The following is a 115,343-nucleotide window of genomic DNA, read 5'->3' as shown; positions in this document are numbered from 1 at the left end:
TTTGCTCATCTTATAATCCCAATTCTCTAAGGCGTTGAGCGTGCTGTAAATAAAGGTTTATCGGATTTGTTTCCCACCAACTGACTAATCCAAAACTTTGATTAATCTCATCTAAGTGATTCATTTTATAGTTATCTTTAATAACTTTACCCAAGTGGGAACTACATCTAGATACAAGCCCATCGTTTTCTTCATCAAAGATGAGACTAGTAAGGGCTAATGAATAATCAATAGCGTCTAGATAATTTGTCATTACTGACGTTCCTGACCATGAAAAATAATAGACGCCATTGCTAGCAAGCATGTCTGTTTCACCGCAATACTGTGAAGGGATCCCTTCTGGGTAGGTTTGATTAAACTTTATTGAACCTGCGGTTGTTAATGAATCAGCCATAGTTAAAGTATCGTTAGGCCGTTCTTTGTGACCCGATAGCCGGGCAATTAAGTCAGCGAGTGAGTTCAATCCTTGTTCAATTAACCACTCGCTGTTTGAATGAGGTGAAATATTTCCACGCAGATAATCAGCAAAATGACTTCCCCAATTGACTCCCCCAACTGAAGTGACCGAGGCAACCCACTCTGGGCTAACGCTTGCAACGTAGCGTGCTGTTGGGGCACCGTGGCTATGACCAATTAAATTCACTTTTTTAGCTCCAGTTAATACCATAACTGATTGGACATAAGTTCTTAATTGTTCTCCTCTTACTTCTGTTTTATTCGATGGAGAAACGGCAGCAATAAATACTATGTTACCTTTTTCTGTTAATGCTTGAGGGATGCCATAGAAGTAATCAATACCCCAAATATCATCAAAGCCAAATAGCCCATGAATTAAGATAATAGGATATTTTGTTGCAACTTTATTTGTATCAGCACTTGCAGGGATAGTTAAAAGGCTAAAGCAGCAGATTAACACTATTTTTATGATATTATTTATCATTTATATTCACTGTATTTAATGAGTTATTATCAATTTATACTATCCATGTTATTTGGGGCTCATAATGAGCTTTATTATATGAATGATAGTGGTGATATAAATCAGGAGATATAAGGTGTTGACCTGAACTTTACCAATACGGCTTAGATTAGATATTCATTTTTTTATATTAATATACAATGAAAAGTTGATGTTATAATTTGAAACTAACTTTTGATAAATCAATGGTATCATTTTAATAATTCTGGATTAGCCAGAAAAACCTTTAGGCGTTTCACTTCATTTTGAGTAAAGTGTTCATTTAAATATAGTTCTACGTTTTGTGGATTGTTTTTATTTGATTTTTTTTCAATAAATTGTTTGTAAGTCTTTACTTTTTTTGTCCACTGTTGGTTGTCATTTTGAATTTTTTGCGCTCTTGAAATGGTTTCTGTTCTCATATCAAGTGAGATTACATTTGCATTTTTGATGTGCTTAGCAATTTTATTAGCGTCTAAACTGGGTTGTAAAGCATTACGTTCATTTGGGTTTAATTGACTAATTTGATGCTGTAATAATAGGGCTTTTTGTTGTTCATTAAGATTGGGATCTTGTCGAATTGCGACGCGTTCTAGGGTTTGTTCTGCATAGAGGCTGTCTTGCTTAAAAAATGCATCTATTTCGATATCATTAAAAAATTCAGATTGTAAATCATTAATTTGATTTATAAAATTTTGTGTTTCATACAAATCTATTTTTTCACCTAATTCAGGCCCGTGTGCTTTAATATGCGCAATGGCTTGACTGTAGTCTTTATATCGAGAAAAAAGATCAAATAACTGTTGACGAGCACTAAGTGATAAGAATAGATCTTGAGCCAGTAAGGTTAATGGCTTTGTTGGGAAAGTGGTCAAATTTGATGTTTTTTGCAGTGAGAAAATAATTTCATCAAATTGCCAGCGTAAATCTCGATTGAGTTGAAGCGAATTTCCTTGTTGAGTGTGGTTTTGTGTGACGGTATTGCCTTTATCACTGGGAGAGTTGTCAGTGGTGGCTTGAGTTGAACGAGAGTTTAATTGTACCTTTTTATCGCTGGTTAGATTGTTTAGGACAATGAAGATAAGGCCTACAATCAATACGATGAGAAGAATAGGGTATCGAAAAGCTGATATTGATTGTAGGGAGATCATATTATAGTCCTAAGCTTTTAAGGTATTTAGCATGTTGACGATAGATATTGACGGGATTAGTTTCCCACCAACTGACTAGACCAAACACTTGATTAACTTCATCTAAATGGTTCATTTTATAATCATCTTGTATGACTTTACCCAAGTGTGAACTACAGCTTGAAACCAGACCATCATTTTTCTCATTAAATAATAAGCTGATCAATGAAAGTGCATAGTCCCCAGCATCGAGTACATGGGTCATTGGATCGGCTCCTGACCATGAAAAATAATGCACGCCATTACTCGCAAGCATTTCTCCTTCCCCGCAATATTGCGTTGGCATGCCTTCAGGATATTGGCTATTAAATAATATGGAACCCTCAGTGGTCAATGAGTCAACCATTGCGAGGCTATCTGCGGGTAAATCTCCTGCTCCTGATAATCCTGCTATAACAATAGCAAGTGAATCAAATGCTTGCTCTATAACCCATTCAAGGCTGGAATCATAAGGGACGGCGCCTCTAGCGACGTCGGCAAAAGTACTTCCCCAGTTTACTCCGCCAACGGAGGTGACAGAAGCGACGAGTTCAGGACTGACACTGGCCACATAACGTGCGGTAGGACCACCGTGACTGTGGCCAATAAGGTTCACTTTGTCGGCACCTGTTAAAGCTATTACACCTTGAATATATGTTCTGAGCTGCTCGCCTCTGACTTCGGTGGTGTTAGAAGGTGAAACAGAAGCAATATAGACATCCGCTCCTTTTTCTTTTAATGCTTGAGGGATCCCGTAAAAATAGTCAATCCCCCATATATCGTCAAAACCGAATAATCCATGTACCATTACGATAGGATATTTAGTATCGGTGGTATTATTTCCTGCATAGCTTACGCCAGTAAAACATAATAGTAATACTGAAATGACTTTCATCCATTTTTTCATGATATTCCCCAAAAATATCGTACTGCAGTTGATAAAAAAAACTGTTTTGTCACAATTTTGTAATTTATATATTTTATTATTACTAAGTTGTAACCTTTATATTAGTAAGGCAAAATATAACTGGGGGCAATATTTATTTTTATCTTTTAAAATTAGTATTTTGAATAAAAACAACTGTTTCAAACGACTGTTCTTTTTAACTTGTTGATCTTCTTGTTTTTAACATTAAGTTTAAATCTTTATACATTTTTTTAGTGGTCTATAAGATTGCTTCATTTTGTTTCTGGTCGTACCAGAATGTAAGATCAAATTATGATGGCTCATAAAAGTAGTGCCTATTTCATTAATTGATTTCAGATGTTTTTTGCCTGCTTTATTTGATGTTGAAGGTCTTTTGTTGTTTTAGATAGCACTCGATAATTTCCTATATACAACGTACTTTTTATTCCGTTAAAGTGAGTCACTCAGGTATCTTTATTTTTTGTATCGCATAAGTTCACAAGAAAACCAGTATGATTTAAACCTATTGGGCTTATTATTGTTAGCGCAATTTCATTATATAGAGGCTCAAGTAGCGTGGGTTTTAATAGACTGTTTGAGACTTAGATGTGTTTGATAACTGACCTCATCGTTATTCATTTATATCCATGTAAACACGATATTTGTTCGTTCTTAAACATTAGATGGTGGGAATGTCTGTTAAAGCATGAGCCATTTACATAAGAGGATATTTAAAGGAATTGTGTTTGATAAGCCAGTATCACGGGTATAACACTGGCTCAAATCGAGATGGAAGGAGATTATTCTTTGCTGACATTGACCTCATAAGAGCTAAACTTTCTGATATTGATAACGCCAGTGTCAAACAATAAATATTGCCCTTTAATACCTTGCAAAATACCACTGACAATAGGGTTCTTATCAAAATTATGTGAACTTATTTTCGTTGGGAAAGTATCAACAGGGAAGGTGATATGTTGACTTTCCTCGTTTAAAGGTACAATGGCTTGAGAACCATGTTGGTCAATGATGTGCGCTAACTGAGTTTGAATGTGAGGGATGAGTTGCTGGGCTTGTTGTTTCAAGTCAAGATCATCAGCATTGCCTTTTAACATTGTACGCCAATTTGTTTTATCAGCGATCATTTTTGCTAATTCAACTTCCACTAAACCTGAGATGAATCGAGTGGCAACCTTAAAAAGCAGTAAGCCTTGAGTCGCGCCTTGATCTATCCAACGTGTAGGGATTTGTGTATGTCGTGTTATCCCTACTTTTAGGCCTGATGTATTTGAAAGGTATACATAATGTGAGGTAAAACAATTGGCCTCGCCCCAGCTGGGTTCTCTGCAAGTTCCTTGGTCAAAATGGCAGGTTTCAGGCTTCATTATGCACATGTCGCAACTGGCTAGTTTTTGCATGCAAACATAGCAATGACCTTGAGAGTAACTTTTTTTGGTTTTTTTACCGCAGTGGCTACAAAAAATATTACCAGTATGATTAAGTGTGAGGTGTTGTCCAATTAATGGGTTTAATTCAAGATATTGGTCGCCTATTGGAAGACGGTACTGCACAAGATGATTCTCATCAAGCTTGGCTGACATTTTTTTTAGCGTTCCTAACATAACATCGTTCATTTTCTTATTTTATATTTAATCGTTATTCTAACATTTATAGGGGGAGCGTGAAGGGAGATTTTAGGAGGGAGAGGATATCCCCATGCATTTAAAAGTTGCATAGGGATATGAAGTATTATTCTTCTATTTTATCGAGTACAACATCATCACCTATAGCGTAGAGAGATTGGGTGAGCTCTTCTTCTTGTTCGTCTTTCATACTGACATTAAAATCTGCTCGAAATAATGCTATCCCTGTGTGGCTAGCCGTTTCATATTGGCTGCTAAAACGTTCAATATTAATATTCAACGCATGCATTTTATTTGAAATATCTTGCACTAAGCCAATACGATCATAGGCGACTAAACGGAAATGTGCTCGTTTCAAATTTGTGTCAATTTTGCTGGTTTGGGCATGTGTGAAAGTGAGGCTATCGATGGCGGTAAGATCATCGAGTAGAAGGGGCCAATGTTGTGGGGGAAACTCTATCTGTAATATGGCTGCAAAAACCCCATCGATAGAACGCATTTCAGAGTCTAACCAATTGCCTCCATAATGGCTTATTTTATTGGCAATATCTTCCACTAATCCTTCTTTATCATTAGCTTGTAATGTTATTAAATATCTTAACATTGTTATGTCACTCCTTAATTGTGCATTGTAACAATAGTGTCATTTTTGCGTCATATAATGCAGCGCTTAGAATATGTATTTTTTTCACTCTGTTAGGTCAGTATTACTGTTAACATAGTCACCAAGATAATCCCAGTTAAAAGTTGACTGGTTATAACAAAAATAGAGGTTTTTAATGGGAAATCAGTCAGCTTTAACCACTAAAGATGTGTTGTTTGCACATGGCCGCACTCGAAGAGCGATTAAAGATAGATTGACGCAAGCCAGTGTTACTTTAGGTGGAACCATGGTTTTTGTCGCATTATTACTGATTTTTTTCTATTTATTGTATGTGATTAAACCTATTTTTGATGGTGCTAATGTTACGCCAGTTATTAGTATTAATGAAACGGATAAGGCACCTGCTTTGATGGTGGGCAGTGATGAGCAAAATCAAGTGCTTTATCGTGTATCGACAGAAGGCCGTGCAGATTTTTACAGTACAAAGACTGGTGAACGCTTAAGTGAGCAGCAAGTCATGTTGCCAGAAGGGGCATCGATTGTATCTAGTACCACGTCGGTCGCCAGTAAACAACTTTTCGCTCTGGGCTTAAGCAATGGTCAGATCATTGTTGTGGGGGTGAGTTTTAATGTGAGCTACCCTAATAACAAGAAAACAATTACGCCCAAATTGACTTACCCTGCTGGGAATTCTCCACTGACGTTAGACTCTAAAAGAGGGGATATTAAGCATTTAGCATTTGATTTTTCTGAAGACAAAATGAGTTTTGTTTATCAGGACAATCAAGGAGCTTGGCATCTGATTCGTGAGGAAGGTGAAGAAAATATGATGACCGAGGAGATTGAATGGCAATCGACTCAAACGACATTACCTGATGCCCCTATAAATGTGCAGCAACAGCTTATGTTACCGGATCAAAAGCAGCTATTACTGCGTGCTAATAATAAACTTTTTGTTTATAACATTCAGGACTTGGAAGATGTGTCTCTAATGCAAGTTCTTGAATTAGAAAGAGCGAAAGCTGATGTGAGTGGCGTGAGTTTACTGGCAGGAGCAAGCTCATTATTGGTGAGTTATGATAACGGCCTTATTCAGCAATACTTTCAAGTTAATGGTGCTAAAGGACGACAGTATCAAGAAATACGTGATTTTAATATTAAAGGCCAATCGGATGTGATTGCCAGTGAGTTTTATCGTAAAGGGTTTGCTACGGTTGATGAGGCTGGACGTTTAACGTTATTGTATACGACGAGCCAGCGCACATTATTTTCAAAAAATTACCATAACGATAATGTCGATTTAAGTCATCCTACCGCGATAGGTTTTAGTCCTAGAGCGAATGCATTGGTGATTGAAGCTAATAATCAGTTGCACTTATTCAGTGTGGACAATGCGCATCCCGAAGTCTCTTGGAGCGCGATGTGGGATAAGGTTTGGTATGAAGGTTATCCTGAGCCAAAATATTTGTGGCAGTCGACGTCAGGTTCCGATGATTTTGAAGCTAAGTTAAGTTTAACGCCCTTGGCATTTGGCACTTTAAAAGCGGCTTTATATGCCATGTTATTTGCCACGCCCCTGGCGTTAGCAGGAGCAATATATACGGCTTATTTTATGTCACCTAAAGTGCGTGCGGTAGTGAAGCCGACGATTGAGATAATGGAAGCATTACCCACCGTTATTTTAGGCTTTTTAGCGGGTTTGTGGTTGGCGCCATTAATTGAAGATCATCTTCCAGGTATTTTAACTTTATTTATTCTCATGCCATTATCGATTCTTTCAACGGCCTTTGCTTGGTATAAATTGCCCGTGAAATGGAAGCAGAGATTGCCTGATACCTATCAAGAATTATTACTCCTTCCTGTTATTTGCTTTGTGACTTGGTTTTCTTTTGCAATTAGCCCAGCGTTAGAATTGATATTTTTTGGTGGTGATACTCGGCTTTATATTACCAATGTACTTGGGATTACCTTTGATCAACGTAATGCACTAGTTGTGGGAATTGCTATGGGTTTTGCGGTTATTCCAACAATTTTTTCAATCGCCGAAGATGCCGTTTTTTCTGTGCCAAGGCATTTATCGAATGGAAGTCTTGCGTTAGGTGCAACGACCTGGCAAACCTTAACGCGAGTGGTATTGTTGACAGCCAGTCCAGGTATTTTTTCTGCAGTAATGATGGGGCTTGGACGCGCTGTGGGTGAAACCATGATTGTATTAATGGCGACAGGTAACACGGCGATTATGGAGTGGAGTGTTTTCCAAGGAATGCGAACCTTGGCGGCAAATATTGCAGTGGAAATGCCGGAATCAGCAATCGGTAGCTCTCATTATAGAGTGCTGTTTTTAGCCGCTTTTGTGTTGTTTATTTTTACTTTTGTGTTTAATACGATTGCTGAAGTTGTTAGGCAGCGTTTACGCGAACGCTATAGTTCACTGTAATGGATAATAATAATGAACGCTATGAGTATGATATCGCTAATGACTGTGGAAGGGTGGTGTAATGGGTAAGTGGTTTAAATCAGGCTCTCCTTGGATCTGGATGACCAGCGGTGCAGTGAGTATTTGTCTTCTGTCTGTATTAGGTTTATTGCTGTTAATTGCTGCGAAAGGCTTGAGTTATTTTTGGCCTGATCATATCTATCAGTGGCAATTGAAAGACGCTCAAGACCAGCAATATAGTCTCATTGGCGAAATTTATGATTCAGAAAGTGTGCCGACAGAAAGGTTAATCGCGTCAGGTAGGCAACTGGCGCCTGATGTAGGGCAATCAGTAACACGCTATTTGATTAAAACCGGTAACCGTGAGTTTGTCGATTTAGATTTTCGTTGGATTTTAGCCAGTGATATTATTTCACGCTCTCAGCCTAAAGATGTGGCTGTTATTGAAAGGAATAAAAACGGTGATTTTTTTGGTTTTCCTGTTGCGGTGGTTGAAAATGGTCGTCGAATAACAGGTAGCGACTTATCTCAAGAATTGCAAAAGCATATTGATAGAGCCGTCAAGCTTAATGAACAAGCCCAAGCGTTGCAAAAAGGGGACATTGGCTCTATTAACTATCGATTAGAGAAATTACGCTTAAAAGAAAGGGGCTATGAGCTTGATAATACTTTGACGGATGAGCGCAAACAGTCGATTGCTCAACAAAAGGCTCAACTCGATGCAGAGTACAAAGTATTAGAAGCCCGCTTTTTTGATTTAAGAAAACAAGCTGCTCGTGATGCCTTGGTTATTAAGGATATGCGGGGTAAGGAAGTGACACTACCTTTAGATTCTATTCTGGCAATCACTTACCCCAATCAATTGAACTTTATTGATAAGGTGGGCCATTGGTTTACCGGAGTGGGGAAATTTATTAGCCAAGATCCCCGTGAAGCCAATACTGAAGGGGGGGTGTTCCCTGCTATTTTTGGTACTGTTTTTATGGTGTTGTTGATGGCGGTCATTGTGACACCTTTTGGTGTCGTGGCTGCTATTTATTTACATGAATATGCAAAAAAAGGGCTAGTCACTAAGCTTATTCGTATCGCTGTTATTAACTTAGCGGGTGTGCCTTCTATTGTTTATGGTGTGTTTGGTTTAGGCTTCTTTGTTTACATGTTGGGAGGCTCTATTGACTCTTTGTTTTACCCAGAAGCGTTACCTGCACCGACATTTGGCTCTCCAGGTGTGCTGTGGTCTGCTTTAACGTTGGCTATTTTAACGTTACCTGTTGTTATTGTATCAACAGAGGAAGGGCTCAGTCGTATTCCAAGCTCTGTTAGGCAAGGCAGCCTTGCTTTAGGGGCGACTAAGGCAGAAACCCTATGGCGGATCATTATTCCTATGGCCAGCCCTGCGATTATGACTGGTCTTATTTTAGCTGTGGCCCGCGCTGCCGGAGAAGTGGCGCCGTTAATGCTAGTAGGGGTTGTCAAATTGGCTCCAACCTTACCTGTTGATATGAACTTTCCTTTCGTGCATCTGGATAGAAAGTTTATGCATCTAGGTTTTCATATCTATGATGTTGGTTTTCAAAGCCCCAATGTAGAAGCGGCAAGGCCTTTAGTTTACGCCACATCTTTTTTGTTAGTGTCAGTGATTGTTGGACTGAACTTAACGGCAATTGGTGTACGGAATCATTTACGCGAGAAGTACCGTTCACTGGAGCAGTAAGTGCTTGTGAGCATGAACAGATTTTAGCATGATTGAGAGAGTTTAAGGCTGATACCCTTAAGTGATAGGAAAGAATATGATTTCAGTAGACAGTTCAAGAAATGCAACTAAATTAGATTTGACGCAATTGAGTCAAGAACAAATGGCTCTTGAAATTAAAAAGCTCAACTTAAAATATGGCGACAAGCAAGCCCTATTTGATGTGTCAATGCAAATACCAACGAAGCAAGTGACGGCATTTATTGGACCGAGTGGTTGTGGTAAATCAACCTTACTTCGGTGCATTAACCGTATGAATGATTTAGTAGAAAATTGTAATATTGATGGTGAAATTTTACTAAATGGGCAGAATATTTACCATAAAAAGGTCGATGTTGCTGCCTTGCGTCGCAATGTGGGTATGGTGTTTCAACGGCCCAACCCTTTTCCTAAGTCTATTTATGAAAATGTGGTTTATGGTTTACGCTTACAAGGCGTGAATAATCGTCGAGAACTCGATGATGCGGCTGAGCGCTCACTGCGTGGTGCGGCTATTTGGGATGAGGTGAAAGACAGATTACATGATAATGCTTTTGGGTTATCTGGCGGGCAGCAGCAAAGATTAGTGATTGCAAGGGCCATTGCCATTGAACCTGAAGTGTTATTACTGGATGAGCCGACGTCGGCATTGGATCCTATTTCAACTTTAACGATTGAAGAGCTGATCACTGAGTTAAAAAATAAATACACTGTGGTGATAGTGACTCATAATATGCAGCAAGCAGCAAGGGTATCGGATCAAACGGCGTTTATGTATATGGGCGAGTTGATTGAATACGGTGATACTAACAGTATTTTTACGACGCCTAAAGAACGTAAAACAGAAGATTATATTACTGGTCGTTATGGTTAAGGTTAGCGCTTTTTATCATGCATTTTTTGTACACAGATTAGGGTGAGTTCTACATGGAAAACATGAATCTCAATAAACACATCTCAGGCCAATTTAATGCCGAGTTAGATGATATTCGTAATCGCGTTCTAACGATGGGGGGCCTGGTTGAGCGTCAGCTAGAACAGGCTTTGAATGCGTTATCAGCTCTGGATGGTGAATTGGCCCAGAAAGTGATTGCAGGCGATCATCAAGTGAATGGAATGGAAGTGGCCATTGATGAAGAATGTGCGCGTATTATCGCAAAACGTCAACCTGCAGCCAGTGATTTACGCTTGGTGATCTCGATTACAAAAACCATTACCGATCTAGAGCGTATTGGTGATGCTTGTGTTCGAATAGCAAAAACAGCCTTAGATAAAAGACTTAAAAATCAACAGCCTTTGTTGGTTAGCATTGAAAATATGGGACGGCATGCCACCCGTATGTTGCATGCGACATTAGATGCTTTAGCGCGTATGGATGCGGAAGTTGCGCTGGAGTTACATAAAGAAGACTCAAAGTTAGATCGTGAATATGAAGGCATTATTCGTCAGCTGATGACTTATATGATGGAAGATCCCCGTGCGATTCCAGAGGTGCTTGATGTACTTTGGGCTGCCAGAGCGGTCGAGCGAGTTGGGGATAGATGTCAAAATATCTGTGAGTATATTATTTATTATGTTAAAGGTAAGGATGTTCGTCATACCTCTTATGAAGAAATGGAAAAAGATCTCGACTTATAACAGAATTGACGATTTGAATAGCGCTCTTATTACACCCTAATTTACGTGTTTTGGCTTGTTAAAAATGTTACTATCGTTACAGGATAGAATGGGAAATAATGCGATGTCTACAGGTCAAAGTAAATTAGATAAGGTGCTGGCTGAAGCCAGAGAATATAAAGCCAAACGTGAAACGGGTTACCGAGAGCAAGCTTTAAAGCTTTACCCTTGGGTATGTGGCCGTTGTACTCGTGAATTTACACATTCAAATTTACGTGAGTTAACGGTTCATCATAGAGATCACAATCATGACAACAATCCGTCAGATGGTTCAAATTGGGAACTTTTATGCCTTTTTTGTCATGATAATGAACACTCTAAATTTGAAGAGTTGATCCAATATGGATCAACCACTGAGACCAAAGTGGATGCGGCAACGTATAATCCTTTTGCCGATCTCAAGAGTATGCTCAATAAAAAATAATGGCTTTTGAAAAGCGTTTGATATTTCATTTCAGGCGTTTTTCAGCTGCTAACCACTTTTTTCGGCTGATAAGTTGGGTATTTTCTCCGCCTTGCATTTGATTTTTTCGATGAGGAAGCTTCGCAATAATTTGACTTTTTTGTTTGTTGCTTGCACCGCTCCAAGCCACAATTTCATCAATGTGGCGAAAACACCCCATACAATAATCATTTTGGTCTAAGCCACAATGCGCTACGCAGGGTGAGTCGACTTTTGTTTTGCTCAATCTGAAAACCTTATGCGATAAAGAGTGACTGCCGAGCAGTTTATCATTTTCTGTTTGGTGAGGGCTATACCCAAGTGGTTTGATTTGATAAACACTAAGCAACCTGTAATTTAAGTCGCTTAGTGTTAAAGATACAGACAGATGTTAATAAACTTAAGCAAAAACAGCGTTATTCTTTGTCACCGTGATCTGGTACACAATAGGTTGCCCAAGGTAAATAAACAGGCACTTGTCCTGCAGGGCAAGGTCTGACGTCTTCCACAATGTCTTCAATGGCCTCAGCGAGCCCTGAAAGATCGGAACCCACATGAAGTACGTCTCCTCCAGTAGCCTCAGCTAATCTTTCGCCCGGTGTCGCTGCCACTGCCATTTTAGCTTGCTGTAGACTCACTGAGAGAGGCTGCTGCATCTGGTGATCCATGATTGTCTTTTCGCTTCCCATGATTGAAGGTAAGGCATTGGGTTCAACTTGATAATAAATCACATTTTTAGATATCATGGCAGTAAGAGCACTATCAAAATCCGCTGGGGGATTGATGACACCACTGTAGGGATAATTGGGTTCAAAAGGTTCATTATGAAATACGGCGGGTGTGGTAAAATGGATGACGATTGAAGGTGAGTTATCATTAAATCCTGTGTTGGTTGGGCTGATATCACCTTGGTCTAAAAAGCTACCATTATTATTAAGATCTCGCCCGTGACCTGTGGTGACTTGGTACAGTGCTTCTAATTGTGATTCGGGTCCGTCACCTCCCCAGCCTGAATCTAAGTTATTGAGCGCTAAAATAAAGGGCTCTGTATTACTGTCAAGCTGTGCGTCGAGACGATAGGCATATTCATCTGTACCACCGTATGGTGAAAACGGAAAATCCAAATGAGAAGCCAATGAAAAGCGGGTATGGGGATCGGCTAGACGGAATTGATCAATGACTTCTTCTTGCATTCGCGCTTGCCAATTAGGCAATAATGCACCTGTGCTGCCGGTTGTGTCTATGATGATCACAACATCAAGGGCATTGGCGACAGGGGAGGTTAATAAGACCGTACAAAGTGTGGTGCAAGCCAGAGCTGTTTTGGTTAGAGCGCTAACCGCTTTTGTTCCTTTAAAAAGCATTTCCATAATGAATCCTAGTCCTTTAGTTATGGTAAGTTTGGTATTAACTTGAAATATCCGACTTATCCTTATCAGATGATGACTTATTATTGGGGATATCCATACCATCCGATAATAAGTGTTATTTCGAGACTTATATTAGAGACAAGTTAATTAATTATCTATTATGCTTTTGGCTGTTTTTTTATCACCTGAAAGTAGGATGACGATTCTTGTCTTCTGAGCGGCTTTTTATTGGTATAATGTAGGCGATAATTGATTATTAAGGAGCGCTGAGGTTAGTGCTACAGCATACGGGTTTTCAAGGTCATTTTTTCCAACAGCAGTTAGCAAATCTTGACCGCTTTCTTTATGACAGTCGAGCGTTATGGCAAGTCGTGGCGTTTCAGCAAGACGATTTACCTTGGCAAGATAAATTTCCGACATTAGCGGAGAAAGTCTGGCAATTGGAGGACTTCACGTTAGAGATTATCGATAAGTCACCTGACTTATTACTCAGCACACTATTACCTGCACTAGAGCAAGATTGTAGGTTGTCTGATCTGCAATGGGATTTATCTTTATTGAGTCAAATGTTAATCCCACTTAAGCCAGCAACTGAGATGAATCAAACATGGGCTGCTTTTGCGGATGAAGCTCATTTTAGTGCGCATATAAAAGGACGAAAATGGCACCAAATTACCGCGTTTACTCAGTCAATATCTGACACTGTATTCAATAATCAATATCCGGTGCTTGAGTGGTGTGCGGGCAAAGGGCATTTAGGTCGTCTCATTGCTAAGACGCAAGAAGTGAGCGTATTGAGCATTGAATGGCAAGAGGACTTATGTCGCGCTGGTGAAGCATTTGCTCAGCAATGGGTATTGCCACAACACTTTATTTGTGCCGATGCTTTCACAGAAGGGCGAGCTTATATTAAACAGCAGCAGTGTGTGATTGCCTTGCATGCTTGTGGCGATCTGCATGTTAATTTGTTGCAATCTGCGGCTGAAGTGCAAACAAAAGAAATTGCGTTTTCTCCTTGTTGTTATCATTTAATAAAAGATAAAACTTATCAAGCACTCTCTAAACAAGCCCAGCAGAGCTTTTTACAGCTTAGTCGTCATGATCTGCAATTACCGTTACAGCAAAGTGTCATAGCCAGTGGTAAGCAAAATGACTATCGTTTGCAAGAAATTGCTTGGCGATTAGGTTTTGATACTTTGCAAAGAGAGGTGAGGGGAGTCAATACGTATCTTCCAGTACCGAGCATCAAGCAAAGTCAGCTTAATGGCACGTTTAATGACTTTTGTTTGTGGGCGGCGAAGCAAAAAAATGTCGTGTTACCAGATGAGCTTAACTTTGAAGCGCTGTTAAAGAAAGGCTATGCGCGCCAACGATTAACCAGGCGAATTGATTTGGTTGCTCATTTATTTCGTGGCGTATTAGAACGCTGGCTGTTGCTGGACAGAGTATGCTTTTTACAAGAAGCGGGTTACCAAGTGCATTTATCTCGATTTTGTGACGCCAGTATTACACCACGTAATGCTTTGATTACGGCTTCAAAGTCGCTTTAGTTTCTTTACTTCTTTTGTGTTAGGTAAAAAGAGTGGCGCCTAAGTGAATTCTGCATCTTGAAGTATCACGGATATACCGTGATAAAGCGTGTTTGAAAAAGATAATTAATTGTTTAATTTTTATGCGAAATGCGTCAATAGAAAGGAGCCGTTCATCGTATTATTAGATACTTTTTCGTGGCAGGATGCTTGATGATGATTTTTACTGGGCTTTATTTGAGGTTTTTATTGAAACATTCCTTTTTTCTTGGTCAAATGGGCGGTTATCAGTAAATAATTAAGGTATTGGCTAAAATGAAGTTGATACTGGTGAGTGAATAATAAGATTTCATGAAATATTCCCGCGTTTTTATCAATAGTCTGGCCTATGAATTGGCTCCGGAAGTGGTTTCTACTGCCGAATTAGAGTCTCAATTAGCCCCTCTATACCAGAAGTTTCGAATTCCTATGGGACAACTAGCCGCCTTAACGGGAATTCGAGAGCGTCGTTGGTGGCCAAAAGGGCATCGCCTTTCTGATGGTGCTTTAGCTGCCGCACATAAAACGCTGATAGAAACAGGCGTTGAAGTGGATGATATTGGTGCACTTGTTTATACCGGAGTTTGCCGAGATCAGCATGAACCTGCTACGGCTTGCCGCATCGCAGCCGAACTCGGCATGTCTAAAAATACGGCTATTTATGACATCAGTAATGCATGTCTTGGCGTGTTATCTGGCATATTAGATATCGCTAACCGCATTGAACTTGGGCAAATAAAAGCAGGCTTAGTGGTCTCTTGTGAGTCTGCTCGCCATATTGTGGATATTACCATTGATAAAATGTTAGCTGAGCCGACAATGCAAAATTATGCTCAGTCGCTAGCGACCTTAACGGGAGGGTCTGGTGCGGTTGCGGTGTTATTGACTGATGGTAGCTTACCGTTAACAAATCAACGCAGCCATCAGCTATTAGGGGCGAGTCACTTATCGGCTCCTGAGCACCATGACTTGTGTCAATGGGGGTTAGAAGAAGCTGGGCCACAACTTTATCGTGAATTCATGCGAACAAATGGTGTGAGTTTGTTAAAAGAAGGGGTCGCACTTGCTCGTCAAACTTGGGATCATTTTTTAAGTCAGCGACAGTGGTGCGTTGAGCAAGTGGATAAAGTCATTTGTCATCAAGTGGGTGAATCAAACCGTAGGCAAGTACTAAAAGCATTGAACATTTCACAAGATAAAGAGTTTCCAACTTATCAAACCTTAGGCAATATGGGCACGGTATCTTTACCTGTGAGTGCAGCGATGGCTCATGATCAGGGCTTTTTAAATAAAGGAGATAAAGTGAGCTTTTTAGGAATAGGAAGTGGGCTTAATTGTATGATGTTAGGGCTCAAATGGTAGTCTGAAATAAGGGAAGATAATCGTACGTGTAATAGCCTTTAGCTTAATAACCGTATACCCTTTTCACATAATGAGTATTTGTACAATAGCGTTAGCTCATCAAGACAGAATGGTTTTTAATGCGCTAATGTATATCAGTAAAATGAGTACAATAGGACACACATGTTAGAAAATTTGCACCCGTTTAAACGTCATTTCTTTGATAGAAATGGCCAGCAATTACACTTTGTCAATGAAGGCGCTGGCGACCCTGTGGTCATGGTTCATGGAAATCCCAGTTGGTCATTTTATTACCGAGAATTGATTTCTAAATTAAGTGAAGAATATCAATGTATTGCACCTGATCATATTGGGTGTGGTTTATCTGATAAACCCAGTGATATTGATTATGATTATACGTTAAAAAGCCGCATTGATGATTTAGAAGCGTTATTGGATAGCTTAGGTGTCGTAGAGAATATCACTTTAGTGGTGCATGATTGGGGGGGAATGATCGGTATGGGTTATGCCGCACGTTATCCTGACAGAATTAAACGTTTGGTGGTGTTAAATACTGGTGCTTTTCATTTGCCAAAAGATAAACCGTTTCCTTGGCCATTATGGATTTGCCGTAATACATTACTAGGCACGGTATTGGTGAGAGGTTTTAATGCGTTTTCGTCTATAGCTTCTTACGTAGGAGTAAAAAGAACACCGATGGCACCGGCTATTCGTAAGGCTTATGTGGCGCCGTTTAATTCTTGGGCTAATCGGATTTCAACATTACGTTTCGTACAAGACATTCCACTGGTCAAACACGATCGTAATTATCGATTAGTGTCTGAGATCAGTGACAGTTTATCGCAATTTAAAGATATTCCTATGGTGATTTGTTGGGGATTAAAAGATTTTGTTTTTGATAAGCATTTTTTAGCTGAGTGGCGAGAACGCTTTCCACAAGCGCAAGTTCATGAGTTTGCAGATTGTGGTCATTATATTTTAGAAGACGCGACAGAGGAAGTGGTGGAGCATATTCAGACTTTTATGTCGGCTCATCCTATTAAGATTGATGCCGTGACAGCAGCCTAATGTTAGAGCAAATAAAGTGTTCGAGTGCTGATCGTAAAGTGGACGCAACACCATTGAATAATCATGGTGTTGCTGAGATCAGGGTGAAACAGACTCGAATGAATCTTTGCCGTCATTTGGTCCGGGCCTCTAAAGAAACACCGAAATTATTAGCCGTTGCAGTACAAAAGAAGCAGCGTCATATTCGCAGCATACAGTCATTACTTTATGATGAAATGACCTTTTCTGAGCTGAATTTTAAAAGCGATCATATGGCGTTTGCTTTATTGGCGTATGGGTTAAAGCCTGGTATGAAAGCGGTATTGATGGTCACGCCGAGTATCGATTTTTTTGTATTAACCTTCGCACTTTTTAAAGTCGGTATAATTCCTGTTTTTGTTGATCCTGGTATGGGGGTTAAGAATCTTAAACAATGTTTTGAGGAAGCTCAGCCTGATATTTTTATTGGGATCCCCAAAGCCCATATTGCAAGGCGTATTTTAGGTTGGGGTAAAAAAAGTGTGAAACACTTTATTACTGTCGGCGGTAAGCATATTGGGCGCTATAGTCCCTGGGGGGGAGTCCAGCTTGAGCAATTGGTTAAGCGAACCCCAAAGTCTGGTCGCTTTAGTATGGCTAGGTTTGATGAAGATGAGATGGTGGCCATTTTATTTACCAGTGGTAGCACTGGTACGCCAAAAGGTGTGGTGTATTCTCATGGTATGTTTGAAGCTCAGATCCGTGCGCTAAAAGAGGACTATGATATTCAAGTTGGCGAACGAGATCTCGCGACCTTTCCTCTATTTTCATTATTTGGTCCAGCATTGGGAATGGCATCGATTGTCCCTGATATGGATGCCAGTAAGCCTATTACGGCTAATCCCGCTTTGATTTTTGCTGCAATCGAGCGTTATCAATGCAGCAATATGTTTATTAATCCAGCATTAATCGAACGTTTAGGTCAAGCCGGACTGGCTCAAATACAAGTGACTAAAACCAAAGAGTTGCATAGCTTGTCGAGTATAAAGCGGGTTATTTCAGCCGGGGCACCTGCAACAATCAGTTCTGTGGTGAGATTGGGTCAATTATTACCAGAAAAAGCCAAGATCCTAACATCTTATGGGGCTACTGAATCGTTACCTTTAAGCCAAATTAATCATCATGAATTACTCAAAACGCGTGATGTGACTGATAATGGTGGTGGGATCTGTGTTGGAGAGGCTATTCACGGCGTTGAGATTAAAGTGATTGATATTAATGAACAACCCATAAAACGATGGCAAGAGAGCTTATGTCTCCCACCTTATGAAGTCGGAGAAATTGTGGTTAAAGGGCCTATGGTCAGTCAATCTTACTATCAAAGAGACCATGCGAATACGTTAGCAAAAATTGCAGATGTTGATGGGATCCGTCATCGAATGGGGGATTTAGGCTATTTGGACGAGGCTGGGAAATTATGGATGTGTGGTAGAAAAGCACATCGAGTGGTTGTTCAGGCTGATGAAGGCATAAAGGAGTACTATTCCATTCCTTGTGAACGTATTTTTAATACCCATACACGTGTTAAACGGACAGCCTTAGTGGGAGTAGAGCTTGATGGGAATACAGTACCATTAATCTGTATTGAGAGTGAAAATGCATTGACACTTGAGGCGCAAAAAGGGGTGATTGATGAACTTAGATTACTTGCCAGTGAGCATGCAACCACAACAGGCATTACACATTTTTTATTTCATAAACGTTTTCCTGTTGATATACGTCATAATGCTAAAATTTTTAGGGAAAAATTAGCGGTGTGGGCACAACAAAAAATGGTGACTCACAAGTGAAACAGCTAGAGTCAAACACGTTTATTTTTAATGCGCTAGATGCTAAAGAGCAAGATGCGCTGACGCAGTTGAAATCTAAAGTGAAAAGGGTTTTTGTCACTGGTGCAGGAGGGTTCTTAGGTCGAGCAATCTGTGAGCGTTTGATTGCTGTAGGCATTGAAGTGACGGGGTTTGCAAGAAGTGATTATCCTGAGTTAACATCCCTTGGAGTCACCATGATCCAAGGTGATATTGCGGATAAGGCATCACTGATATTAGCGATGGAAGGTTGTGACCTTGTGTTTCATGTGGCGTCAAAAGCGGGCGTATGGGGCAGTAAACACAGTTACTTTAGTGCCAATGTGAAAGGAGCTGAGAATATCATTGCTGCTTGCTGTGAATGTGGGGTTCCTACACTCGTGTATACCAGTACGCCGAGTGTGATATTTTCGGGTGAAGATGAAGTTAATGTAAGTGAAACAAAACCTTATGCTAGTCATTTTTTAAACCACTACAGTGAATCTAAGGCGATTGCAGAGCAAAAAGTGCTAGCGGCAAATGGGTGTGCTTTGAGCGATAAAGGTCAATTATCGACGGTAGCATTAAGGCCACATTTGATCTGGGGACCAAGGGATCCTCATTTAGTGCCTCGTGTGATTGAAAGGGCGCAAAAAGGCAAATTAAAGCTGGTGGGATTACAAGATAAAAAAGTGGATACGCTTTATATTGCTAATGCGGCCTATGCCCATGTATTAGCAGCTATCGCTTTGATTTCGCCTTCAACTGAAAAGCAAGAACAAAATACTCAAGCAGCAGGAAAAGCCTATTTCATTAGTAATGATGAACCTATTTTGATGAGCGATATGTTAAATCGTATTTTGGCCTGCCAGTCATTACCTAAAGTGACAAAGCGCGTTCCAGCCAATATTGCTTATGGAGTAGGAGCGTTATTAGAAGTGATTTATCGTTTATTGAATAAGCAAGATGAACCTATCATGACGCGTTTTGTGGCAAGACAATTGTCCACGCACCATTACTTTAATATTGAGGCGGCTAAGCAAGATTTAGGTTATGAGCCCTTAGTGAGTATTGATGAAGGAATGCTGAGATTAACTCATTGGTTGAAGGAATAACAGCTCCTTAACTTAAGGAGCTGTTGATTATGAGAGTTAATTAATATTGAATTACATCACCACAATATTGTAATGAAGTTTGCCTGTCTTCAGCTTGATTACTGTGTACGCTGTATATACTGGTAAATGCACCAAATCTGGCAACCAAATTATTAATTGTGTCATAGGTTGATGTCGGTGTGCTATTGCAGTCTTTTGCTGCTGTTCTGTTGCCATCAATGAGCATAGGGCTACAAGTAAAAGAGAAACGACGATCTTCGTAGTGTCCATCATGATAGCTGGATACACCTACAATATATTCTCCTGCTGGACAAGTGTAACTCAGTGGTTGATCGAATTCATTTTGGTAACCACTTGAGTGATCTAGGTTTCGGCTCCGTTCGATAATTTTAGACGTCGAACTCCCCAGACTTTGAGTCTTAAATGAGTGGCAAGTGAATTTGAATATTCGATCTTCATAATGACCATTATGTATGCTGTAAATACCAGTTAAAAACATGTTTGAAGGGCAAATAAAATTTGCACTATTATCATAGTTATTGACAAAACCTGATGTGTAATTACCTGTTTGCTCTAAGGTATAATTCGTTGAGGCATGTGAGCTTAGTGATAACATAGAAGCAAGTAATAGCATGTATTTTTTTTTCATTTAATTTATTCCCTTAATTTTATAGTTAATGTACTCAGTAAAACTGGCTATAATTTAAGCCGTTATCGTCGGCGAAAATATTTTGCAATTGATCTTAACGAATAGCTGATTTATGCAGATGAAGATAATGATAAAAAGTGGTTAAGTTTGATAGTAAAAGATAGTAAAAAGAAATAATTAACATTACTCATTGTTTTTAAATACTATTTTTTTTTCAGTAAAAGAACAGTGATAATACTTATTAAGACATTTGTAATTTTGAGCAGTATAAGTTACATAATAGTCATTTTTTTTTTGTATATTTTTCATAAACTTTCAAATGATTTTGTATCGAGAGGATGAAAAAAATATTTATAACAATATAAAATAGTTGGGTTGAAATGTTTAAATAACGACAGTTGAAATTGAATTAAGGAGTCTTTCTTAAGCGTTATTTGGTTCATCTGGAAAGTGAAGATCTCGCTTCGTGACTTGCTTTAATTCTTAGCTCAAATAGCGTCCAATCCCTGTAATCATAAGCAATTTTAACCATTGTCTTATGCTGATTATTGACACCTTCAACTTTACCACTTGTCATATTTTCATCGTAATAATTCAAGTTCCCAATTTCATTAAGATGATTTTTGAATCAAAGTGGCCAATGAATGTTGACCACTTCTTGTTATTGTTAGTGACCTTCTAAGCTTAAATCGCCAATTGAAATAACCACAACCCCTGAGCGATTGTCATTGTCATCAGTCACTTGTAGGCGATATTGACTGTAATATCCTGGATGAGAAACGGCATAGCAGCGCGCTTCATTACCACTCCAGTTTGTTTCATTGGTACGAGTATCTAACGTCACCCAGCTTGTGCCATTTGAGCCTTGTAAGCTAAAGTCCTTTGGAGAGCGAGTGGTAATACTGCCATTAGTATAATGAATGCGATAATTTTCAATCATTTTTGCTTCAGGGAAGCGATAACCAATCCAAGCTGGTGTTTGCCATACTTGTGATATCCACATTGAAGAAGGGCTATCATCAAATGCGTGCCATGCAGGATAACTGCCACTGTATTCTCCTGAAGCGAAGACATTTAAAGATGGACCAGTTTGTACTGTCGTTTGATCTGGGTAGCTGCCACAGCCACAACGCTCTAATGTGAGTGTACCAATTGAAATAACGACAACTCCGCTACGAGGATCATTATCATCACTGACCACTAAACGATATTTTTTATAGGTGCCAGGGTTTTGTATAACAAAAGTGCGCTTTTCACTACCACTCCAATTTATTTCATTATTACGTTCATCTAACGTATACCATTGGCTGCCATTGGAACCTTGTAACTGAAAGTCTTTTGGCGCACGAGAGGTGATTGAACCATTAACATAGTCAATGGAGTATTGGGTGATTTTCTCTCCTTGATTAAACTCATAGCCAATCCAAGCGGGTGTTTGCCAGACCGGTGAAATCCACATTGAACTGGCGTTACTATCAAAGGCATGACTGGCTGGATAACTATTACTGTAAACGCCTGAAGCGGTGATCATACTTGGATTTGGCACCTCTGGAATGATATCATCACATGAAGTGGCTTGAGCTGTTATGGGTAATAATGTCACACCAATACTGAGTAGGCCTGTTAATACTTGAGAGTGAATTTTCATTGTATTTATCCTTAAAATGTAATGAAGAAATCAGTTTAAAACGGCATTAAATGAGATGTGATAACCGCTATTTTTGACGGCTAAATATACATCATTACTCCATTTAAGCGGGTTATACGTTATAAACACTTTGTTTGTATTTAAGTTGTTCGATGATCAGATTGGCTGAGGTTGAAAGGTAATGACAGTAAAAAAAGATAAAACGTAGGTAAAAGAATAGTCACCTTATTAATTGATTGATTTTAAATGGTATAAATATTTTTGTGGTCACAAAATAGTCCTATTTTTAATGTTCAATTTGATGCATTAATTGAGAAAATGAAGAGATATAGAGTATGACAAGTGATCGGCTTAGCTTCATTTCAGATAAGAATGAAAAATAACGACATATTGGTACAGCAGCGCTTGGCATAAGGTCAATAAATTGATTTAGTTGAGTAAATGGGGGATTTTGATTTGAAGAAATGGGCTCAATATCCTGTGTAGAAACTTACCCATATGCCCTCAGTGTGATTGGTTAGTTCTGGTCAAAAGATTTGATCACAAAGCGGGCTATTAGTTTAATTTCTTATTTCCGAGTTAAAGTTAGTTTAATATGTGAACCATTGAGACAAAAATGATAAGCAGGGCATTATATCCCTCCTTTGGTTGCAATGCTGTAGCAGTGTCTGGTATTACCTTGCCGGTATAAGTTATTAACTTCACTGTTAGTTAATTGTCTATGGTAAAGATTAACAGCCCCAATAGCGCCTTTGAATAACCCTGTTTTATAAGAAGAGCGACTGCCGATCCTAAGAGGTTTATCATTTTCGAGTGATGTCATTCTGTCAGTAGGATCTGCAGTAGCGATAAGTTGTCCATCTAGATAGAAGTGCATTCCTTGAGGATGATCACGATCAATCGATACAGCGACATGATGCCAGTTGCCATCGGCAATGAACCCTCCTGAATGATAAAGGCTACAAGAGGAGTGAGGCTCTAAACAGTGCCAAGTACCATCGCCTGTTGCAAGCTGAAAAGAAAATTGGCCTTCATCAATATATAAAACATAACCTTTGACATCTTTTTCTTGGTTTTCATAACGTTTATCAACAATGACACGCTGTTTCATTGAATACGTTTGGATCCAAGTATCAATAGCAAAATCCTCTTCTTGTATGTCGAGTCTATTTTGATCATTAATTTCGATGTAATCATCAAGTCCATCGAGGCAAAAAGCCAGATCGGATTGTTTTTTTGCCAGCCGAATACTGTTGTCGATACTGACATCTAAGGTTGTTTGATTTGTGCTTTTAATCGAAATAAAAGCAACACTGAGTAAGCTTGCTATTATCGTTAAACTGATGAAAGCATATTGGTGTAGAGAAAAATATTTTGGGGGATTTTTTTGAGGCTGGTTACTCATCCAAACTAACGGTGCGCGAATAAAATAGCCTTGTCCTCGTTGGTTTTGTATTGTAATACTGCTTTGAAAGGGAGCTAATGATTTGCGTAGTATACTTATTCTTTGTTTAACATTATCTTCTCCTGTGACAATATTTTGCCAGACGAGTGTGAGTAATCGTTCACAAGATAAGGGCATGGGTGAATATAAGAGCAATATTTTTAGCAAGTTAAAAGATAATCCTGACAATATCACTTCAGTGTGATGATGAAAGACTTTTTGCTTTTTAAAGCAGATATAGAGCTCGCCAGCTTTTACACCACTGACACTTTTTTCATCGATGGGGTGTCCTTGTAATATTGCTTGTTGCATGGCTGATTCCTTTCAGTAATGCAGTTGTATATTTTAGTTGTGTAAGTATTCAATGTAGGTGTTATGGAGTCAAGTTGAACGCCATTTATTCTGGATTATTTAATGCAGCACTGAAGCCTTCTTATTGGTTTGTTATAAGAATGGATAAGCTACTCTTGTAGATTGAATTGATTACTTTAGTGTTTCGCAATCAACAGTGGTTTCCTCTATTGACGATAAGTTAGTTTGATTTATTTGATGTAAAGTAGAAAAGACTCTTAAAAATTGAACTTTTTACTCAACATTAATAAAAGTTTAATAAAAAGTTCAATAAAATGTAAAGGTGTAATGGTTCGTCATTACTGCTTATGTAAAAAATAATACACTCAATGTAGCGCTCTAAGCAGTTTTTATAACTAGTATTACTCTACTTTTTGATATAATGCAATACGTTAATGAATTATTAGAATAACATATATTAATAATATATTGTTTATATGGGTTTACACTAATTTACATTTATATTCATGTAGTTAGCTTTATATTTCATTATTTTACTTTATTTGATGACAGTTAAAAATAGCCGCTAATAAGCTGTTTTATTTTAGCGTGATAAACCAGAATTTATGTGATTTCCCATTTTAAACAAGTATCAAATATAAAATTTTAGGTTTTTATGTCTTTTTTTAATTGATTCTATATGAAAATGTGGTGATTTTTATCGCATTTACATTGATATAACATACAGGTAGATTTGAATGACAGATTAAAGAGGATCGTGAATTGAGTTTATGCAGTATATTCAAATGACTTGAAGGTTCAGGAACAAGTTGATAATAAAAATACGTTTTAGGAAAGGTTGTTTATTTATTGAATAATGATCTTTCTATTATCTATGATGTTTAGACGAATTGATGGCTTAGTGCTACTAAGTTGATACTCTAAGATGCGGCTTAAAAGTTTTTTAATAATAAGGAGCAGTTCATTGAGTAATAGGTAAGGCCTTTATTCAGGATTGTTTCATCTTAAAAGATAATCGTATCGGTTTATTAATCATGGTAAGGGCTATGAAAATTTATTTGTTGATAAGTTATATTATTAGCTAATTTTACCATTTGTTTTATGTTCGATTAAATAAATGCAGTTTTGTGAATAGTGTAAACGGTAAATAATAATCTATATTATCGTTCTGAGTAAGGAATACAGTAATGAAGAAACAATCTTTGATTGCAGTGAGTGTTATTGCGGCCATTTCGGTTGGCTTATATTTCTATCAATTAAATGATAATAATATATCAGAAAGTCAAGTCGCTTCTAAAATAAACATGAATAAACCTGTATCTGTAGATATAAAACCTGAAAAGAAATATTTAAAAAATAATGAGAGTTTACAAAAAAAACAATTATCCAGTGAAGTACAGATTGATAATGTTGAACCAAGTTATGTCGATAGTTTAATGTTTGTTTCATCAAAAGAGGCTGAGGATGTGTTAAAAGCTTCAGGTAAATTACGAGAAAACCTTGAAGGAGAAGTGTATTTAAATATTAATGCTCAAGAGCTATTGTCACTGAACACTGGAGATACTTTTCGATTAGACATTCCTGAGTTAGATATGTTTTATGATATTGAAGTGAGTAATGCATACGAAGATCAATTTGGTAATAAAACCATTGAAGCAAATTTACCTGATCAAGATATGACGTATAGTTCTGTGCTTACAATAAATGAACGTGCTATTTATGCCAATATCGCTACACCAGATGGAATATATGTCATGCAAGGAAATGGTCAGTATGCTTGGATGGCTGAAACCAATGATTTAAGTCGTGGTGTCATTATGGACTCTTTTGAAAATAATACTGCAGATAACTCAAATGTTCATGATCATCAAGAAGTCACTCAACCTATGATAAGTGGTACTCATAAAGAAATAATGAATACTCAATAATAAAGTTAATTCTCTTAATTAAATTAATATCGATGTTCGACGATGAATGTTTATATAAGTAAACCTAAAGAGCATAAAGTAAAGAAGTAAAGAAGTAAAGAAGTAAAGAAGTAAAGAAGTAAAGAAATAAAAGTCTATTAATAAAAATCAATATATAAAAACAAATTAACGGAGAATATTATGATAAATGTTATCACAAAAAAGGCATTATTAGGGTTATCAATCTCAGCACTATTATCGACGTCAGCATTAGCAACAGATGTGGTGGTAGGGGCTTATTATACACCCAATGCAGCCAGTAGAAGTTTTGACATTCAAGCTGAAATTTCAAATATGATTGCTACTGCCAATCAATATTATGCTAATAGTGGCTTATCAATTGAATTAAAATTATCGGCTACTCCTTATGAATTAGATCAAGATGTGATTGCTTCTACTTCGAGCTTAAAAAGTATTTATCGAGATTCAACCATTCAAGCCTGGAGAGATGAATATAAAGAAGATTTTGTAGTCGTATTTGGATCCTATGCGCCAGCTGGTAATGGTTTTGTAACGTGTGGCATCGCCGGTGATATATATGGTATGAAGATTTTTCCTTTTGATTACAATAACTATGACAGTTATGCTTTCAATGTTACTGGAACTGATTGTGGTAATACAACGATGACATTTATCCATGAACTTGGACATAATATGGGCTTAGGTCACTCAGTCAAACAAGGTGCGGTAGGTGGGGTCTATGATTATGGTGTGGGTTATGGTGTCGATTATGAATTTTCAACTATCATGGGTTACCCTCATGAATTTAATACGACTAATCAGTTAGCCGTATTCTCTGATCCTGATCGTACATGTACATCAGGTTACGCCTGTGGTCGTAGTGATGCTGATGCGCAAAAAGCGCTGAGTCTCGTTACTAATACTATTGCGGCATTTAAATAAAGCTTAGTTATTTATCGTGTATGATTAAAGGTCCTATTTCTTAGGGCCTTTTTGGTTACATTTCATTATCCTCCTTGATTAATATTATTGTTCTCTTTATCTCCGCATTAAATCTATTGATATTAACACTTCTTTGATGACACAAATTTACATATATTTTTTGTTATTCTCAATTTGATGTGATTAACACCTGTATCTATCTATAGTGCCTTATGTTTGTACTTTGATCTTGATGTAGATTTTAGTCTTGTTCATGTTTTATTTGTCATTTATTTGTTTGTCAAAAAGTTAAATATTGGATTTTCCCCCATCAACCGAATGCAAATGATAACCATTGCTATTACTATTTGTGTCTCAGTAGTATTGCATCGTCAATATATTCAGTATGTGTTTAAACGATATTACTGACTATCAGATCTTGCTCGAGAGTTTTAACATTCAAATAATATAATAAAAGGCGTTACCATGTATAAGGTGTCGGTTAGGCAAAGTCGATATAGATTTAATGCAGTTAAGCGAATAACGGTCCGTATGCTGTTGTTAGGTAATTGTTTATGGTTGAATTTGGCAACAGCTGAAGACAATGTGTCAGAAGTGATAAATGATGAGAGTATTAAAACAACAGAAGTGCCCCACGATAAGATGGAAGTGATAACGGTTAACCCCACAGGACTTATTTCATATGTGAGTGCAAGTGCATCAAAATCGGACATACCGATTATAGAAACACCGTCATCAGTGTCGGTGATCACTGAGCAACGTATGGCAGATTTGGGCTCAACAACGGTTCAAGATGCGCTGGGTTATGTGTCGGGTTTATACAATGGTACTTATGGATATGACAGTCGAGGGGATTGGTCCAGTATTCGTGGTGTCGCCCCAACGCAATATTTAGATGGTATGAAAATGTTGTTTGGCTATTACAATAATACAAGGCCAAGCCCATATACCTTGAGTCAAATTGAAGTATTGAAAGGGCCAACATCTGTACTTTATGGGCAAGGGTCAACTGGTGGGATTGTTAACCTAGTGAGCAAACTGCCAGAAGAAGAGACATCAGGCAGTATTTCGGCTTCAATGTCTAATTATGATGGCTATCAATTATCGGGTGACGCCACTGGCGCACTGACTGATGATGGTTCAGTATTATATCGTGTGATCGGATTGGCGAGAAAGAGTGGTACACAAGTCGACTATGTCGACGATAATAGTTACCTTTTTTCCCCATCACTGACTTTTAATATAAATGATGACACTAAGCTAACTTTATTAGCCAACTTTCAGCAAAATGAAACGGGCTCGACGACACAATTCTATCCCCATGAAGGTACGGTCGTATCTGTGGATAACTCAGTGTCACCTAACTATGGTAATTTTTCGAGTTCCACCTTTATCAGTGAACCTGAGTTCGATCGTTATGATACTCAGTCACAAGCATTGACTACCATGTTAGATCATGATTTAAATGATAACTGGTCGGTACGCGGCGCAATGCGTTATATGAACAGCAGTGCACAATACGATACCATGTATGCAGATTACCTTGAAAGTGATAATAAAACGCTCCATCGCACCGCCTATTCAAGTGATGCGACCTCAAAAACTTGGACATCTGATTTCCGTCTTAATGGCGATATTGAGACTGGACTCATTGAGCATAATCTGGTTTTTGGTGTAGATTATCAAGACTCGACCTATACCAATGTTTATAGCTTTGGCGACGGCGGCACCATTAATGTTTATAACCCGGACTATAGCGCATTTAATGCCAGCACCGATATCGATTGGTTGTCTAAAAATGTTCCTTCAGAAAACAAATTCAAACAATCAGGCGTCTATGCACAAGATGTCATGAAAATTGCCGATAAATTCATTCTTTCAAGCGCATTACGCTACGATTATCTTCAACAGACGAATCTCGATACCAGCTGGCAAGCGCAAGATGCGATCTCAAAAAGTGCTGGACTCATGTATTTAATGGATGCGGGGATCTCTCCTTATATGAATTACAGTGAGTCTTTTGAAGTGGTTAATTTATCGGATGTGGGCAATAATTTGCTCGATCCGGTTACAGGTAAACAAATTGAAGTGGGTGTAAAATATCAACCCCGAGGGACCGATCATTTGATCACAGCAAGTGCATACCGTATTACTCAGAAAAACCGAGTAAATTCGATTTATGACAGTAATACAGGTTGGAGCTACACTCAAATCGGTAAAGCTCTCATTAAAGGCTTTGAGCTAGAAGCGCAACTTGCCTGGGACGAAATTGATGTGTACGCCAGTTATGCCTACACTGACTCTGAAGTACTGGAAAGTGTTAACGCTTATGAAGTTGGTAAACCCTTGGAATCGACACCTGATAATTTGCTATCTGCTTGGGTGACTTATCGTCCGATGCAAATTGATGGATTTAAAGTTGGGCTGGGAGCGCGCTTTGTAGGTAATAGCTATTTTTGGCTGCAAACCCGTGATACTGAAGCCATGGCTGCAAATGGTGATACAGAAGCCATCTATAATGATGCTGAATACGCGAAAACAGGTAACTATGTGGTGGCGGATTTCATGGTGGGCTATGAATTTGCCGATTACGATGTCAGCTTGCATGTTAATAACCTTGAAGATAAGCAAATTGTGACCACTTGTACAAACAGTGGTTCATGTTATTACAATCAAGGTCGCAGTGTTGTCGCCAGCGTAACGTATAAGTTTTAACGCTAGGTAATATTACTGGTTGTTGCATCTTTATTGGATTTTTTAAGCACGTTAGTCCATAGGGCTCACGTGCTTTTTTCATCCGTATTGATTGTTATTTTTAGTTAACCTGAACCCTATGCGAACAGGACTGTTTATCTGTAAACAAATATACAGAGAAGATAGAGTGACATCTGGAATCAAAGCTGGGAATAACGGCACCACATCAGCGCTGTTTTGTATAAATAATCTACAACTTGGTGGATGAGCACTCACTAAAGTACAGCGGGTTCAGAGTATGTTGAATTCCTGATAAAAGTTTACTTAACCTGAACTTGGGATAACGAGTGCCAAAGAGTATTGGCCATCCATTTAAAGTCAATAGGTTAAAATCAGTCCCGCTATTCTTTATTGTTTAATTTGGCTAAATACCGCTATTTTTGTCTATCTCAAGGTGGGATGTCGTGTCTAATAGTGGGCTATTAGTAGAAAACACGACATAGATAGGGGCAAAATAGCGTTATTAAGCGGCGCAGCTTATCCCGAGTTCAGGTTACTTAGTTAATAGAAAGGGTATAGCCTGAAAATGGTTGTGCAAGTGATGGATTTTTATCATTTTTAAGTCTGAAAATTCGACTGTTGATATAACGGATAACAATGAGATAGTTACTATTATTTGCATGAATATTGTTAAGCGATACCGTTTGAACTTCATATTAAACCGTTTGCTTGTCTATTTTGTCAGCGTGCGACCGAGTTGCCTATGCGACTAAAATAAACTCAAAAATAGGACAGACTTACCTTTGAGGTAATTTGATAAATTAACGCGCAAGAATAAATGCGTGATAGCGATGTAAATTTCCTCGGTTGTGGGAGTGTGTATTCACTGACATTGTAAGTGGTTTATGGCATGTGTAATGATGCATGTTGCTTTCCTTTCATTTCTTCTTCTGACTTCTGACTATTAAGAATTTACGCCAAATTCCATTCACTGTCCTCATCTTACTTTAACCATTTTTAATGGTATTTAAAACAACTATTAGTTGTTTTTCATTGTATCTTGGTTTTTATATTCTGTTTCCAGAACGTCAAATTCAACACTTTGAATGACATTTTTATACGGGAAATCAACATGAATTATTCGGAACTGTTTAGTGAAACCCAATTGGGTCCATATATCTTAAAAAATCGCTTTGTGTTACCGCCATTAACGCGCTCTCGAAGTTCGCAACCAGGTAATATTGCTAACACCTTGATGGCTGAATATTACCAGCAGCGAACGGGGGCAGGATTGATGGTGACTGAGGGAACTCAAATAGAGCCTCGCGGACAAGGTTATGCGTGGACTCCTGGGATATATTCACCCGCTCAAATAGCGGGCTGGAGGAAGGTGACTCAAGCTGTACATGCAAAAGGCAGTATTATTTTTGCTCAACTTTGGCATGTCGGGCGTGTGTCACATACATCACTGCAACCAGACGGCGCTGCGCCTGTTGCGCCATCGGCTATTCGCGCTGATGCGGTAAAAGTGTTTATAGAAACGGGGCCGGGAGAAGGGGAGCTGGCGTCTCCAAGTGAGCCGAGAGAATTAAGTACCGCTGAAGTAAAAGAGTTAGTCCAGCTCTATGCTCAGGCGGCAAAAAATGCACTTGAAGCGGGCTTTGATGGTGTTGAGTTACATTGTGCTAATGGTTATTTGGTTAATCAGTTTATTTCAGAGCAGACTAATCGACGCAATGATGAGTATGGTGGTAATTTAACCAACCGACTGCGTTTTTTAAAAGAGGTTGTGGCAGCGGTGTCTGATGTTGTGGGGAGTGATAAATTAGGGGTACGCTTTGCTCCGCTATTTGAGAGTACCGATGAAGAGCGTGTCTATTTGGGGTTAGTCGAGAGCGATCCCCATACAACGTATATTGAAGCGATTAAGGTGTTAAATGATGCTGATATTGCTTATTTGTCGCTAGCTGAAGCTGATTGGGATAATGCGCCTGATTTACCCAATGATTTTTATCAAGATGTGCGTGATATCTTTAAGGGCAGCATTATGTATGCGGGTCGCTATTCTATCGACAAAGCGCAGCGAGTATTAGCACAAGGTTATGGTGACATCTTTGGTTTTGGTCGTCCTTTTATTGCTAATCCCGATCTGCCAGAAAGATTTCGTCATGGTTGGCCTTTGAATAGGGTTGACCCAACAAGTTTATATGGTGGTACTGCTAAAGGCTACACTGATTATCCTTATCATCAAGGTTAAATGAGAAATGTTGATGCTGTTTTATCACATTCATATAAGGGAATGTTTGTTCGCGTTAAGGCTGTTTGTTAGCTGATGTTGTAAGGCTTGTTTTCTATTGTCATCGGCAAAGCTGGCTTGAATACTGTTAACCAGCATTTTATAGGCTTGTGCTTGGGTGAGATTTAAAGATTGGCTAAGGGCATAAAAATTGTCGGTTAAATAGCCGCCAAAATAGGCGGGATCGTCAGAGTTGACGGTCACGCATATGCCTTTTGATAGCAAATCGAGAATACAATGCGTTGACATATCTGGATAAATGGATAATTTCACATTCGATAAGGGGCAAATCGTAAGTGGCAACTGAGTGTCAACTAAATAGTCTATGAGCTTTGCATCATTGATGGCAGTGATGCCATGATCGATACGTGATACCCCTAATGTATTAATCGCTGACCAAATATTACTTGCGGGACCTTCTTCGCCAGCATGAGCGACTGAGAGTAGTCCTAAAGATTTTGCTTTATGAAAAACATGGGTAAATTTTTCTGGTGGGTGGCCTTTTTCACTACTGTCTAAGCCTATCGCTGTGAGCTTATCTAAAAAAGGAGTTGCTTGTTCTAAGGTATTAAAGGCATCGCTTTCACTCAAATGTCGCAGGAAACACATGATTAAATGACTTGTGATCCCAAGTTTTTCTTTAGCATCGGTGAGCGCTGAAGATATGCCTTCGATAACATCACTGAAAGGGATCCCTCTTGCAGTATGTGTTTGGGGGTCGAAAAACGGTTCAACATGAACAATATTATGTTGCAGACATTTTTTTAGGTAATGCCAAGTGAGATCATAAAAGTCTTGCTGAGTGACGAGCACCTGAGCGCCTTGATAATAAATATCTAGAAAGTCTTGTAACTGGCTAAATCGATAGGCTTCATATAATTGACCTATGGTATTAAAGGGTAATTGGATGCCATTTTTTCTGGCTAATGAAAGCATTAATTCGGGCTCTAAAGTGCCTTCTAAATGAATATGAAGTTCAACTTTTGGCAGAGCGAGTAACCAAGGGTAGGTAGTGATGGCCATAGGTTAGTACCATAGAGTATTATAAATCAAGCATAGGCCAATATTTATTTTTAGGTTTTTTACTGAATTAGGTGTTTTCTTTAATATTTAACTAAGGGTTAAAGGTGTTATAGCTAAATCATTATTAAAAGACATACTCCGCTGGAATAAAAATCGGATTTAGGCTAGGCGAATTGTTAAAGGAATAGTGATTCTACGGCAAGAAGTATTAACAACGCCTCAATCACTTTTAAATCAGCCTTTCAGGCGTGTCAGTTGAGTGACTCTTCTTTGTTGCATGACTTCGAAAGGTATCCACATTCCATCATTCATGCGCCTCGAATTGTCACTCAACTGCTCGCGTTGAGACTCTTACTTTATATTGATTTAGCTATACTTTCATTAATTATAAAAAGCTGCCTATTATGTTATAATACAATACTTAAATACGATAAATTATCATTTTTAATAAGTTTTTTTAGTTATTATATCGATAATTATGTGATATTGGTTGTTGACCAATCATCATTAATTAACTTCTTTTTAATTGAGTGTGATAAGTTATTTTCAAAAGATTTTAATAATACTTGTTCAATATAAGTATGGCTATTATCAGAATAAATGGCTTTGATAGATTGTTTTATAATGTTATGTATTAAGTCGCATAATACAGTAATTTCTTGTTGTGTGTGTGAGATGTTCAATGCTATTCGTAATCCTGATTTTCCCTTTCCTACGGCTGGGAAGATGCCTAAATTGACATAAATTCCTTCTTGCATTAATTTCTTGATAACTAATGTTGTTACACTTTCATCACCAATACCGATAAAGCGAATTGGGCTATTCATACTGTCGATTAATGGTAGGTTTCTTTTTAAGGCTTCTTGATTGAAAAAATCAATAGTTTTAGTTAGTTGAGCTTGGAGTGTTTTTTGTTCTTGACTATTAAATATTTTAAGTGATGCGTTGAGGGCGGCGAGGTTAGCGGGTTGAATGGGGCCACCAAAAGTGAATGTTGGCCCGCAATATCGGACTGTTTTATAGAGTGTTTCATTGGGAAAGATAATGCCGCCGCCAGTGACACCAAAACATTTAGCAAAGGAAATGGTGACAATCATTTTTTCAGAAATGACTTGTTTACCTAAAACATAACCTTTACCGTGTTGGCCTAACCAACCTGCCCCGTGTGCATCATCAATATATAACCAGAAATTATTATATTTTTTTAATAGCTGATTTAATTCATCAAGAGGTGCAAGGTCGCCATACATGCTGAAGACGCCATCAGTTAAATACCAAATTTTTCTTTTATGTTGATTTTCATTGAGTATTAAATCTATAGCGTGTATGTCATTATGTGGGATATGTTTAATGCTAATACCAGAAGCTTGTAATATTTTGGTTGCTAATTGCATACTGGCATGAGCTTGGTGATCGATGAGTACCAAATCATCTGCTTCAACTAATGCTGGAATAGCACTAAAATGTCCTAAAGTTGTCGTGGAGGTTAATAATACATGTGCATCATACATTTTAGAAAGTCTTTGTTCGACTTCTAAATAAAGTGGATGTGATATGTATGCTCTAGATGCGGATACTTGCGTGCCTGATGTTAGGATCTCTGCAATGGCAGCTTTTTTTAAGCGCTCATCATGTTCTATGCATAAGTAACTACATGAACCATAATGTCGAAGTTTTTTTTCTTTAATATGAATATATTTTCCTTGTTCAGTGATATTGTCTAGTTCAATGTGAAGTAAATCATCCTTTACCATATTATCCATATAATTATAAAAGTCTGTCATATTACTATTACCCATTTTTGAATTTGATTTACTATATTAAGGTGTTTGATTTTTATTTAAATATTGCTTTGTTAAATTGTGAGTTGGCTCGCTAATAAACATTCATATGATTTGTTTTGTTTGTTGTGCTTTTTAAAGGTGTTAGTATTTAATTATTTTCATTATATGTTTCAATTAGATTTTAATAAATAATTGTTTGCTAATTCATTTTTATTTAATGTGTTTTTATTTTTGTTTTTAAGGGGCTTTATTTTAATTGTTTAACTGCTTAAGTTGAATCCGCCATAAAGTAATATTGTTGTTATTCTTCGATATTGAATAAAACGGGTAAGAAACCATGTTATACCAATCTAAGTAAGTCAATGATCAGTTCAGAGCCACTCTGTGCGGGTTTAAAAATACGTTATGCTGCGTTGTCCGTTTTTGATATAGAATAACGATTAGCAGCCAAACTGCCGCGACCGCCATGGCCGTTCATTCACATCCATATGAACACGGCATTTGTTCATCCGTAAACATCAGATGGTGGGAATGTCAGTTAAAGCAGGAGCAATTAACGACCTTGCCTACCACATTTTTAATTCCCGCTGAATGATCACTTACTTAGATTGGTATTATTAGATATCGAATAAGATTAAGCTATAGCTTAGGCTTGAGCCTTTCTGGCAGCATGAATTGTTTACGCTGGTGGGTAAGCGGGCAAATAAATTCAAAAAAACAAGAGGTGAGTTGCAAGTTGATACTGTTACTGTTTGCATGCCCATGGAGTCTGTCTCCGACTACGGGGTGACCGATACTGGCCATATGGATTCGAATTTGATGTTTTCGTCCTGTTTCAATGGTGACTTTGACTAAGGATTGGTTTTTATCTGAGCAGTATTCAAGGGGCTCTACATGAGAAATGGCATTTTTATTGTCAACGAGTGTGTTGATTGTGAGCTGTTTATTTTGTGTCATGTTATCTAATGACTGAGGAAATAACGGACTATTTTGCAGATCACCTTCAACGATCACATGATAGTATTTTTTGAGTGTGCGCAATTCAAATAATTTAGCGAGTGCCGCGGCCATTTTTTTACTGTGGGCGATAATGATAAGCCCTGTGGCAGCACGATCCAGTCGATGAACAATATAGGCCGGCCGATGGGTATGTATTTCAACAAACCGGTTAATGGTGGTGTGGTCGCTCCACTTTGAGCCTTGACAGCGTGTACCATAAGGCTTGTACCATAAGCTATATTGACCTTCATCAAATAATAACTCGGCAGGCGTTGGTGTTTCATTAAGCACACTTTCATTGTAATAGAGGTGCAGTTCATCTCCGATTAAATAACGTTTTTTGCCGCGTCTTATCCTGTGTGTTTGTTTTCCTCTAGTGAACCACACTGCGCCTTTTTTCATGCATTTTTTTAGCGTTTGAAGTGACAGCTCTGCCGTGTTTGCAAGGGTTTTTAGGCCGTCTTGTTCTTGGGTTTCAATGGTGATATGGATTTCTTGACTTGGGACGGACATAGATCACTTATTCGTTATCAGATGTAATGTATAAAGGTATTTTATACGGAAAAATAGATTAAGTTGATTGTTTATTTGGACTAATATTTTAAAGGCTTTTATGCAGTGTGGTTGAGTATAGAGTCAGTATGATCCTCATCATCACCCAAGCAGTGCATCAAAAGTGACAGAAGTGTCACTCATATGGGGGGAGGGATTATGAATGGCTTTATTATAAAGGCTTCTATACCCGTAGGAAGCTGTATCTTTAATGATTATGGGTATAGTGATCACCAAGAGATTGTTATCCAAGTTTGCTTGATTTTATCGCATTCATTGGCTTGGCTAACTTAATCTGTACGCAATAAGGAGCAACCTAATGAATACAGTATTAATGAAAAATGTACAACAATGGCTTAAATGGGATTGTGACTTAACCACTAAGAATGAATTACAGGTACTGATAGATAATGGGAATGAAGCTGAGTTAATGTCGCGCTTTAGTGGCCGATTAGCGTTTGGAACAGCAGGGCTGAGAGGTAAAGTGGGAGCGGGGCCAATGCGGATGAATCGTTTAGTTGTTCAACAAACATCTGCTGGTTTAGGTATGTATTTAATGCAGCAAATTGAACATGTTAAAAAAAAAGGAGTGATCATCGGCTATGATGGTCGCCATGACTCTAAACAGTTTGCCGAAGATGCTGCTAATGTGTTACTTGCCATAGGCATTAAAGTCTATCTGACCAATCATACAGCGCCGACACCTTTAGTGGCATTTGGTGTTTTGCATTTAAAGGCTGCGGCTGGGATTGTTGTCACGGCGAGCCACAATCCACCTCAATATAATGGTTATAAGGTGTATTGGGAAAATGGAGCGCAAATTATTGCCCCACATGATAGTGGTATTGCAACTTGTATAGCAAAAGTGGCGATGAAACCTGTTTTGATGCAATCAGCCCAGGCGGAACAAGAAGAAAACTTACTGATTAGCCTCCAAAAGGGGTTTTATCAGGCTTACCGTGATGCGGTATTACAATTACCAGAGCTTGATAACCATACTCAAGCAAAGCGAGTGAGTATTGCTTATACTGCGATGCATGGTGTGGGGGCCGATATTGCTGAGAGCTTACTTCATGAAGCGGGTTTTACTGCGGTATACAGTGTGCAAGCACAGCGCGAGCCTGATGGTAATTTTCCTACCGTTAACTTCCCTAATCCAGAAGAAAAAGGAGCTATGGACTTAGTGATTGAGGAAGCAAAAAAACATCAAGCTATGTTAGCTTGTGCTAATGATCCCGATGCGGATCGTTTTGCCGTAGCAATAAGACATGAAGACGGTGAATATCATATGTTGACAGGTGATCAAGTGGGAGTATTATTAGGTCATTACTTATTAAGTTTTTCTTCACCTAATCAAAGGCTTATTTGTACAACTATTGTGTCATCGAGTTTGCTGGCTAAAATTACGGCTGATTTTCATGGGCACTGCTGTATAACCCTGACTGGATTTAAATGGTTGATGAACGTGGCGATGGCGGAAAGTCATCCTGAGCGACAATTTTTATTTGCTTATGAAGAGGCGCTGGGCTACTGCATTGGGGATACCGTTAAAGATAAAGATGGGCTATCGGCGCTATTGGCTTTTGCTCAATTAACCGCTGAGTTAATTAATCAAGGGCAAACCATTTGGGATCGTCTTTATCATATTTATGAAAAATATGGTTTTCATCTCAATGAGCAAGTGAATATTGCGATTCAAGAAAATACACCAAATATTGGGGATTATTTACGAGAGCATAGACCAGAAAAAATAGCTAACTTAGCGGTATTATCAATTGATGATTTAAACATGTCGAGACGTTTTAATGCCGATGGCAGTACAGAATTATTATCGCTGCCTGTCAGTGATGTTTTAATTTATCAATTGGACAAAGGGGCGTGTGTTATCGTTAGGCCGTCAGGCACTGAGCCTAAAGTGAAATGTTATTATGAAATCGTGGAGCCGTTAAGGCTCAATGAGTCACTAGCGAAAGTGGAGTCTCGTGCAAAAGCGAATATGGCGACCCTAATACAAGAGCATCAAGCGAGCTTACCTGAGTTAACCTGAAATCGGGATAAATAGTGGGGATTAAGCGTCGCTGCTTATTCCCCTTTTAGCTTCGTTAGATGAGATCTGAGCTTGGCGGTTTTTGATATTGCTTGCAAAGCATGACGTAGCTTGGGTGGGTGACAAATGTAAAGAATATGATTGTGATGAGGAGATGTCCCCAAAGAGGCTGATTGAAATATAATAGCCACAGAAAAATGATGAAAGGGGAGCTGAATAATACGCTTTCTTTGAGTTGTTTTTTACCTTGTATTATTATGTATGTAGCTGACAATAAAGATAATAGTGTGCTTCCTAGTAATATATCCTTGTCAGGGAGTATATACATGAGACTTGAAATGGCTGTAAATACTCCGAGTGTGTATATTTTAGTCTTAGGGCTAATAGTAGCCATACTAATGGGAGCGCCCATATAACCAATTAAATGTAACATGGTCACAGTGATCATGAGCTCACTCCAATTATCAGCTTGCAGCAAAAAAATGATGGCGATAAAAAAATTAGTCATTATGGCAGGGATGGATATATTTTTTGTCGGATGAATATGCCGACTTAAAAAATAGGGGGCTTGTTTTTCTTTTGACATGCCATAAAGCATGCGCGATGCGCTGCTTAAAAAGCTATAGCCCACTGATGAAGGGGTTACAATACTGTCTATAAGCAGCAGTAAAGTGAGGAAGTGAAGCCCTAAGGCCATGGTTAGGCCCACTATTGGGGAAGCCATGTTAACACCAGCCCAGCCATGGGTGAGTTTATCGGTTGGCATTGAAGTCATAAAGCTATATTGCAATAGTAAATAGAAAACTAAGATAATAATAATGGAAATAATAATACTGAGTCGAATATTTTTTTTGGGATTGTCTATTTCGCTGGCAAAGGAAGTGATAATTTGAAACCCATTAAATGAATAAATAATACCTGATGTTACGATGGCTGGAAATAGGTCTTGTAACGTATATTGGTGAGTATTGACTTGTGTTAAGTTATCGGCACTTGTGTAGGATACAATTAAGATCGTGATGACAAATAAAGGCGTAAATATCTTTAAAACAGTGATAATGTTGTTGACCTTAGATAACAGTTTTAAACCATACCAATTAATGAGTAAATATAAGCAAACAAAAGCGACACCAAGTGCTTTTCCTAATTCCGTGAGCTTATTGTCCTGCATAATCATATTGCCCATAAAAGGGGCTAAATACTGTGTAGAAGCTTGCGCTTCAGTAGCGATGACAACGGCAATGCCAAACCAAGCAGAAAAAGCAAAGGGGATCCCAAATGCAGCGTTATGGCTAATAGAGGTGATACGAGCATTAGCGCCTCGATAAGGGTGCAGGGTAATAACATGGGATAAACACAGTGCGATTGAAATGATAAATAGAGCCGCTAAAATCCATGCAAGAAATGCATAGTTTCCTGCTCGCTGAGCAACAAGTTGAGCGCTAAATAACCATCCAGATCCAACCATACTGGTACAGCAAAGTACCACACTGCTAAAGAGTGATAGCTTATGTTTTTTCATTGAGCTGGTATTAAGTTTTGTCATCACTTATTCATTAAAGTGTAGGCAAAGGGATGAATAAAGTATGGCAGTAATTAAATAGGATGCAGAGAAGAGTGGCTGGATATTATTACCGGTAATAAATTGAAGCCATGCCAGATAAAATGACTCTCTTAACTGACATGGTTTTTTTCTATTTGTTTAAATTAAGCTATGCATGGGTCACGTGTTTAGGGTTGTTTATTTTATCTTTATTGATTTGGGTATTTTTAGCTTCTTGATTATTTTTAAACTGTTTGCAAGTATCAACATAACGAGAGTTGGTGACAAAAAGGAAGAATAAAATAGCCAATATTGCGGCGATGATCATTGAGTGACTAAAATAAATTAACCAAAAGAAAATGAGTGTTGGTCCGCCAAAGAGAAGACTTTCCTTAACATGTTGGCGGCCATTGATGAGCATGTAGCTGACAGATAATGCTGTGATAACGAGGTTACTGAGTAAAATATCATGAGTAGGCACTGTCATCATGAGTATGGTAATAATCACAAAAATAATTAAGCCAAAGGGTTTGGTTTTGGGTTTTAAGGCGGACATACTTACCGGTGCAGCCATGAAACCAATGAGGTGTAACATGGTTACGATAACCATGAGTCCTGCCCAACTTTCCGCTTGCAATAAAAAGGCCACGGCAATAGCAAAGTTAAGCATCATTGAAGGAACAGAAAAGCCCCTATTTGGATTGATGTAACGGCTTAAAAAACTTGGCGCTTGTTTTTCTTTTGACATGGCATACAGCATACGAGAAGAGGTACCTAAATAGGTGTACCCTACCGCAGACGGTGCGATGATACTATCTGAAAGCAGTAATAGTGTTAAGAAATTTAGACCCAATACCATGGTTAAACCGACTATAGGTGAGGCCATATTCACCCCTGCCCAGCCTTGAGAAAGCATGTCTTTTGGAATAGCGGCCATGAAAGCAAATTGCAATAATAAATAGAAGGCTAAAACAATACCGACGGATATTAAAATCGTTAATGGAATATTTCTCTTAGGGTTTTTAATTTCACTTGCAAAAGAAGCGACGACTTGAAAGCCATTAAACGCATATATCATACCAGAACTGACTATTGCGGTAAGAATGGTCGTTGGAGAGTATGTGTAGCGACTCATTTGAGTAAAGTTGCTGATATCGACATGTGAGGCTAATAAAATAGCGATGACAAATACGGGGGTAAAAATTTTTAAAACCGTAATAGTATTATTAATGCGTGAGAGCAGCTTTAATCCATACCAATTAATGAGTAAATACAGGCACAGTAGACCGATACCTATGGATTTTCCTGTTAAGGTGAGCGCACCATTTTGCATGACGCCTTTACCAAGAAAAGGGGCAAGGTATTGGGTCGTCGCTTGTGCTTCCGTTGCAATAACCACCGCGACACTGAACCAGTTTGCAAACGCAAAGGGCATGCCAAAAGTGGCATTGTGACTGATTGCACTCATTCGAGTGGTTGCCCCTCGGTGGGGGTGATCTGTGACGACATTAGAGATACACAGGCCAATACCAACAATGATAATGGCTGCCACTATCCAAGAGAGAAAAGCATAGTTGCCGGCTTTTTGTGCGACTAATTGGGAGCTAAATAACCAACCTGAACCGACCATACAAGTACAGCAAAGTAGAACCGCACTAAATAGTGAAATTTTGTGTTTCTCTCTCGTCTTTTTCATTGTGATCTCTTACTTCAATTGTCGTTATTATTGAATAGCAATGGATACAATAGAATATGTAATAGCAGTTTATATTGTGAATGTTCGTACAATATTCTTTAGATATGTATTACCATGCATTTTATTATTAATATTTATAATATGTGATGTTTATAAATACTCCCTCAAAGATAAAAGGGCTGTATTTATTTCTTCTTAATCAATATAACGGTATTTCTCTTTGCCTGTAAATAACAATGCAATTAATATTGATACTCACCTTGTTATTGTTAATAATACTCTTTAAGTTTTACTTTTATTTTTCATCATAAAATAAGTTGTTGTTTACAATTGCTTTAATTTTAATTGGGTGAGTTTTTGTTTTTTAATGCAAAGTTAATTTTTTTGGTAAATAGAGGTGAATGATTAATCATTTATGATTTGATTTTATAATTATCTATTTAATACAGTCATTTTAAATTAATTTTAAAATGGTTGTATTATTAAGTATTGTTCATTGCATTTTAGATTTCTTTTGTAATGTTAATTATTATTATCAATTGGTTTACCATAAAATCTTTAATTTTACATTATTAAAACTATTTTACGAGGAGAAAGCTAAGGGTCAATAGAAAAGTCTCTTGATAACAATATACATTTAGTATATGTTTTATGATAAAACGTATACAATAAGGTGAAAACGCTGTGGGGATAGTCAAAATTTCGGATGCGTTACATGAAGAGATCAGGAAGTCGAGTCAAGCAATGTCTCGTTCGATTAATTCACAAGCTGAATTTTGGATCAAAATGGGCATGTTGGCTGAATTGAATCCATCTATGACATTTAATGCACTGATTAAATTACAACTTGAAAAAGAACAAGTGACTCTAGAGGGGTTGATCCATGAATGATATTAGCATCAAATCCCCCCAAGAAGTGATGTTAATGCGTCAGTCTGGTCAGTTGTTAGCTCAAGTTTTTGCCATGTTGGATACGTTTATTCATGTTGGGGTGTCGACAATGGAGATTAATGATAAGGTCGAGGACTTTATTATCAATCAATTACAAGCCCGCCCTGCGAGTAAAGGTCAGTATGGCTATCAATATGTGTTAAATACATCGGTTAATGATGTTGTTTGCCATGGAGTGCCAAGTATACAGTATAAACTGAAGCAAACAGATATTGTTAATATTGATATTACGCTTGAAAAAGATGGGTTTATTGCAGACTCAAGTAAAATGTATGTGTTAGCTGGGGCGAGTCCATTAGCTAGAAAACTGGTGGATGTCACTTATGAAGCCATGTGGAAAGGCATTGAATGTGTGAAATCGGGTGCAACGCTTGGGGATGTTGGTCATGGGATCCAGTCATATGCAGAACGTTTTGGTTACAGTGTTGTTCGAGAGTACTGTGGTCATGGGATTGGTCGTGAAATGCATGAAGCACCGCAAGTATTACATTTTGGTCGTCCAGATACTGGGCTTGTGTTAAGGCCAAATATGACTTTTACGATTGAACCTATGATTAATCAAGGAAAAGAGAAGGTAAAAACAAAAAAAGATGGTTGGACAGTGGTGACGCGTGACAAAAAATTGTCTGCGCAATGGGAGCATACCATTTTGGTTACTGAAAATGGCTTTGAAGTATTGACTTTAAGAGAAGAAGAAAAAACACGACTTGATGGTAAGCTGATTTAACCTTGATGTTGATAGTGCAATATTTTTCCTGTGAAAGAGTGAGATAAATTGTGAGTGCTCTTTGGTGAATAGGGGCTAGAAGCATAGTTAAGCTGCATCATTTTTTTGCTAAAGGCAGCATGATGTCCTCGACCTGGATCGACAATCATCACTTCACATTGAGGGTTGGCATGTCGATGAATGAAGGTTGATAAAAGTGTGATGTGTTCTTTTTCATAGAGAAGGTCACTGCCAATAATGAGATCAAATGTGCCTAAGTTGTCTTGTTTATCTTTCCAATTAGTGCGTAAAAATGGAATGTGTCCACTTTTATTTAATTTAATGTTTTCTTGCAAAAACTCTTCCACTTCCGGATGGTAGTCCGTGGCCGTAATATTGGCGTTGCGCTTTTTTAATAACATACTGGATAAAGCCATCCCGCAACCTACCTCTAAAATTTTTTTATTTTCAATTCGAAAATATTCCATTTCATGGGCTAGGATTTGTGATGAGTCCCAAATGATACCAAATAAAGGCCATTGTGCCGACGATATGCCTAATGCTTGGGCCGTACCATTAGGATCATCAAATTGATTTCTATCCTTTAATGTCCGTAAATGGATATCAATATTATCAAATTCGATTGTTTGATAACGTAATTGGCAGGCAGTCATCGAAATGTCCTTTTGTATGATAGGGGGAAGGCTATAAGCAATAAGGCAGTGCTTGTGATGAGTTTAAAAACAATAATAGTCTACAAATCCAATTGCTTCCAAATCAAGTTGCCCTTAGGTTGTATTTCAATGTGAGAAGACTAGGCTTAATCAAATAGGATGTAATTGATTAAGGCGTGATTTGTTATGGGAAGACAAGTGTGCGGGCTTTTGTTGGTTTGGTTATTTTCAGGTTTGTCTGCTGCTGAATGTCAATTGCCAACGAGTGAGCAGCCTCCTATTTTGCTGGGGATGTCTACAGCTTTGAGTGGACCTGCACAATATTTGGGTGAGTCAATGCGAGATGGCATTCAAGTGTACTTTAATAAAGTCAATTGCTTAGGTGGAGTGCATGGTCGAAGTATTGAGCTTATTGTTCGAGATGATGGTTATCAGCCTGATGCGGCTTTAATCAATGTCAAAAAGCTGATTACTCAAGATGGAGTATTAGCCATTATAGGTAATGTCGGTACACCGACAGCTAAAGTGACCGCGCCTTATATCACTCAGCAGAAACGTGTGTTTTATGCTCCTTATACTGGAGCGGGAATATTGCGCAATCAACCTGTGGATAAGTTTATTTTTAATTTTAGGGCCAGTTATGGGCAAGAAATGCAGGCCATTGTTAAGCATATTTTTAAAAATGGCATAAAGCCTGGGGAAATTGCATTTTTATTGCAGGATGATGCATATGGTCAAGCAGGCTTTAATGCAGCAGAACAAGTACTTACGGATTATGGTTTTAGGCATATGAATGAGTTACCAGTGACTAAATACCCTAGAAATACTGTGGAGGTGGACAATGCCATTATGTCATTATTGGATTTATCTAAATCCCCTAAAGCGATTATTATAGTGGGGGCTTATGCTGCTTCCGCAAAGTTTATTAATCACAGTTATAATTTATTTCCTCGAACCCTATTTTATAATTTATCTTTTAGTGGTGCGACGGCGCTCTCTAATAAGTTAGATGTGTCTAGTGACCGTGTGTTTATTACCCAAGTGGTCCCTTTTCTTTTTCATAGCTCGGTTTCACAACAGGCATTTAAAGGTGATATTAATCTTTTTTTGCCTAATGCCACTGCTAATGAGATCAGTTTTGAAGGTTATTTATCTGCGAATTTATTTATTGAAGCTTTACAACGATATGATGGCGAGATTAATTCTACAGGGATTCGAAGTGCATTAGAATTATTATCAACATCGCAGATAGATTTTGGTTCACCTTTAACGCTATCAAAAACAGATCATCAAGCCAGTGATAAAGTGTGGATGATGCAATATCAATATAAGAAGGGATTTATCAAACAAGTTGAGGGTGACTAATGAAAGTGAGCGCGATATTAGCTTATTGGCGCAAGTATGGCATGCATAGGCGGCGCATTATTATTTTGGGGGTCTTTGTTACCTTATTAATATCAGTGCTGACATTGACTCTTTTTATTGCAAATTGGCAAGTGAATAAAATACAAGATGAACAAACGCGACAATATTTATTGAATGGCAGTAATAAGATTAAGAAAAACATAGAGAAGCATTTCTATAAAGTTGAAAAGGTCAATAAAGAATTGTCAAACCAATTAGCTAATAAAGGCCATTCTGAGCAGTCTATTTTAGATATTATTGAAAATGTAGGGGCCATCTATGATGGATTTAGTGGAATAGGGGCTGCTTATTCACCTTATAGTATTGATGATAAATTACGTTTATTTTCACCGTATATGATCCAACAAGATCATGGTTATGAGATGACTCGTATTGATTTATTGTTTGATTATACTGCAGATAAATTAAATCAATGTGTTGATGGTAATTGGTATAATTGCGCTGTCCAAAAACAAGAAGGCTGGTTGCCATTGCAATTTGATGAGCAAAGTTTTCGCTGGGTGATGAAAGATGTATTACCGATAAAGAAAAAAGACAAGATTATTGGGTATTCATTCGTAAATATTGATGTTTCTAATCTGTATAACGAAATTGAGGCTGTTGATTTGGGGGATGAAGGTTATGCGATTATTTTCGATCAAAATAATAATCAAATTTATCACTCTTTGTTTCCTAATGCTGTAAAAGAAGAGAGGCATAATTTTAAGGATTATTTTAAAGAAGCAAGTTTGATATCATGTGAGCCTCCTCTACGCAGCTCACGTTGCCATTTTAATGTAATTGCCAATCAACTCACGCAGGTGCCTTCTTATTTACATGTCTTTGAGATTGCGCAAACGCAATGGAAGGTGGCTGTAGTCATAGAGAAGGCGTTTTTTGCTCATCATAAATTAATGGTTCATTTATCGACTTTACAAGATTGGGTGAAGCGAAACCCTTACACTTTGACTTTGTTTTCTGTGTTAACGGTATTGGTTTGGGTATTTTTTATTAATATGTTATGGAATAGCAAGTTACAATTGGGTTTATGGGGCTCTGCCTTTATCATAGCATTGAGTTTTGTGAGTGCTATTTTATATATTTGGTTTTCACAAAAAGATGTCGTGGAAGCACCGGCTAAAGAGTCTCAACTGATCACCAGTGATGCGAATTTGCGTACTTTTGTTCGAGATTACAGTAAAAGCAGTTTACATCAGCATAAAGAGCCCCCAATTTTTATTCCTACCGGGATCACAGTACAATCGGCAAAAATAGATGATGATAATAATTTATTGATTTCTGGTTATGTTTGGCAGCGCTATTTATTATCTAATCATTATGATATTGGTAAAGGGTTATCTTTTCCTGAATCTATCGAAAGTAAAGTACGACAGATTTATATTCATCAAGAAGGTGATTATGAAACGATTGGTTGGACATTTAGAGTTAAAATATCTGGCCACTTTATTTATAAAACTTACCCTTTTGATAAGCAAACTATTTGGTTAAGACTGTGGCCAAAAGACTATCGTAAACATGTCATATTGATCCCTGATGCGATAGCATATGATAATTTGAATACCAGCAGTAAACCCGGTTTAGAAGAGAGTTTTTCAATTTCTGGCTGGCAAGTGAAAAGAGCATTTTTTGATATTCGATTTAATGACTATAACTCTACACTGGGTATAGACAGTAAAGTGAATAAAATGTATGTACCTGAACTATATTATAATATTCAAATTGGCCGTAATGTTATCGACCCTTTCGTGTCTTATTTATTTCCTGTTGTGATAGTACTGTTAATGTTGTATGCCGTACTACTAACGAATTCAAGAGATGAGAGCCGAATAGGCCTAATCGGATTTAATGCATTAGAAGTGCTTGCATCTTGCTCTGCTTTATTTTTTGTTGCTTTATTGGCGCATGTTGAATTACGTTCTCATATTGGGGCTAATGAACTTATTTATATGGAATACTTTTTTATTATTGCCTATACAATGGTGTTGATTGTATCAGTAAATTCTATTTTATTTAGTTGGGGAATGAATATTCGTTTTGTTCAATATGCAGACAATGCCTTACCTAAATTACTCTATTGGCCTTTATTAACAGGATTGTTATTTATTTTTACTTTAATGGTTTTTTGGTAATTATTTTAAACCTATTCTGACATCATATGATCTATTTTATTAAATTTTTATCCATGTAGGGAAGTTAAAAATAAGACTTAGGTTATCATATAGGATATAACACTTTTATTTATTACTCTTTATGCTATCGATAGAACATTTAATAACAGACTTAACGCCTTTATTGCATCAATATGGCTATTTACTTTTGGCATTGGCCATTGCGGCGGAAGGTGTTGGGATCCCAGCTCCTGGTCAATCCTTATTAGTCGTAGCCAGTATTTTAGCTTCTTTAGGGGAAATGTCTTTACCACTCATTATTACTGTTGCTGGTAGCAGTGCTTTTTTAGGAAATACATGTGGTTATTGGATTGGTCTACAATGTGAACATATGTTGATCCGTAAAAATTGGATATCACAAAAAACCATTGATAAATGCCATCTCTTTATTGAAAGCTATGGCATTTGGGGCCTACTGATGAGCCGATATATCGAAGGGTTAAAACAGCTTATGCCTCTTGCTTGTGGTATTGCAAAAATGCCCTTTAAGGAGTTTTTAGTGGGTAATACATTAGCTGTGATACTTTGGGTTATCACTTTTGGAGTGGCTCCTGCATACCTTTATGATAAACGGGAGTCATTACTTTCTTTCTATCATCACTATGCTGTTGTGACTTGGTTTATTGTTACTGGTCTGATTATGTTAGGTATTTTTATTGGGATCCGCCGATACCAAAAAAATCGATAATGTCAGAGACTTAATCGGTGAGAAGAGCGTGAGTGCTTATTGGTAATAGTGAGCACTTTTAATGGCTTATCTGGCGATTATTGCTGTATTGATGATGCTTTGCCTGACATCTATTGCAGCGCTGTCTTAATGGATTTTGTTTAAGTTGCTTCCTCTCTATTGGTGCTTCACAGTCTGAACATAAGCCGTATAATCCCATTTCTAACTGACACCATGCAGCATCTAATAGTATTAGTTGATGATAAAGGGGGTGGTTTTTACTCAGTGTTTCAGCCATTAATGAAATTAGTTGGGATAATGTTTGAGTTTGTAAATTGAGATGTGCCATATTATGGGGTAAATAGCGTTGTGTTTGGGTTTTTAAGTCAATTTCTATTTTGGATAAATTTTTGGCGATGTGATTCGTTATCATTATTTTGTGTCATTGAGAATGTATTTAAACGAGTTTACTGACTTGTCATAATGAAGACATGACCGAGATCAATTCTCAGCCATATTTTAACTTTTATAATGCTTTGTGTGCTTGCTCTAGAACGGTGACGATATCGTGCGTGTTTTTATGCACTCTCATTTGACGAAAAAGCTTATCTGCTTCTGGGTATTGCCTGTTTAAATAAGTAAACCACTGCTTAATACGACCAGGATAATAGTCACTTTTTCTGCCTGTCAGTTCTTTTTGCGTATAGTCCAACATAAGCGCTAGCGTTTGCTTCCAATCATAAGGCTTGCTAGACATTTTAATACAAGCGGCTAGATTGGGTAATGAAATCGCTCCTCGACCTATCATAATATCGTTACATTGGGTTATTTTCATGCACCTCAATGCATCTTCCTGACTCCATATTTCACCGTTTGCGATGACGGGGATGGGGAGTTCTTGTTTAATTTGAGTAATGTATTCCCAATAGGCTGGTGGTTTATAACCATCGACTTTACTTCTGGCATGCACTGCAATTTCTGTTGCTCCGGCTTCATAAATAGCATGAGCATTTTCCATAAAAAGTGATTTATCTTCATAACCTAAACGAATTTTAGCTGTAACTGGCTGAGCAATAGGAACGGCCTGCCTCATGGCCTTTACAATCTGATAAAGCTGTTCTGGATATTGTAGTAATACAGCCCCACCTTTGTTTCGGTTGACCATTTTTGCAGGGCAACCAAAATTAGCATCAATACCATGTGAGCCAAGTTCAACCGCTTTAATGGCATTTTCTGCCATCCATTCAGGATGTTGGCCTAATAACTGTACTCTTACAGGGGTACCTGATGGGGTTTTACCTTCGTTGAGTAATTCAGGGCATAAACGATAAAAAACGCGATCAGGCAGCTTTTGGGCAACAACACGAATAAATTCAGTGACCATTAAATCATAAGGGTTAATTGCGGATAAGATATCGCGCATTAAATCATCTACGACTCCTTCCATTGGAGCTAATATTATTCGAGGTGTATCAACTGCCACATTCACTATAATTACGCTTTATACTGAGAAAAATCGCGGCATTCTACCTCAACTCTTCTCTTAAGTCTGTTTTTGTTTTCTTTAGGCTGTCGGGTTTTGGCTGTTGCTTTATCATGAGGAGCCTAGTTCAAAAGTTGCATAATTAGCCTTTATAGGCCATAAGTGACATACAGGTAAAAATATTGAAAGTTTTTTGTGATTAACTGGGTCTATTAACCTAAGCCGACAATATTTGGCTGTTGGTTACTTAAAATTGATACTAAATGGAAGGAATGGATTATGAAATTAGCTAAAAAGACTGCTGTTACGCTTGCTGTTGGCTCTGTCGTGGTTGGCGCTGCATTTATATCCTCAGCGAGTGCGGATACATTTGGTTTTAATGAACTGCACTCTGGTTATCAAATTGCCGCTGATGAAGGTGAGGGCAGTATTCAAGCTGAAGCGCAAGATCAAGCAGAGGCAGAAGCACAAGGTGCACCTATGCCTGCGCCAGATGCAAAAAAAGGCAAAGAAGGTAAATGCGGTGAAGGCAAGTGTGGAGAGAGTAAAGCCAAAAGCGCAGAAGGTAAGTGCGGCGAAGGTAAGTGTGGAGAGAGTAAAGCCAAAAGCGCAGAAGGGAAGTGCGGTGAAGGTAAGTGTGGAGAGAGTAAAGCCAAAAGCGCAGAAGGGAAGTGCGGTGAAGGTAAGTGTGGTGGGAGTCATAGCAAAAGTAAAGAAGGATCTTGCGGGGGCGATCATAAGTCTAGTGAAGGAACATGTGGCGGCAGCATATAATGTAATCTTTCCTGTCTCACAGTTACTGGTAACAAGATCAGTTTTTTACTGATCTTGTTTGTTTTAAGAGGAATAGATTATGCTCACAGCGCCAAAAGTTGGACTCGGCCTTAGGCGGGAAATGCTTAATGAGATGGCACATCATGTCCCAGATGATATTGATTTTTTCGAAGTCGCACCTGAAAACTGGATGCAACTAGGCGGGAGATTTCAAAAATCATTTCAAGCGTTAACCGAACAATATGAATTTTATACCCATGGGTTATCTTTATCTATTGGTGGACCCGAAAAGCTAGATATTGATTTTGTGAAAGACATTAAGCAGTTTTTAGACTTGCATCAAATTCAGGTGTATTCAGAGCACTTAAGCTATTGTTCGGGACTTGGGCATTTATATGATTTAATGCCGATCCCTTTTACTCAAGAAGCGGTGTTTCATGTTGCCGAGCGAGTTAAACAAGTACAAGATATTATAGAGCGCCCCTTGATCCTTGAGAATGTGTCTTTTTATGCCGCCCCTGGCGCTGAAATGACAGAACTTGAGTTTATCTTGGCGGTACTTACTGAAGCTGATTGCCAATTGCTCTTGGATGTCAATAATATTTATGTCAATTCAGTTAATCATCGTTATGATCCATTGGCCTTTTTGAACAGTATCCCGCAGGAACGTATTCATTATTTGCATATAGCAGGACATTTTCAACAAACAGCAGATTTAATCATTGATTCCCATGGCGCGGATGTGAGCGATCCTGTTTGGCAGTTATTGCATGAATGTCATCAACGTCATGGAGTGTTTCCAACTTTACTTGAACGTGACTTTAATATTCCTGAAACAGAAACGTTATTAATGGAAATCAGAAAAATTAAGCAGTATCAAAAGAAGACGATCCATTCATCTCAAGCGCATTTTTCAAGGAGTGCTTAATGTCTTTTATTGCGATACAAAAAACCTTTATGGATTATATTCGTGATCCTGACAGCCCTTTACCCAATGGAATGACTGTAGAGCGAATGGATGTCTATCGAGATTTATTTTTTAATAATATCGCAGGTTTTGTCTCTAATGCTTTCCCTGTATTAAAAAGCCTTTATTCTCCAGTTCGATGGAAAGTATTAGTACAAACTTTTTTCAAACAACATGATTGCCAATCCCCCTTATTTTCAAATATTGCTGAAGAATTTCTTGTTTTTTTGCAGTATGAATATGAAATGGATGAACGAGATCCCGTTTTCATGTTAGAACTCGCGCACTATGAGTGGCTTGAGTTGGTCGCATCTATTGCCGTAGACAATGTTTCGCATCATTTTATCGGCGCTGCTGATATACCCTCAAAGCCATTGTGTTTATCATCTTCAGCTCAAATTGCTCAGTATGCTTATGATGTTCAGCATATTTGTATTAATTATCAACCTGTAGAACCTGCAAAGGCCCCACAACTATTTTGTGTTTATCGAGACAAAAAAAATGAGGTTAATTTTCTGTCATTAACGCCGTTAACGGCCCAAGTGCTCGAATATTTGTCTCAATTTGAAAGTGTCAGGTTAGCCGATATTCAGACTTGGTTAATTGAAACGTTTACTGCCATGGAGCCTGATAATTTAAAACAAGGTTGTTTAGATTTATTAGTCGAATTAAGTACTAAGGGGATCATTTGTGAGTATCGTGTATAAGGCGCTTTCTATCTTGTTAACTAGCCTTTATAATGCAGGCAAAAATTGATCTGGATCAATATTCAGGCGGCATTAATATAGAGGAAGTCATGGAAAAGTCTTTTAAAGATCCCTTTAATATCTTTCATTTTATTGGGTTTATTTTAGTGTTGCTTATTCCAACACTCCCAGCCAGCTTATCTTGGTTAAAAATGAGCGGATTGCTTTAGTCTATTCTTTTGTAGTATTAAAGATTAATAGCCACTTTATATCGAGTGGCTTTTTATTTTTCGTTATTCATAATGTTTGTTATTGTTGAACATAACGATGTTATACAAGTCATTTGGGTATAAGCTGATATTGAGGCTGAGCAATAGGAGGTTATATGGGCGTTACTCGTGGATTCTTTTTAATTGCAGGTCTACTTAGCTTATTACTGGGTATGATTGGGATTGTTCTACCTGTGCTACCTACGGTGCCTTTTATTTTGTTAGCGGCTTATTGTTTTGCTCGTTCGAGTCAACGACTGCATCGGTGGTTGATGACTCATCCTTGGTTTTCTGATGCGTTATTAAATTGGCAAGAAAATAAAGCTATCCGTAAAAAACTAAAGAGGAAAGCTTACATAGTGAGTTTGTTGAGCTTTAGTGTGAGTATTTTCCTTGCGCCGATTTTATGGGTGAAAATTTTTCTCTTTTTTACGGCTATTTGCTTGTTTTGTTATTTAAAAAGTGTTCCAGAAATGGAAGATGAAACTTGATTACTCATGATTTATTATTGCCTTTTTTGACTTGCTTGGTTGCAACGCGTTGCAAAGGGGCTTAAGCTTCCCTCTGATTTTACACTTTAATGACATTTTTGATGAGGAGATTGTTAATCTGCTCATTTTTTTGATGCATTAATCTTTAGTTAAGAAAAGAAATAGATCCATGAATACTGAACGTTTAGCGGTTATAAAAAACAGCATTAAAACCATTCCTGATTATCCGAAACCTGGCATTCTTTTTAGAGATGTTACTAGTTTGTTGGAAGATCCTGCTGCTTATCAGGCGACAATGGCTCATTTAGTTGAGTTATATCAAGATCAAGGTTTTACGAAAGTGATTGGTACCGAAGCGCGAGGTTTCCTGTTTGGCGCGCCTTTAGCGTTAGCGCTAGGGATAGGATTCGTGCCTGTTCGCAAACCGGGTAAGTTACCTCGAGAGACTATTTCTGAAAGCTATGAATTAGAATATGGTCAGGACGTACTTGAAATCCATACCGATGCGATTAACGCTGATGATAAGGTGCTAGTTATTGACGACTTACTGGCGACGGGTGGAACCATTGAAGCTACCGTTAAACTTATTCGCCGTTTAGGTGGTCAAGTTAATCATGCCGCTTTTGTGATATCTCTTCCTGATTTAGGGGGAGAAAAGCGTTTAGAAGCCATGGGACTTGAATTGGTTAAGCTGTGTGATTTTGAGGGTGAATAATTAATCACTCCTTATTGGTTTTACCGAAGAGAATGATGATTCAATCATTCTCTTTTATTGAGTCATATTTTCAGTATTCCTCTTTCAATCTTGTCTTTTTCTCTGCATATTTATACGCTTGATATTATCCGTTTTCAGGTGCCAGTTTTCTTTTCTAAGTGGATTGTGGAGTATATACCCATGATACTTCAAGGTGCATGTTTTCAGAGTGCGTAAAAGTGCCTAATTCAAGACGTATTATTGCCGAAATGCTTATTGCCTTTTAAGATGATGCAACGCAGAAGTAGGTGCTTTTACACACTCCCAAAGGGTTGGTTTAAAAGTCTTTTATACTGTGTTATTAAACATCAACTTAGAATGACTAGGCTCGATGTTTAATGCCTTGTCTAAAAGGCTTTTCATTCCAGCTGAATCCTGCAGCTTGAAGTCTCACGGGTATAGTGTGTCAATGAAGGCGACGGAATATGATTTTTTTGCTAACCGCGATGTTGCACAAATTTAAAAGGAAATAACCCTTTTTCAATCCATCTGCCTTGAATGAACCATTTATTGAGTAGATGGAGTCAAATAGGCATTAGGTGAACGGTTTTTTATTCTAGTTGGTTCCTATGTTTGGAAGCATGATGGGTATGGCAACTCTATGCCTTGCATGCTATTGTGTGGCTAATTAAGAGGAGTCAACTTTTAACGTTGATTAGATAGTAGGAAGTTTCATGTCATATCAGGTGTTAGCCCGAAAGTGGCGCCCTGCCAAATTTGAGCAAGTCGTTGGTCAGTCTCATGTTTTGCATGCGCTAACGAATGCTTTAACTCAGCAAAGGTTACATCATGCGTATTTATTCTCTGGTACGCGAGGTGTGGGGAAAACCAGTCTCGCTCGCTTATTTGCCAAAGGCTTGAATTGCGAACAAGGTGTGAGTGCACAACCTTGCGGCAAGTGCTCCAGTTGTATTGAGATTGCTCAAGGTCGATTTGTCGATTTAATTGAAGTGGATGCGGCCTCAAGAACCAAAGTCGATGATACACGCGAGTTGTTAGATAATGTGCAATATCGGCCGAGTCGTGGTCGCTATAAAGTGTATCTTATCGATGAAGTGCATATGCTGTCTCGCAGTAGTTTTAATGCGCTGTTAAAAACACTGGAAGAACCCCCTGAACATGTCAAATTTTTACTAGCCACGACTGATCCTCAAAAATTACCGATAACCGTATTATCTCGTTGTTTGCAATTTAACTTAAAAAGTATTGCTCATGAAGAGATTGTGGCGCAATTAATCCATATTTTGTCACAAGAGTCCTTGGCTTTTGAAGAGCAAGCATTAACATTGATTGCGAAATCTGCAAATGGCAGCATGCGTGATGCATTGAGTTTGACGGATCAGGCCATTGCTTTTGGTGCAGGTCAAGTGATGCTCTCACAAGTGCAAACCATGTTAGGTAGCATTGATGAACATCATGTCATTCGTTTATTAAAGACCTTGATGAGTGGCGATATTGCCCAGTTAATGCAGGTGACTTATGAGGTGTTATCTTTTGGCGCTGATGCTGACGAAGTGTTAAGAAGTTTACTGGAATTACTGCATCAAATTACCTTAACGCAGTTTGCACCTGCTGCGGCGCAATTGTCGCTTAATAGCGAGCAAATTTTGTTATTTGCGAATGAATTAAATGCTGAGCAAGTGCAGCTCTATTATCAAATATTATTAACTGGCCGCAAAGATCTTATTCACGCACCTGATCCTAAATCGGGTTTAGAAATGGCATTACTGCGGGCGGTGACTTTTGTTCCCGAGGCGCCGATTACGCGATGGAAATCAGGTGATACACCTGTAGATAGTCAAGATAAAAGTGCTGTAGAAAGAGCGAGTCTTACGTCCGTTAGCCCTCATCAGTCTAATGACGCTGTTAAAAATGCCGATTATCTTGACTCACAAGAGATGAGTCAGGAAAGTAATAAGGCAGCACTTAATGAAGAGGAGTCGCAATCAGCAGATTTAGCCTCTTTATCCTTATCTGAGCAGTCTATTGTGGACAAGACGTCGACAAAGGCACCAGTAAAGGATGAACGCCTTGTTTTGCCTGTTGTTGAAAATGACGAAGAAGTGCCAGTGGAGCTACAAGCAGAAATGGCTCTGATTATGAGCCAAGCTCAAAGTCAAGGGGCGAATATTGAGCCTATTGAGCTTGACGCTATTGTGGCATCGGCCAGTCCCCTTGATGAAGCGCTTCCTTTAAATGAGGAAGTAAAGGAGCTCATTCATACTCAAGAAACCATGGTGTCTGATGTGGTAGCGCAAACGATACCGCCTTTGCAAGACAGTCCATCTCCGCCTACTCAGTCTCTGTCTGATGAGCAGACATTCGAGCCTTTATTGGGTGATGATATTTTAGATGCGGTATTGGCAGCAAGGGACTCTTTATTGGCATCAACCCATGATGACGGGGACAAAGAAACTGCAAAAAAGTCGCCAGTAGTCAAGCCAAAATCCCATCGTCAGACTGAGGTTGCACTTGACTTAAATGACACTCAAGATAACTTAACCCTTAATCATGAAAGCGCGTCTATGACTCAAGAGGAGTCGCAAGATAGGCCGCCATGGGAGTCAGTACCTGCTGCAGAGGTTGAGGGAAGAACAGCTGAAATACTTAGCTCTAAGGTTGCTAAGCGCCCTGAGAATTTAGCGAGTTCGACACAACCAACCCTAATACAACAAGAGCATCATAAACAGCCCAATTCGAGGTTTAATGAAGACAAACCTGCTGTGAATCGAGCGCTGTCGACGGCTAAAACGCCTTTGAGCGGCGATAACCGTGATCTTTTATGGTATAAATTTATGGCCTCATTAGAGGTTGGTGGGCGTGTTAGGCAGCTCGCTGTTAATTCAGTGTGTCTTCAGTTTAGCCATATGATCCAGTTACAACTTAAGCCAGATCAAAAACATTTGTGCGCTGATATTGCGATTTCACAATTGGAAGCTGCAATAACACACAGTATTGGGCAAACAGTGCAATTATCCGTGGAGGTAGGAGTTGATCTTACTCGAGAAACGCCATTGGAAGTGCGTAAGCGTTTTCATCAAGAATTGCTTCGTGATGCAGAACAAATGCTGGTGCAGGATGAAAATATTCAATGGTTGATGCATAATATGCAAGCGCAAATACAACTTGATACACTGGCGTATGCCCCACCATTATTAGCTGACAAAAGTAATGATATTGAATTATTGACGCTCGATAATTTTGATAAATTAATCGTTGCGTAATGGAATGTCTTATTGCTAATCAAGCTTATTTTAGTAAAATTAATCCACTTTATCCGGTTGCTTGCAACCTTTAATTGAAGAGAAAATACGTATGTTAGGAAAAGGCGGTATGGGCAACTTAATGAAGCAAGCCCAAATGATGCAAGATAAAATGGCCAAAGTGCAAGAAGAAATTGCTCAAATGGAAGTGACTGGTGAAGCGGGTGCTGGCCTTGTTAAAGTAACTATGACGGGTTCACATAATGTGCGCAAAGTGGATATCGATCCTAGCTTATTGGAAGATGATAAAGAGATGCTAGAGGATTTAATTGCCGCAGCATGTAATGATGCTGCTCGCCGTGTTGATGAGGATCAGAAAGAGAAAATGGCTGCAGTTACCGGTGGTATGCAGTTACCGCCGGGAATGAAGATGCCATTTTAATTCCTGATGAAATTTAGCCCATTAGTCGATGAGTTGATCCAATCATTACGTTGTTTACCCGGTATCGGTCCTAAGTCTGCTCAACGAATGGCTTTTCAGTTATTAGAGCGTGATAGAGGTGAGGGGACTAAATTAGCGAATACGCTATCTCAGGCGATGTTGGATGTGGGGCATTGTCAGTCTTGTCGTACTTTTACTGAAGATGCATTGTGCCCTATTTGTGTGAGCCATAAACGGGGTAATGCCAGTGTCATTTGTGTGGTCGAGACACCTGCGGATGTACTTGCTATCGAAGCGGGAGGACATTTTAGTGGGCGTTATTTCGTCTTATTAGGGCATTTATCCCCCCTTGATGGTATTGGTCCAGATGAACTTGGCTTAAGTTTGCTTGAACAGCAACTCGCAGACGGAGACATTTCAGAATTAATTTTAGCGACTAACCCGACCGTTGAAGGGGATGCGACAGCGCATTTTATTGCTGATATTGCAAAACATCATCAGGTTTCTGTTAGCCGCATTGCCCATGGTGTGCCAGTGGGTGGAGAATTGGAATATGTGGATAGCACGACCCTTGCGTTGTCTTTTAATGGTCGTTTACCCTTGTAGTTAAGATGATAGTTTATTCATCTCTGAGCCACCGAATAGGCCAATGCATGGTTTATTTATGCGTAAGCTATTAACTCTTATCAATAAATAAGAATTAATAATATGAATAAATCCAGTAATGCGTTGCATTAACTGGATTTTTTTTACCCATTTAGCCGCTGATTTTATTTTTACCCTTGAAATGCTTTTTTCTAGCCCCATCTTTAAAACATTACTTAATTTATATTCGTGTTAGCGATTAACCAGGGAGCATTTCATGTCTCAACAAGAAACTCATGGCTTTCAAACTGAAGTCAAACAATTACTCCATTTGATGATCCATTCTTTATATTCAAATAAAGAAATTTTCTTGCGTGAATTGGTATCAAATGCCGCAGATGCAGCGGATAAGTTACGCTATGAAGCCCTTACTCAAGACGACCTTTATGAAGGTGACGGCGAGTTACGTGTCCGTATTAGTGCTGATAAAGAAGCGGGTACCGTGACCATTGAAGATAATGGTATTGGTATGACCCGTGATGGCGTGATTGAACATTTAGGCACCATAGCTAAATCAGGTACCGCTGATTTCTTTAAAAACCTTTCAGGTGACGAATCAAAAGATTCACAGTTGATTGGCCAATTTGGTGTGGGTTTCTATTCTTCTTTTATTGTTGCAGATAAAGTGACGGTACGGACCCGAGCAGCAGGTCATAGCGCCAGTGACGGGGTATGCTGGGAATCAACAGGTGAAGGCGATTTCACCGTTGAGAATATAGAAAAAGCAAACCGTGGTACTGAAATTGTTTTACATTTACGCGAAGAAGAAAAAGAATTCGCTGATGATTATCGTTTGCGCTCAATTATTACAAAGTATTCAGATCACATCTCTGTGCCTGTTGAAATGTATCAAGAAGGCACACCTGAGCGCGATGGACCAGAAGGACCAGACGGTGAACCAGGTGAAAAAATTCCAGCAACAGAAGGTGCTTGGGAGCCGATGAACAAAGCGACTGCGCTTTGGACTCGTAATAAAAGTGATATTTCTGATGAAGAGTATCAAGAATTTTATAAGCATATTTCTCATGACTTTAGTGATCCACTGAAGTGGAGTCATAACCGCGTTGAAGGTAAGCAAGAGTACACAAGCTTATTGTATTTACCGGCTAAAGCACCCTTTGATATGTGGAACCGCGATCGTAAGCATGGACTGAAATTATTTGTTCAACGTGTATTTGTAATGGATGACGCTGAACAATTTATGCCAAGCTATCTACGTTTTGTACAAGGTTTAATCGATTCAAATGATTTGCCATTAAACGTATCCCGTGAAATTTTACAAGACAATAAAGTCACGACTGCGCTGCGTACCGCTGTGACCAAGCGTGTGTTAGGTATGCTTGAAAAACTGGCGAAAAATGACGCTGAACAATATCAAAACTTCTGGGGTGAGTTTGGCCAAGTGCTAAAAGAAGGCCCAGCTGAGGATTTTGCCAATAAAGAACGTGTAGCAGCTTTATTACGTTTTGCATCAACACAAGGTGAAGGTGCTAGCGAAACCGTATCATTGACTGATTACGTTAGCCGTATGCAAGAAGGTCAAGATAAGATTTATTATATTGTTGCTGATAGCCATGAGGCTGCCGCAAATAGTCCTCATTTAGAACTTCTGCGTAAGAAAGGCATTGAAGTCTTGTTAATGTCTGAGCGTATTGATGAGTGGTTAGTGAGTCATCTTACTGAGTTTGATGGTAAGAAATTACACTCTGTGACCCGTGGCGATCTTGAGTTAGGCTCATTGGAAGATGAGAGTGAGAAAGAAGCGCAAGAGAAGCTTGAATCAGAATCTGCTCCTTTGATTGAGCGTGTTAAAACCGCATTAGGCGACAAAGTCTCAGATGTCAAAGTGACAACACGTCTAACGGATACCCCTGCTTGTGTGGTTGCCGGTGAAGGTGATATGTCAACGCAAATGATGAAGATGATGCAAGCTGCTGGACAAGCTGTACCTGAGTCTAAGCCTATTTTTGAGTTGAATCCTGAACATCCTTTGGTCGTTCGTTTAAATGATGAACAAACTGAAGATGTATTTGCTCAGTGGTCAGAGCTTTTACTGCAGCAAGCCTTGTTGTCAGAGAAAGGCAGTCTTGCCGACCCATCTGCTTTTATTAAGTTGATGAATGAAATGTTAGTGGCTAACGTTAAATAGCCATTAAAAAGAGGCAGACTTTCTGCCTCTTTTTTTATTTATTGATATTTGCTTAAGGATTATTGATCTTTTGTGAATAAATAATATTTGAAATAAACGTGTTGTCATTGCGGCGCAATGAGTACGGTCAAGCTTTGTAAGGCCTTTTTCGTTAATAAAGAGGCCTGCAACAAAGCGTAAAAGTAGAATATATTTAGATGGATGCTATAGAGAGTATTTTTGGCGTCTTTTTACAGCGCTATCGTTTATTGATGTTGAATAACGGTATAACATAAGCTCTGTCTTGTTTAAAGCCTCCATAAACTGCTGCCGAAACAATCACCAAAGATCAATATTATGGGCGTATAGAAAGAATCATTTGGCGTTTCTATGCTCTTAAATCGAAGAAAGATGCCAGTGTAAAAGGAAGAATATGGATACTGTTCTGGAATTGACGAAAGAAAATATACAAGAGATTGTTGATGCCTCAATGGAGCAAGTGGTGGTATTGGCATTTTGGGCCGAGCAGAGTCCTGAAAGTGTCAGTTTTGGACAAGTGTTAACGCAGATTGCGCAGCAACAAGCAGGGCGTTTTATTCTTGCCAAGATTAATTGCGATATTGAAGTCGAAATCGCTAACTATTTTCAAATTCAGAATTTACCTACCACATTGATTTTACATCAAGGGAAACCAGTTGATGGTTTTGCTGGCGTAAAAGATGCGGCTGAGATTTTACCTTTGCTTGAACAGCACTTACCAGCTCAGTGGCAATTACGCTTAAATGAAGCAAAAGCACTGTTGGCTGATCAAGATTGGCAAACCGCAATGCCTTTATTGAAGCTGGCTTATGATGAAAACCAAAGTGCTGAGGTGGCGTTGGTTTATTGTGATGCCCAGCTGATGGCCGGTGGGCTGAGTGAGGCTGAAAGTTTATTAGATTCAGTGGGACTTGCCGATCAAGATGGTTATTATCAAAGCTTAAAAGCGAAACTCGCATTGGCACTGGAAGCGGCAGATACCCCAGAAATTCGTTTATTACAGAGTGAATTTGAAAAACACCCTGAAGATAGTCAAGCTTTGATTAAGTTAGCTAAGGCATTGCACCAAGCTAGTCGAAATGAAGAAGCGCTTGAGCTTATTTTTACCCCCCTTAAAAAAGATGTGACTGTGGGTAATGGTGAAGTGAAACAAGTCTTTCTTGAAATATTAACGGCACTTGGGCAAGGTCACTCGTTAGCGAATCAATACCGACGAAAATTATATACGTTACTTTATTAATGCGGTTTTGTGTTGGCATTAATGAATAAGTGAATGCAATAAAAGCGCTTCAAAATCACCGCTAATTATGCGAAAATCGCGCTCCATAATCACAATGTTGCAATACAGAGGAAGAGTTTAAATGCGTATTATGCTGTTAGGTGCCCCAGGAGCTGGTAAAGGGACGCAAGCCCAATTTATCATGGAAAAGTACGGTATTCCTCAGATCTCGACGGGAGATATGTTACGTGCAGCGATAAAGGCAGGGACTCAATTAGGCTTAGAAGCTAAAAAAGTCATGGATGCGGGACAATTAGTCTCAGATGAACTGATCATTGGCTTAGTCAAAGAGCGTGTTGCTCAAGATGATTGTGAAAAAGGTTTCTTACTTGACGGCTTTCCGCGTACGATCCCTCAAGCAGATGCAATGGCTGAAAGTGGCATTGCACTTGATCATGTTATTGAAATTGATGTGCCTGATGAAGATATCGTTGCTCGTATGGCGGGTCGCCGCGTGCATTCAGGCTCTGGTCGTGTGTATCATGTTGTGTTTAATCCACCTAAAGTGGAAGGTATTGATGATGTGACAGGCGAAGCACTGTCTATTCGCCCTGATGATGAAGAAGCAACGGTTCGTAAACGTTTGGGTATTTACCATGAGCAAACGAAGCCATTGGTTGAATATTATACTCAAGTTGCAGCAAACAGTGATGTGACCTATGACAAGTTTGATGGTAGTCAGTCGGTTGCTCAAGTGAGTGAACAAATTGTGACTGCATTAAGCTAGTTTTTAAAAGGTGTTTTACCTTATTTTGCTAATTTCTGATCAGGCTCACTTTTTTGTGAGCCTGATTTTTTATATCTGCATGTTAGTCGAGTGGTTTTCTTGTTATTATGCTCGGGGTAAAACAGGCTATAGCTCGGTCTTTATTTTTTGATGACGAGTGATTTTTTGAACAGCTAAACGGTAAAATATGCCTACTGCTAGGATCCGTCTAAAGGTGTTTTATTCTTTGTTGTAGATCTGTTTATTAAAGAAAGGGGCTGATAAGACTTGGCAGCACTTACTGTGTCGCAATTAGCACACCTTTAGTTAGGACATAATTTAACCACCCAAAGAACAACAAACCTTATTGTATGCATTTGTTGTTATTTTTATAATGATATTTAGCAAGGAAGCTGAATAAGAGAGCGCTATATGAAGTTTCCTGGTAAACGTAAGTCTAAGCATTATTTTCCTGTTAATAATCGTGATCCTTTATTGGCTCAGCTTATTCAACAGCCGAGACCTTTTTCGACCTATATTGCAGGGATCGATCAAACTTTGGTTGATATTGAAGCGAAAGTTGATGATGAGCTATTAAGCCGTTATCAATTGCCAAAGGGAAACTCAACGCTTATTGATGATGTCACTGCGCATGCATTATACACTGAGCTAAAGCAGCAATCGATGATCAGTGATGAGTTTGCGGGGGGAACCATTGGAAATACAGTGCACAATTATTCCATATTAGCCGATGATCGCTCGGTTTTATTTGGTGTAATGAGCCAAAATATTGAAATTGGCAGTTATGCTTATCGTTATCTGTGTAACACTTCATCTAAAGTGGATTTAAATTATTTACAGCCTGTCGATGGTCCAATAGGTCGCTGCTTTACTTTAATTTCTGAATGTGGTGAACGTACTTTTGCTATCAGTAAAGGTGCGATGGATAAACTCACTCCTGAATATATCGATAAACAAATTGTGCAAGGCAGTTCAGCTTTAATCTTGACGGCTTATTTAATGCGAGCAAGTGGTGAAGATCAGATCACCCAAGCGGCTATGACGGCGATTGAGTATGCTAAAGCGGCAGAGGTACCTGTGGTATTGACATTGGGCACACGCTTTTTAATTGAAGAAGATCCTAAGTGGTGGCAACAATTTATCACAGAACATGTCACTATTTTAGCCATGAATGAAGATGAAGGGGAAGCGCTGACAGGCTATAAAGATCCTTTATTGGCCAGTGAGGCGGCATTGGATTGGTGTGATATGGTATTGACTACAGCAGGCCCATTAGGTTTATATACGGCAGGTTATACTGAAGAGTCGGAAAAGCGAGAAACCAGTCATACACTATTACCGGGTGCCATTCCAGAATTTAACCGTTATGAGTTTTCAAGACCTAAGTTAAAACAAGCTTGTGAAACCCCCATGAAAGTGTATGCCCATATTTCTCCTTACATGGGTGGTCCTGAAAAAATTCGAAATACCAATGGTGCAGGTGATGGAGCGTTAGCGGCATTATTACATGATTTGTCATCGAATACCTTTCATCGTCAAATTGTACCTGGTTCAAGTAAACATACTCGAGATGGCCTCTGTTATTCTTCGTTTTCTCAAATTTGTAAATACGCTAATCGTGTGGCTTATGAAGTGTTAGCCCAGCACAGCCCACGTTTGTCACGGGGTTTACCGGAAAAAGAAGACAGCTTAGAAGAGAGTTATTGGGAGCGATAATGTTATTGTTTAACCAATAACATTGTTCAATAAATAAAAAGCGTCCAATTGGACGCTTTTTTGACTCACAATATTAACGCATCGTTTTAATCACGTTGATGCATTTGCTCTTTAAAGTTTTTAGCAGGATGACCGGCCACTGGCGAGTTAAATATCTCTTCATTAAATTCATTTTCAGATTTAGCAATCACTAATGTTGCGACGGTATCACCGGTGACATTGACAGCTGTACGGACCATATCCAGTAATCTGTCTACACCAATGATCAGTGCAATCCCTTCAACAGGTAGGCCAACTTGGTTAAGTACCATTGCAAGCATAATAAGGCCAACACCAGGCACTCCAGCGGTACCAATGGATGCTAACGTTGCGGTAACAACGACCATTGCATAGTCGGTAATAGTTAAATCAATACCAAAGACTTGTGCAATGAAGACAGTCGCGACACCTTGCATAATCGCTGTGCCATCCATATTGATGGTTGCACCTAAAGGTAAAGTAAATGAAGCAACTTTATTGTGTGCCCCTAATCTATGCTCAGCGGTTTCAATCGTTACCGGTAACGTTGCATTTGAACTGGCGGTACTGAAAGCAAATAATTGCACATCACGCATTTTACGAATGAATGTAATAGGGCTTAAGCCAGAAAACAGTTTTAATAGTGTAGGGTAAACGATAAAGCCATGAATAAGCAGCACAAACAATACGACGAAGAAATACTGAATAACGCTTTGAAAATCTTCTAAGCCTAAGGTGAGGGCAAGTTTGGCCATTAAAGCAAACACACCATAAGGTGCTAATTGCATGATCAAAGTGACAACACGCATGATGACTTCGTTTAAATCTTCAAATAAGGCAACAACACGCTTACCACGTTCACCAATATGAGAAATCGCAAAACCGAAGATCACTGCAAAGATAATAATTTGCAGCATGTTACCTTCACTCATGGCTTTAATGGGATTGGTTGGCACAATGTTAATAATGACTTGAGCTAAGCTGGGGGCTTGTTTTGCATCGAAATGCATGCCTTCAGCAACCATGCTGGCGTTACCAGGATGAATAACAATGGCAATGAGAATCGCCATACATAATGCAATGGCGGTGGTGAAAAGATAAAACGCGATGGTTTTTCCTCCTAGGCGACCTAATTTTGACGGATCGCTTAAGGAGCAGGTTCCGCAAACAAGGGAGATAAAAACCAGAGGAACAACTAGCATTTTTAATCCAGAAATGAAAATAGTTCCGATCACATTTAAAAAGCCATCGGTCATATATTCTTTAATAAAATCGCTTTCTGGGAAAAGGTTTCGAAGCAAGAGCCCAAGAAGGATCCCGCCTGCCATACCGAGTAGTATTTTACTGGTTAGGCCGAGCTTTTTTGTTTTAGTCGTAGCCATATTGCTTCCTTTATAATTGTTATGGAGCTAATTTGTGCATGCCTTTCAATGAAGAGCTAAAGCCTAACAAGAAAGCGACAAGGATGAAATGTTTTGTCAGCTTACAGTCAGCTTGAAAGAGGCTAAAAGTTAAAAATTTAAGCGGTTATCATATTGTTAAGCTTTATAGTTGCTAAAACGTTGCTTTGAAGTTAACTTATTTAAATGGATGGGTTGTTTTTTAGTTGTTCCAAAGTTGTTCTTAAGTTGTTTGAACTGTGATCGAACTAACGGAGGAGCTGACAATGAAGTCAGTTAAATACTTTTTAATGGCCGTATTGTCTTGCTTTATTGTTGTTGGCTGTGGAGGCGGAGGCAGCTTTGAAGAAGAGTCCAGTGATCCGGTCGATGAGGTTTTCACCGTTTCTTTATCGATTTCGCAATCCGACATTTCAGCTGCAACACCAGCCATTGTTACTGCCATTGTGACCAGTTCAGTACAAGGTTTTGTGACAGGAGAGTTAGTTACATTTTCTTTAAATGATCCCCTACTGGGCACGTTTGATCCCATCACAGGCACCGCGATTACCAATGAAAATGGCCAAGCTCAGGTCATGCTTTACACTTCAAATATTAAAGGGGCGGGTTCGCTTACAGCCTCCATTACAAGTCAGATCGATGTGAATGATACTCATGCATTTTTTATGCATGGTGATGGCGGCGTTGCTGGGCTTAGGCAAGTCACTTTAACACTGGTCGATGATGATGGAAATACGATTGATAGCATTAATACGCAACGCTCTGGTACCTTAAATGCCACGGTGATCGGTACCGATGAGGCCGTGATTGTCACCTTTGATGCCAATCTTGCTCACCTTCCTATTACCACCGCAGTGACGAAAGACGGCGTGGCCAGTGTTGATATGCATGCGGCAACTCAGTTAGGAGCCGATACGGTAACGGCCAGTATTAGTAGTAATGAGTTCGATCAGGTGATTTTTACGGTCGGTGCCAATAATGTGAAAATGGGTTCGGGAAGCCCTTTTGAGGAAGAGTTGGCTGCTGTGAGTCTTGACACATTGTCAGCTGGGGGCACCGCGACGATTTCTGTGGATTTAATCGATGATACAGGAGCGCCATATTTAGAGCCTGTCGAGGTGTATTTTTCTTCTGTATGCAGCCAATTTTCAACGCCCCAGGCAGTGATAAGCTCCCCTGTTGTTGCCAATAAAGGCAGGGCGGCGAGTACCTATCGGGCCAATGGCTGTGTGGGGGAAGACATCATCACTATTACTGCCGATGTGGGCATAAGCTTAACGGCGAGGGGAAGTATTGAGGTGTTGCCTGCCGATAGAGGCAGTATTGAGTTTGTTTCGGCGACCCCAGAGCAAATAGGGATTAAAAATACAGGCGGTATTGCGACATCGTTAGTTGTGTTTAAGGTGCTCGATGTGAGCGGTCAGCCCATGAGTAATGAAGAGGTGTATTTCTCTTTAAATACAGCTGTGGGTGGCTTAGACATATATCCTACAGAGGCAATAACGGATGCAGAAGGCTTAGTGCAAACCACTGTCAATGCCGGTACAACGGCCACGCCTATTCGTGTGACGGCCTACCTTGTTAATGATGAAGGCGAATATGATGATATCTCCAGTCAGTCCAGTGAGTTAGTGATCACCACAGGTATCGCCGATCAAGACAGTGTATCGCTCAGTGTCGATAACTATTCCCCTGAAGCGTGGGATATTGATGGCACAGAAGTCATTGTTACGGCGCGTTTAGCCGATGCGTTTAATAATCCCGTGCCCGATGACACAGCAGTCACTTTTCGCACCGAAGGTGGTTCAATCGATGATTATTGTTTAACGATAAATGGCGCCTGTTTTGTCACCTGGCGCAGTCAAAATGTGCGCCCTATAGGCGCTTATTGGGGAGATGCTAACCATCCAGCTGACAGTAATGGTTATTTTGATGTGCAAGAAAACTACTCTGATACTGATTTTGGTCAATCAATGGGCGGGCGGGTTACCATAACCGCTTTTGCCATAGGGGAAGAGTCCTTTGCCGATACCAATGGCAATGGCCGCTTTGATGAAGCGGAGCGGGCTTTATTTTTGGGCAATAATACTCAAGGTGAGCCCTATGACATGGATGAAGCTTTTGAGGATTTCAATGAAGATAATGTCTTTAATCCGCAAGCTTCAGGCGGAGAAGCTGGCGGCGACTTAGAAGAACTGATTGATTTTGATGGTAATAGAGATAATACAACAGGTATGTTTGATACAGCCGATGGAAAATATAATGGTGTGTTATGTGGCTGTGCACAAGACAATGATTGTGATTATAAAGAAGATGGGAATGGTAATTCTATACCAACGGATGATTACGGTCATGATGACTGCGGCACGATTACAACGGGTACGGCGTCTATTCATGTGAGAAAAAATATCGTTTTAGTGATGTCAGGGAGTACGGCGTATGCATCAGAGCCCGTGGTAGTAGACAGTGGGGTCGATGATGGTGATCAAGTTATGACTATTCTAGGTGAAAACATAGGGAGTTTATCCATGATAGTGTCTGATCGGCATAATCAAACGCTACCATCAGGCACGATTATCAATTTCAGCACGTTAGTCGGTACGCCTATTCCAAGTTCAATGACAATACAAGATAGAACCCAAGGGGGCACTGTGATCAATATGTCAGTTAAGGGAAATGGTGAAGGAGAAACAGGGGTGTTAGATATTACGGTCACGACGCCTTCAGGAATCGAAACTCATGTTGCTAGTATCAGTATTGTGAATTAAGTAGCAGGTTACATTCTATTGATTAATAAAGCCCAATAGCGATTCAGATCTTGGGCTTTTTATTTTTTTTATTATGACTTTCAGCGTTAATGTTTAACGCTGAAACTGATACACATTGCCCAAGTGCATGATTTGGGTCAGTTCATCCAATGCCGTTCGTGATTCAATAATCAACTGTGGATCGGCTAAATCTTTTATGCTGAGTTTGTCACGGTAATGCTTATCCACCCAAGCATTGAGTGAAGTAAACAGGCTCTCATTCATCAGTGTATGGGGATTCACCGCTGCCACTTCAGCCGCATTCATCGCTACTCTTAGTCGCAAACAAGCGGGGCCGCCACCATTTTGCATGCTCTGCTTCACATCAAAATAAAGCACTTTTTTAATGGGAGTATCAAGAGTGATAAGTTCATCTAAATAGGCCTTAACAGCTGGATTCTCTTCACAGTTTGTCGGTGCAATAATCGCCATATCGCCTGACGCTAAGGTGATAATCTGAGTATTGAAAAGGTAAGTGCTTACTGCGTCTTGAATACTGACTTTATCAGTTGGAACTTCAATGAAATACAGTGGTCTATTACATGCTTTATTATATTTTTCTGTTATTTCAGCGCGTTTTTCTTGGGTATTGAGAAAGGCTTGCTCATGGTAGAAGAGTACATTTTGATTGCCAACGGCAATGACGTCATTATGAAAGACCCCTTGGTCTATGACCGACGGATTTTGCTGAATAAACACAGTGTTATCGTCATTGAGACCATGTAAGCGGGCAATGGCTTGCGAAGCTTCTAAGGTCTGGCGTGCAGGGAATTTTTGTGGCTCAACAGCATTGGGATTTGTGGCTTCACGGCCATAAACAAATAGCTCTATCCCTTTACTACCATAGTCACCGCACAGACGAGTATGGTTGGCTGCACCTTCATCACCAAAACTGGCGTGTTCGGGCAGATGTTGATGATGACTGAAATAGCGGCTATCGTTAAAGGTAGCGGCAAGGATCCGACCTGTGGTGATAGGTTCTATACTGCGGTGCAGTTTATCGACTAAATTGGCAGGGGTAAAATGCAGTTTATTGTCAAATGTGTCGCTACTAGGAGAGACTGTGGCGGCATTGGCTGTCCACATGCTAGACGCGCTGCAGCACGCGTTGAGTAATAATGGGGCCTGTTTCATCGCTTGGGCCAGGACGTTAGCATCAGATCCGGTAAAACCAATGCGACGCAAGGTATGCAGGTCGGGCCTTTCTTGAGGGGCGAGCATACCTTGTACTAACCCTAGTTGCCCAACGGCTTTGGCTTTAGCCAACCCTTGCTTTGCGGCGGCTCTGGGATTAGAGATGGCATCGGCATTGTTAAATGAGGCCACATTGCCAAATGACAAACCGGCATAGTTGTGAGTTGGACCAACAAGTCCATCAAAGTTCGCTTCAAAATGATCCATTGTATATCCTTAAATCGGCAGTGGCTGTTTTATGTATACCCAAACAATCTGGATAGCGGTAAAAACGGCGCTGATTAGCGCACAATATACACAAGCAGCAAAGGTTACAAGTTTGATAAATGTTAAAGAAAAGGGCAATCTGAATTGAAATGCACTAAGAGACTTGCTTAATGACTAATCATGGAATATTAGTTTTTAAATACGCAGTATTATTTTTCGTTATTTTTTGTAAAACGGTTAAAAAGTGTCTTACTAATGCAAATAAAACAGGGTTCCACTTGAAAGTGTTTGCACAACACTCTATATATGGAGCCAATTTTCATGATATTGAAACTTGTTGGCGCAAATTAATTTATGGGTAAATCGCTAGTTATTGTCGAATCACCGGCAAAAGCCAAGACTATTAACAAATACCTTGGTAAAGAATTCATCGTTAAGTCGAGTGTGGGACATATTCGGGACTTACCGACTTCTGCTAATGCTGACACGAAAGTGGCCAGTAAATCTCCTGCTGAAGTGAGAAAAATGTCACCAGAAGATAAGGCAGAATATAAGAGGGTTAAAGCTCAACAGGCATTAATTGCCCGTATGGGAGTGGATCCCAATAATGGCTGGAAAGCGAATTATCAGACGCTACCAGGCAAAGAAAAAGTGGTTAAAGAATTACAAACCTTGGCTGAATCTGCTGATCATATTTATCTTGCAACGGATTTGGATAGAGAAGGGGAAGCGATTGCTTGGCATTTACAAGAGATCATTGGTGGTGATGAGTCACGTTATCAACGTGTAGTGTTTAACGAAATCACCAAATCGGCGATTAAAGATGCCTTTAGCCATCCATCGCACTTAAATACCAATATGGTCAATGCCCAACAAGCACGTCGATTTCTCGATCGGGTTGTGGGGTTTATGGCATCCCCCTTGTTATGGAAAAAAGTCGCTAGAGGCTTATCAGCAGGTCGAGTGCAATCGGTCGCGGTACGTTTAGTGGTTGAGCGTGAAAGTGAAATTAAAGCTTTTGTGCCAGAAGAGTTTTGGGATGTACATGCCGATCTTAATACGGCTAAACAAGAAATGATAAAAATGCAGGTCGTTAAATGCCAAGATGTGGCGTTTAAACCTGTCAATGAAACACAAGCACAAGCAGCCGTTACGGCATTATCACACGCTTCGTTTGTGATCACATCAAGGGAAGATAGGGCGACTCAGAGTAAACCGTCTGCGCCTTATATTACTTCTACACTTCAACAAGCCGCCAGTACGCGTCTTGGTTTTGGTGTAAAGAAAACCATGATGATGGCTCAACGTTTGTATGAAGCCGGTCATATCACTTATATGCGAACGGACTCGACTAATTTAAGTCAAGAAGCATTAGACAGTGTACGGGAGATGATTGGGCAAACATTTGGCGATAAATATTTGCCTGATACTCCATTACGTTATGGCAGTAAGGACGGGGCGCAAGAGGCACATGAAGCCATTCGTCCTTCAAATGTTAAAGTCGAGTCGGCTTCATTGACTGATATGGAACGTGATGCACAACGTTTATATGAGCTTATTTGGCGTCAATTTGTGTCTTGTCAAATGACCCCAGCAAAATATGATGCGACTCGTTTAACGGCCAAAGCGGGTGAATATGAGCTTAAAGCGTCGGGACGTATTTTGAAATTTGATGGTTGGACACGGGTTCAACCTGCCATCAAGAAGAAAAATGAAGAAGATAATACCTTGCCAGTGGTTAATCAGGGCGACGTACTTAACTTAAAAGATTTATTGCCTAAACAACATTTCACTAAACCTGTCGCGCGCTTTAGTGAAGCATCATTGGTGAAAGAGCTTGAAAAAAGAGGTATTGGTCGCCCGTCTACATATGCGACGATTATTTCAACTATTCAAGATAGGGGATATGTTAAAGTTGAGAACCGTCGCTTCTATGCGGAGAAAATGGGTGAAATTGTCAGTGATAGCTTAGTGGGTAGTTTTCAAGAGCTGATGAGTTATGACTTTACGGCGAGCATGGAGCAAACATTAGATGATGTTGCTCAAGGCAAGCGAGATTGGAAACATGTCCTTGACGGTTTCTACAATGACTTTACCGAGCAAGTTGATAAAGCTGAGCTGCCACCCGAAGAAGGGGGAATGCGCCCCAATGAGATGGTATTAACGGATATTGAATGCCCTACCTGCGGAAGGCCCATGGGGATCCGTACGGGAACGACAGGGGTATTTTTAGGTTGTTCTGGTTATGCTCTGCCACCTAAAGAGCGTTGTAAAACCACGTTAAATCTCACTCCCGGTGAAGAAGCGATTAGTGAAAATAGCGAAGATGCCGAAACTGATGCATTAAGGGCTAAACATCGATGTGGTGTTTGTGGCACGGCCATGGACAGTTATTTAATCGATGAAAAGCGTAAATTGCATGTGTGTGGTAATAACCCGAGTTGCAGCGGTTACGAAGTAGAACAAGGGCAATTTAAAATTAAAGGCTATGAAGGCCCCATTATTGAATGTGATCGTTGTGGTCATGATATGGAGCTCAAAAATGGTCGCTTTGGTAAGTATTTTGGTTGTACTAACAGTGAATGTAAAAATACCCGTAAATTGCTTAAGAGCGGCGAAGCGGCGCCACCAAAAGAAGATCCCATTCACTTACCGGATCTTAAGTGTACCAAGTCAGATGCCTATTTTGTATTAAGAGATGGTGCTGCAGGCATATTTTTGGCGGCGAGTACTTTCCCTAAATCAAGAGAAACTCGCGGACCTCTGGTTGAGGAGTTAGTGAAATATCGCGAGCTGCTTTGGCCAAAATATCAATATCTCGCCGATGCACCCGTTAAAGATGACGAGGGTAATTTAGCGACCGTGAGGTTTAGTCGTAAGACTAAAGAGCAATATGTTGCTACCGATGTGGAAGGAAAAGCCACAGGTTGGACAGCGAAGTATATTGACGGTAAATGGGTTGCGGAGGCGAAGAAGAAAGCCAAACCTAAAGCTAAGGCAAAAGCGAAAGCCAAAGAATAATTTTCCTTTAATGTTTATTAAGCCCTCAATAGCTAAGCTGTTGGGGGCTTTTTTATGGGTATTTTGAAGAGAAGTAAAGCAGATTATAGAAGGGGCTCTATTGCTTGAAGAGAGATAATTGATGATTAATGATGCATTCGCAAGTGATGTTATTCATTTTTTATTCAACTTTTATATATCATTTTGTCATAAACAAAGTGTTGTTGAAAACTTAAAAAACAGTGGTTTTGACCAATTTTTATTGGTTAGTCGGCATGCTTTATGTGGGGGCTGGGGTGATTAATTACGCAGTTAAAATGTTAATTCTAGTGTTTTGGAGGCGTATTTCACTTTTGTTTTTCTCATTTTTATAAATGTTACTTTTTAATCTCAAATTGTTAACCTTTTCAATTTTAACAAAGTAAATTTTTTAATATTAGTATATGAACTCTAGCTGTTTTTCCACGAGTAACCCTTCTAAATTTCGACGCTGTCTCGAATTAATCGTCATTAAGGTGAGCGATATTATTGTGAGTTATTGGACGGCCCGGTGTGTTTTTTATGTTAACAAAAATGTCTTTTAATAAAGAGTGAATGGCTGATTAAATGTCTTTTCATTTCATATTTGTTCAAATTAACCCCTTGTGCGCGTTTTCTATGCTCTAACTTGGCTTTTTACTAGTTTTCTCCCTTCTCAAATGTTGACACAGGTTAACAGTTTGTGGAATGATGCGTGACAGTCTGCATCCTATCATTCATAGGAATAAAGAAGATAATAATTAACAATCACAATAGAAATACAGGCTTAGATACAGGAGTCAAATACAATAAGAATGCCTGTTATCGTTAAGTTAAAGATTTTTTCATCACTTTAAATTGGTTGGGAACTATGTCCAAGGTAAGCAATAAAACAACAATCGCTAAGGCGCTTATAGGCGCACTAGCCTTAGCCGGTAGCCCACTCGTGATGGCCGACCCTCTTTCAAATGTCCAAAATGCTGACAGCAAAATTCATCAAGCGTCAGCGGCGTCTCAAAAGAAAGTCGACAAATATTTTGATCAAGCTCAAGATATGGTTTTTGAATACGGTTCAGTTGCCGATGAGCGCGAGTCTACTAAAGCATATAATGATTATTTAGCGGGTTTAGTCGCTGATCAAGAAGCGACAATGAAATCCATTCAAGATGATATCAATGGTATTGATACATTACGTCAAGGCGTTGTACCTCTGATGTTTAAGATGGTTGATGCGCTTGATCAATTTGTTCAGTTGGATCTGCCTTTCAACACTGAAACGCGTACCGAGCGTGTAGCGAATCTTAAAAATTTATTAAACAGCGCCGAAGTCACATTAGCAGAGAAATACCGCCTTATTCTTGATGCCTATAGCATCGAGCGTGATTACGGTAACTTTGTGGCTGTTGATACGGGTAAATTAAACATGGATGGCAAAGAAATCCTTGTTGATTTTTTCCGTTTAGGCCGTGTTGCATTATACGCTCAAAGCTTAGATCAAAAATCAGCATGGATGTATAACGCTGACACTAAGGGCTGGGAAAAGCTAGATGATAGCTATTTACGTGATATCACAAAAGGTATTCGTATTGCACGTAAACAAGGTGCACCCGATCTCTTTGCGTTACCCATTCCAGCTGCGGAGGCTGCACAATAATGAAGAAGTTAATAAAAACAGCAATCCTTGCTTCTACTCTGTCGCTAGTGTCAGGCATGGTGAGTGCCGCTGATGCACCCAAAAACATTGATCAACTATTAAAGCAGGTACAATCTGATCGTGCTACGGAAGCAAAGGTTAACAAAAAACGTGAGCAAGAGTTCAGAAATGAGCGTGGCGATAAAGCGGCATTGTTAAAGCGTGAAAAACAAGCTTTAGCAAATGAAAAACAACGTGGTAAAGATCTGAATCAAGCCTTTTTGGATAACGAGCGTAAAATTGCTCAGTTAGAAGAAGATTTAAAAACGGCACAAGGTGATTTAGGCGAAATGTTTGGTGTGGTTAAAGGGGATGCAGGTGATTTTGCCGGCAAACTGGCTGCGTCGAATATCAGTGCTCAGTATCCAGGTCGTAACACTTTTATTGAAGAGCTCGCCGCTCGTAAGCAACTCCCTAAAATTGAAGAGTTACATAAGTTTTGGGAAGCGCAGTTATTTGAAATGGTTGAGTCAGGTAAGGTTGTTACCTTCGATGGCACAGTGACGGATATTAACGGTAGTGTTGTAAACACAAAAGTGACCCGTGTCGGTACCTTTAACTTATTAGCCAATAATGAGTATGTGGTTTATAACCCTGAGCTAAACCTTATTCAAGAGCTGTCTCAGCAACCTGATGGTTATCAAGTTTCACCTATTAAGAAATTTGAAGAAACCAAAACAGGTTACGCAAAACTGTATATTGACCCTGTACGTGGTGTGTTGTTAAACATCTTCACTCAAAAGGCGACCATTGAAGAGCGTATTGAAGCCGGTGGAACCATTGGTTACATCATTATTGCTTTACTTATCTTAGGTGCCTTAATTGCTCTTGAACGTTTAGTGACGTTAGGTGTCGTGGGTGCGAAAGTGAAAGCGCAGCGTAAGAACCTTGATAAGCCTGGTAATAATGCCTTAGGTCGCGTGCTTAAAGTGTATGACAACAATAAAGATGTTGATGTTGAAACGCTTGAGCTGAAATTAGATGAAGCCATTTTAAAAGAAACCCCGGCACTTGAGTCTCGTATCTCTATCATTAAAGTGCTTGCAGCCATTGCGCCTATGATGGGTCTGTTAGGTACTGTAACGGGTATGATTGCCACTTTCCAAAGTATCCAGTTATTTGGTACGGGTGATCCTAAATTGATGGCAGGTGGTATTTCTATGGCATTGATGACGACGGTACAAGGTCTTGTCGCTGCCCTACCGTTAATGCTGCTTCATGCGATTGTTGTTGCGCGTAGCAAGACTATTGTTCAAGTACTTGAAGAGCAAAGTGCGGGTATTATTGCGGCGCACGCTGAGAAGAGGAACGACTAATGATGCTATACCTGATGGACTTATGGGATTCCGTCAGGGGCTTCATGGCCTCCGGAGGCGACGTCCTCTGGATTGTAGCGGCAGTGCTATTTGTCATGTGGGTATTGATGCTTGAGCGGTACTGGTATTTAAAATGGGTATCGCCAAAACAACATCAAGCAATTATTCACACATGGGATGAAAGAGAGGATTCAACCTCTTGGTATGCACACCGGATCCGTGAAGCTTGGATATCCCAAGCAAAGCAAGATTTAACGGCTCGTATGCTGATCATTAAAACCTTAGTGGCTATTTGTCCTATGGTAGGTTTACTGGGAACTGTAACCGGTATGATTTCAGTCTTCGAAATTATGGCAGTTCATGGCACGAGTAATGCGCGTATGATGGCAGCTGGTATTTCAATGGCGACCATGCCGACAATGGCAGGAATGGTTGCAGCGTTATCAGGAGTATTCTTCAGTACTCGTCTTGATGCACAAATGAAAATCAGTATTGAAAAGCTAAAAGACAGCATGCCGCACCACTAGAGAGAGATTGAACATGGCACGTAGAAAGCACTCCAGCGTGGAAGAGGAAGCGCAAATTGATATGACACCGATGTTAGACATCGTGTTTATCATGTTGATCTTCTTTATTGTAACAACATCGTTTGTGAAACCATCAGGCCTAGATTATAACAAGCCTGAAGCGTCTCAAGCGCAGAAGAAACCGTCGGCTAACATTTTTATTGGCGTCAGTAAAACAGGCGTTATTATGATGGAAAATCGTCAAGTTGATATTGAGCGTGTCACAGCAAACGTAGAAAGAATGCTTGCTGAAGCACCTGAAGCGGCCGTCCTTATTCAAGCAGATAAAGAAGCCAAACATGGCTTAGTCATTAAAGTATTGGATAATGTGAAGAAAGCAGGTATCGATAAAATATCGGTTTCAGCGGGGAAAGACTAATATGCTAAGAGTAATAGTATCATTGATAATTGGTGGTGCTGTGACTTTTGCTCTGTTTGTATTTATGGCTTTTCTTGTCGGTGGAGGCCCTACACGGGCCCCTATCAAGGAAGAGTCTCCTGTGATAGTACTCACAATGGACAGAGCTGATTCGACAGCACAAAATAAACCTCGAGTAAGACCTAAGCCACCAACGCCGCCTGAGCAGCCGCCTAAACCGGATATCACGCCACCTGACAGCTCATCTGAAATAGATACCAATATGTCTTTTTCAATGGGAGGAGTAAATGCAGGAGCAACTGATACTGGCTTTAAAATGGGGAGTATGATGACCCGTGATGGGGATGCGACACCGATTGTTCGTATTGAACCACAATACCCGATTGCTGCTGCTCGTGATGGTAAAGAAGGTTGGGTACAACTGAGTTTTACCATTAATGAAATCGGTGGTGTTGAAGACGTTAAAGTGATCAAGGCCGAACCTAAGCGTGTGTTCAACAAAGAAGCGCGTAAAGCCTTACGTAAGTGGAAGTACAAGCCTAAAATTGTTGATGGTAAAGCCATTAAACAACCTGGTTTAACAGTACAACTCGACTTTAAATTGGATAAAGGGAGGTAATATAGATGCGTAAGATGAATTCAATCGCTGCCGCACTTGTTCTTTCTTTAGCCAGTAGTACTGCTTTTGTTGGCAGTGCCTATGCGGCCGAGAAATGCCCAATCGATGCGCGCCAGTCTAAAGCGGTAGGTCAAAGTGTCGCTAAAAAAGTACAAAAATCATTTGCTGCTTACAGTGAAGGTAATTTAGATGAAGCATTGAGCATATTGCTTGAAGCCAACCCTAGAAAAGCCTTTGATAAAGCCTATGTCGCGCGAATGTTAGGTAACTTCTATGCCGAAAAAGGGCAAATGAAGAAAGCTCTCAAGTACTTGAAAGAAGCTGTTGATGCCAATGTATTAGGGGGTGTCGATCATGCGGGAACGATGCGTTTATATGCTGACTTGTTGCTGCAAGAGAAACAGTTTAAACAAGCGATCCCTTACTATTATGATTGGATGAGCTTTACTTGTAAGGAAGAAGCGCAAGTATACCGTCGTATTGGTATTGCTTATTCTGAAGAGAAAAACTGGGACAAAGTACTTGAAGTTGTCGATAAAGGCATTGCATTGAGTGAGAAGCCTGATAAAGGGCTTTATCAAATGAAGTTAACGGCTTACTTTAATAAGAAACAATATAAGAATGCCGTTAAAGTACTTGAAGTGATGGTGCCTTTGTTCCAAGACGATAAACGTCTTTGGGTACAATTAGCGCAATTTTATTTGATGACTGAAGATTACACTAAGTCTTTGGCCACTTATGATTTAGCGTATAAAAATGGCTTTTTAGAAACCGGCGCCAATGTGACTCGTTTATCTCAATTGCTTGCACAAAAAGGCTCACCTTATCAAGCAGCAACAGTGTATGAAAAAGCTGTAAAATCAGGTTTAATTGAGACCAATGAGAAAAACTTAAGTACGTTGGCAGGTTTTTATCATAACGCGAAAGCACTAAAAGAGGCGGCCAGTTATTATGGTAAAGCAGCGGCTATTGATAATGATGGTGAGCTTTACTTAAAACAAGGTCGAACGTTAGCGCTTGAGGGAAATTATAAACCCGCAGTGACAGCGTTGAAGAAGTCATTATCTGCTGGCATTAAAAATCCAGGTGAAGCGCAATTTGAGTTAGCACTAGCGTATTTAAGTTTAAAGGAATACAAGCAAGCTTATAAACGCGCGAAACTTGCGGCAAATGATAAAAAGACAAAACGCAGTGCGACTAGTTACTTGTCTTATATTGAAGAGAAAGCACGGATCCATAATGTCAGCTTATAATGGCTAACATTATGCGTTTAAAAAGCCCCTGCTAGGGGCTTTTTTATTGCTTATATACAGTTCGTTATAAATGAGAAATCACTGTCACTTTGTCTTTTGAGTAGTTTATTTCGTTACTGATCTGCTCTAGCTTTTCAAATAATAATTCGATGTGAAGAGTATTGTTTGGCTTACAGGTACAGGCGGCTAACGTAAAATCAACATTGCTAGCATGTTGTTGGCTGTATTGATGATTAAAATCTAAAATGGTTTTTTCAATACGGTTAATGATCACTTGAGTGACAGCTGGTGTCACTGAAAAAATGGCAATAGCAAAGCGATGGGGATCAAGCCTGCCAAATAAATCACTGTTTCTGAGATTTGATTGAACATGGTTTATTAACGATTTTAATAAGTAAGGTTGAGTGACGTTTTCATGAATGTTTGGGCACAGATACAATAACATTAAGCTCTCATTCTCTCTAATATGGCGTTTCCATTCATGCTGGAAGGATTCTAAAAAATAAGTGTAATTGTATATCCCAGTGTCAGGATCGCGAATATCGGATTGATTAACAGCATACATCATGATCAGCTCCATTGACGGTCTTTCCTTTAGTATAGGAAAAAAATGACGGTTTATTGATAAGGTAAAATAAAAATGAAAAAAGCAGTTTTAGCCATTTGGGTGGGATTAACATTAGGTGTGAGTGCTTGCTCACCCGAGACGCCAAAAGTAGCAGAAAATCAAGCCAACGCACAGTCGACTCTTAATGAGAGCCAAGAGCAGCAATATTTAAATCTAGTGGATCAGTATTTCAAAGATTACTTAAAGCTCAATCCACTTGAGGCCACGTTTGTTGGTGTACATGATTATAATGATCAGTTTACAAACGATTTGACCGACGAGTATTTAAAACAACGCCATGAGCTTAATACTCAATATTTAGCTAAATTGAAAAAGATTGATCGTCAAGCGCTGCCCACTCAATTGCAGTTAAGCTACGATGTGTTCATGTATGACAGGAATATGGCTTTAGCAGATGAGGCATTTCCTCATTACTTTATGCCCATGGATCAATTTTCCAGCGACATTATCACTATGGTGCAATTAGGCAGTGGTGATAGTGCTCAGCCTTTTAATACAGTACAAGATTATGAAAACTGGCAAGCTCGAATAAAAGCCTTTATTCAGTGGCTCAGTGATGCGAAAAGCCGAATGAATGAAGGCATCGAGAGTCAAGTTGTGCTGCCACGTGTGTTGGTGGAACGTATGATCCCACAGTTACAAGCGCAATTAGTTGAAGATGTTACTGAAAGTGTTTTTTATCAGCCTATCACTCATTTTCCAACTGATTTTACCGATAGCGAAAAGCAACAACTCACCACACAATATCGTGCGTTAATTCTGGAACAACTTGTTCCAGCACTGTCAGATTTTAAAACCTATTTAGAGACGCGTTATTTACCTGCGGCAAGAGGCAGTGATGGATGGTGGGGGCTGCCTAATGGTAAGCTTTGGTATCAACAATTAGCCAATGAGCATACGACGACGACTCTGCCTGTTGATGAGATCCATCAAATGGGGCTTAAAGAGGTGGCGAGGATCCGTTCTGAAATGGATAAAGTGCGTGAACAAGTGGGCTTTAAAGGCGATTTAGCCGCATTTTTTACATCGCTTTCATCACAGCCACAATACTTCTTTGACAATAAAGAAGCCCTTATTGACGCTTATATGCAGCTGAAAGATAAGATTAATGCCAAGTTACCCGATTATTTTGATGTCATGCCCAAAGCGGATTATGTGGTTAAACCCGTAGAAAGTTTCAGAGAGCAATCGGCAGCTGGCGCCTCATATGAAGCGCCTGCGGTGGATGGCTCTCGCCCTGGGGTGTTTTATATCAATACTTATAATCTAAAAGCGCAGCCTAAATGGGGCACTACGACGTTATCACTTCATGAAGCCGCGCCGGGCCACCATTTTCAAATTGCCATTAAACAAGAGCTCACTGGTGTACCTGAGTTTCAGCGCTTTGGAGGGTATAATGCTTTTGAAGAGGGGTGGGCGTTATATGCTGAGTATTTAGGCATAGAGATGGGCCTCTTTAAGGATCCCTATCAATATTTTGGTAAATTGTCTGATGAAATGCTTAGAGCCATGCGTTTAGTTGTCGACACTGGTTTGCATGCAAAAGGCTGGAGCCGAGAGCAAGCCATTCAATACATGAAAGATAACTCGCCTATGGCGGAGTCTGATATTACCGCAGAAGTTGAACGTTATATGGCCATTCCAGGGCAAGCACTCTCTTATAAAGTGGGTCAGTTGAAAATATTGGCATTAAGGAAAGAAGCGCAGGCAGAATTGGGGGAGCAGTTTGATTTACGGGCTTTTCATGATCAAGTGCTGACATCGGGCGCATTGCCTATGGAAGTACTGACATTAAAAATTCACAATTGGACGGCTGAGCAGCTTAAACAACACCGTCATTAAACGCTTACAATCATTGGCCCTTGATTGAGTATTTTTAAACAAATCAGCGATAGGGCTTTTTAAAGTTGCTTTTTGTTTTTATACTGTCTGGGTTCATTATATCGATGTGCTTAAGTGCGCATCGGTTTACTTTTATTTTGGAGTAACATTATGGTACAAGCCACAGCAAGACACCTTTTAGTGAGCACTGAAGAAAAATGTGCTGAGTTAAAACAAGAAATCCTAGAGGGTGCTGATTTTGGCGACGTTGCTAAAGCGAACTCTACTTGCCCTTCATCGTCTCAAGGCGGCGACTTAGGATCATTTGGACCAGGCATGATGGTGAAAGAATTTGATGAAGTTGTATTTAGTGCACCATTAAATGAAGTCCAAGGTCCCGTTAAGACCCAGTTTGGTTATCACTTGCTTGAAGTGACTAGCCGCGGTTAATCGCCATTTTTCAATATTGGATTGACCTTAAGGTTGCTGACAAGCTTAGGGCTATAGAGAAATGAGTAATAGTATTGTGCTGTTACTCATTTTTTATTGCTGTCAATTTATCACTTAAGTTGAAATAGTGAAACAGACAGGTTTAATGCGTTGAGGTATAATACGCCGCGATACATTTTGATAAAGGCGAATTTGGCGTGAGTAACGAAATAGCAGAGCTAACCTTGTTAGCGGGTGAAGAATACATAGAGCTTTATAAAGTATTAAAGGTGCAAGGTTGGATGAGTGCGGGCGGTGAGGCAAAACACGTGATTGCCGAAGGCCTAGTCATGGTCAATGGTGAGGTGGATACTCGTAAACGCAAAAAAGTGATTGCGGGCGAGACCGTGACGTTTAAAGGTGAGTCGGTCACCGTTGTGGCGCCTTAATAGGCAAAGTCATTGAGTGTTGATATGGTATCAATGCCGTGTCGATGAAGATGTAAGTGGAGTGAAATATGCAATACCCTGATGATGACAATGGTAAAATGTTAGCGGCAATGGCCGATGCTGGCATCGATTTATCAAAAGCACTTGATATTGATTTCTTTTTAGTTTTTGACGATCAAAGGGATGCTGAATCGGCACTTGAAGATATTCAAACGAAAGATTTAGAAGGTGAAGCAGAGCTCTTGTTAAACGATGAGTCAGGTAAGTGGGAACTCATTGTATGCTTAAACATGGTGCCTGAATATGAAGCCCTTGTATCGCAAGAATCTAGCCTCAATGAGTTTGCGGGGGAGTTTGGCGGCATGAGTGATGGTTGGGGCGTGATGCAGCATCAAGAAGGCGATGATGAGTTTATGGATGACGATCACGAACATGGCCCAGATTGTAATCATTGATCGGTTTTAAGCCGCTCAATAGAGTTTGAGCTAGAGCATTTGAGCTCATGTTGAGTGTCGCTTTTAATGCGGCACTCAGTGTTATTGCCTAGTGACTTTTATTTCAGCACCTAAGTTTAACCTTCTAGTGAAGGTATCCCCCTTTTGATTAAGTTTTATACTTAAATGTTCTTTCCTGTTTACTTGTTCCCTTGATGATGCTAATTGCTTGCCGCAGGCTTTTGTGCAGATACCTCTGTGACACACTGCAAGTACACTCCATGTAAGTTCGACGATGGCATCCCTGCCATCAACGGTCACAGTTGCATCTACACTGGGGTTTAAAAGCAAAGATGAAAGCAAAGACAAAATCAAAAGAAGGGGCTTAATTATAGCTACCTACATTCTAAATTTTTGTTTATTGTTTTATGCTGGCTCGAAGAGATGAAGCTTCGCTTAATGGATTGTAGTGAGTGCTTACTTACATAGGTAAGCTTTCAAATGAAAGTTGATCACATTTTTGATGTATTCATTTAGGCTATTTGGTGTTGGACTGGTTTTCCATTAATTCTGATCTTATTGATGCTAATCGCTTGCAGCAGGCTTTTGTGCAAACACACTTGTAACACAGCGCAAGTATATCCCTATAGCTTCGGCCGTGACATCCATGTCACGGACGGCCACAACCGTGTTTACACTGAGTTGAACATCAAAAGCAGGGTGTTACTTTGATTTGAGTGTGTATTAATAGGAGGTATCCATAAAGTTGTGATCTGAATCAATAGTGTGCACTTCTATCATTATCAAAAACAAACATTTAGTTTACAAAGTTAATACTTTGGTGGTATTTTCCTAGTCAATATGAGAGCAAGCAGCTTATAGTTTTATGACTATCTCAGCTTAATAGATTTAAATACAATGTATTAGTGATGTGTTTTGACTAACAGAGAGTAGGTAAGAGTGTTGTCATGTTGGTTAAATCGAGGGCATGATGAGCGAACATGTGCAATATACAAAGGTTAGGGCGTACACAATAAAAAAGTATGAGGGTTAAATATGCCAGTTGGCTATAAACCAACAGTTTTCGTTAGTTCAACGTGTTTTGACTTAGGTCAAGTTCGATCTGACATCAGGGATCTAATCCAAACATTTGGTCTTGAGCCAGTATTGTCTGAATATGACTCATTTCCAGTTTTTCCCGATACGGATACTATTTCTAATTGTCTCCGAAATGTTCGAGAAAAAGCCGATATATTTGTATTGATCATTGGTAGCCGTTACGGTTTTCAAACTGACGGTGGGAAGTCAATAACAAACCTTGAATACTTGGAAGCTAAAAGAAAAGGTATACCAATTTATGTATTTGTAAACACGGGTATTTTGGATATCCTCCCCATTTGGAAGAATAACCCAGATGCTGATTTTTCAAGCCATGTAGAAAACCAAAAAGTATTCGAGTTTGTTGAAAATGTTTCACATTTTAAATCAAACTGGGTGTACAAGTTTGATACTGCCTCTGATATCAAGTCAGCTTTACTTCAGCAAATACCTTATCTTTTCATGGACTCTTTAGAGGCTCGGAAAAAACTGAAGGTTAATGAAGTAAACCTACCTTCGGATCTCTTCCCACCTCACGCAACAAGGTTAGTGATTGAAAAACCAGATGGCTGGGAACATTTACTTTTTGCTTTGCTATGCAAAACATATCTAGATCGTTTGGAACACAAAAAATTCGACCTAGAATACGGAATTTCCTTTAACGATGTAGTTGTTATTGAAGAACCTCAAGACGTGTTAGATTGGATTACGTCGCACAATAAAGAGATGCTTAAACTAATCAGAATCACAACAATTTTAGTCAAAGATGCTGTGTTGAAGTCGTTTGGTGAGCCTGGCAAACAAGGTGATTATCGTAAAATACAGCATGTGTGCCAGAGGTTACTTGAAGTTTACGAGCAAATTATCAACTGGAAACTTTCATTTACTACTCTAGAGGTCAATGAAGACTTTGAGCCAATACTGAAAGTATTATCAGGTTTTTCAGATGATTCTCTCGTCAAAATTGAGCAGTTTGTGAATCGTGTTCATATCGAAATTCCTGAAACACTAGAGAATCTTGCACATAATGATGAGCATGTAACTTTAGACTTTACTTTTACTTTAGAGTCCCCTGATGTTGAAAGTTTTAATCAAGAATTAGAAAAAATTGCTAGGTTGTATTTCTAAAAGTAAGTTGGCTGTTTTTAAAAAATTATATACTATACAGTATATTAGCTATGTTTTAATTTTTAGTCACAGTACTGTTTTGACGTGGTAGTTGATTATGTAGATTATACAAAAGTTAGGAAATAATTCTCTTCACTTTAGATTACTCTAAGCGGTAATATTCGAATATCTTATAATACATAAATTAGGGGCATAAAATGCCAAAGTTAGAAGAAGCTATAGCTCTTAAAAGAAACTCCTTAAAAACAGATCGTTTAGATATGTCATTTGGTGAGTTGATGAATATGTTTGAAGATGGTGATTTGTTTATTTCACCTGAGTATCAACGCGTATTTAGGTGGTCTATTTTTCAACAAACAAGGTTTATTGAATCCGTTTTACTTGGGATACCAATTCCCCCTGTATTTGTAGCTGAAGATGATGATGGGAGATGGGAGGTTGTTGATGGTCTTCAACGTATTTCATCAATATTTGCATTCTTTGGCTTGTTGGAGTCCTTGCCTGAGAAAAACAATTCAATACTCACACAAGGTGAATTAGTTAATGAGCTTGAAAATACAACTATCAGCACACTCCCATTAAAACTTAAAACAACTATTAAACGCTCAGTGTGTAGAGTAGAAATTGTAAAATGGGATAGCCAAGAAGACATAAGATATGAATTATTTAATCGTCTTAATACAGGTGCAAGTCCACTTTCTGAGCAAGAAATAAGAAATTGTATTTTTAGAGGCTACAAAGTTGATTTAAATAGCATATTGAAAAAAGTAGCTAAAAAGCCTGAATTTATTGAAATTATTAGCCCTAGTGATTCAAAGCTAGAGCAAATGTTCCTAGAAGAGTTAGCTTTAAGGTTTTTTGCATTTAAAAACCTCGAAGGTGATTTTAAAACGACAGTTCCACAATTTTTAAGTGAATTCATGAAGTCTGTGTCCAATGCTTCTACACCATTCGATTTAAATTTTGAAGAAAATAGCTTAAATCAATTTATTGAGTACATTGCTTCTAGACACGGAAAATCGGTGTTTAGACCCAAAGGTAATTTTGCTTTGCATATCTTTGACTCATTAGCTTACGCTTTACCTAAAACATTTGGATCTGTTATTGGTAATGAAGATGCGATTGACGAAAAAATTGGACTTCTGCTAAATGATACTGTTTATAACAGTATAGGTACTAGTACTTTTTCAACAGGTAGAATTAGAAAGCGTATGGATAGGGCCTTGGAGATTTTTAAAGGTGACGCATAATTTAATTGATGAAATTCAAGCAGAGAATAACTGGCGTGATGGAGAATTAGCGACTTTTAAAGTGAACCCTCAGAAAGTGGATGGTTCTTTGTGGAATAGAATGTGTTTGCCTATGATTTATGCGCATTGGGAAGGCTATGTTGTTAGCTCTCTTAAACTATTAATTGATTACCTAAATAGCTTGAAACTGAACCCAAGTGAAGTGCCTACAAATTTAATAGTTCTTGGTTTAGGAACTAAATATAATTCATTAAGTGGTAAACAATCATTCGATCAAAAGGTAGTTTTTACAGACAGTTTCATAGAGATATTTCAGAAAAAAATTAGTTTTAAAAAAGACATAGATACAAAGTCAAATTTAAACAGTAATGTACTTAAAGAGCTATGTACCGTGTTTGGTTTTAATTTTGAGTCTTTTAAAGGTGTAATCGGAGATATAGACAGAATTGTTATGTTTCGCAACCGGATTGCACATGGAGAAAATTCTATCCTTCCTGATTCGGAGAATATTGAGAAATATATTGTGTCTATAACTCAGGCGACAGACCTGTTATTAACAGAAATAGACAACTTTGTATCAAATGAAAATTTCCGTTTAAAAAATCAAGAGCCAAGGTGTCTAAAGTTATGTGGTTAATTTATAAAATACATGGGGGGTCAGGTCTTGCATTTTCATGGAGCAACCAAGCCACCCATTGTTAAATTGATTGAGACGCATGCTGATCTTAGTATGAGTTAAGGCTGGTGTATTGAGTGATAATTGAGTAAATTAATCAGTTATTAATTGCTAATACAGTGTATTAGCCATACGTCTATTTTGAGAAAGAGTACTGGCCCGCTTGTTAAGTAAGAGCTGCGGTAATCGAACATGGACAGTATAGAAAGATTAAATGCCTTAGTTTAAGGTTCTATGCATAAAATTGAATTCAGTACAGATCGAAATACTAGATTAAATAATATTGAAAAGGGATACGATCTTCAAAAAAGGTTCCATGAATCGAACCGCTGGGATTTGATCGATACTTTTTCGGGAGAGTACGAGAGAAATGATCACAATTTCAGGCATCGTGGTTTTAAAATCTGGAGAGATATCGCCAGAGGTACTCTAGTAAAAGAATCGTGGTTTACCAATAGGGTTGGTAAAATTAATAGGATTGTTTTCACAAAAATTGAGTGTTGGCCTGAGATATCGTAAATATGCATAACTAGAATAATCAAGACACCCTAGTTATTTGACTAATTAATGACATTTTGCTGTATAAGCGGACGGGCTACATGCATAGCCAGTAATCATTAATAGTAGATTTGATGTCCTTCGACTAGGCTTTATGGATGAGTTTATGTTGAAGGGGACTGTTTATATTTATCGCTCATTAAGGAGATTGAAATGCATTATGTCGATGGATTTGTCGCCGCTGTACCTACCCTAAATAAAGAGAAGTACATTGAACACGCAAAAATGTCAGCCATGGTATTTAAAGAAAATGGTGCATTAACAATAGTCGAAACGTGGGAAGATGATGTTCCCGAAGGTGAAATCACGTCATTCCCACTGTCCGTAAAACGAGAAGCTAATGAATCAATTGTGTTTTCTTGGGTCACATGGCCTTCTAAAGCGGTGCGTGATCTTGGCTGGAAAGCAATGATGGACGATCCAAGGATGCACCCTGATAACAATCCCATGCCTTTTGATGGTAAGCGTTTAATCTATGGTGGTTTTACTATTCTTTTAGAAGAGTAGTTTTACGGGTATACAAGCGATAGCATTTCCAGCGTCACTTGTATCACTGTTGTTTTTGGGCGTTAGTGTGTCAAGGAAGTCTGATAGATTTTGCTGGGTGCAAGTGCCTGTTGGGGCAGTTTTTATTCATCATTCGAATAGCGGTCTGTGTGATAAATGAGCAGGAACACTATACAAAAGTTAGGCATTTAAGGAAGCTTCATGGATTCAGGCAAGAATAAACTTTTAATCATCGGCTCAATGGGGAGTGCAATTGCGGCTTTAGCTCATTTAGGTTGTATTATTTTCGGTGGTGACTGGTATCGTTTTTTTGGTGCTGGTGAGCAAATGGCTAAAATGGCTGAAGATGGGCATTGGTATCCAAGTGTAGTTACATTAATTATTGTGTTGGTTTTATCTCTCTGGTCTTTGTATGCTCTTTCTGGTGCGAAGGTCCTTTTTAGGCTTCCTTTTTTGAAATTTGGTTTAATTGTTATATCGCTAATTTATTTAGTCCGAGGTGTCGCATTTTTTGCAATTATGCCTATGTTTCCAGAAAATAGTTTAACTTTTTGGTTTGTAAGTTCTGGTATTTGTTTAACTATAGGTATTCTATATTCAATTGGTACTTATCAGAGTTGGGAAAGGTTAAGTGTAAAAAATACTTAATAAGCAGTAAAAATAACTAAGACATATTTGAATACTCCCGTTGCGTTATGTCTGATATTTTTTACATCGAGAAATTAAACTGTAGTGGCCAACCAAAGATAGGACGGGCTTAAAAGTGATGCACTTTTAATTTGAACAAGATCAGGTTAAACGTGGTTGTTCATTTACCAGCACATCAATCCTTCTCATTGAGCGTGGTCAGCCTGTTATAACTCAACAAAAGTACATTGCTTTTCTCGTTTTTGATTAATAATAAAAAGATATCCTTAGGTACATGCTATGAACATTCGTCTTGATATTTTAAATTAACATTTTGTTTGCATTATCGTGAGCGAGTGGTATTTTAATGTTTGCTTTTAACATGGAAAATTTCAGTGAACAATAAGGAAGTTGTTAATAATGGAATATGAAAAAAAGTTCGTTGGTTGTCTGGGTTATATTATCGGTGGAATGTCATTTATCCCTTTCTTTGGCATTTTATTTGGTCTAATAGCAATTATCTGGGGAGTATTAATAAAGCATACTAAGTTAATGGCTGTCGGTATTGCTGGCATTGGTTTTACTTTAATCTTATATGGATCTATAGGTTACTTTGCTGTTGTTAATGAAGGGTCATTTCTCTGAAGGTGAGATCTATGATGATCTGGTCGTTAAACAAACAAAAATACATTTAACCAGTGTTATTCAAGCCATTGAGTTTTATAAAGTACAAAATGGTCATTACCCAGAAACACTTCAAATATTAGAAGCATCTCTTCCTGAAAATGCCATGGTATTTTTGTATGATGCCTCGCAGGGATTGATGCAGGAACCACAATATCTTTATTATCATTTAATTAGTGAAAATCAATATCATATTAGAGCTTATGGGCGTGATGGTCTTATTAATACCTCAGATGATATTCTTCCTTTGGTAATAGAGAATATCGGGCTGGTTGTTGAAGGTGCCTTTGCATCCGATCTTTAATATGAAACAATAATATCAATAGGAAACAATCAAGACACATATGGACACTCCCATATATTCAGCCCGTTTTAGTTTGTTTCGATGTTGGCTGTGAAGTGGCCAGAATTAGTTGACCACTTGTATCTTGAAGCTTTGGATTATAGTGTTGAAAATTAATTTTGGATGTTTTGGATGTTTTGGATGTCTGAATTGGTTTGGTGTGATGGTGAATAGCATTCTTTAAAGAAAAAAGATAGGACAGGCTTAACAAGTGATGCACTTCTCCTTTCCCTTTCCCTTTCCCTTTCCCTTTCCCTTTCCCTTTCCCTTTCCCTTTCCCTTGTTTAACCTAGAAGCAATAATTACATTACTCATGATGAGTTGGCCACAAGGTGATTTATGCCTGTTTACTGATATAACCTGTGGTTGAAAAGAATGTAACGTAAAAGTATGCAATTGATTTATATTGTTTTAACATTCGTCCTCATAATAATTGAGACGGTGTCAAACGACAGGTGTCGGCAGGAATAATCAGGAAGATTGATGATGAAAAGATGTAACCGGTTTTTATTTGCTCTTATGTTGTTAGTGGGGTTATCTGGCTGTGGCTCTCCGGGTTATATGGTCAAGCCCATTGAGGTCATGACCAATAAAGCGGAAGTGGTGATTGTTAAAGACGATAAGACTCGAGAAGGTTTTTTGCAAACCATGGAAGACTGGCTGAGTGAGCATCACTATGTGTATAAGGTGGTTAATAGTGGGTCAAAACATGACTTGAGTCAATTGACCCTTGAATATGAAGGCCTTTGGAGATGGGATCTTGCGCTGTATTTACAGGACGCTGAAATTAAAGCCTATCAGCAAGGTCAAAAAGTCGGTGAAGTGGACTTTCATGTTCCCTATACCATGAACCCCAGTAAGTTTGGGGATGCCGAGAAACGCATTCGTCTCATGATGGCCGCACTGTTTGGCAAAATAAGCGCTGAAGATGCCACAAAGATTGCTAACTCATCTGAAAAATATTAAGTCAGAATAAGGTTAAAAAATAACGCATAACTAAGAGATATGATATCGCTTAATTAAGCGATATCATTCTACATCAGTTTGGCGCATAACAGTAGACAATGACATCCTTAATTAATGGCACTCCTAATACTTTGAATAAGGGGCCTCAGTATGTTACTGATTAATAATGGCTGGCTATTATTAGGCGATTGGTTTAATAATGAATAAACAAAAGAAACAGTGAAATATATATTAACCCAAACTATTTCTTACAGTAAGGTTTATATCAATAAAAGTATATCAGTCATTATTGATAACAGAAAGATAGTGTTGAAATATTATGGGGGATTATCCATCAAAATACGTAATAACTTTTAAGCTAAGTACTTAGTGTATTTTTATGGCTATGTACCAGAATGCTGTTGTCTACCATAAGCCAATTGTAATATTTGTCGACTATCTCGCTTTTGACTGCTTTCTTTAAACCAACCGAGATAATTGGGCAAATACTTAGTCGCGATGCCTTTCATTTTTCCATTTACCCAAGCCTTGAAGTTCGCTATCTCACCATTGACGGTTTGAATATGGTAGATGCCATCTATGACTCTTTGTTTATTATTTATTAGCCGCTTATGATCACATTGTCTTTCTTTGGCAATACCTGTATATGCCCATGAACCATCACTACAAAGCACTGAATTAACCTCAATATTCTTGGATAAATTTGTCGCTATTTCTGATGCAGTATCCGCTGATAGTACAGGGGCTATCATATGTTTGCTTCGGTCTATTGAGAGCAATATTGCCACTTGTCCTTCTTTCGTTCTTTTATCGACATCACCTCCTTGCTTTCTACTTACACGTGGCAGACTAATGGTTCTAGAGCCTTTTTCTGAATAAGCGAGAAAGAACTCATCTGCTTCAATAATCCCAGATAGCTTGTCATCATTTCTGCCAGCTTGCGCACTGAGAAATCGATGTCGCCACAAAAATGCCGTTTTAAGGTTAATACCACATATTTTAGCAGCCTCTCTTAATGTTAACTTCAGCTCCATACAGTGAGCGTATTTCTCCCATAGATGACTTTTATGAAGTTTCGCAAGTGGAGTATTTGTTTTATTATTAAAGGTCTTATGACATTCGTTACAACGATATCTTTGTATCATCCTTGCTTTTCCCCACTTCTTGAACTTAGCAGAGTGACAATGTGGGCATTGTGCTGATACATCAAAAAGGGGTTGAATGAGCTCATCGATAGCAATATCAGTGTCTAATGCTTGAATTGACTGATGAACGACTTCTCTTTGGCCTGGGGTCATAGAGATAAGTGATTTTGTTATTTGGTTAAGTTTACTCACAAATAATTTTGTTTTCATTGCTATTACCTTCAATCGATTAGCTTCACCTAATAAGTATAGACAACATTTTGATACAACAGCGCCATTTTTTAATATTTTGCTTTTTTTAAAAGTAGGTTCTATTGTTATGTAAAATTGAATTTTAGCTAATTATTTTTATAAGGGAATACAGTGTCAATAATAGGTAAATATTTCATACTCGGTAGTTTATTAACCATTGTTGTAGCAAGTACTGCAACTTACGCTAATAACTCAATGCAATTAAGTTCTGAAAATTGGTATGTAACGGCATCGGGGGGCTGGGCATATATACAAGATGAGAGTGTCGGTTACACCAGTTCTCTGTTTCATGATGGGGGAGGTGAAACTACTGGTTTTCAAACTTGGGGGTGGAATGTCGGTTTAAGTGTAGGTAAAAAAATGGATATCTTTAGACCTGAGTTTCAAATCAGTTATCTTAATAATAATATCAATAATATCCATAATGAGAGTTGGGAGGGATCGCAAAATGCAATATGGTACGGTGTGAATGGTTTTTATGATATTCCAATCAATAATAATCTGTTTTCTTATATTGGAGCAGGTCTAGGTGGTTTGACTGCTACCACGGACTACAATGGCTTTGCTGGGATTGATACACCTTATATACAGCCTGAAAGCCATACGAGTACAGTTGTTTCTTATCAAATGATCTTTGGCTTGGGTTATCAGATTATGCCTAGTATACGGTTATCAATGGAGTATCGCCGTTTAGCTTCAATGACTCGTTTAACAGTACTTAAAACAAGTGGAAGTACTGCAACGACAGGTAAGGCTTATTATAATAATAATTTGTTTAATTTAGCGGTTTCATATTTATTTTAAAGAAAACAAGACAAGTGATACCCTGTACTCTTAGTGAAATGACTTACTGTTGTTCATCATTTAGTGGGCTTTTATACACTATTGCATTATGTTTTATTATTCGCTCAATACAGGACATTACCCAAGGCTATGATAGGCCTTGGTCGCATAATAATGTTCAGTTTATTATGGTTTTACCCAATCGCTAACGCATCTAAGTTATCAGGGAGCAAACCTAATCGATTCAAGTGTAATAAACTGGCGTAACCATTTTCTTTGGCTTGCTGTTTATATGTGTCGCTGTTTCCATTTTCTTTGGTGTAACTGCAGTCGATGTTAAACGAGATGACTTTACCGTTTTCATTCACTTTGAGCTCTCCACCACAAAACACACCTTTTTGTGCCATATCATTTTTTAAGGTGTCGAAGGTGTTGATGCTAAATTCAGGATGATGAATTTTTTTCTTATCATCACTAGATGGAGTGGTAGGCTGTCGCCAAGGGGCATGGCTGGCGACATATAAATTGCCATCTCGTATTACCCATTTGGTTTTGCTTGTCTTACCGCCATCATGATCCACTAAGTCCATTTTGGTCAACATGTCTTGCTGGCTAGTGATTAAGCATGTTTCTTGTATATTGATATTATAATCAATCGTTGCTTTTTGATAGAGTTTGTCAATTTTATTCAGTTTTTTGCTGATGTTGGGCGAGTCATCCAAGGATAGGCTGTCTTCGTTTATGTCAGTGCTGGCAAGATCATAGTGAGTTAACGCGATAGTGCCTTGGCATTCATTAATGCGTCGCTGAATATCAAGTGCGGTATGTTGATTGTCAGACTGGGTTGTTGAGTCAGTTTCGGTGGCGCTGGTGCGTTGAAAATGCTCAATTTGTGAGATGAGATTGTCGATAAGTTCAATTACTTGTGGCATGGATTATAGGTGATTGTTTATTTAGGGGCGCGCATTATCAATAATGAAAGCTTTAAATTCAATAGTGAAAGTATACGACTTTTAGATAGTTACGTGCTAAATAGTATTTTTATTATGCCGTTTGGGTGCTATTTGGGCATGCTTTTTAATTTACATTTGTAATGTTGATTTATTGTTGAAATTAATGATGTTAATTCATAAGATGACTTTTTATAATGATCCTGACGATAGATGCTTATATTGAGTTTTGATTATTAATAGTCAGGCTAATGACGTTTTGATAATGAATATAGTGATAGGGTTGTGTATTAAGCTATGTGACTTGTAATGCGCTTAATGCAATATGAAGTAGAATATAAAATAATTAAGAGAATAATATGACACTAAAATTAATATTAGCGGGGATGTTTTTTTCCTTGCTATCGGCTTGTGTGAGTCCCCCTGAGATAAAGTTAAATCAAAATCCAAAACAGGTTGATGCCATCGAACTAGCACAGTATTGGATCCAAGATAACGACTATTTTAGGATGAATATTGGGCCGAAAAAAATGCCACCTAAAGGTACTGATGGATTTGTTGAAATTAAATATTTAATTGATTCAAATGGCCATGTTTTTAACCCTGAGATTGTAAAATCTGAGCCTGAAGGTTTGTGGGATTACAGTGGAATGAAAGCTTTGAGTAAAATAAAATATAAAAAAGCAGAGTCGAATGTTTTGGCTGTGCCTGTTTATGTGACAATGCGTATTGAGTTTAGATTTTAGTCTTTATGTCTTAATGACGCCCTCTTTGTTTTTCTCACTTTACAATCACCATATTGGATGGAGGATTATTATTATTATTGGGTATATTTCCGACTGCACTTGCTTTTATTTTCTGGTATGAAGCCGCCGCATTAGTCTCTACAGTCACAGCGGCATTATTATTCAGTTTGTCTATTATATTCACTTTTATTTTTTCAGCGATATTTTTAGAAGAAATGATCACATTTAATATGATGTTAGGGGGAGCGCTTATTATAGCGGGCGTGGGCATTTCAAAACTTTCATCATCACAGTCAGCAACATCAAAATGAGTGTATATTGCTAAATCAACCTGAACTCGGGTTAAGCTGGGCCGTTAAACATTGCTATTTTGACCCCTATCTATGTTCTGCTTTCTACTCATTGCGGGCTATTAGGTAAGACATCCCGCCTTGATATCGACCAAGATATTGGCATTAAAAAATGACAAAAATAAAAACAAAAAATCAATTTAATTAATTGATTTTTACATGATTATTTTTAAGCTAGACATTCATTATCCCGAGTTCAGGTTAAAATGATGCTGAATGTTATGAAAGTAGCGTAATAACAACGAGGTTTATTTTTGAGCGGGGGAAATTGAGAGTGCAATTGCGATAAACACAAACTAAAATTTGATATAAGCACTTACCGTCAATGGATTGAAGTTATGGCTATACCATTATGGACGCCTTCTTTTGATAGCATAAAGCAGTGTAATCTCACTCGATTTATGGCTTATTTAAAACAACATGGGCATTCTTTTTCCAATTACATGTCCTTATATCACTTCTCGATTAATCAACCGGCACTTTTTTGGCAATATGTGTGGGAGTTTGCTGGTTTTGTCTCTCACAGCCCCTATACTTGTGTGCTTGAACATACAAAGCAATTAGAAAAAGCGGTCTGGTTCAAAGGAGCGACACTTAATTTTGCTGAAAATCTACTCAGGCGAAGAGACAATAAGCTGGCGATTGTGAGTTATGATGAAAGGGGACGGCAGCAAAAGCTAAGTTATGCTGAGCTATATGTGCGAGTGGCTAACTTAAGCAATTGGTTAAAAGCAAAAGGGGTGACCCAAGGAGACCGAGTCGCAGGTTTTATGCCTAATATTGCTGAAACGGTTATTTCTATGCTGGCTGTCACCAGCTTAGGCGCCATTTGGTCAAGTTGCTCACCTGATTTTGGCTTTCAAGGCGTATTAGACAGGTTTGGACAAATAACCCCTAAGGTTATTATTACCACAGATGCATATATTTATAATGGTAAGACACAAAATAACCTTGAGCGCATTAATCGTATATTGCCTCATATAGACAGCGTCGAATACCTTGTTGTTGTCCCCTATATTAATGTGCAGTTATCCGCAGAAGAAATAAAGCAACAGCTTCCTCTTATTAAAGCAAAGAGTTACTCTTATTCAGATATTCAAGCATTAGCACATGAAGATATCGTGTTTACTTCTAATGCTTTTGAACATCCACTTTATATTATGTACAGCTCAGGAACGACGGGGGTACCTAAGTGTATTGTACATGATACTGGTGGAACATTATTACAGCATTATAAAGAATTGGTGTTTCATACTGATTTAACAGACAAGAGCACCATTTTTTACTATACCACTTGTGGGTGGATGATGTGGAATTGGCTTGTGTCGAGTTTAATGACAGGAGCGTGCATTGTTTTATATGACGGCTCACCGTTTTCCCCAAGCCCTGAAATACTCTGGGATATTGCCGAAAAAGAGAAAGTCACTGTCTTTGGTACCAGTGCAAAATACATTTCGGCGCTTGAAAAAGCGGGTGTCAAACCACGGATGAGTCATAATTTAAGCCATCTAAAAACAGTGTTGTCGACAGGCTCTCCTTTAGTTCATGAAAGCTTTGATTATGTTTATCAAGAGATTAAATCTGATCTTTGTTTATCGAGTATCTCTGGTGGTACCGATATCATTTCTTGCTTTGCACTTGGTTGTCCTATTTTGCCTGTTTATCGTGGCGAATTACAATGCATTGGTTTAGGGATGTCTGTGCAAGTATTAAGTCCACAAGGAAAGTCATTAATAGGGCATAAGGATAAAGATGCAAGGGGAGAGTTAGTGTGTACTAAGCCTTTTCCTTCTATGCCGGTGTATTTTTGGAACGATCCTGCTCGTCATAAATATCATGAGGCGTACTTTTCGCGTTACGACAATATATGGGCACAAGGGGATTATGCCGAATTAGTTGAACATGAATCGCAAATAGGGGTCATTATTTATGGGCGTTCGGATGCGGTACTGAATCCTGGTGGGGTACGTATTGGAACTGCTGAGATTTATCGTCAAGTTGAAAAAGTGGATGACGTTCTAGAGTCTATTGCGGTGGGTCAAGCCTGGGAAGGAGACGTGCGAATAATATTGTTTGTGGTATTACGTGACGGTAAGGTATTACAAGAAGAGCTTATTCATATCATTAAACAAACCATTAAAGATAATACGACTCAGCGACATGTTCCAGCAAAGATAATTCAAGTATCAGATATTCCAAAAACAATATCAGGCAAAATTGTTGAATTGGCGGTGAGGAATGTTATTCATAACTTACCCGTTAATAATACCGATGCACTTAAAAACCCTGAATCGTTGGCATTTTTTAAGCATTTACCAGAGCTGAGTAGCTGAGTTAATGACTTAATTTGAACTTGCGTTAAACCGCTCCATTCAAAATAGTATTATTAGCGACGCTGCTTATCCTCGTTCAGGTTATTTGGTGAATATTCTGATTTTCAGTGTAATTTACTGAGATTGGTATTATTTTTAATATGAGATGTTTCATAAATTCATTACTTGTCTTTGATATTGGTTGTTTTGTTCTTCTAATGCACACTGATGATAGTGAACAAACAAAGCTTTTTGTTCTGGAAATAAATGAATACCATCTTGAAAAATCCGTTTGGCTTGATAAAAGCGTTGCATGTGCAGTAAACATTGGCCAAGTAATAATTGTCCGGTACTGTTATTTGGGTGAATGTTTAAGGATGTCTCAAATAAGGTGAGTGCTTTTTCATATCGATCAGTTTCCATATACAAGGAGGCTAAATGCTCCATCGAACTGGTGTTTTTGGGGTAGAGTGAAATCGCCTTTTTGTATAAATTGATGGCGTTATCGAGGTGGCCAAGGCGCTTCTCATCATTGGCTTTTTTGTCAAATGCCATGGAGGTTGAGATAATTTTATCTTTATTTTGTCCAGTAAAATGCACATAGCGTTCAAAATGGGTGTGCTTGAGATAATGGATATAACCTTTAAGCTCAGCGGCTGTTGGCTTTTTGTGAGCCAATCGATGCCAATCTTTGAAATCATTGATATCGATTTGGGCATGTTGGTTGGCAATATTACTGCGAACAAGTGTGGCCAGTGTGGGTTGATGTTTTTGGCTTTGATAGATAATGCTATGGGCAACAGCTTGCTGCTGTTCATTTTTGTCTAAGGCAACAATGTGGACGGTATACCATTGTTGATGGTTTTTATTGATCAGTATGTCACCCAATTGAATGTGTTCTGGGTTAATGGCGGCGTAACAGGGCAGGTTTGATGAAAGCAGTAGTATGAGTAAAAAATGGTAAAAACGCATGGATGTCCTAGAATCTTGCTGTCATTAGCCTTATTGCTTCAAATAGGCTTTTCCTTATGTGTTTAATACTGTAACGTGTTCGATTAACTGGTGTAAATAATCTATTTATACAATTGCTTATAAGCGCATCTTGTTGTAGGTCTAACTTTGAGACTCATGTACTTTGCTATGAGGTAAATTGAAGGACTAGTTGCCGATATTGAATAAACAATATCGGCACAGTTAATGTCAGGTATTTTATGGTGTTTGGAGTTAGTAGGCACTATCATGAACAGATTGAACGGCACGACCTGAAGGGTCTACAATGTTTTGCAAACTTTCATCCCATGCCAGCGCTTCTGGTGTTGAGCAAGCGACGGATTTGCCACCTGGTACCGTTTCTGCCGCACTGGGTAATGGGAAGTGCGTTTCAAAGAAGCAGCGATAAAAGTAAGCTTCTTTCGTGGCTGGTGTGTTATGAGGAAACTTAAATGCCGCGTTGGCTAATTGTTGATCGCTAACTTGTGTCTCAGCATGATCTTTTAGTCCATCAATCCAAGAGTAGCCCACACCGTCACTGAATTGTTCTTTTTGTCGCCAAGCCACAGACTCTGGCAGCTTATGTTCAAACGCTTCTCGTAGAATATGTTTTTCAATACGGCCATCTTTTGACATTTTTGCTTCAGGGTTAATACGCATAGCCACATCCATAAACTCTTTATCAAGGAAAGGTACGCGGGCTTCTAAGCCCCATGCAGCCATTGCTTTGTTAGCCCGTAAACAATCATATAAATGGAGTTTATCCAGTTTTCTGACCAACTCTTCATGAAAGGCCTGAGCATTTGGGGCTTTATGGAAATACAGATAACCACCAAATAACTCATCTGCGCCTTCACCCGATAACACCATTTTAATGCCCATGGCTTTAATTTTTCTTGCCATTAAGTACATGGGCGTTGCAGCGCGAATGGTGGTGACATCATAGGTTTCTAAGTGATAAATGACATCAATTAATGCATCTAATCCATCTTGAAAAGTAAAGGTCATTTCATGGTGTATGGTACCAATGGCATCAGCTACTTTTTTGGCTGCGATCAGATCCGGTGCCCCTTCTAAACCAACGGCAAAAGAATGTAATTGTGGCCACCAAGCACTGGTTTCACTGTTATTTTCTATACGACGCTTCGCAAAGGTCTGGGTAATAGCGGAGATCACAGATGAATCAAGTCCACCCGAGAGCAGTACACCATAAGGCACATCTGACATGAGCTGGCGTTTAACTGCACCTTCTAATGCATCACGGAGTGCTTCGACACTGGCGCCGTTGTCTGATACTTCTGAAAAAGCTCGCCAGTCTCGTTGATAATAATGGACAGGTTCACTCTGCTCACTACTCAGATAATGCCCAGGTTTGAAAATATCAACGGTTTTGCAAACAGGCATTAAGGCTTTCATTTCAGATGCAACATAAAATTGTCCATCTTCATCTCGCCCTGTGTACAAAGGAATAATGCCCATATGATCTCGACCAATGAGGTAAGTATCTTTGCTTTTGTCATAGAGAACAAACGCAAAAATACCATTAAGCTTATCAAGAAAATCGACTCCGTATTCTTGATACAGGGCTAAAATGACTTCGCAATCTGACAGGGTTTGATATTGATATTTTTCACCGAGTTCTGCTTTCAGTGCTTTATGGTTATATATTTCTCCATTAACAGCCAAAATAAGGTTGCCATCTTGACTGATTAGAGGTTGAGCACCGTTATCAATGTCTACAATGGCGAGGCGTTCGTGGGCTAGTATGGCTTTATCGCTGCTGTAAATGCCTGACCAATCAGGGCCACGATGACGCAGTAACTTTGACATTTCAAGGGCAACTTGTCTCAGTGCTGTCACATTTGAGTGAATATCTAAAATGGCAAATATAGAACACATAGTAAAACTCCTGAGCAGGGCAATCTGGTATTGAATTGAGTCTACTGTGACATTAAGTGGCTTTTTTTACAAATTTAAAAAGTGGAATTATTCATAAAAAGTGGCATTTTAATGATGATATCCTCATTTAAATGTGCTTAATATTATTGATTGTTCATTTTAGATGGTTTTTTTTTGATATTATACGATAATTGCTAGTGCTGGAGGGGCAAAGATTGTGGGTTCTGCAATGAAGGCGTAACAATATTGAATAATGCTCCATAACACTATTTTTGTTGTTAATTTGTGAGTTTGTTTTGTTTTTTGTATTACTTGTTTGCATTTATATTTTTTGTGTTTTTATTTATGTCATCTTTTTCTAAATGCCGATATTTTGGTCGATATCAAGGCAGGGTTTCGTACCTAATAGCCCGCTATGAGTAGAAAGCAGAACACAGATAGGCGCTAAAATTGTGATATTTAACGGCGCTGCTTAATCCGAGTTCAGGTTGGTATAACTAAAGTAAGGCAAGTGACACGTTAAAGATCTGTCACTTGCACAGTCGTTTTTAATGGGTAACGGGAGGGTGTGCGGGTCTTAATATGTGAAATTCAGTGCCTTCGTAGAAACCTGGCCAATCATTATTATCTGATAATTCATTTGCAGCATTAAAATATACATTGAGATCTTCCAGTGCACCGCGTAAATCCCAATCTTCTCGGTATTCATCACAAATATCATGATAACAGCCTTGTACATTCTTTTTCATTTGTGCCTTTTTGATGGCAGTTGCTTCATCAATGGGTTGATTACCGCCGCCAGCAAACACCGCTGGCACACCTTTTTTAGCAAAACTGAAATGATCTGAGCGGAAGAACCCACCGACTTCTGGTTTGGCTTCACTGATCGCATGACGATGTTGTCGCGTGACGTTTTTTATCAAATAATTTTCTAGTTCAGACTTACCCTTGCCAACGATAATATAATCTGTGGTGGGACCATAAATATTACTGCTATCTAAATTAAACACAGCAACGGTTTCGCTGAGTGGATAAATGGGATGATCAACATAATAACGAGAGCCTAATAAACCTTGTTCTTCTCCTGTGGTGGCAATGAAAGTTAAAGACCGTGCTTGTGGGCCATCTTCTTTTGCTTGTTTGATAAATTCTCTGGCTATGGCCAACATCCCTGCAGTACCAGAAGCATTATCGACGGCACCATTATAAATATTATCGCCTGATTTTTGTTTGTCAGTACCGATATGATCCCAATGGGCAGTGAATAGAATATGTTCATCAGACTGTGTTGAGCCTGGTAGTGTGGCGATAACATTGTAACTAGTTGAATAACTTACTTTATTTTCAAATGAAATAGAAGCTGTCATGTTTAGAGGCAGGTTAATTTCACTGGCAGATGCTCTATCGAGTAAATTTTTGAGTGGAAACCCTGCTTGTTTAAACAACTGCTTAGCCCTATCAAAGGTGAGCCAGCCTTCGATTAATACACGATTATTGCTGTCATTTTTATCGGGTTGCAGATCGTGTTGTGGGCCATTCCAGCTATTTTGTACGACAGACCAAGGATAGCCTGCTGCTTGAGATTGATGAATGATAATGGCACCTAATGCACCTTGGCGACTGGCTTCTTCAAATTTATAAGTCCAGCGTCCATAATAGGTCATGGCCTTTCCATTAAATAATTCACTGTTAGGATGTTTAAACCCTGGATCGTTGACCAAAATTAATGCGATTTTGCCTTTCATATCCAGATCTCGGTAGTCATTCCAATGGTATTCTGGTGCATTTATACCATAACCGACAAAGACTAAAGGTGCTTGTTCTATAGATATATTCTTTTGTTCATGACGACTATTGAGCATAATGTCTTGGTGGTTTTGTAGGTTTAGATCACCTAATCGAATGGTTTGCTCATTTGAAGCGGCGTAACTTATCATTGGGACTGCTTGTAAGTAGTTTTTACCATTTGGTTTTTTTAGGCCCATTTCTTCAAAGGAGCGAGTGAGAAATTGTAAGGTGAGTTTTTCCCCATAAGTATTGGGCGCGCGACCTTCAAATTTATCCGATGAAAGGATTTTAATATCTTGACGAAAATGAGATTCATCAAATAACGTTCTGCTTGCAGTTTCATTGGGGCTGCAAGCGATAATTTGTATTAATAATAAAAATAATACGAATACACGCATGTTTATTTCCTGTTAAATTTTTGTTCTTTTTATCACAACCACAGTTAATGTTAAATAAAATCTAATGAGTATTATGCCTTTCTGGAGGAATTAAAAGAAATGAAAGACTGTAAGAGAATGTAATTATGACGACTTAAATTGTACCTATTATTCTAAAAAATAAAGCTTTTTTATAACAATTAAACGATATTAATGTCTTTCACGCAATCAAAGATATGATTGGGTCTAAAAGGCTGCTGGTTAATATCACTTGATTGACTGACGCCACTGGTAACCAATACGGTTTCTAATCCAGCTTGAAAACCGGCAAGGATATCAGTATGCATATTATCACCAATAATAATCGTGTTATCAGAGTGGCCTTTAAGGTGATTCAGTGCAGAACGAATAATCCATGCACTGGGTTTACCGACATAAAAGGGCATACGGCCACTTATCCTTTCAATAGGGGCGCATAATGCTCCGCAAGCTGGATTGTAAGAGGGGCCATGTGTATCTGGGTTTGTGGCAATAAACCGAGCACCCTGAGCAACAAATTTGGCTGCTTTGTGGATCATATCCCAATTATAAGAGCGTGTTTCACCGACAATAACAAAGTCAGGATTAATATCGGTGATCGTAAAGCCAGCCTTATAAAGCTCATGTGTTAAGGCTCCTTCACCAATGACGTAGGCTTTACTACCATCTTGATGTTTTAAAAAATCCGCAGTGGCCATGGCGGAGGTATAAAAATGCGATTCAGGGATCGCGATACCTGCTGCGCCGAGTCTATTTTGAAGATCTTTTGCGGTTTGAACGGGATAGTTTGTCAATAAAACAAGCGGATTTCCTTGTTTTAAAATACGTTTAATGAAGACATCGCTGCCAGGAATAAGCTTATTGTCATGGAGAAGAACGCCATCGATATCACAGATAATATTTTTCATTGATTACTTCCACTTGATTGCCAAATAAACTCTTTCAAAGTATATCATTTTTTGGAAGGGAGCGGCATTAACAAGGAGCTTTTGGCATGTTAAGCAAGGGAGTATTTGATTTTTATTATGTTGTGATAAAAGGACGGATTATTGCAGAGGCAAAGTGGGAAATATTAGCCACCATTTATCGTGATAAACAGAATAAATGGTGGCAGGGTGCTTGATACTATGGACTAGTCTGGTGCGTAGCCATTAATAGGCAGACATTGATCATCCAAAAAGGCTTGGTTTGCATGCATTTTGAGTCGACCTAGACTGAACCACTTAACCACTAAAGGATAAATTCGATGTTCTTGTTCATGAACGCGTTCCGTTAAGGTGTCTGGTGTGTCTTCATCAAAAACGGGAACGTTAGCCTGTAAAATAACGGGGCCAGCGTCCAGTTTGGGGATCACGAAATGGACACTGGCCCCGTGCTCTTTATCATTGGATGCTAATACCGCTTTATGGGTATTTAAACCAGGATATTTAGGCAGTAAAGAAGGATGTATGTTGATCATTTTTCCTTCATATCTCAGCACTAATTCATCACTTAAAATACGCATAAAACCAGCCAACACGATTAAATCTGGCTGATATTGATCAATCACTGGAATGAGACGTTTGTCATATTCAAGACGGTTTTCGCCTTGATGAGGAATAATACAGCTGGTGTTGACCTCAGCCATATGAGCACGTGTTAAACCGTAGGCATTAGGGTTGTTACTGATAACCCCAACGATATCAGCTTGTGGATTATCATCACAGCTATCCATGATAGCTTGTAAATTACTGCCACTACCAGAAATAAGCACAAGAATACGACAAGGCTGACTCATTAAATTATCTCCACTTGCTCATCATCGGCTTGACGATGTGCAATATGACCCATAAGCCAAGCTTGTTCGCCTTCTTCAGCTAATAATGCAAGTGCAGTGTCAACTTTATCTTCAGGTAAAGCAATGAGCATACCGACACCACAATTAAAAGTACGGTACATTTCAAATTCGCTGATATTACCTTGTTGCATTAACCAATGAAAGATGGTTGGCCATTGCCAAGATTGGCCTTGAATGATGGCTTTGCAATCATCGGGTAATACGCGAGGGATATTTTCCCAGAAACCACCGCCAGTGATGTGAGCCATTGCATGGACATCGGATGCATCGATAAGTTTTAGCAAGGGTTTAACATAAATTTTGGTAGGTTCGATTAAGTGGTCGATTAAAGGTTTATCCTCTAAAAGAGTGAGTGGGTCAACACCACTGACTTCGAGAACTTTACGAATGAGTGAAAACCCATTGGAATGAGGGCCACTTGAGGCTAATGCGATAAGTGCATCACCTGCTTTTACTTTACTACCGTCAATGACATCTTCTTTTTCGACCACACCAACACAAAAACCTGCTAAGTCGTAATCTTCGCCTTCATACATACCCGGCATTTCAGCGGTTTCTCCGCCAATCAGTGCGCAGCCAGATTGATGACAGCCTTCAGCAATGCCATTGACAACAGAGGTTGCAGTGGCGACATCTAATTTACCGGTGGCATAATAGTCAAGAAAAAATAAAGGCTCAGCGCCCGATACAATCAAATCATTGACACACATGGCAACCAGATCAACGCCTACACTGTCGTGTTTTTTATGATCAATAGCCAATCTGAGCTTTGTTCCTACACCATCAGTGCCAGATACAAGTACAGGATGTTTATATTTAGTTGGGAGTTCACATAGGGCGCCAAAGCCACCTAAGTTGCCCATGACCTCGGGGCGATGAGTGCGTTTAACTGCAGATTTTATGTTATCGACAAGTGCATTTCCGGCATCAATATCGACACCTGCGTCTTTGTAGCTCAATGGAGTAGTTGGAGTGCTCACGAAGATCCTCTCAGGTACGGGTACATCGTTATAGGATTTTATGCGGCGCCATTCTACCAGTTTGCGAGATAGCTCGAAAGGCATGTTTGGTGTTTTAAAGCGTGATAAGGGCCTATATATGAAAATTATATGTTTTAGAACGAGAACAAATACACTAAGATTGTACAAATTTGTTGTCTCAAATATCAATAAAATGAGGATTAAGAGTATGAAAGTCGTTGAAGTCAAGCACCCTTTAGTGCGCCATAAAGTCGGATTGATGCGCGAAGGTGAGATCAGTACTAAACGTTTTCGTGAGCTAGCCGCTGAAGTGGGTAGTTTATTAACTTATGAGGCAACAGCGGATTTTGAAACGGAAACAGTGACCATTGAGGGGTGGAATGGACCGGTCAGTGTTGAGCAAATCAAAGGTAAAAAAGTAACTGTGGTTCCAATTTTACGTGCGGGTCTTGGTATGATGGATGGTGTATTAGAGCACCTACCGAGTGCCAGAATTTCGGTGGTGGGTATGTATCGTGATGAAGAAACATTGCAGCCTGTTCCTTACTTTGAAAAGCTAGCCAGTCATATACATGAGCGTATTGCTTTGGTGGTTGATCCCATGCTTGCGACGGGGGGCTCGATGATCTCGACGATTGACTTACTAAAAGACAGGGGTTGTACAGCCATCAAAGCCTTAGTATTGGTTGCAGCGCCTGAAGGAGTGGCTGCATTAGCAGAGGCGCATCCTGATGTTGAACTTTATACTGCGGCAATTGATGATTGTCTTAATGAACAAGGTTATATTTTACCGGGGCTGGGTGATGCTGGCGATAAAATTTTCGGGACTAAATAATCCTCATCCATCTTGTTGAGCAATAAAAAAGGGAGCTGATGCTCCCTTTTTTATTGCGTGTTTTATTCTTTACTAGAGCACCATAGCTGCAATCCAACCAAAAACCAGTAATGGAATGTTGTAGTGGATAAAGGTGGGGATCACACTGTCATTGATATGATCGTGTTGTCCGTCTGCGTTTAAACCTGCAGTGGGACCTAAGGTCGAGTCAGAGGCTGGTGAGCCTGCATCGCCTAATGCTGCTGCGGTTCCCACCAATGCTATGGTTGCTGGTACAGAGAAACCAAAGCCTAATGACAGAGGGACATAAATTGTTGCGATAATCGGAATAGTTGAAAATGATGAGCCGATTCCCATAGTGATCAATAGTCCAACCAATAACATTAAAAAGGCTGCAAGAGGTTTATTATTCCCGATGATTTCATGTAGTGAGGCCACGAGTGTATTGACATCGCCAGTGGCTTTAATAACTGCGGCAAAGCCTGCCGCCGAGATCATGATGAAGCCAATATTGGCCATCATACGGACACCTTGATTAAAAATATCTTGATCGGCTACATGCTTTAATGCACCAGAAAAACTGAAAATGATAAAACCCATTAATGCGCCAAAAATCATTGAACCTGTATAAAGTTGTACCGTAAGCGCGGACACAATTGCTGCGATAGCAATCATAATATTCTTTTTTTGTACTTTTTCTTCAGGTTCAGCTTTTAAAATCGCAGACTCACTATACTCTCTTGGTTTTCGATAGCTAATAAACACCGCGATGAGTAAACCTACAATCATACCTATGGCAGGCAGTAACATAGCGGCAGGTATTTGTTCGCGTACAGCATGAAGACCATTATTATTGAGGTTGGCTAGAAGAATATTGTTTAAGAAAATCCCGCCAAACCCTACTGGGATAATCATATAAGTGGTGACCAAACCAAATGTTATCACACAAGCAACAAGTCTTCTATCAAGGTGTAACTTAGACATAACATGTAGCAAAGGGGGGATCAAAATAGGAATGAAAGCAATATGAATTGGAATGAGATTTTGTGAAGAAATAGCCATGGCAAGAATGGCCAATAATAATCCCCAGCGCACGGTTGTTAGGTTGGAGGAGTTTTGCTCTTTACCTAAGGCATTAATGACTTTTTGTGAAATTAATGTGGTTAATCCTGAATGTGAGAGTGCAACGGCAAATGCACCTAATAATGCATAACTTAAGGCAATTTGGGCCCCCCCGCCTAAGCCTGTATTGAAGGCATCAACAGTATGTTGTAAATCGATTCCCCCGACCAGTCCGGCGACAAGCGCACTGACGGTTAATGCGATAACAACATTAACTCTGGCGACACTAAGCACCAACATTAAACAAACGGCAATCACAACGGCATTCATAAGCTTCTTTCTTATTGTTTGAGTGACGAAAAGCCTTATAGTGTGACGACTATTTATCACTTGTCCAGTGCTTATGATTTGTTGTTTACATATAAAGATCATAACTTAGCTGTTATAAGCTCTATTTCCTCTATTTCCTCTATTTCCTCTATTTATGTGAGGATAAAATGATGGCTATTTGTTCACATAAAGGAGATTTAAATTTAAATTTATCGATATTGGCCTCAAATAGGTTGTACCTTGCCATACACTGCCTATAATGCCTGTAGCTTTTTGTAGATGATCTTATTCAATCCATAGATGGAGACATAAAATGAGTGTATTAGTAGGCCGTTCAGCACCTGATTTTACTGCAGCAGCAGTACTTGGTAATGGTGAAATTGTTGATAGCTTTAACTTAAGCGAAGCTATTAAAGGTAAGCCAGCGGTGATCTTTTTCTATCCACTTGACTTTACTTTTGTTTGTCCTTCAGAGTTGATCGCTTTTGATCACCGTATTGAAGAATTCACTAAACGTGGTGTCGAAGTAATTGGCGTATCGATTGATTCACAATTTACGCATAATGCATGGCGTAATACCCCTGTTGATCAAGGTGGTATTGGGCAAGTGAAATACACTTTAGTTGCAGATGTTAAGCATGAGATCTGTAAGGCTTATGATGTTGAACATCCTGAAGCTGGTGTGGCTTTCCGTGGTTCTTTCCTTGTTGATAAGGCAGGTCAAGTTCGTCATCAAGTGGTGAACGATTTACCACTTGGACGTAATGTTGATGAAATGCTACGTATGATCGATGCACTTCAATTCCACGAAGAGCATGGCGACGTATGTCCTGCGGGTTGGGAAAAAGGTGACAAAGGTATGGATGCAAGCCCAGAAGGTGTAGCATCTTACCTAAGTAATAATGCTGACGAGCTATAAAGCGACTTGATATAAAGAACGTTAAATAGCATAAAAAAAAGCTGCGATAATCGCAGCTTTTTTTATGCATTTATTTTATCGAGTATCGTTGAGTTAAACTGAATCATAAGTGATGACTCAGTAATCTCTTACGCTTCGTTTAGGGATTCTTCGGTGGTTACAGCTTTATTTTCTTGAGACTCATCGATTAAGGGCCAGCCACCTAAACTCTTCCAACGATTCACAATAAGACAAAATAGTTCTGCGGTTCGCTCCGTATCATATAAAGCAGAATGGGCTTGTTTATTATCAAATGCAATTCCAGCCATACTACAGGCTTTTGCTAATACAGTATGCCCAATTGCAAGTCCTGCAAGAGTGGCGGTATCGAAAGTGGCGAAAGGATGAAAAGGTGTGCGCTTTAATCCGTTACGTTCTATGGCTTTGGTGACAAAACCATGATCAAAGGCCGCGTTATGGGCAACAATGATACTGCGATGACAATCAGCGGCTTTTTGTGCTTTTTTCACTTCTTTGAAAATGTCTAAAAAGGCTTGTTTTTCATCTACTGCGCCTCGAAGTGGATTGGTGGGATCGATACCATTAAAGGCTAATGCTTCAGGTTCTAGGTTCGCTCCTTCAAAAGGCTCTATATGGTAATGCAGTGTTTTATCTAAGATTAAGTTACCTTCATTATCCATTTTTAATAGCGTTACCGCTATTTCTAGCAACGCATCCGTTTGAGCATTAAATCCTGCTGTTTCTACGTCGATGACAACAGGAAAGTAGCCTCTAAAGCGGTGTTTCATTTTATGCGCGTCGCAAATATCAGTCATGCATTTATCCTAATTATTTATCTGGTGGCATTATACCTATCCCTAAGCGACTTGAAAATGCATGTTTTTAGCGTGGGTAAAAGGGATGATTGTCATGCGTGATGAAAATCGTGACTTGAAATGCTGCTTGTCTAAAGTTATCGATAGTAGAGTCGATAGAATATATTATTTGATAATAAAGGTGTGTTGATATGCGATGGCGTATATTGTTAGCTGTTATACTATGTTGCGCTTTTTCAGTTAAAGCTCAATTGAGAACATTTGTTGCTGATATTGATACGGCCCAGTGGCAGTTAAGTCTTAATAACCCGTTATCGTGTCAATTAATCCATGATATTCCTGCCTATGGAAAAGCCATATTTACCAGTCAGGCCAATAAAAAAAGTAATCTTAACTTTACGTTAGATATGTGGGTTAAACCCAGTAAATTGACCAAAGTACAGTTACAGAGTATGGCGCCTAAATGGCGTCCTGGCACCGTGGGACAAGTCTTGGCTGAATTAGATTTTTATCCTTCTTTTAATGGTGAGTTATTAGATGGTTTAGCTTGGAGTATGTTAGCTCAACTTAATTCAGGTATGCAGCCAACATTTTCTTATTTGGATTGGTATAACAAGCAAGATAGAGTGAGCGTAGGGTTATCATCAGCTAATTTTAAGTCGACATATGAATCCTTTAGAGCTTGTGTATCTCAATTATTACCGTATTCATTTGAAGATATCGCTTTTACAGTTTTATCTTACCGCTCTGGTAGTGATCAATTAACAGACATGGCTCAACATCAGTTAGCGCGAGTTAATGCCTATTTGGCTGTTGACCCAAGTGTTGAGTTGGTTTTAATTGATGCCTATAGCGACAGCTATGGCTCTCGGCAATACAATCAAACATTATCCCAAGATAGAGCTGATTCTCTTAAAGCGATATTGGTTGCAAGTGGAATTGATAATGATCGTATTGTGACATTTGCTCATGGTGAAAAGCGGCAAGTGGCTTCTAATCGCAGTATTGAGGAAAGGGATAAAAATCGGCGAGTCGTGATAAAGATCATCAAATCTTAGTGATTAAGGGATAGTAGGTAAAATAAATTAACTTGAAAGTTATTGATTTTAAAAAAGCAACGATCAATAAAGTGTAAAAAATAGTCTGTTAGTGTAGTTAAATGATGATGTTAATGATAATTAATTATTTAATCTATGCTTAAAAAGTAAAACCCATTTCTACTTTTTGATAATTTAGTTGATTTTTTGGTTTTAAAAATAAAAATGCCCGCTGAATATCAGCGGGCTGCAAGAATATGTTTTGCAATCAACAAATTGAAGGAAGGAAGTCATGCACAAGAAGCTGTGGAAACACTTCTATAATCATTCACTAAAGCATAATGCTCTATGTTCTCATCTCTGCTAGTAGACACTTCCTGAGAACGCAATAATGATAGTATTATCATCTAATAATAACAAACGAGAAAAACTGTATTTATTGATTAGTAATTCTAATGTTGGATTGGTGAGTTATGCACACTAAAAGTGAGTTAATATCATATAAATAAATGATATTTAATTATTTTATATGTTATTAATCCGGCATGATAATAAATTAATGTTATTAATTTATTAATGTTTTCCAATAAAATTCATACAGTATTTTCTACTTACATTCACTTTGCCAACCTTGATGAAGAATAACAATACCAAAGTCTAAGTTGTTGTTTTATTTGTTGAGTCTATTATTCGTCTTATTGATTTATACTAAAGTCGGGGCTTATTTGGATCTTTATGGTGTTTTTAGGCTTTTTCTTTTGTTATGTATTGTTGCATCTGATTTTGCCTGAGCATTCACAATTGGCGATAGGCTAGGTATAGTAGGCCTTTCTTTTTACTTAGATTGGCATTTATTAACGTGATGTTTCGCTGGCCCATTTTTATTTATTATGAAGATACTGATGCAGGTGGCGTGGTTTACCATGCCAATTACTTAAAGTTTTTTGAGCGTGCAAGAAGTCAGTGGTTAAATGAACTTGGCATCAGTCAAGCTGATTTGCTTGCCGATGATTTGGCTTTTGCCATTAAGCATAGTGAACTCGATTTTTGTAAACCAGCAAGATTAGAACAGAACTTAATAGTGGAAACCAAGGTCAATAAGGTTAATCGTGCCTCTTTGTTATTTGAGCAGCAACTCGTTGATGAAGAGGGAACTGTGTATTGTAAAGCAATGATCTTAGTGGCTTGTATTTCATTATCTGAAATGAAAGCTAAAGCTATACCGAAAAATATTATCAAGGAGTTTTCCTGTGGAAGCTGATATCTCTTTAGTTGGTCTATTTTTACAGGCCAGTTTACTGGTTAAATTTGTCATGTTGACCTTACTGGCGTTATCTGTTGTGTCGTGGGGGGTCATTTTACAACGACGTAAATTATTGACCTCAGCAAAAGTACAAACTGAAAAATTTGAAGATAAATTTTGGTCCGGTGTAGATTTAAATAAACTTTATCAAGAGCTTTCCGCGCGTCAAGAGAGTAATACTGGCACTGAGTTACTCTTTGTCACTGGGTTTAAAGAATATGCAAGATTAAGTAAGTTAAACGGTCGAGTACCAGAAGCGGTGATGGACGGGAGTTATAGAGCAATGAGAGTGTCACTGTCTAGAGAGTTGGACAGTTTAGAAACTCATTTACCTTTATTGGCAACGATAGGGTCAACAAGTCCTTATATTGGTTTGTTTGGAACAGTATGGGGCATCATGAATTCTTTTATTGCATTGGGTGCAGTGGAAAATGCTACGTTGGCCATGGTCGCTCCTGGTATTGCTGAAGCGTTAATTGCAACAGCTATGGGATTATTTGCCGCTATTCCTGCTGTAATTGCATATAATCGCTTTTCAACTCAAGTTGAGAAGATTGAAATGGCGTATGCTAATTTTATGGAAGAGTTCTCCAGCATATTGCACCGTCAAGCATATAGCGAAAAGGATAAAGGATAATGCAGCAAGGCTATCAACGAAAACGTCGTCGTCCTGTGGCTGAGATCAATGTTGTGCCTTATATCGATGTTATGTTGGTACTCTTGATTATTTTTATGGTCACAGCCCCTATTGTGACACAAGGAGTGAAAGTCGATTTGCCTCAAGGCGCAGCTGAAACGTTACCCGCTGACAGTAAACCGCCAGTTGTGGCATCGATTGATGCACAAGGTGATTATTATTTAGATGTGGGGAGTGTCAGTAATCGGCAGACCCTGAGTCTGGATGAAATAGCGGTGAGAGTGGCGGCTATTATTCAATTAGAGCCCCAAAGACCCGTTGTTGTTAAAGCGGATAAAAGTATTGCCTATGAGAAAGTTATTCAACTAATGGTGACCTTACAAAATGCAGGAGTGCCTTCGGTTGGATTAATGACTGATGCGCAAAAGGAGAAATAGGTGGCTGAAAAATCAAAGTTAAGTATACCCATTTCTATTTCGGCAACGATACATATCGGTGTGATTGTGTTGTTGGTGTTGAATATCAATTTTGATGATAAACCTGAAGTGATGCCTCAAGCTAGTGCACCTGCATTGCAAGCGGTTGTTGTGAACCAGTCACAAGTTACTCAACAAGTTGAAAAATTGAAGGCTCAGAAACTTGCGGCAGAACGTAAGGAAAAACAACGTCAAGATGAGCTGGAACGTCAAGCTGATCAAGCGCGCAAGGACAGAGAGCAAGAGCAACTTAAAATCAAAAAACTTGAGCAACAACGCCAACAAAAAGAGAAAGAAACACAACAAGCATTAGCGGCGGCAAAAGCGGCGAAAGTGAAGCAACAGCAAGAGTTAGAAAAAGCACAACAAGCTGAGGTGCAACGTAAACAAAAGGAAAAAGAGCGTCAAGCTGCTGAGGCTGCGGCTAAACAAGCAGCAGAGAAACGTCAGCAAGAAGAAGCTGCTGCAAAAAAGGCTGCCGATGAACGCAAACGAAAAGCAGATGCTGAACGTAAGCGACAAGCTGAAGAGAAAGCGCGGCAAGAACAAGAAAAAATGATGCAAGAAGCATTAGCAAAAGAGCAAGCTAATCTGTCAAGTGTTAAAAATAAACAGCTAATGTCAGAGGTCAATAAATATCGTGCGATGATTAAAGCCACGATAGAACGTAACTTAGTCACTAACGAATCCATGAGAGGGAAAAGTTGTAAAGTGTTTGTGCGTTTGGCAAAAGATGGCTTTGTCACGGCAGTGAAAACATTGGGTGGTGATAATGTGGTCTGTCGTGCAGCAGAAACTGCAATAACAAAAGCCGGGCGTTTACCTGTCTCTGCAGAACCGGATGTTTATGAAAAGTTAAGAGAAATCAACTTAACTGTGTCTCCCGATAAGTTTAATTAAAGGATTCTTATGAAAGTATTAGGAAAATATTTGGTTTTAATACTTGTACTTTGTTCAGCCCCAGTCAAGGCGGCATTGGACATTGTTATTACCGAAGGGGTTGATGCGGCACGTCCTATTGTGGTTATGCCGTTTAAATGGGAGGGACAAGGTCCTGTTCCTTCACAAATCTCAGATGTTGTGACATCTGATCTGGCTCGCAGTGGCACCTTTCATCCAATTGATACATTTGGACTACCTCAAAAAGCATTATCTGGCATCATTGATTTTAATGCCGCTGCTTGGGGGAAAGTGAGTGCAGAAGCTGTTGTGGCGGGTACAGTGAAACCTTATGGTGCTGGGCAATATTTAGTTAGTTTTGATTTGATAGACTTAATTAAAGCTCAGCAGGATCCAACGGCGACAAAAAATGATTTGCTCCTTGATACCCGCGAGGCTGTGATCTCTGAAGCACAGTTTAGGCAATATGCGCATAGGATCAGTGATATTGTTTATGAAAAATTGACAGGAATTAAAGGGGCCTTTTTAACGCGTATTGCTTATGTTGTTGTCAAGCATGGCGATAAGTTTCCTTATCGTTTAATGATTGCAGATTACGACGGTTTTAATGAGCAAATGCTCTTACGTTCACCTGAGCCATTGATGTCACCTAGTTGGTCTCCAGATGGAAGACAGTTAGCCTATGTGAGTTTTGAAAATAAAAAATCTGAGATTTATATCCAAGATATTTATACTCAGGCTAGAACAAAAGTGACCAGCTATCCGAATATTAATGGTGCACCCGCTTTTTCACCGGATGGTAAGAAATTAGCGATTACACTGTCAAAAGATGGGCAACCGGATATTTATATTGTTGATATTGCAACAAAGGCTTTAAAGCGCGTCACAAATCATTATGCGATTGATACAGAAGCAAAATGGTTTCCAGATGGTAAATCGTTATTATTTACTTCTGAGAGAGGGGGAAGGCCACAGTTATATCGTGCTTATTTAGACACTGGAAAAATCTCCCGTTTGACCTTTGAAGGTGAATGGAATTTAGGTGGAACTGTGATGCCTGACGGAAGAGGCATTGTATTTGTTAATCGAACAAAAGGTAAATTTCATATTGCCAGAATGGATTTAAAAACCCGTTTTATGCAAGTGTTGACGGAGACACACTTAGATGAGTCTCCAAGTATTGCGCCTAATGGCACAATGGTTATATATGGGACGACTTATCAAGGCAAACAAGTTTTGGCCGCGGTATCGATGGATGGGCGATTTAAAGCAAGATTACCAATGGGACAAGGGGAAGTAAAATCGCCTTCTTGGTCACCATTTCTCTAACTAAACTATAAGATTAAGGATTTAATGATGGATTTAAATAAGCTCTTTAAAGCGATGTTGGTAGTACTTCCTATTATGGCAGTAAGTGCTTGTAGTTCAACATCGGAAACTGAAACCGATGCAACAAGCACCAATGGGTCGACCTCAAGTGAGTCAGCAAATGGTGTTCAAACGGGTGGTGTTGCGCCAATCGTTTCTCCTGAGGAACAGCAACGTCTTAAGTTCCAAGAGTTAAGAAAAGAAAATACCATTTATTTTGAGTTTGATAACAGTACGATTACGCCTCAATTTGAAGAAATTCTAAAAGCGCATGCGGCTTATTTAGTGGCTCATTCAAATGTAAAAGTTGTTATCGAAGGTTATACTGATGATCGTGGTACGCCAGAATATAACATTGCTTTAGGTGAGCGACGTGCAAAGTCAGTTGCTAAATATTTACAAAGTATGGGCGTATTACCGAGTCAAATGAGTATTGTGAGTTATGGCGAAGAGAAACCTGCTGATACTTCACGTACAGATGCAGGTTTTGCTCAAAACCGCCGAGCTATTTTAGTCTATTAATAAAAGTACAGGGTTCAGTTTATGAAAGTCGCCGCATTGATTGCGGCAATATCCCTTACAACAGGCGCTGCTTTTGCAGCGCCTGCTCCTGTTGAGGATATTGCTACTACTTCAAGCTCTATTAATACTAGAGTGGCACAGTTAGAAAGGATTATTAAGGCAAAACAGCAAAGTGAATATGATATGCAGCAGCGGCTAGACGCTTTGCAGCAGGATGTCTTAGATTTAAGAGGATTGACTGAACAGCAAGGTTATCAGATTAATCAAATGCTGCAGCGTCAAAGGCAGCTATATGATGATATTGCTAATTTAACGAATGCTGCGGCAGCGCCAAAGACAAATGAGGCAACAGAGCAAGCATCCAGTTCGTTAGGTGAGACAGCAAGTTACGAAAAAGCGGTTAATTTAGTACTTAAAGATCGAAAATATGATGACGCGATTCCGGCATTTCGTCAGTTTATCGATGAATATCCAAATTCTACTTATGCTGCGAATGCAAATTATTGGTTAGGTCAGTTATTGTATAACAAGGGAGACTTAGCTCAAGCTCAAATGGCTTTTACGACTGTTGTTGAAAAATATAAAGAGTCTACGAAACGGGCTGACAGCATGGTTAAATTAGGAATGATTGCGAAAAAACAAGGTAACACGGCGAGTGCCCGTAAATTTTATCAAAATGTCATCAAAGAGTACGCAAATAGTGCCGCCGCTCGTATAGCAGAACAAAAACTAGCCGAGCTATAGTGGTAACTAATTCAAAAATTAATCTTCTAGATTGTTTTTCAGGCAACTAGAAAAAAAGGTTTAATTTGCGCTTGCATGAAGAGATTAAAACGGTATTATAGGCGCCCTCAGAACGAGATAGTCGTTTTAAGGTATCAAATAGTTAATAGTTAATAACTGTTTTACATGTTATTTATCATTAACATAATTGATAGAAGATGGGTCGTTAGCTCAGTCGGTAGAGCAGTTGGCTTTTAACCAATTGGTCGAAGGTTCGAATCCTTCACGACCC

At 39.0% G+C, this 115,343-nt stretch carries 99 protein-coding genes, 1 tRNA gene and 1 pseudogene; 69 read left to right on the top strand and 32 right to left on the bottom strand.

What is annotated here, in order from left to right; translation table 11 throughout:
- Positions 1-10 precede the first annotated feature (10 nt).
- The 5 genes from Q0976_RS10300 to Q0976_RS10280 all read right to left on the bottom strand — a co-directional run bounded on the left by Q0976_RS10300 (position 11) and on the right by Q0976_RS10280 (position 5,281).
- Positions 11-940 carry a triacylglycerol lipase gene (locus tag Q0976_RS10300; protein WP_299493643.1) on the bottom strand — a complete coding sequence of 310 codons (930 nt, stop codon included), beginning with the start codon at positions 938-940 and terminating at the stop codon, positions 11-13.
- Positions 941-1,170: 230 nt separating this feature from the next.
- Complete coding sequence (locus Q0976_RS10295) at positions 1,171-2,109, bottom strand: lipase secretion chaperone (protein ID WP_299493641.1); 939 nt, start codon at positions 2,107-2,109, stop codon at positions 1,171-1,173.
- Between the two features lies 1 nt (position 2,110).
- Entirely contained in the window at positions 2,111-3,034 is a 924-nt protein-coding gene (locus Q0976_RS10290) for a triacylglycerol lipase (protein ID WP_299493639.1), read from the bottom strand.
- 800 nt (positions 3,035-3,834) lie between these two features.
- Positions 3,835-4,656, bottom strand: a complete 822-nt coding sequence (locus tag Q0976_RS10285) for a DUF2797 domain-containing protein (protein ID WP_299493638.1) — start codon at positions 4,654-4,656, stop codon at positions 3,835-3,837.
- Positions 4,657-4,783: 127 nt separating this feature from the next.
- Positions 4,784-5,281 (bottom strand): ACT domain-containing protein, encoded by a 498-nt coding sequence (locus Q0976_RS10280; protein WP_299493636.1) that lies wholly within the window; start codon positions 5,279-5,281, stop codon positions 4,784-4,786.
- 175 nt (positions 5,282-5,456) lie between these two features.
- Between Q0976_RS10280 and Q0976_RS10275 the strand changes: the two genes are divergently transcribed.
- The 5 genes from Q0976_RS10275 (at position 5,457) to Q0976_RS10255 (ending at position 11,551) form a co-directional block, all read left to right on the top strand.
- Positions 5,457-7,718, top strand: a complete 2,262-nt coding sequence (locus Q0976_RS10275; protein ID WP_299493634.1) for an ABC transporter permease subunit — start codon at positions 5,457-5,459, stop codon at positions 7,716-7,718.
- A gap of 61 nt (positions 7,719-7,779) precedes the next feature.
- A complete protein-coding gene (pstA, locus tag Q0976_RS10270; protein WP_299493632.1) occupies positions 7,780-9,432 on the top strand; it encodes a phosphate ABC transporter permease PstA in 1,653 nt (550 codons plus the stop codon).
- A gap of 76 nt (positions 9,433-9,508) precedes the next feature.
- A complete protein-coding gene (pstB, locus tag Q0976_RS10265) occupies positions 9,509-10,324 on the top strand; it encodes a phosphate ABC transporter ATP-binding protein PstB (protein ID WP_299493630.1) in 816 nt (271 codons plus the stop codon).
- A 53-nt stretch (positions 10,325-10,377) separates the two neighbouring features.
- The gene (gene phoU / locus Q0976_RS10260) at positions 10,378-11,088 is read left to right on the top strand and encodes a phosphate signaling complex protein PhoU (protein ID WP_299493628.1); all 711 of its coding nucleotides are present in this window, start codon (positions 10,378-10,380) and stop codon (positions 11,086-11,088) included.
- A gap of 103 nt (positions 11,089-11,191) precedes the next feature.
- Positions 11,192-11,551, top strand: coding sequence for a YajD family HNH nuclease (locus Q0976_RS10255; RefSeq protein ID WP_299493743.1), 360 nt, complete (start codon positions 11,192-11,194; stop codon positions 11,549-11,551).
- A gap of 25 nt (positions 11,552-11,576) precedes the next feature.
- On the opposite strand, the gene Q0976_RS10250 is transcribed toward Q0976_RS10255, so the two are convergent.
- Positions 11,577-11,816 carry a DUF1289 domain-containing protein gene (locus tag Q0976_RS10250; RefSeq protein WP_299493626.1) on the bottom strand — a complete coding sequence of 80 codons (240 nt, stop codon included), beginning with the start codon at positions 11,814-11,816 and terminating at the stop codon, positions 11,577-11,579.
- Between the two features lie 169 nt (positions 11,817-11,985).
- Entirely contained in the window at positions 11,986-12,939 is a 954-nt protein-coding gene (locus Q0976_RS10245; RefSeq protein ID WP_299493624.1) for a hypothetical protein, read from the bottom strand.
- Positions 12,940-13,214: 275 nt separating this feature from the next.
- On the opposite strand from Q0976_RS10245, the gene Q0976_RS10240 reads away from it, so the two are divergent.
- From Q0976_RS10240 to Q0976_RS10220, 5 genes are all read left to right on the top strand, one after another.
- Positions 13,215-14,489, top strand: a complete 1,275-nt coding sequence (locus tag Q0976_RS10240) for a methyltransferase (protein WP_299493622.1) — start codon at positions 13,215-13,217, stop codon at positions 14,487-14,489.
- Positions 14,490-14,819: 330 nt separating this feature from the next.
- A complete protein-coding gene (locus Q0976_RS10235; RefSeq protein ID WP_299493621.1) occupies positions 14,820-15,869 on the top strand; it encodes a 3-oxoacyl-ACP synthase III in 1,050 nt (349 codons plus the stop codon).
- 162 nt (positions 15,870-16,031) lie between these two features.
- Positions 16,032-16,937: an alpha/beta fold hydrolase gene (locus Q0976_RS10230; protein WP_299493619.1), complete on the top strand. Its 906-nt coding sequence runs from the start codon at positions 16,032-16,034 to the stop codon at positions 16,935-16,937.
- 98 nt (positions 16,938-17,035) lie between these two features.
- On the top strand, positions 17,036-18,745 hold the full coding sequence (gene oleC, locus Q0976_RS10225) for an olefin beta-lactone synthetase (RefSeq protein WP_299493741.1): 1,710 nt from the start codon (positions 17,036-17,038) through the stop codon (positions 18,743-18,745).
- Between the two features lie 59 nt (positions 18,746-18,804).
- Positions 18,805-19,857, top strand: coding sequence for an NAD-dependent epimerase/dehydratase family protein (locus Q0976_RS10220; protein WP_299493739.1), 1,053 nt, complete (start codon positions 18,805-18,807; stop codon positions 19,855-19,857).
- A gap of 40 nt (positions 19,858-19,897) precedes the next feature.
- On the opposite strand, the gene Q0976_RS10215 is transcribed toward Q0976_RS10220, so the two are convergent.
- From Q0976_RS10215 to Q0976_RS10205, 4 genes and pseudogenes are all read right to left on the bottom strand, one after another.
- Positions 19,898-20,506, bottom strand: coding sequence for a hypothetical protein (locus Q0976_RS10215; protein WP_299493617.1), 609 nt, complete (start codon positions 20,504-20,506; stop codon positions 19,898-19,900).
- 439 nt (positions 20,507-20,945) lie between these two features.
- Positions 20,946-21,122, bottom strand: a pseudogene (locus Q0976_RS24185) (transposase); the annotation flags it as partial.
- 51 nt (positions 21,123-21,173) lie between these two features.
- Positions 21,174-22,154, bottom strand: a complete 981-nt coding sequence (locus tag Q0976_RS10210) for a discoidin domain-containing protein (RefSeq protein ID WP_299493615.1) — start codon at positions 22,152-22,154, stop codon at positions 21,174-21,176.
- Positions 22,155-22,785: 631 nt separating this feature from the next.
- Positions 22,786-23,910, bottom strand: coding sequence for a LamG-like jellyroll fold domain-containing protein (locus Q0976_RS10205; RefSeq protein ID WP_299493613.1), 1,125 nt, complete (start codon positions 23,908-23,910; stop codon positions 22,786-22,788).
- A gap of 1,187 nt (positions 23,911-25,097) precedes the next feature.
- Here Q0976_RS10205 and Q0976_RS10200 point away from each other — a divergent pair.
- The 4 genes from Q0976_RS10200 (at position 25,098) to Q0976_RS10185 (ending at position 31,731) form a co-directional block, all read left to right on the top strand.
- The gene (locus tag Q0976_RS10200) at positions 25,098-25,838 is read left to right on the top strand and encodes a hypothetical protein (RefSeq protein ID WP_299493611.1); all 741 of its coding nucleotides are present in this window, start codon (positions 25,098-25,100) and stop codon (positions 25,836-25,838) included.
- 180 nt (positions 25,839-26,018) lie between these two features.
- Entirely contained in the window at positions 26,019-26,780 is a 762-nt protein-coding gene (locus Q0976_RS10195) for a M12 family metallo-peptidase (RefSeq protein WP_299493609.1), read from the top strand.
- 465 nt (positions 26,781-27,245) lie between these two features.
- A complete protein-coding gene (locus Q0976_RS10190) occupies positions 27,246-29,495 on the top strand; it encodes a TonB-dependent siderophore receptor (RefSeq protein WP_299493607.1) in 2,250 nt (749 codons plus the stop codon).
- 1,111 nt (positions 29,496-30,606) lie between these two features.
- On the top strand, positions 30,607-31,731 hold the full coding sequence (locus Q0976_RS10185; protein ID WP_299493606.1) for an alkene reductase: 1,125 nt from the start codon (positions 30,607-30,609) through the stop codon (positions 31,729-31,731).
- 30 nt (positions 31,732-31,761) lie between these two features.
- On the opposite strand, the gene Q0976_RS10180 is transcribed toward Q0976_RS10185, so the two are convergent.
- From Q0976_RS10180 to Q0976_RS10170, 3 genes are all read right to left on the bottom strand, one after another.
- Positions 31,762-32,793 (bottom strand): adenosine deaminase, encoded by a 1,032-nt coding sequence (locus Q0976_RS10180; protein ID WP_299493604.1) that lies wholly within the window; start codon positions 32,791-32,793, stop codon positions 31,762-31,764.
- A gap of 476 nt (positions 32,794-33,269) precedes the next feature.
- On the bottom strand, positions 33,270-34,577 hold the full coding sequence (locus tag Q0976_RS10175; protein ID WP_299493602.1) for an aminotransferase class I/II-fold pyridoxal phosphate-dependent enzyme: 1,308 nt from the start codon (positions 34,575-34,577) through the stop codon (positions 33,270-33,272).
- A gap of 639 nt (positions 34,578-35,216) precedes the next feature.
- The gene (locus Q0976_RS10170; RefSeq protein WP_299493600.1) at positions 35,217-36,089 is read right to left on the bottom strand and encodes an RNA pseudouridine synthase; all 873 of its coding nucleotides are present in this window, start codon (positions 36,087-36,089) and stop codon (positions 35,217-35,219) included.
- A gap of 358 nt (positions 36,090-36,447) precedes the next feature.
- Here Q0976_RS10170 and Q0976_RS10165 point away from each other — a divergent pair, with 358 nt between their 5' ends.
- On the top strand, positions 36,448-38,175 hold the full coding sequence (locus tag Q0976_RS10165) for a phospho-sugar mutase (RefSeq protein ID WP_299493598.1): 1,728 nt from the start codon (positions 36,448-36,450) through the stop codon (positions 38,173-38,175).
- Positions 38,176-38,230: 55 nt separating this feature from the next.
- On the opposite strand, the gene Q0976_RS10160 is transcribed toward Q0976_RS10165, so the two are convergent.
- Both Q0976_RS10160 and Q0976_RS10155 read right to left on the bottom strand, forming a co-directional pair.
- Positions 38,231-39,721, bottom strand: a complete 1,491-nt coding sequence (locus Q0976_RS10160) for an APC family permease (protein ID WP_299493596.1) — start codon at positions 39,719-39,721, stop codon at positions 38,231-38,233.
- 166 nt (positions 39,722-39,887) lie between these two features.
- Positions 39,888-41,414, bottom strand: a complete 1,527-nt coding sequence (locus Q0976_RS10155) for an APC family permease (protein WP_299493594.1) — start codon at positions 41,412-41,414, stop codon at positions 39,888-39,890.
- Between the two features lie 684 nt (positions 41,415-42,098).
- Between Q0976_RS10155 and Q0976_RS10150 the strand changes: the two genes are divergently transcribed.
- Both Q0976_RS10150 and map read left to right on the top strand, forming a co-directional pair.
- Positions 42,099-42,305, top strand: coding sequence for a ParD-like family protein (locus Q0976_RS10150; RefSeq protein WP_299493592.1), 207 nt, complete (start codon positions 42,099-42,101; stop codon positions 42,303-42,305).
- The gene (gene map / locus Q0976_RS10145; RefSeq protein WP_299493590.1) at positions 42,298-43,092 is read left to right on the top strand and encodes a type I methionyl aminopeptidase; all 795 of its coding nucleotides are present in this window, start codon (positions 42,298-42,300) and stop codon (positions 43,090-43,092) included. Before Q0976_RS10150 ends, map begins: the two co-directional genes overlap by 8 nt.
- Here the strand turns inward: map and Q0976_RS10140 are convergent.
- Positions 43,089-43,745 carry a methyltransferase domain-containing protein gene (locus Q0976_RS10140; RefSeq protein ID WP_299493588.1) on the bottom strand — a complete coding sequence of 219 codons (657 nt, stop codon included), beginning with the start codon at positions 43,743-43,745 and terminating at the stop codon, positions 43,089-43,091. The genes map and Q0976_RS10140 overlap by 4 nt on opposite strands.
- Positions 43,746-43,931: 186 nt before the next feature.
- Here Q0976_RS10140 and Q0976_RS10135 point away from each other — a divergent pair, with 186 nt between their 5' ends.
- From Q0976_RS10135 to Q0976_RS10125, 3 genes are all read left to right on the top strand, one after another.
- Positions 43,932-45,110 (top strand): ABC transporter substrate-binding protein, encoded by a 1,179-nt coding sequence (locus Q0976_RS10135; protein ID WP_299493586.1) that lies wholly within the window; start codon positions 43,932-43,934, stop codon positions 45,108-45,110.
- The gene (locus tag Q0976_RS10130; RefSeq protein ID WP_299493584.1) at positions 45,110-47,299 is read left to right on the top strand and encodes a hypothetical protein; all 2,190 of its coding nucleotides are present in this window, start codon (positions 45,110-45,112) and stop codon (positions 47,297-47,299) included. Before Q0976_RS10135 ends, Q0976_RS10130 begins: the two co-directional genes overlap by 1 nt.
- A gap of 121 nt (positions 47,300-47,420) precedes the next feature.
- Positions 47,421-48,026: a DedA family protein gene (locus tag Q0976_RS10125; protein WP_299493582.1), complete on the top strand. Its 606-nt coding sequence runs from the start codon at positions 47,421-47,423 to the stop codon at positions 48,024-48,026.
- Positions 48,027-48,084: 58 nt separating this feature from the next.
- Here the strand turns inward: Q0976_RS10125 and Q0976_RS10120 are convergent, their stop codons facing one another.
- Complete coding sequence (locus tag Q0976_RS10120; RefSeq protein ID WP_299493580.1) at positions 48,085-48,438, bottom strand: TraR/DksA C4-type zinc finger protein; 354 nt, start codon at positions 48,436-48,438, stop codon at positions 48,085-48,087.
- A 93-nt stretch (positions 48,439-48,531) separates the two neighbouring features.
- Complete coding sequence (locus Q0976_RS10115) at positions 48,532-49,452, bottom strand: tRNA-dihydrouridine synthase (RefSeq protein WP_299493737.1); 921 nt, start codon at positions 49,450-49,452, stop codon at positions 48,532-48,534.
- A 315-nt stretch (positions 49,453-49,767) separates the two neighbouring features.
- Here Q0976_RS10115 and Q0976_RS10110 point away from each other — a divergent pair, with 315 nt between their 5' ends.
- From Q0976_RS10110 to Q0976_RS10050, 13 genes are all read left to right on the top strand, one after another.
- A complete protein-coding gene (locus Q0976_RS10110; protein WP_299493578.1) occupies positions 49,768-50,262 on the top strand; it encodes a hypothetical protein in 495 nt (164 codons plus the stop codon).
- A gap of 79 nt (positions 50,263-50,341) precedes the next feature.
- Entirely contained in the window at positions 50,342-51,190 is an 849-nt protein-coding gene (locus Q0976_RS10105; RefSeq protein WP_299493577.1) for a DUF692 domain-containing protein, read from the top strand.
- Positions 51,190-51,936, top strand: coding sequence for a putative DNA-binding domain-containing protein (locus tag Q0976_RS10100; protein ID WP_299493575.1), 747 nt, complete (start codon positions 51,190-51,192; stop codon positions 51,934-51,936). Before Q0976_RS10105 ends, Q0976_RS10100 begins: the two co-directional genes overlap by 1 nt.
- A gap of 32 nt (positions 51,937-51,968) precedes the next feature.
- A complete protein-coding gene (locus Q0976_RS10095; protein ID WP_299493745.1) occupies positions 51,969-52,145 on the top strand; it encodes a hypothetical protein in 177 nt (58 codons plus the stop codon).
- 155 nt (positions 52,146-52,300) lie between these two features.
- Positions 52,301-52,675 (top strand): YbaN family protein, encoded by a 375-nt coding sequence (locus Q0976_RS10090; RefSeq protein WP_299493573.1) that lies wholly within the window; start codon positions 52,301-52,303, stop codon positions 52,673-52,675.
- Positions 52,676-52,844: 169 nt separating this feature from the next.
- On the top strand, positions 52,845-53,390 hold the full coding sequence (apt, locus tag Q0976_RS10085) for an adenine phosphoribosyltransferase (RefSeq protein WP_299493571.1): 546 nt from the start codon (positions 52,845-52,847) through the stop codon (positions 53,388-53,390).
- Between the two features lie 713 nt (positions 53,391-54,103).
- Positions 54,104-56,653, top strand: coding sequence for a DNA polymerase III subunit gamma/tau (gene dnaX, locus Q0976_RS10080; RefSeq protein WP_299493569.1), 2,550 nt, complete (start codon positions 54,104-54,106; stop codon positions 56,651-56,653).
- Between the two features lie 91 nt (positions 56,654-56,744).
- Positions 56,745-57,074, top strand: coding sequence for a YbaB/EbfC family nucleoid-associated protein (locus tag Q0976_RS10075; protein ID WP_299493567.1), 330 nt, complete (start codon positions 56,745-56,747; stop codon positions 57,072-57,074).
- Positions 57,075-57,080: 6 nt separating this feature from the next.
- Entirely contained in the window at positions 57,081-57,680 is a 600-nt protein-coding gene (gene recR, locus Q0976_RS10070; protein WP_299493565.1) for a recombination mediator RecR, read from the top strand.
- A 256-nt stretch (positions 57,681-57,936) separates the two neighbouring features.
- A complete protein-coding gene (gene htpG, locus Q0976_RS10065; RefSeq protein ID WP_299493563.1) occupies positions 57,937-59,868 on the top strand; it encodes a molecular chaperone HtpG in 1,932 nt (643 codons plus the stop codon).
- A 412-nt stretch (positions 59,869-60,280) separates the two neighbouring features.
- On the top strand, positions 60,281-61,126 hold the full coding sequence (locus tag Q0976_RS10060; protein ID WP_299493560.1) for a tetratricopeptide repeat protein: 846 nt from the start codon (positions 60,281-60,283) through the stop codon (positions 61,124-61,126).
- Between the two features lie 121 nt (positions 61,127-61,247).
- The gene (adk, locus tag Q0976_RS10055; RefSeq protein ID WP_299493558.1) at positions 61,248-61,892 is read left to right on the top strand and encodes an adenylate kinase; all 645 of its coding nucleotides are present in this window, start codon (positions 61,248-61,250) and stop codon (positions 61,890-61,892) included.
- A 411-nt stretch (positions 61,893-62,303) separates the two neighbouring features.
- Entirely contained in the window at positions 62,304-63,608 is a 1,305-nt protein-coding gene (locus Q0976_RS10050) for an inosine/guanosine kinase (protein WP_299493556.1), read from the top strand.
- Positions 63,609-63,694: 86 nt separating this feature from the next.
- Here Q0976_RS10050 and Q0976_RS10045 read toward each other — a convergent pair whose 3' ends face one another.
- Entirely contained in the window at positions 63,695-65,008 is a 1,314-nt protein-coding gene (locus Q0976_RS10045; protein WP_299493554.1) for a dicarboxylate/amino acid:cation symporter, read from the bottom strand.
- A 284-nt stretch (positions 65,009-65,292) separates the two neighbouring features.
- Between Q0976_RS10045 and Q0976_RS10040 the strand changes: the two genes are divergently transcribed.
- Complete coding sequence (locus Q0976_RS10040; protein WP_299493552.1) at positions 65,293-67,794, top strand: hypothetical protein; 2,502 nt, start codon at positions 65,293-65,295, stop codon at positions 67,792-67,794.
- Between the two features lie 93 nt (positions 67,795-67,887).
- On the opposite strand, the gene astB is transcribed toward Q0976_RS10040, so the two are convergent.
- A complete protein-coding gene (astB, locus tag Q0976_RS10035) occupies positions 67,888-69,234 on the bottom strand; it encodes an N-succinylarginine dihydrolase (RefSeq protein ID WP_299493550.1) in 1,347 nt (448 codons plus the stop codon).
- 354 nt (positions 69,235-69,588) lie between these two features.
- Here astB and topA point away from each other — a divergent pair, with 354 nt between their 5' ends.
- The 7 genes from topA to Q0976_RS10000 all read left to right on the top strand — a co-directional run bounded on the left by topA (position 69,589) and on the right by Q0976_RS10000 (position 78,078).
- On the top strand, positions 69,589-72,255 hold the full coding sequence (gene topA, locus Q0976_RS10030) for a type I DNA topoisomerase (RefSeq protein ID WP_299493548.1): 2,667 nt from the start codon (positions 69,589-69,591) through the stop codon (positions 72,253-72,255).
- A gap of 868 nt (positions 72,256-73,123) precedes the next feature.
- Positions 73,124-73,906: a DUF3450 domain-containing protein gene (locus tag Q0976_RS10025; RefSeq protein ID WP_299493546.1), complete on the top strand. Its 783-nt coding sequence runs from the start codon at positions 73,124-73,126 to the stop codon at positions 73,904-73,906.
- Positions 73,906-75,261: a MotA/TolQ/ExbB proton channel family protein gene (locus Q0976_RS10020; RefSeq protein WP_299493544.1), complete on the top strand. Its 1,356-nt coding sequence runs from the start codon at positions 73,906-73,908 to the stop codon at positions 75,259-75,261. Before Q0976_RS10025 ends, Q0976_RS10020 begins: the two co-directional genes overlap by 1 nt.
- Positions 75,261-75,788 carry a MotA/TolQ/ExbB proton channel family protein gene (locus Q0976_RS10015; protein WP_298772217.1) on the top strand — a complete coding sequence of 176 codons (528 nt, stop codon included), beginning with the start codon at positions 75,261-75,263 and terminating at the stop codon, positions 75,786-75,788. The genes Q0976_RS10020 and Q0976_RS10015 overlap by 1 nt, the downstream gene beginning before the upstream one ends.
- A 13-nt stretch (positions 75,789-75,801) precedes the next feature.
- Complete coding sequence (locus Q0976_RS10010) at positions 75,802-76,206, top strand: biopolymer transporter ExbD (protein WP_299493542.1); 405 nt, start codon at positions 75,802-75,804, stop codon at positions 76,204-76,206.
- Between the two features lies 1 nt (position 76,207).
- Positions 76,208-76,825: an energy transducer TonB gene (locus tag Q0976_RS10005; protein ID WP_299493540.1), complete on the top strand. Its 618-nt coding sequence runs from the start codon at positions 76,208-76,210 to the stop codon at positions 76,823-76,825.
- Positions 76,826-76,830: 5 nt separating this feature from the next.
- A complete protein-coding gene (locus Q0976_RS10000; protein ID WP_299493538.1) occupies positions 76,831-78,078 on the top strand; it encodes a hypothetical protein in 1,248 nt (415 codons plus the stop codon).
- A gap of 64 nt (positions 78,079-78,142) precedes the next feature.
- Here the strand turns inward: Q0976_RS10000 and Q0976_RS09995 are convergent, their stop codons facing one another.
- The gene (locus Q0976_RS09995; protein ID WP_299493535.1) at positions 78,143-78,646 is read right to left on the bottom strand and encodes a diguanylate cyclase; all 504 of its coding nucleotides are present in this window, start codon (positions 78,644-78,646) and stop codon (positions 78,143-78,145) included.
- A 72-nt stretch (positions 78,647-78,718) separates the two neighbouring features.
- On the opposite strand from Q0976_RS09995, the gene Q0976_RS09990 reads away from it, so the two are divergent.
- The 12 genes from Q0976_RS09990 (at position 78,719) to Q0976_RS09935 (ending at position 89,676) form a co-directional block, all read left to right on the top strand.
- Positions 78,719-80,548, top strand: coding sequence for a DUF885 family protein (locus Q0976_RS09990; protein WP_299493533.1), 1,830 nt, complete (start codon positions 78,719-78,721; stop codon positions 80,546-80,548).
- Between the two features lie 150 nt (positions 80,549-80,698).
- Entirely contained in the window at positions 80,699-80,977 is a 279-nt protein-coding gene (locus Q0976_RS09985; RefSeq protein ID WP_299493532.1) for a peptidylprolyl isomerase, read from the top strand.
- Between the two features lie 197 nt (positions 80,978-81,174).
- A complete protein-coding gene (locus Q0976_RS09980) occupies positions 81,175-81,405 on the top strand; it encodes an RNA-binding S4 domain-containing protein (protein ID WP_299493530.1) in 231 nt (76 codons plus the stop codon).
- A 68-nt stretch (positions 81,406-81,473) separates the two neighbouring features.
- Entirely contained in the window at positions 81,474-81,860 is a 387-nt protein-coding gene (locus Q0976_RS09975) for a ribonuclease E inhibitor RraB (protein ID WP_299493528.1), read from the top strand.
- A 1,035-nt stretch (positions 81,861-82,895) separates the two neighbouring features.
- Entirely contained in the window at positions 82,896-84,065 is a 1,170-nt protein-coding gene (locus tag Q0976_RS09970) for a DUF4062 domain-containing protein (RefSeq protein WP_299493527.1), read from the top strand.
- A 197-nt stretch (positions 84,066-84,262) separates the two neighbouring features.
- Positions 84,263-85,315: a DUF262 domain-containing protein gene (locus tag Q0976_RS09965; RefSeq protein WP_299493526.1), complete on the top strand. Its 1,053-nt coding sequence runs from the start codon at positions 84,263-84,265 to the stop codon at positions 85,313-85,315.
- On the top strand, positions 85,305-85,952 hold the full coding sequence (locus tag Q0976_RS09960) for an MAE_28990/MAE_18760 family HEPN-like nuclease (RefSeq protein ID WP_299493524.1): 648 nt from the start codon (positions 85,305-85,307) through the stop codon (positions 85,950-85,952). The genes Q0976_RS09965 and Q0976_RS09960 overlap by 11 nt, the downstream gene beginning before the upstream one ends.
- A 750-nt stretch (positions 85,953-86,702) precedes the next feature.
- A complete protein-coding gene (locus Q0976_RS09955) occupies positions 86,703-87,056 on the top strand; it encodes a DUF1428 domain-containing protein (RefSeq protein WP_299493522.1) in 354 nt (117 codons plus the stop codon).
- A 201-nt stretch (positions 87,057-87,257) separates the two neighbouring features.
- Positions 87,258-87,704, top strand: coding sequence for a hypothetical protein (locus Q0976_RS09950; RefSeq protein ID WP_299493520.1), 447 nt, complete (start codon positions 87,258-87,260; stop codon positions 87,702-87,704).
- A gap of 399 nt (positions 87,705-88,103) precedes the next feature.
- Positions 88,104-88,328, top strand: a complete 225-nt coding sequence (locus Q0976_RS09945; protein ID WP_299493518.1) for a hypothetical protein — start codon at positions 88,104-88,106, stop codon at positions 88,326-88,328.
- Entirely contained in the window at positions 88,309-88,671 is a 363-nt protein-coding gene (locus tag Q0976_RS09940) for a type II secretion system protein GspG (RefSeq protein WP_299493516.1), read from the top strand. The genes Q0976_RS09945 and Q0976_RS09940 overlap by 20 nt, the downstream gene beginning before the upstream one ends.
- A gap of 522 nt (positions 88,672-89,193) precedes the next feature.
- A complete protein-coding gene (locus tag Q0976_RS09935) occupies positions 89,194-89,676 on the top strand; it encodes an Sbal_3080 family lipoprotein (protein ID WP_299493514.1) in 483 nt (160 codons plus the stop codon).
- A 383-nt stretch (positions 89,677-90,059) separates the two neighbouring features.
- Here the strand turns inward: Q0976_RS09935 and Q0976_RS09930 are convergent, their stop codons facing one another.
- Entirely contained in the window at positions 90,060-91,031 is a 972-nt protein-coding gene (locus tag Q0976_RS09930; protein ID WP_299493512.1) for an IS1595 family transposase, read from the bottom strand.
- 153 nt (positions 91,032-91,184) lie between these two features.
- Between Q0976_RS09930 and Q0976_RS09925 the strand changes: the two genes are divergently transcribed.
- Entirely contained in the window at positions 91,185-91,877 is a 693-nt protein-coding gene (locus Q0976_RS09925; RefSeq protein WP_299493510.1) for an outer membrane beta-barrel protein, read from the top strand.
- A gap of 173 nt (positions 91,878-92,050) precedes the next feature.
- On the opposite strand, the gene Q0976_RS09920 is transcribed toward Q0976_RS09925, so the two are convergent.
- A complete protein-coding gene (locus Q0976_RS09920) occupies positions 92,051-92,788 on the bottom strand; it encodes a hypothetical protein (protein ID WP_299493508.1) in 738 nt (245 codons plus the stop codon).
- 377 nt (positions 92,789-93,165) lie between these two features.
- Here Q0976_RS09920 and Q0976_RS09915 point away from each other — a divergent pair, with 377 nt between their 5' ends.
- The 3 genes from Q0976_RS09915 to Q0976_RS09905 all read left to right on the top strand — a co-directional run bounded on the left by Q0976_RS09915 (position 93,166) and on the right by Q0976_RS09905 (position 96,235).
- Complete coding sequence (locus Q0976_RS09915) at positions 93,166-93,552, top strand: energy transducer TonB (RefSeq protein ID WP_299493506.1); 387 nt, start codon at positions 93,166-93,168, stop codon at positions 93,550-93,552.
- A gap of 53 nt (positions 93,553-93,605) precedes the next feature.
- Positions 93,606-93,863: a DMT family transporter gene (locus tag Q0976_RS09910; protein ID WP_299493504.1), complete on the top strand. Its 258-nt coding sequence runs from the start codon at positions 93,606-93,608 to the stop codon at positions 93,861-93,863.
- 377 nt (positions 93,864-94,240) lie between these two features.
- Positions 94,241-96,235, top strand: a complete 1,995-nt coding sequence (locus Q0976_RS09905) for an acetoacetate--CoA ligase (RefSeq protein WP_299493502.1) — start codon at positions 94,241-94,243, stop codon at positions 96,233-96,235.
- A gap of 150 nt (positions 96,236-96,385) precedes the next feature.
- Here Q0976_RS09905 and Q0976_RS09900 read toward each other — a convergent pair whose 3' ends face one another.
- The 4 genes from Q0976_RS09900 to Q0976_RS09885 all read right to left on the bottom strand — a co-directional run bounded on the left by Q0976_RS09900 (position 96,386) and on the right by Q0976_RS09885 (position 102,215).
- Positions 96,386-97,186, bottom strand: a complete 801-nt coding sequence (locus Q0976_RS09900; RefSeq protein ID WP_299493500.1) for a tetratricopeptide repeat protein — start codon at positions 97,184-97,186, stop codon at positions 96,386-96,388.
- Positions 97,187-97,438: 252 nt separating this feature from the next.
- Positions 97,439-99,103 (bottom strand): asparagine synthase B, encoded by a 1,665-nt coding sequence (gene asnB / locus Q0976_RS09895; protein ID WP_299493498.1) that lies wholly within the window; start codon positions 99,101-99,103, stop codon positions 97,439-97,441.
- A 548-nt stretch (positions 99,104-99,651) separates the two neighbouring features.
- The gene (locus tag Q0976_RS09890) at positions 99,652-101,289 is read right to left on the bottom strand and encodes a M28 family metallopeptidase (protein WP_299493496.1); all 1,638 of its coding nucleotides are present in this window, start codon (positions 101,287-101,289) and stop codon (positions 99,652-99,654) included.
- A gap of 179 nt (positions 101,290-101,468) precedes the next feature.
- Positions 101,469-102,215, bottom strand: a complete 747-nt coding sequence (locus Q0976_RS09885; RefSeq protein ID WP_299493494.1) for an HAD-IIA family hydrolase — start codon at positions 102,213-102,215, stop codon at positions 101,469-101,471.
- An 86-nt stretch (positions 102,216-102,301) separates the two neighbouring features.
- Between Q0976_RS09885 and Q0976_RS09880 the strand changes: the two genes are divergently transcribed.
- Positions 102,302-102,430, top strand: coding sequence for a hypothetical protein (locus Q0976_RS09880; protein ID WP_299493492.1), 129 nt, complete (start codon positions 102,302-102,304; stop codon positions 102,428-102,430).
- Between the two features lie 9 nt (positions 102,431-102,439).
- Here the strand turns inward: Q0976_RS09880 and purN are convergent, their stop codons facing one another.
- Both purN and purM read right to left on the bottom strand, forming a co-directional pair.
- On the bottom strand, positions 102,440-103,084 hold the full coding sequence (gene purN, locus Q0976_RS09875) for a phosphoribosylglycinamide formyltransferase (RefSeq protein ID WP_299493471.1): 645 nt from the start codon (positions 103,082-103,084) through the stop codon (positions 102,440-102,442).
- Complete coding sequence (gene purM / locus Q0976_RS09870; RefSeq protein WP_299493469.1) at positions 103,084-104,124, bottom strand: phosphoribosylformylglycinamidine cyclo-ligase; 1,041 nt, start codon at positions 104,122-104,124, stop codon at positions 103,084-103,086. The genes purN and purM overlap by 1 nt, the downstream gene beginning before the upstream one ends.
- Before the next feature lie 208 nt (positions 104,125-104,332).
- Between purM and upp the strand changes: the two genes are divergently transcribed.
- Positions 104,333-104,959, top strand: coding sequence for a uracil phosphoribosyltransferase (gene upp / locus Q0976_RS09865; protein WP_299493467.1), 627 nt, complete (start codon positions 104,333-104,335; stop codon positions 104,957-104,959).
- Between the two features lie 72 nt (positions 104,960-105,031).
- On the opposite strand, the gene Q0976_RS09860 is transcribed toward upp, so the two are convergent.
- Positions 105,032-106,351, bottom strand: a complete 1,320-nt coding sequence (locus Q0976_RS09860; protein ID WP_299493465.1) for a Na+/H+ antiporter family protein — start codon at positions 106,349-106,351, stop codon at positions 105,032-105,034.
- 313 nt (positions 106,352-106,664) lie between these two features.
- Between Q0976_RS09860 and Q0976_RS09855 the strand changes: the two genes are divergently transcribed.
- Positions 106,665-107,270: a peroxiredoxin C gene (locus Q0976_RS09855; RefSeq protein WP_299493463.1), complete on the top strand. Its 606-nt coding sequence runs from the start codon at positions 106,665-106,667 to the stop codon at positions 107,268-107,270.
- 128 nt (positions 107,271-107,398) lie between these two features.
- Here the strand turns inward: Q0976_RS09855 and rnt are convergent, their stop codons facing one another.
- Positions 107,399-108,085: a ribonuclease T gene (rnt, locus tag Q0976_RS09850; protein ID WP_299493461.1), complete on the bottom strand. Its 687-nt coding sequence runs from the start codon at positions 108,083-108,085 to the stop codon at positions 107,399-107,401.
- A gap of 191 nt (positions 108,086-108,276) precedes the next feature.
- On the opposite strand from rnt, the gene Q0976_RS09845 reads away from it, so the two are divergent.
- The 9 genes from Q0976_RS09845 (at position 108,277) to Q0976_RS09805 (ending at position 115,343) form a co-directional block, all read left to right on the top strand.
- The gene (locus Q0976_RS09845) at positions 108,277-109,143 is read left to right on the top strand and encodes an OmpA family protein (protein WP_299493459.1); all 867 of its coding nucleotides are present in this window, start codon (positions 108,277-108,279) and stop codon (positions 109,141-109,143) included.
- A gap of 838 nt (positions 109,144-109,981) precedes the next feature.
- A complete protein-coding gene (gene ybgC / locus Q0976_RS09840; RefSeq protein ID WP_299493458.1) occupies positions 109,982-110,383 on the top strand; it encodes a tol-pal system-associated acyl-CoA thioesterase in 402 nt (133 codons plus the stop codon).
- Positions 110,373-111,062 (top strand): protein TolQ, encoded by a 690-nt coding sequence (gene tolQ / locus Q0976_RS09835; protein ID WP_299493456.1) that lies wholly within the window; start codon positions 110,373-110,375, stop codon positions 111,060-111,062. Before ybgC ends, tolQ begins: the two co-directional genes overlap by 11 nt.
- Entirely contained in the window at positions 111,062-111,499 is a 438-nt protein-coding gene (gene tolR / locus Q0976_RS09830) for a protein TolR (RefSeq protein ID WP_299493454.1), read from the top strand. The genes tolQ and tolR overlap by 1 nt, the downstream gene beginning before the upstream one ends.
- Positions 111,500-112,438 (top strand): cell envelope integrity protein TolA, encoded by a 939-nt coding sequence (tolA, locus tag Q0976_RS09825; RefSeq protein WP_299493452.1) that lies wholly within the window; start codon positions 111,500-111,502, stop codon positions 112,436-112,438.
- 9 nt (positions 112,439-112,447) lie between these two features.
- Positions 112,448-113,767 carry a Tol-Pal system beta propeller repeat protein TolB gene (gene tolB, locus Q0976_RS09820; protein WP_299493450.1) on the top strand — a complete coding sequence of 440 codons (1,320 nt, stop codon included), beginning with the start codon at positions 112,448-112,450 and terminating at the stop codon, positions 113,765-113,767.
- A 27-nt stretch (positions 113,768-113,794) separates the two neighbouring features.
- A complete protein-coding gene (pal, locus tag Q0976_RS09815) occupies positions 113,795-114,328 on the top strand; it encodes a peptidoglycan-associated lipoprotein Pal (protein ID WP_299493735.1) in 534 nt (177 codons plus the stop codon).
- 21 nt (positions 114,329-114,349) lie between these two features.
- Entirely contained in the window at positions 114,350-115,072 is a 723-nt protein-coding gene (gene ybgF, locus Q0976_RS09810) for a tol-pal system protein YbgF (protein WP_299493448.1), read from the top strand.
- 199 nt (positions 115,073-115,271) lie between these two features.
- Positions 115,272-115,343, top strand: a tRNA-Lys gene (locus tag Q0976_RS09805).

This window comes from uncultured Shewanella sp. (assembly GCF_947501665.1).
GTDB lineage: Bacteria > Pseudomonadota > Gammaproteobacteria > Enterobacterales > Shewanellaceae > Shewanella.
Note: the sequence above shows the minus strand (reverse complement) of the source record. Positions and strands in the feature narration are given on the sequence as shown.

Coding starts and splice junctions, on each gene's coding strand:
- Q0976_RS10300 (WP_299493643.1), bottom strand. CDS start 940: ATGATAAATAATATCATAAAAATAGTGTTAATCTGCTGCTTTAGCCTT.
- Q0976_RS10295 (WP_299493641.1), bottom strand. CDS start 2,109: ATGATCTCCCTACAATCAATATCAGCTTTTCGATACCCTATTCTTCTC.
- Q0976_RS10290 (WP_299493639.1), bottom strand. CDS start 3,034: ATGAAAAAATGGATGAAAGTCATTTCAGTATTACTATTATGTTTTACT.
- Q0976_RS10285 (WP_299493638.1), bottom strand. CDS start 4,656: ATGTTAGGAACGCTAAAAAAAATGTCAGCCAAGCTTGATGAGAATCAT.
- Q0976_RS10280 (WP_299493636.1), bottom strand. CDS start 5,281: ATGTTAAGATATTTAATAACATTACAAGCTAATGATAAAGAAGGATTA.
- Q0976_RS10275 (WP_299493634.1), top strand. CDS start 5,457: ATGGGAAATCAGTCAGCTTTAACCACTAAAGATGTGTTGTTTGCACAT.
- pstA (WP_299493632.1), top strand. CDS start 7,780: ATGGGTAAGTGGTTTAAATCAGGCTCTCCTTGGATCTGGATGACCAGC.
- pstB (WP_299493630.1), top strand. CDS start 9,509: ATGATTTCAGTAGACAGTTCAAGAAATGCAACTAAATTAGATTTGACG.
- phoU (WP_299493628.1), top strand. CDS start 10,378: ATGGAAAACATGAATCTCAATAAACACATCTCAGGCCAATTTAATGCC.
- Q0976_RS10255 (WP_299493743.1), top strand. CDS start 11,192: ATGTCTACAGGTCAAAGTAAATTAGATAAGGTGCTGGCTGAAGCCAGA.
- Q0976_RS10245 (WP_299493624.1), bottom strand. CDS start 12,939: ATGGAAATGCTTTTTAAAGGAACAAAAGCGGTTAGCGCTCTAACCAAA.
- Q0976_RS10235 (WP_299493621.1), top strand. CDS start 14,820: ATGAAATATTCCCGCGTTTTTATCAATAGTCTGGCCTATGAATTGGCT.
- Q0976_RS10230 (WP_299493619.1), top strand. CDS start 16,032: ATGTTAGAAAATTTGCACCCGTTTAAACGTCATTTCTTTGATAGAAAT.
- oleC (WP_299493741.1), top strand. CDS start 17,036: ATGAATCTTTGCCGTCATTTGGTCCGGGCCTCTAAAGAAACACCGAAA.
- Q0976_RS10215 (WP_299493617.1), bottom strand. CDS start 20,506: ATGAAAAAAAAATACATGCTATTACTTGCTTCTATGTTATCACTAAGC.
- Q0976_RS10210 (WP_299493615.1), bottom strand. CDS start 22,154: ATGAAAATTCACTCTCAAGTATTAACAGGCCTACTCAGTATTGGTGTG.
- Q0976_RS10205 (WP_299493613.1), bottom strand. CDS start 23,910: ATGCAACAAGCAATATTACAAGGACACCCCATCGATGAAAAAAGTGTC.
- Q0976_RS10200 (WP_299493611.1), top strand. CDS start 25,098: ATGAAGAAACAATCTTTGATTGCAGTGAGTGTTATTGCGGCCATTTCG.
- Q0976_RS10195 (WP_299493609.1), top strand. CDS start 26,019: ATGATAAATGTTATCACAAAAAAGGCATTATTAGGGTTATCAATCTCA.
- Q0976_RS10190 (WP_299493607.1), top strand. CDS start 27,246: ATGTATAAGGTGTCGGTTAGGCAAAGTCGATATAGATTTAATGCAGTT.
- Q0976_RS10185 (WP_299493606.1), top strand. CDS start 30,607: ATGAATTATTCGGAACTGTTTAGTGAAACCCAATTGGGTCCATATATC.
- Q0976_RS10180 (WP_299493604.1), bottom strand. CDS start 32,793: ATGGCCATCACTACCTACCCTTGGTTACTCGCTCTGCCAAAAGTTGAA.
- Q0976_RS10175 (WP_299493602.1), bottom strand. CDS start 34,577: ATGACAGACTTTTATAATTATATGGATAATATGGTAAAGGATGATTTA.
- Q0976_RS10170 (WP_299493600.1), bottom strand. CDS start 36,089: ATGTCCGTCCCAAGTCAAGAAATCCATATCACCATTGAAACCCAAGAA.
- Q0976_RS10165 (WP_299493598.1), top strand. CDS start 36,448: ATGAATACAGTATTAATGAAAAATGTACAACAATGGCTTAAATGGGAT.
- Q0976_RS10160 (WP_299493596.1), bottom strand. CDS start 39,721: ATGACAAAACTTAATACCAGCTCAATGAAAAAACATAAGCTATCACTC.
- Q0976_RS10155 (WP_299493594.1), bottom strand. CDS start 41,414: ATGAAAAAGACGAGAGAGAAACACAAAATTTCACTATTTAGTGCGGTT.
- map (WP_299493590.1), top strand. CDS start 42,298: ATGAATGATATTAGCATCAAATCCCCCCAAGAAGTGATGTTAATGCGT.
- Q0976_RS10140 (WP_299493588.1), bottom strand. CDS start 43,745: ATGACTGCCTGCCAATTACGTTATCAAACAATCGAATTTGATAATATT.
- Q0976_RS10135 (WP_299493586.1), top strand. CDS start 43,932: ATGGGAAGACAAGTGTGCGGGCTTTTGTTGGTTTGGTTATTTTCAGGT.
- Q0976_RS10130 (WP_299493584.1), top strand. CDS start 45,110: ATGAAAGTGAGCGCGATATTAGCTTATTGGCGCAAGTATGGCATGCAT.
- Q0976_RS10125 (WP_299493582.1), top strand. CDS start 47,421: ATGCTATCGATAGAACATTTAATAACAGACTTAACGCCTTTATTGCAT.
- Q0976_RS10120 (WP_299493580.1), bottom strand. CDS start 48,438: ATGATAACGAATCACATCGCCAAAAATTTATCCAAAATAGAAATTGAC.
- Q0976_RS10115 (WP_299493737.1), bottom strand. CDS start 49,452: ATGGAAGGAGTCGTAGATGATTTAATGCGCGATATCTTATCCGCAATT.
- Q0976_RS10110 (WP_299493578.1), top strand. CDS start 49,768: ATGAAATTAGCTAAAAAGACTGCTGTTACGCTTGCTGTTGGCTCTGTC.
- Q0976_RS10105 (WP_299493577.1), top strand. CDS start 50,342: ATGCTCACAGCGCCAAAAGTTGGACTCGGCCTTAGGCGGGAAATGCTT.
- Q0976_RS10100 (WP_299493575.1), top strand. CDS start 51,190: ATGTCTTTTATTGCGATACAAAAAACCTTTATGGATTATATTCGTGAT.
- Q0976_RS10095 (WP_299493745.1), top strand. CDS start 51,969: ATGCAGGCAAAAATTGATCTGGATCAATATTCAGGCGGCATTAATATA.
- Q0976_RS10090 (WP_299493573.1), top strand. CDS start 52,301: ATGGGCGTTACTCGTGGATTCTTTTTAATTGCAGGTCTACTTAGCTTA.
- apt (WP_299493571.1), top strand. CDS start 52,845: ATGAATACTGAACGTTTAGCGGTTATAAAAAACAGCATTAAAACCATT.
- dnaX (WP_299493569.1), top strand. CDS start 54,104: ATGTCATATCAGGTGTTAGCCCGAAAGTGGCGCCCTGCCAAATTTGAG.
- Q0976_RS10075 (WP_299493567.1), top strand. CDS start 56,745: ATGTTAGGAAAAGGCGGTATGGGCAACTTAATGAAGCAAGCCCAAATG.
- recR (WP_299493565.1), top strand. CDS start 57,081: ATGAAATTTAGCCCATTAGTCGATGAGTTGATCCAATCATTACGTTGT.
- htpG (WP_299493563.1), top strand. CDS start 57,937: ATGTCTCAACAAGAAACTCATGGCTTTCAAACTGAAGTCAAACAATTA.
- Q0976_RS10060 (WP_299493560.1), top strand. CDS start 60,281: ATGGATACTGTTCTGGAATTGACGAAAGAAAATATACAAGAGATTGTT.
- adk (WP_299493558.1), top strand. CDS start 61,248: ATGCGTATTATGCTGTTAGGTGCCCCAGGAGCTGGTAAAGGGACGCAA.
- Q0976_RS10050 (WP_299493556.1), top strand. CDS start 62,304: ATGAAGTTTCCTGGTAAACGTAAGTCTAAGCATTATTTTCCTGTTAAT.
- Q0976_RS10045 (WP_299493554.1), bottom strand. CDS start 65,008: ATGGCTACGACTAAAACAAAAAAGCTCGGCCTAACCAGTAAAATACTA.
- Q0976_RS10040 (WP_299493552.1), top strand. CDS start 65,293: ATGAAGTCAGTTAAATACTTTTTAATGGCCGTATTGTCTTGCTTTATT.
- astB (WP_299493550.1), bottom strand. CDS start 69,234: ATGGATCATTTTGAAGCGAACTTTGATGGACTTGTTGGTCCAACTCAC.
- topA (WP_299493548.1), top strand. CDS start 69,589: ATGGGTAAATCGCTAGTTATTGTCGAATCACCGGCAAAAGCCAAGACT.
- Q0976_RS10025 (WP_299493546.1), top strand. CDS start 73,124: ATGTCCAAGGTAAGCAATAAAACAACAATCGCTAAGGCGCTTATAGGC.
- Q0976_RS10020 (WP_299493544.1), top strand. CDS start 73,906: ATGAAGAAGTTAATAAAAACAGCAATCCTTGCTTCTACTCTGTCGCTA.
- Q0976_RS10015 (WP_298772217.1), top strand. CDS start 75,261: ATGATGCTATACCTGATGGACTTATGGGATTCCGTCAGGGGCTTCATG.
- Q0976_RS10010 (WP_299493542.1), top strand. CDS start 75,802: ATGGCACGTAGAAAGCACTCCAGCGTGGAAGAGGAAGCGCAAATTGAT.
- Q0976_RS10005 (WP_299493540.1), top strand. CDS start 76,208: ATGCTAAGAGTAATAGTATCATTGATAATTGGTGGTGCTGTGACTTTT.
- Q0976_RS10000 (WP_299493538.1), top strand. CDS start 76,831: ATGCGTAAGATGAATTCAATCGCTGCCGCACTTGTTCTTTCTTTAGCC.
- Q0976_RS09995 (WP_299493535.1), bottom strand. CDS start 78,646: ATGATGTATGCTGTTAATCAATCCGATATTCGCGATCCTGACACTGGG.
- Q0976_RS09990 (WP_299493533.1), top strand. CDS start 78,719: ATGAAAAAAGCAGTTTTAGCCATTTGGGTGGGATTAACATTAGGTGTG.
- Q0976_RS09985 (WP_299493532.1), top strand. CDS start 80,699: ATGGTACAAGCCACAGCAAGACACCTTTTAGTGAGCACTGAAGAAAAA.
- Q0976_RS09975 (WP_299493528.1), top strand. CDS start 81,474: ATGCAATACCCTGATGATGACAATGGTAAAATGTTAGCGGCAATGGCC.
- Q0976_RS09970 (WP_299493527.1), top strand. CDS start 82,896: ATGCCAGTTGGCTATAAACCAACAGTTTTCGTTAGTTCAACGTGTTTT.
- Q0976_RS09965 (WP_299493526.1), top strand. CDS start 84,263: ATGCCAAAGTTAGAAGAAGCTATAGCTCTTAAAAGAAACTCCTTAAAA.
- Q0976_RS09955 (WP_299493522.1), top strand. CDS start 86,703: ATGCATTATGTCGATGGATTTGTCGCCGCTGTACCTACCCTAAATAAA.
- Q0976_RS09950 (WP_299493520.1), top strand. CDS start 87,258: ATGGATTCAGGCAAGAATAAACTTTTAATCATCGGCTCAATGGGGAGT.
- Q0976_RS09945 (WP_299493518.1), top strand. CDS start 88,104: ATGGAATATGAAAAAAAGTTCGTTGGTTGTCTGGGTTATATTATCGGT.
- Q0976_RS09940 (WP_299493516.1), top strand. CDS start 88,309: ATGAAGGGTCATTTCTCTGAAGGTGAGATCTATGATGATCTGGTCGTT.
- Q0976_RS09935 (WP_299493514.1), top strand. CDS start 89,194: ATGATGAAAAGATGTAACCGGTTTTTATTTGCTCTTATGTTGTTAGTG.
- Q0976_RS09930 (WP_299493512.1), bottom strand. CDS start 91,031: ATGAAAACAAAATTATTTGTGAGTAAACTTAACCAAATAACAAAATCA.
- Q0976_RS09920 (WP_299493508.1), bottom strand. CDS start 92,788: ATGCCACAAGTAATTGAACTTATCGACAATCTCATCTCACAAATTGAG.
- Q0976_RS09915 (WP_299493506.1), top strand. CDS start 93,166: ATGACACTAAAATTAATATTAGCGGGGATGTTTTTTTCCTTGCTATCG.
- Q0976_RS09905 (WP_299493502.1), top strand. CDS start 94,241: ATGGCTATACCATTATGGACGCCTTCTTTTGATAGCATAAAGCAGTGT.
- Q0976_RS09900 (WP_299493500.1), bottom strand. CDS start 97,186: ATGCGTTTTTACCATTTTTTACTCATACTACTGCTTTCATCAAACCTG.
- asnB (WP_299493498.1), bottom strand. CDS start 99,103: ATGTGTTCTATATTTGCCATTTTAGATATTCACTCAAATGTGACAGCA.
- Q0976_RS09890 (WP_299493496.1), bottom strand. CDS start 101,289: ATGCGTGTATTCGTATTATTTTTATTATTAATACAAATTATCGCTTGC.
- Q0976_RS09885 (WP_299493494.1), bottom strand. CDS start 102,215: ATGAAAAATATTATCTGTGATATCGATGGCGTTCTTCTCCATGACAAT.
- Q0976_RS09880 (WP_299493492.1), top strand. CDS start 102,302: ATGTTAAGCAAGGGAGTATTTGATTTTTATTATGTTGTGATAAAAGGA.
- purN (WP_299493471.1), bottom strand. CDS start 103,084: ATGAGTCAGCCTTGTCGTATTCTTGTGCTTATTTCTGGTAGTGGCAGT.
- upp (WP_299493467.1), top strand. CDS start 104,333: ATGAAAGTCGTTGAAGTCAAGCACCCTTTAGTGCGCCATAAAGTCGGA.
- Q0976_RS09860 (WP_299493465.1), bottom strand. CDS start 106,351: ATGAATGCCGTTGTGATTGCCGTTTGTTTAATGTTGGTGCTTAGTGTC.
- Q0976_RS09855 (WP_299493463.1), top strand. CDS start 106,665: ATGAGTGTATTAGTAGGCCGTTCAGCACCTGATTTTACTGCAGCAGCA.
- rnt (WP_299493461.1), bottom strand. CDS start 108,085: ATGACTGATATTTGCGACGCGCATAAAATGAAACACCGCTTTAGAGGC.
- Q0976_RS09845 (WP_299493459.1), top strand. CDS start 108,277: ATGCGATGGCGTATATTGTTAGCTGTTATACTATGTTGCGCTTTTTCA.
- tolR (WP_299493454.1), top strand. CDS start 111,062: ATGCAGCAAGGCTATCAACGAAAACGTCGTCGTCCTGTGGCTGAGATC.
- tolB (WP_299493450.1), top strand. CDS start 112,448: ATGAAAGTATTAGGAAAATATTTGGTTTTAATACTTGTACTTTGTTCA.
- pal (WP_299493735.1), top strand. CDS start 113,795: ATGGATTTAAATAAGCTCTTTAAAGCGATGTTGGTAGTACTTCCTATT.
- ybgF (WP_299493448.1), top strand. CDS start 114,350: ATGAAAGTCGCCGCATTGATTGCGGCAATATCCCTTACAACAGGCGCT.